At 64.8% G+C, this 107,286-nt stretch carries 118 protein-coding genes (2 of these 118 cut by a window edge); 59 read left to right on the top strand and 59 right to left on the bottom strand.

Features of this window, described 5'->3' with window-relative positions; genetic code table 11:
- The 6 genes from ABDJ38_RS09835 to ABDJ38_RS09810 form a co-directional block, all read left to right on the top strand.
- On the top strand, positions 1 to 1,043 hold the 3' portion of the coding sequence (locus ABDJ38_RS09835; RefSeq protein WP_346784926.1) for a 5-(carboxyamino)imidazole ribonucleotide synthase. 10 nt of this gene lie to the left of the window's left edge; the window shows 1,043 of its 1,053 coding nt (coding positions 11-1,053); its start codon lies off the left edge, out of view; the stop codon is at positions 1,041 to 1,043.
- Entirely contained in the window at positions 1,043 to 1,540 is a 498-nt protein-coding gene (locus ABDJ38_RS09830) for a dihydrofolate reductase (protein ID WP_346784925.1), read from the top strand. The genes ABDJ38_RS09835 and ABDJ38_RS09830 overlap by 1 nt, the downstream gene beginning before the upstream one ends.
- The gene (locus tag ABDJ38_RS09825) at positions 1,537 to 2,493 is read left to right on the top strand and encodes a bifunctional riboflavin kinase/FAD synthetase (protein ID WP_346784924.1); all 957 of its coding nucleotides are present in this window, start codon (positions 1,537 to 1,539) and stop codon (positions 2,491 to 2,493) included. The genes ABDJ38_RS09830 and ABDJ38_RS09825 overlap by 4 nt, the downstream gene beginning before the upstream one ends.
- A 165-nt stretch (positions 2,494 to 2,658) precedes the next feature.
- Positions 2,659 to 5,634 carry an isoleucine--tRNA ligase gene (gene ileS / locus ABDJ38_RS09820; RefSeq protein ID WP_346784923.1) on the top strand — a complete coding sequence of 992 codons (2,976 nt, stop codon included), beginning with the start codon at positions 2,659 to 2,661 and terminating at the stop codon, positions 5,632 to 5,634.
- Complete coding sequence (gene lspA / locus ABDJ38_RS09815; protein ID WP_346784922.1) at positions 5,631 to 6,143, top strand: signal peptidase II; 513 nt, start codon at positions 5,631 to 5,633, stop codon at positions 6,141 to 6,143. The genes ileS and lspA overlap by 4 nt, the downstream gene beginning before the upstream one ends.
- A gap of 28 nt (positions 6,144 to 6,171) precedes the next feature.
- Entirely contained in the window at positions 6,172 to 6,579 is a 408-nt protein-coding gene (locus ABDJ38_RS09810; protein ID WP_346784921.1) for a DUF3035 domain-containing protein, read from the top strand.
- A 15-nt stretch (positions 6,580 to 6,594) separates the two neighbouring features.
- On the opposite strand, the gene ABDJ38_RS09805 is transcribed toward ABDJ38_RS09810, so the two are convergent.
- A complete protein-coding gene (locus ABDJ38_RS09805; protein ID WP_346784920.1) occupies positions 6,595 to 7,893 on the bottom strand; it encodes a hemolysin family protein in 1,299 nt (432 codons plus the stop codon).
- A gap of 161 nt (positions 7,894 to 8,054) precedes the next feature.
- Between ABDJ38_RS09805 and ABDJ38_RS09800 the strand changes: the two genes are divergently transcribed.
- Positions 8,055 to 8,735 carry a YiaD family glycine zipper/OmpA-like lipoprotein gene (locus ABDJ38_RS09800; RefSeq protein ID WP_346784919.1) on the top strand — a complete coding sequence of 227 codons (681 nt, stop codon included), beginning with the start codon at positions 8,055 to 8,057 and terminating at the stop codon, positions 8,733 to 8,735.
- A gap of 145 nt (positions 8,736 to 8,880) precedes the next feature.
- Here ABDJ38_RS09800 and ABDJ38_RS09795 read toward each other — a convergent pair whose 3' ends face one another.
- Positions 8,881 to 9,666 (bottom strand): 3'(2'),5'-bisphosphate nucleotidase CysQ, encoded by a 786-nt coding sequence (locus ABDJ38_RS09795; protein WP_346784918.1) that lies wholly within the window; start codon positions 9,664 to 9,666, stop codon positions 8,881 to 8,883.
- A 109-nt stretch (positions 9,667 to 9,775) separates the two neighbouring features.
- Here ABDJ38_RS09795 and sucC point away from each other — a divergent pair, with 109 nt between their 5' ends.
- From sucC to ABDJ38_RS09780, 3 genes are all read left to right on the top strand, one after another.
- Positions 9,776 to 10,975: an ADP-forming succinate--CoA ligase subunit beta gene (gene sucC, locus ABDJ38_RS09790; protein ID WP_346784917.1), complete on the top strand. Its 1,200-nt coding sequence runs from the start codon at positions 9,776 to 9,778 to the stop codon at positions 10,973 to 10,975.
- Between the two features lie 123 nt (positions 10,976 to 11,098).
- On the top strand, positions 11,099 to 11,845 hold the full coding sequence (locus ABDJ38_RS09785; RefSeq protein ID WP_346784916.1) for an electron transfer flavoprotein subunit beta/FixA family protein: 747 nt from the start codon (positions 11,099 to 11,101) through the stop codon (positions 11,843 to 11,845).
- Between the two features lie 122 nt (positions 11,846 to 11,967).
- Positions 11,968 to 12,894 (top strand): electron transfer flavoprotein subunit alpha/FixB family protein, encoded by a 927-nt coding sequence (locus ABDJ38_RS09780; protein ID WP_346784915.1) that lies wholly within the window; start codon positions 11,968 to 11,970, stop codon positions 12,892 to 12,894.
- 5 nt (positions 12,895 to 12,899) lie between these two features.
- Here the strand turns inward: ABDJ38_RS09780 and ABDJ38_RS09775 are convergent, their stop codons facing one another.
- The 7 genes from ABDJ38_RS09775 to ABDJ38_RS09745 all read right to left on the bottom strand — a co-directional run bounded on the left by ABDJ38_RS09775 (position 12,900) and on the right by ABDJ38_RS09745 (position 20,654).
- Positions 12,900 to 13,424 carry a GNAT family N-acetyltransferase gene (locus tag ABDJ38_RS09775; protein WP_346784914.1) on the bottom strand — a complete coding sequence of 175 codons (525 nt, stop codon included), beginning with the start codon at positions 13,422 to 13,424 and terminating at the stop codon, positions 12,900 to 12,902.
- Entirely contained in the window at positions 13,421 to 14,671 is a 1,251-nt protein-coding gene (locus ABDJ38_RS09770; RefSeq protein WP_346784913.1) for a DUF445 domain-containing protein, read from the bottom strand. Before ABDJ38_RS09770 ends, ABDJ38_RS09775 begins: the two co-directional genes overlap by 4 nt.
- 57 nt (positions 14,672 to 14,728) lie before the next feature.
- Positions 14,729 to 18,160 carry an efflux RND transporter permease subunit gene (locus ABDJ38_RS09765; RefSeq protein WP_346784912.1) on the bottom strand — a complete coding sequence of 1,144 codons (3,432 nt, stop codon included), beginning with the start codon at positions 18,158 to 18,160 and terminating at the stop codon, positions 14,729 to 14,731.
- Positions 18,161 to 18,170: 10 nt separating this feature from the next.
- Positions 18,171 to 19,361, bottom strand: coding sequence for an efflux RND transporter periplasmic adaptor subunit (locus ABDJ38_RS09760; RefSeq protein WP_346784911.1), 1,191 nt, complete (start codon positions 19,359 to 19,361; stop codon positions 18,171 to 18,173).
- Between the two features lie 234 nt (positions 19,362 to 19,595).
- Positions 19,596 to 19,862, bottom strand: coding sequence for a GlsB/YeaQ/YmgE family stress response membrane protein (locus ABDJ38_RS09755; protein ID WP_346784910.1), 267 nt, complete (start codon positions 19,860 to 19,862; stop codon positions 19,596 to 19,598).
- Between the two features lie 166 nt (positions 19,863 to 20,028).
- Positions 20,029 to 20,328 (bottom strand): CtrA inhibitor SciP, encoded by a 300-nt coding sequence (gene sciP, locus ABDJ38_RS09750; RefSeq protein WP_346784909.1) that lies wholly within the window; start codon positions 20,326 to 20,328, stop codon positions 20,029 to 20,031.
- Positions 20,325 to 20,654: a hypothetical protein gene (locus ABDJ38_RS09745; protein WP_346784908.1), complete on the bottom strand. Its 330-nt coding sequence runs from the start codon at positions 20,652 to 20,654 to the stop codon at positions 20,325 to 20,327. Before ABDJ38_RS09745 ends, sciP begins: the two co-directional genes overlap by 4 nt.
- Before the next feature lie 125 nt (positions 20,655 to 20,779).
- Between ABDJ38_RS09745 and mnmA the strand changes: the two genes are divergently transcribed.
- The gene (mnmA, locus tag ABDJ38_RS09740; RefSeq protein ID WP_346784907.1) at positions 20,780 to 21,937 is read left to right on the top strand and encodes a tRNA 2-thiouridine(34) synthase MnmA; all 1,158 of its coding nucleotides are present in this window, start codon (positions 20,780 to 20,782) and stop codon (positions 21,935 to 21,937) included.
- On the opposite strand, the gene ABDJ38_RS09735 is transcribed toward mnmA, so the two are convergent.
- The gene (locus ABDJ38_RS09735; RefSeq protein ID WP_346784906.1) at positions 21,938 to 22,300 is read right to left on the bottom strand and encodes a hypothetical protein; all 363 of its coding nucleotides are present in this window, start codon (positions 22,298 to 22,300) and stop codon (positions 21,938 to 21,940) included.
- Between the two features lie 33 nt (positions 22,301 to 22,333).
- On the opposite strand from ABDJ38_RS09735, the gene ABDJ38_RS09730 reads away from it, so the two are divergent.
- The gene (locus ABDJ38_RS09730; RefSeq protein WP_346784905.1) at positions 22,334 to 23,476 is read left to right on the top strand and encodes a serine hydrolase domain-containing protein; all 1,143 of its coding nucleotides are present in this window, start codon (positions 22,334 to 22,336) and stop codon (positions 23,474 to 23,476) included.
- On the opposite strand, the gene ABDJ38_RS09725 is transcribed toward ABDJ38_RS09730, so the two are convergent.
- From ABDJ38_RS09725 to pdxH, 3 genes are read right to left on the bottom strand one after another with little or no spacing between them, the layout of a single operon-like run.
- On the bottom strand, positions 23,461 to 24,276 hold the full coding sequence (locus ABDJ38_RS09725; protein WP_346784904.1) for a PhzF family phenazine biosynthesis protein: 816 nt from the start codon (positions 24,274 to 24,276) through the stop codon (positions 23,461 to 23,463). The two genes, ABDJ38_RS09730 and ABDJ38_RS09725, sit on opposite strands and share 16 nt — an antisense overlap.
- Entirely contained in the window at positions 24,273 to 25,214 is a 942-nt protein-coding gene (locus ABDJ38_RS09720; protein WP_346784903.1) for a cation diffusion facilitator family transporter, read from the bottom strand. The genes ABDJ38_RS09725 and ABDJ38_RS09720 overlap by 4 nt, the downstream gene beginning before the upstream one ends.
- Positions 25,211 to 25,813, bottom strand: coding sequence for a pyridoxamine 5'-phosphate oxidase (gene pdxH / locus ABDJ38_RS09715; protein ID WP_346784902.1), 603 nt, complete (start codon positions 25,811 to 25,813; stop codon positions 25,211 to 25,213). The genes ABDJ38_RS09720 and pdxH overlap by 4 nt, the downstream gene beginning before the upstream one ends.
- Positions 25,814 to 25,955: 142 nt before the next feature.
- On the opposite strand from pdxH, the gene ABDJ38_RS09710 reads away from it, so the two are divergent.
- Genes ABDJ38_RS09710 through ABDJ38_RS09695 form a run of 4 tightly spaced genes read left to right on the top strand, consistent with a single transcriptional unit; the run spans position 25,956 to position 29,218 of the window.
- Positions 25,956 to 26,891: a DnaJ C-terminal domain-containing protein gene (locus ABDJ38_RS09710; RefSeq protein ID WP_346784901.1), complete on the top strand. Its 936-nt coding sequence runs from the start codon at positions 25,956 to 25,958 to the stop codon at positions 26,889 to 26,891.
- Positions 26,892 to 26,923: 32 nt separating this feature from the next.
- Positions 26,924 to 27,931, top strand: a complete 1,008-nt coding sequence (locus tag ABDJ38_RS09705; RefSeq protein WP_346784900.1) for a YihY/virulence factor BrkB family protein — start codon at positions 26,924 to 26,926, stop codon at positions 27,929 to 27,931.
- Between the two features lie 34 nt (positions 27,932 to 27,965).
- The gene (gene fabI, locus ABDJ38_RS09700; protein WP_346784899.1) at positions 27,966 to 28,769 is read left to right on the top strand and encodes an enoyl-ACP reductase FabI; all 804 of its coding nucleotides are present in this window, start codon (positions 27,966 to 27,968) and stop codon (positions 28,767 to 28,769) included.
- Between the two features lie 50 nt (positions 28,770 to 28,819).
- Positions 28,820 to 29,218: a GFA family protein gene (locus ABDJ38_RS09695; RefSeq protein ID WP_346784898.1), complete on the top strand. Its 399-nt coding sequence runs from the start codon at positions 28,820 to 28,822 to the stop codon at positions 29,216 to 29,218.
- Between the two features lie 6 nt (positions 29,219 to 29,224).
- Here ABDJ38_RS09695 and ABDJ38_RS09690 read toward each other — a convergent pair whose 3' ends face one another.
- The 10 genes from ABDJ38_RS09690 to ABDJ38_RS09645 all read right to left on the bottom strand — a co-directional run bounded on the left by ABDJ38_RS09690 (position 29,225) and on the right by ABDJ38_RS09645 (position 38,127).
- Positions 29,225 to 29,818, bottom strand: coding sequence for a hypothetical protein (locus ABDJ38_RS09690; RefSeq protein ID WP_346784897.1), 594 nt, complete (start codon positions 29,816 to 29,818; stop codon positions 29,225 to 29,227).
- Between the two features lie 109 nt (positions 29,819 to 29,927).
- Positions 29,928 to 30,443: a demethoxyubiquinone hydroxylase family protein gene (locus ABDJ38_RS09685; RefSeq protein ID WP_346784896.1), complete on the bottom strand. Its 516-nt coding sequence runs from the start codon at positions 30,441 to 30,443 to the stop codon at positions 29,928 to 29,930.
- Positions 30,443 to 30,919, bottom strand: a complete 477-nt coding sequence (locus tag ABDJ38_RS09680) for a disulfide bond formation protein B (RefSeq protein ID WP_346784895.1) — start codon at positions 30,917 to 30,919, stop codon at positions 30,443 to 30,445. The genes ABDJ38_RS09685 and ABDJ38_RS09680 overlap by 1 nt, the downstream gene beginning before the upstream one ends.
- 10 nt (positions 30,920 to 30,929) lie before the next feature.
- Complete coding sequence (locus tag ABDJ38_RS09675) at positions 30,930 to 32,282, bottom strand: S41 family peptidase (protein ID WP_346784894.1); 1,353 nt, start codon at positions 32,280 to 32,282, stop codon at positions 30,930 to 30,932.
- 98 nt (positions 32,283 to 32,380) lie between these two features.
- Positions 32,381 to 33,604 (bottom strand): murein hydrolase activator EnvC family protein, encoded by a 1,224-nt coding sequence (locus ABDJ38_RS09670; protein ID WP_346784893.1) that lies wholly within the window; start codon positions 33,602 to 33,604, stop codon positions 32,381 to 32,383.
- A 4-nt stretch (positions 33,605 to 33,608) separates the two neighbouring features.
- Positions 33,609 to 34,031 (bottom strand): 23S rRNA (pseudouridine(1915)-N(3))-methyltransferase RlmH, encoded by a 423-nt coding sequence (locus ABDJ38_RS09665; protein WP_346784892.1) that lies wholly within the window; start codon positions 34,029 to 34,031, stop codon positions 33,609 to 33,611.
- A gap of 493 nt (positions 34,032 to 34,524) precedes the next feature.
- On the bottom strand, positions 34,525 to 34,911 hold the full coding sequence (gene rsfS / locus ABDJ38_RS09660) for a ribosome silencing factor (protein WP_346784891.1): 387 nt from the start codon (positions 34,909 to 34,911) through the stop codon (positions 34,525 to 34,527).
- A gap of 137 nt (positions 34,912 to 35,048) precedes the next feature.
- Positions 35,049 to 35,750, bottom strand: coding sequence for a nicotinate-nucleotide adenylyltransferase (locus ABDJ38_RS09655; RefSeq protein ID WP_346784890.1), 702 nt, complete (start codon positions 35,748 to 35,750; stop codon positions 35,049 to 35,051).
- On the bottom strand, positions 35,744 to 36,799 hold the full coding sequence (locus tag ABDJ38_RS09650; RefSeq protein ID WP_346784889.1) for an aldo/keto reductase: 1,056 nt from the start codon (positions 36,797 to 36,799) through the stop codon (positions 35,744 to 35,746). Before ABDJ38_RS09650 ends, ABDJ38_RS09655 begins: the two co-directional genes overlap by 7 nt.
- 26 nt (positions 36,800 to 36,825) lie before the next feature.
- Positions 36,826 to 38,127: a glutamate-5-semialdehyde dehydrogenase gene (locus ABDJ38_RS09645; RefSeq protein ID WP_346784888.1), complete on the bottom strand. Its 1,302-nt coding sequence runs from the start codon at positions 38,125 to 38,127 to the stop codon at positions 36,826 to 36,828.
- Positions 38,128 to 38,418: 291 nt separating this feature from the next.
- On the opposite strand from ABDJ38_RS09645, the gene ABDJ38_RS09640 reads away from it, so the two are divergent.
- Both ABDJ38_RS09640 and ABDJ38_RS09635 read left to right on the top strand, forming a co-directional pair.
- Positions 38,419 to 39,534: a M23 family metallopeptidase gene (locus tag ABDJ38_RS09640; protein ID WP_346784887.1), complete on the top strand. Its 1,116-nt coding sequence runs from the start codon at positions 38,419 to 38,421 to the stop codon at positions 39,532 to 39,534.
- On the top strand, positions 39,527 to 39,928 hold the full coding sequence (locus ABDJ38_RS09635; RefSeq protein ID WP_346784886.1) for a bactofilin family protein: 402 nt from the start codon (positions 39,527 to 39,529) through the stop codon (positions 39,926 to 39,928). The genes ABDJ38_RS09640 and ABDJ38_RS09635 overlap by 8 nt, the downstream gene beginning before the upstream one ends.
- Positions 39,929 to 40,018: 90 nt before the next feature.
- On the opposite strand, the gene ABDJ38_RS09630 is transcribed toward ABDJ38_RS09635, so the two are convergent.
- The 5 genes from ABDJ38_RS09630 to ABDJ38_RS09610 all read right to left on the bottom strand — a co-directional run bounded on the left by ABDJ38_RS09630 (position 40,019) and on the right by ABDJ38_RS09610 (position 44,937).
- The gene (locus tag ABDJ38_RS09630) at positions 40,019 to 40,741 is read right to left on the bottom strand and encodes a DUF1013 domain-containing protein (protein ID WP_346784885.1); all 723 of its coding nucleotides are present in this window, start codon (positions 40,739 to 40,741) and stop codon (positions 40,019 to 40,021) included.
- A gap of 140 nt (positions 40,742 to 40,881) precedes the next feature.
- Complete coding sequence (locus tag ABDJ38_RS09625) at positions 40,882 to 41,925, bottom strand: glycosyltransferase family 4 protein (RefSeq protein ID WP_346784884.1); 1,044 nt, start codon at positions 41,923 to 41,925, stop codon at positions 40,882 to 40,884.
- Between the two features lie 17 nt (positions 41,926 to 41,942).
- The gene (locus ABDJ38_RS09620; RefSeq protein ID WP_346785321.1) at positions 41,943 to 42,812 is read right to left on the bottom strand and encodes a UDP-2,3-diacylglucosamine diphosphatase; all 870 of its coding nucleotides are present in this window, start codon (positions 42,810 to 42,812) and stop codon (positions 41,943 to 41,945) included.
- A gap of 193 nt (positions 42,813 to 43,005) precedes the next feature.
- On the bottom strand, positions 43,006 to 43,908 hold the full coding sequence (locus tag ABDJ38_RS09615) for a DUF8021 domain-containing protein (protein ID WP_346784883.1): 903 nt from the start codon (positions 43,906 to 43,908) through the stop codon (positions 43,006 to 43,008).
- Positions 43,909 to 43,956: 48 nt separating this feature from the next.
- Entirely contained in the window at positions 43,957 to 44,937 is a 981-nt protein-coding gene (locus ABDJ38_RS09610) for an NAD(P)H-quinone oxidoreductase (protein WP_346784882.1), read from the bottom strand.
- 124 nt (positions 44,938 to 45,061) lie between these two features.
- Here ABDJ38_RS09610 and ABDJ38_RS09605 point away from each other — a divergent pair, with 124 nt between their 5' ends.
- The 6 genes from ABDJ38_RS09605 to ABDJ38_RS09580 all read left to right on the top strand — a co-directional run bounded on the left by ABDJ38_RS09605 (position 45,062) and on the right by ABDJ38_RS09580 (position 51,846).
- On the top strand, positions 45,062 to 45,268 hold the full coding sequence (locus ABDJ38_RS09605) for a DUF1192 family protein (RefSeq protein ID WP_346784881.1): 207 nt from the start codon (positions 45,062 to 45,064) through the stop codon (positions 45,266 to 45,268).
- 188 nt (positions 45,269 to 45,456) lie between these two features.
- A complete protein-coding gene (gene clpA, locus ABDJ38_RS09600; protein ID WP_346784880.1) occupies positions 45,457 to 47,826 on the top strand; it encodes an ATP-dependent Clp protease ATP-binding subunit ClpA in 2,370 nt (789 codons plus the stop codon).
- Between the two features lie 73 nt (positions 47,827 to 47,899).
- Positions 47,900 to 48,901: a ligase-associated DNA damage response exonuclease gene (locus ABDJ38_RS09595; RefSeq protein ID WP_346784879.1), complete on the top strand. Its 1,002-nt coding sequence runs from the start codon at positions 47,900 to 47,902 to the stop codon at positions 48,899 to 48,901.
- 147 nt (positions 48,902 to 49,048) lie between these two features.
- Positions 49,049 to 50,647 carry a cisplatin damage response ATP-dependent DNA ligase gene (locus tag ABDJ38_RS09590; protein WP_346784878.1) on the top strand — a complete coding sequence of 533 codons (1,599 nt, stop codon included), beginning with the start codon at positions 49,049 to 49,051 and terminating at the stop codon, positions 50,645 to 50,647.
- A gap of 49 nt (positions 50,648 to 50,696) precedes the next feature.
- Positions 50,697 to 51,134, top strand: a complete 438-nt coding sequence (locus ABDJ38_RS09585; protein WP_346784877.1) for a group II truncated hemoglobin — start codon at positions 50,697 to 50,699, stop codon at positions 51,132 to 51,134.
- 61 nt (positions 51,135 to 51,195) lie between these two features.
- Complete coding sequence (locus tag ABDJ38_RS09580; RefSeq protein WP_346784876.1) at positions 51,196 to 51,846, top strand: YoaK family protein; 651 nt, start codon at positions 51,196 to 51,198, stop codon at positions 51,844 to 51,846.
- Here ABDJ38_RS09580 and ABDJ38_RS09575 read toward each other — a convergent pair.
- The 5 genes from ABDJ38_RS09575 to ABDJ38_RS09555 are packed head-to-tail and all read right to left on the bottom strand — an operon-like array spanning position 51,829 to position 55,899.
- Entirely contained in the window at positions 51,829 to 52,107 is a 279-nt protein-coding gene (locus tag ABDJ38_RS09575) for a DUF167 domain-containing protein (RefSeq protein ID WP_346784875.1), read from the bottom strand. The two genes, ABDJ38_RS09580 and ABDJ38_RS09575, sit on opposite strands and share 18 nt — an antisense overlap.
- Positions 52,088 to 52,663 (bottom strand): gamma carbonic anhydrase family protein, encoded by a 576-nt coding sequence (locus ABDJ38_RS09570; RefSeq protein ID WP_346784874.1) that lies wholly within the window; start codon positions 52,661 to 52,663, stop codon positions 52,088 to 52,090. Before ABDJ38_RS09570 ends, ABDJ38_RS09575 begins: the two co-directional genes overlap by 20 nt.
- The gene (locus tag ABDJ38_RS09565) at positions 52,660 to 53,232 is read right to left on the bottom strand and encodes a GNAT family N-acetyltransferase (RefSeq protein WP_346784873.1); all 573 of its coding nucleotides are present in this window, start codon (positions 53,230 to 53,232) and stop codon (positions 52,660 to 52,662) included. Before ABDJ38_RS09565 ends, ABDJ38_RS09570 begins: the two co-directional genes overlap by 4 nt.
- Entirely contained in the window at positions 53,225 to 54,220 is a 996-nt protein-coding gene (gene hemB / locus ABDJ38_RS09560) for a porphobilinogen synthase (RefSeq protein WP_346784872.1), read from the bottom strand. The genes ABDJ38_RS09565 and hemB overlap by 8 nt, the downstream gene beginning before the upstream one ends.
- A 47-nt stretch (positions 54,221 to 54,267) precedes the next feature.
- On the bottom strand, positions 54,268 to 55,899 hold the full coding sequence (locus tag ABDJ38_RS09555; protein WP_346784871.1) for a peptidoglycan DD-metalloendopeptidase family protein: 1,632 nt from the start codon (positions 55,897 to 55,899) through the stop codon (positions 54,268 to 54,270).
- A 178-nt stretch (positions 55,900 to 56,077) separates the two neighbouring features.
- Between ABDJ38_RS09555 and ABDJ38_RS09550 the strand changes: the two genes are divergently transcribed.
- From ABDJ38_RS09550 to ABDJ38_RS09530, 5 genes are all read left to right on the top strand, one after another.
- Positions 56,078 to 58,750, top strand: coding sequence for a helicase-related protein (locus ABDJ38_RS09550; protein ID WP_429771104.1), 2,673 nt, complete (start codon positions 56,078 to 56,080; stop codon positions 58,748 to 58,750).
- 3 nt (positions 58,751 to 58,753) lie between these two features.
- A complete protein-coding gene (locus ABDJ38_RS09545) occupies positions 58,754 to 59,107 on the top strand; it encodes a S4 domain-containing protein (protein ID WP_346784870.1) in 354 nt (117 codons plus the stop codon).
- Positions 59,104 to 59,442, top strand: a complete 339-nt coding sequence (fdxA, locus tag ABDJ38_RS09540; protein ID WP_137680463.1) for a ferredoxin FdxA — start codon at positions 59,104 to 59,106, stop codon at positions 59,440 to 59,442. Before ABDJ38_RS09545 ends, fdxA begins: the two co-directional genes overlap by 4 nt.
- Before the next feature lie 288 nt (positions 59,443 to 59,730).
- Entirely contained in the window at positions 59,731 to 60,264 is a 534-nt protein-coding gene (locus tag ABDJ38_RS09535) for a CarD family transcriptional regulator (protein ID WP_119591410.1), read from the top strand.
- A gap of 130 nt (positions 60,265 to 60,394) precedes the next feature.
- Positions 60,395 to 60,700 (top strand): hypothetical protein, encoded by a 306-nt coding sequence (locus ABDJ38_RS09530; RefSeq protein WP_346784869.1) that lies wholly within the window; start codon positions 60,395 to 60,397, stop codon positions 60,698 to 60,700.
- On the opposite strand, the gene ABDJ38_RS09525 is transcribed toward ABDJ38_RS09530, so the two are convergent.
- Positions 60,697 to 61,638: an L-threonylcarbamoyladenylate synthase gene (locus tag ABDJ38_RS09525; RefSeq protein ID WP_346784868.1), complete on the bottom strand. Its 942-nt coding sequence runs from the start codon at positions 61,636 to 61,638 to the stop codon at positions 60,697 to 60,699. The genes ABDJ38_RS09530 and ABDJ38_RS09525 overlap by 4 nt on opposite strands.
- A gap of 80 nt (positions 61,639 to 61,718) precedes the next feature.
- On the opposite strand from ABDJ38_RS09525, the gene ABDJ38_RS09520 reads away from it, so the two are divergent.
- Positions 61,719 to 62,540 carry a DUF815 domain-containing protein gene (locus ABDJ38_RS09520; RefSeq protein ID WP_346784867.1) on the top strand — a complete coding sequence of 274 codons (822 nt, stop codon included), beginning with the start codon at positions 61,719 to 61,721 and terminating at the stop codon, positions 62,538 to 62,540.
- Positions 62,541 to 62,671: 131 nt separating this feature from the next.
- On the opposite strand, the gene ABDJ38_RS09515 is transcribed toward ABDJ38_RS09520, so the two are convergent.
- A complete protein-coding gene (locus tag ABDJ38_RS09515; protein WP_346784866.1) occupies positions 62,672 to 64,132 on the bottom strand; it encodes a PQQ-dependent sugar dehydrogenase in 1,461 nt (486 codons plus the stop codon).
- Between the two features lie 74 nt (positions 64,133 to 64,206).
- On the opposite strand from ABDJ38_RS09515, the gene ABDJ38_RS09510 reads away from it, so the two are divergent.
- Together ABDJ38_RS09510 and ABDJ38_RS09505 are read left to right on the top strand one after the other, a co-directional pair.
- Positions 64,207 to 64,689: a GAF domain-containing protein gene (locus ABDJ38_RS09510; RefSeq protein WP_346784865.1), complete on the top strand. Its 483-nt coding sequence runs from the start codon at positions 64,207 to 64,209 to the stop codon at positions 64,687 to 64,689.
- Positions 64,690 to 64,840: 151 nt separating this feature from the next.
- Positions 64,841 to 65,515 (top strand): hypothetical protein, encoded by a 675-nt coding sequence (locus tag ABDJ38_RS09505; RefSeq protein ID WP_346784864.1) that lies wholly within the window; start codon positions 64,841 to 64,843, stop codon positions 65,513 to 65,515.
- Between the two features lie 41 nt (positions 65,516 to 65,556).
- Here ABDJ38_RS09505 and ABDJ38_RS09500 read toward each other — a convergent pair whose 3' ends face one another.
- The 9 genes from ABDJ38_RS09500 to hemE all read right to left on the bottom strand — a co-directional run bounded on the left by ABDJ38_RS09500 (position 65,557) and on the right by hemE (position 74,453).
- Entirely contained in the window at positions 65,557 to 66,534 is a 978-nt protein-coding gene (locus tag ABDJ38_RS09500; RefSeq protein ID WP_346784863.1) for a ParB/RepB/Spo0J family partition protein, read from the bottom strand.
- The gene (locus ABDJ38_RS09495) at positions 66,531 to 67,307 is read right to left on the bottom strand and encodes a ParA family protein (RefSeq protein ID WP_346784862.1); all 777 of its coding nucleotides are present in this window, start codon (positions 67,305 to 67,307) and stop codon (positions 66,531 to 66,533) included. The genes ABDJ38_RS09500 and ABDJ38_RS09495 overlap by 4 nt, the downstream gene beginning before the upstream one ends.
- Positions 67,304 to 67,924 (bottom strand): 16S rRNA (guanine(527)-N(7))-methyltransferase RsmG, encoded by a 621-nt coding sequence (gene rsmG / locus ABDJ38_RS09490; protein ID WP_346784861.1) that lies wholly within the window; start codon positions 67,922 to 67,924, stop codon positions 67,304 to 67,306. Before rsmG ends, ABDJ38_RS09495 begins: the two co-directional genes overlap by 4 nt.
- Positions 67,921 to 69,780, bottom strand: coding sequence for a tRNA uridine-5-carboxymethylaminomethyl(34) synthesis enzyme MnmG (gene mnmG / locus ABDJ38_RS09485; protein ID WP_346784860.1), 1,860 nt, complete (start codon positions 69,778 to 69,780; stop codon positions 67,921 to 67,923). The genes rsmG and mnmG overlap by 4 nt, the downstream gene beginning before the upstream one ends.
- Positions 69,781 to 69,856: 76 nt before the next feature.
- On the bottom strand, positions 69,857 to 71,134 hold the full coding sequence (gene mnmE, locus ABDJ38_RS09480) for a tRNA uridine-5-carboxymethylaminomethyl(34) synthesis GTPase MnmE (RefSeq protein ID WP_346784859.1): 1,278 nt from the start codon (positions 71,132 to 71,134) through the stop codon (positions 69,857 to 69,859).
- Between the two features lie 22 nt (positions 71,135 to 71,156).
- Positions 71,157 to 71,420 (bottom strand): DUF6489 family protein, encoded by a 264-nt coding sequence (locus tag ABDJ38_RS09475; RefSeq protein WP_346784858.1) that lies wholly within the window; start codon positions 71,418 to 71,420, stop codon positions 71,157 to 71,159.
- 97 nt (positions 71,421 to 71,517) lie between these two features.
- Positions 71,518 to 72,774, bottom strand: coding sequence for a transcription termination factor Rho (gene rho, locus ABDJ38_RS09470; protein ID WP_119591422.1), 1,257 nt, complete (start codon positions 72,772 to 72,774; stop codon positions 71,518 to 71,520).
- A gap of 177 nt (positions 72,775 to 72,951) precedes the next feature.
- Positions 72,952 to 73,395, bottom strand: a complete 444-nt coding sequence (locus ABDJ38_RS09465) for a CopD family protein (protein ID WP_346784857.1) — start codon at positions 73,393 to 73,395, stop codon at positions 72,952 to 72,954.
- Positions 73,396 to 73,436: 41 nt separating this feature from the next.
- Positions 73,437 to 74,453 carry a uroporphyrinogen decarboxylase gene (gene hemE / locus ABDJ38_RS09460; protein WP_346784856.1) on the bottom strand — a complete coding sequence of 339 codons (1,017 nt, stop codon included), beginning with the start codon at positions 74,451 to 74,453 and terminating at the stop codon, positions 73,437 to 73,439.
- Positions 74,454 to 74,751: 298 nt separating this feature from the next.
- On the opposite strand from hemE, the gene ABDJ38_RS09455 reads away from it, so the two are divergent.
- The 10 genes from ABDJ38_RS09455 (at position 74,752) to ABDJ38_RS09410 (ending at position 81,273) form a co-directional block, all read left to right on the top strand.
- Positions 74,752 to 75,597 carry a pyruvate, water dikinase regulatory protein gene (locus tag ABDJ38_RS09455; protein WP_346784855.1) on the top strand — a complete coding sequence of 282 codons (846 nt, stop codon included), beginning with the start codon at positions 74,752 to 74,754 and terminating at the stop codon, positions 75,595 to 75,597.
- Positions 75,594 to 76,172: a Maf family protein gene (locus tag ABDJ38_RS09450; protein WP_346784854.1), complete on the top strand. Its 579-nt coding sequence runs from the start codon at positions 75,594 to 75,596 to the stop codon at positions 76,170 to 76,172. Before ABDJ38_RS09455 ends, ABDJ38_RS09450 begins: the two co-directional genes overlap by 4 nt.
- Positions 76,169 to 77,029, top strand: coding sequence for a shikimate dehydrogenase (aroE, locus tag ABDJ38_RS09445; RefSeq protein ID WP_346784853.1), 861 nt, complete (start codon positions 76,169 to 76,171; stop codon positions 77,027 to 77,029). The genes ABDJ38_RS09450 and aroE overlap by 4 nt, the downstream gene beginning before the upstream one ends.
- On the top strand, positions 77,026 to 77,616 hold the full coding sequence (coaE, locus tag ABDJ38_RS09440) for a dephospho-CoA kinase (protein WP_346784852.1): 591 nt from the start codon (positions 77,026 to 77,028) through the stop codon (positions 77,614 to 77,616). The genes aroE and coaE overlap by 4 nt, the downstream gene beginning before the upstream one ends.
- A gap of 36 nt (positions 77,617 to 77,652) precedes the next feature.
- The gene (gene dnaQ, locus ABDJ38_RS09435) at positions 77,653 to 78,339 is read left to right on the top strand and encodes a DNA polymerase III subunit epsilon (RefSeq protein ID WP_346784851.1); all 687 of its coding nucleotides are present in this window, start codon (positions 77,653 to 77,655) and stop codon (positions 78,337 to 78,339) included.
- A gap of 50 nt (positions 78,340 to 78,389) precedes the next feature.
- Positions 78,390 to 78,965 carry a ribosome hibernation-promoting factor, HPF/YfiA family gene (gene hpf / locus ABDJ38_RS09430; protein WP_346784850.1) on the top strand — a complete coding sequence of 192 codons (576 nt, stop codon included), beginning with the start codon at positions 78,390 to 78,392 and terminating at the stop codon, positions 78,963 to 78,965.
- Between the two features lie 136 nt (positions 78,966 to 79,101).
- Entirely contained in the window at positions 79,102 to 79,563 is a 462-nt protein-coding gene (locus ABDJ38_RS09425) for a PTS sugar transporter subunit IIA (protein WP_346784849.1), read from the top strand.
- Positions 79,523 to 80,038, top strand: a complete 516-nt coding sequence (locus tag ABDJ38_RS09420; protein ID WP_346784848.1) for a PaaI family thioesterase — start codon at positions 79,523 to 79,525, stop codon at positions 80,036 to 80,038. Before ABDJ38_RS09425 ends, ABDJ38_RS09420 begins: the two co-directional genes overlap by 41 nt.
- A 14-nt stretch (positions 80,039 to 80,052) precedes the next feature.
- Complete coding sequence (locus ABDJ38_RS09415; RefSeq protein WP_346784847.1) at positions 80,053 to 80,379, top strand: DUF1491 family protein; 327 nt, start codon at positions 80,053 to 80,055, stop codon at positions 80,377 to 80,379.
- 225 nt (positions 80,380 to 80,604) lie between these two features.
- Complete coding sequence (locus ABDJ38_RS09410) at positions 80,605 to 81,273, top strand: cell wall hydrolase (protein ID WP_346784846.1); 669 nt, start codon at positions 80,605 to 80,607, stop codon at positions 81,271 to 81,273.
- 193 nt (positions 81,274 to 81,466) lie between these two features.
- Here the strand turns inward: ABDJ38_RS09410 and xth are convergent, their stop codons facing one another.
- The 3 genes from xth to ABDJ38_RS09395 are packed head-to-tail and all read right to left on the bottom strand — an operon-like array spanning position 81,467 to position 83,040.
- On the bottom strand, positions 81,467 to 82,237 hold the full coding sequence (gene xth, locus ABDJ38_RS09405; protein WP_346784845.1) for an exodeoxyribonuclease III: 771 nt from the start codon (positions 82,235 to 82,237) through the stop codon (positions 81,467 to 81,469).
- 13 nt (positions 82,238 to 82,250) lie between these two features.
- Positions 82,251 to 82,580, bottom strand: coding sequence for an iron-sulfur cluster insertion protein ErpA (erpA, locus tag ABDJ38_RS09400; RefSeq protein ID WP_346784844.1), 330 nt, complete (start codon positions 82,578 to 82,580; stop codon positions 82,251 to 82,253).
- 31 nt (positions 82,581 to 82,611) lie between these two features.
- The gene (locus ABDJ38_RS09395) at positions 82,612 to 83,040 is read right to left on the bottom strand and encodes a CBS domain-containing protein (RefSeq protein WP_346784843.1); all 429 of its coding nucleotides are present in this window, start codon (positions 83,038 to 83,040) and stop codon (positions 82,612 to 82,614) included.
- 127 nt (positions 83,041 to 83,167) lie between these two features.
- Between ABDJ38_RS09395 and ABDJ38_RS09390 the strand changes: the two genes are divergently transcribed.
- Positions 83,168 to 83,503 carry a hypothetical protein gene (locus tag ABDJ38_RS09390; protein WP_346785319.1) on the top strand — a complete coding sequence of 112 codons (336 nt, stop codon included), beginning with the start codon at positions 83,168 to 83,170 and terminating at the stop codon, positions 83,501 to 83,503.
- Here ABDJ38_RS09390 and ABDJ38_RS09385 read toward each other — a convergent pair.
- From ABDJ38_RS09385 to ABDJ38_RS09370, 4 genes are read right to left on the bottom strand one after another with little or no spacing between them, the layout of a single operon-like run.
- Positions 83,500 to 83,853 (bottom strand): (2Fe-2S) ferredoxin domain-containing protein, encoded by a 354-nt coding sequence (locus tag ABDJ38_RS09385; RefSeq protein WP_346785318.1) that lies wholly within the window; start codon positions 83,851 to 83,853, stop codon positions 83,500 to 83,502. The genes ABDJ38_RS09390 and ABDJ38_RS09385 overlap by 4 nt on opposite strands.
- A complete protein-coding gene (locus ABDJ38_RS09380) occupies positions 83,850 to 84,377 on the bottom strand; it encodes a DUF2497 domain-containing protein (protein WP_346784842.1) in 528 nt (175 codons plus the stop codon). The genes ABDJ38_RS09385 and ABDJ38_RS09380 overlap by 4 nt, the downstream gene beginning before the upstream one ends.
- Before the next feature lie 2 nt (positions 84,378 to 84,379).
- Complete coding sequence (locus ABDJ38_RS09375) at positions 84,380 to 85,831, bottom strand: TolC family outer membrane protein (protein WP_346784841.1); 1,452 nt, start codon at positions 85,829 to 85,831, stop codon at positions 84,380 to 84,382.
- 2 nt (positions 85,832 to 85,833) lie between these two features.
- A complete protein-coding gene (locus tag ABDJ38_RS09370; RefSeq protein ID WP_346784840.1) occupies positions 85,834 to 86,430 on the bottom strand; it encodes a protein-L-isoaspartate O-methyltransferase family protein in 597 nt (198 codons plus the stop codon).
- A gap of 140 nt (positions 86,431 to 86,570) precedes the next feature.
- Between ABDJ38_RS09370 and ABDJ38_RS09365 the strand changes: the two genes are divergently transcribed.
- From ABDJ38_RS09365 to ABDJ38_RS09355, 3 genes are all read left to right on the top strand, one after another.
- Positions 86,571 to 88,088, top strand: coding sequence for a fumarate hydratase (locus ABDJ38_RS09365; protein WP_346785317.1), 1,518 nt, complete (start codon positions 86,571 to 86,573; stop codon positions 88,086 to 88,088).
- A gap of 103 nt (positions 88,089 to 88,191) precedes the next feature.
- Positions 88,192 to 89,334, top strand: a complete 1,143-nt coding sequence (locus tag ABDJ38_RS09360; RefSeq protein ID WP_346784839.1) for a sensor histidine kinase — start codon at positions 88,192 to 88,194, stop codon at positions 89,332 to 89,334.
- 16 nt (positions 89,335 to 89,350) lie between these two features.
- Positions 89,351 to 90,082 (top strand): LytR/AlgR family response regulator transcription factor, encoded by a 732-nt coding sequence (locus ABDJ38_RS09355; RefSeq protein WP_346784838.1) that lies wholly within the window; start codon positions 89,351 to 89,353, stop codon positions 90,080 to 90,082.
- Positions 90,083 to 90,204: 122 nt separating this feature from the next.
- Here ABDJ38_RS09355 and ABDJ38_RS09350 read toward each other — a convergent pair whose 3' ends face one another.
- Positions 90,205 to 90,516, bottom strand: coding sequence for a UrcA family protein (locus tag ABDJ38_RS09350; protein WP_346784837.1), 312 nt, complete (start codon positions 90,514 to 90,516; stop codon positions 90,205 to 90,207).
- Positions 90,517 to 90,763: 247 nt separating this feature from the next.
- On the opposite strand from ABDJ38_RS09350, the gene ABDJ38_RS09345 reads away from it, so the two are divergent.
- The 4 genes from ABDJ38_RS09345 to ABDJ38_RS09330 all read left to right on the top strand — a co-directional run bounded on the left by ABDJ38_RS09345 (position 90,764) and on the right by ABDJ38_RS09330 (position 93,041).
- Positions 90,764 to 91,027 (top strand): hypothetical protein, encoded by a 264-nt coding sequence (locus ABDJ38_RS09345; RefSeq protein ID WP_346784836.1) that lies wholly within the window; start codon positions 90,764 to 90,766, stop codon positions 91,025 to 91,027.
- Between the two features lie 42 nt (positions 91,028 to 91,069).
- Positions 91,070 to 91,918, top strand: coding sequence for a diacylglycerol/lipid kinase family protein (locus tag ABDJ38_RS09340; protein WP_346784835.1), 849 nt, complete (start codon positions 91,070 to 91,072; stop codon positions 91,916 to 91,918).
- Entirely contained in the window at positions 91,911 to 92,768 is an 858-nt protein-coding gene (locus ABDJ38_RS09335) for a metallophosphoesterase family protein (protein ID WP_346784834.1), read from the top strand. Before ABDJ38_RS09340 ends, ABDJ38_RS09335 begins: the two co-directional genes overlap by 8 nt.
- 72 nt (positions 92,769 to 92,840) lie before the next feature.
- Positions 92,841 to 93,041 carry a hypothetical protein gene (locus ABDJ38_RS09330; RefSeq protein ID WP_346784833.1) on the top strand — a complete coding sequence of 67 codons (201 nt, stop codon included), beginning with the start codon at positions 92,841 to 92,843 and terminating at the stop codon, positions 93,039 to 93,041.
- Between the two features lie 61 nt (positions 93,042 to 93,102).
- On the opposite strand, the gene rpsI is transcribed toward ABDJ38_RS09330, so the two are convergent.
- The 4 genes from rpsI to ABDJ38_RS09310 all read right to left on the bottom strand — a co-directional run bounded on the left by rpsI (position 93,103) and on the right by ABDJ38_RS09310 (position 95,699).
- Entirely contained in the window at positions 93,103 to 93,657 is a 555-nt protein-coding gene (rpsI, locus tag ABDJ38_RS09325; RefSeq protein WP_346784832.1) for a 30S ribosomal protein S9, read from the bottom strand.
- Positions 93,657 to 94,136, bottom strand: coding sequence for a 50S ribosomal protein L13 (gene rplM, locus ABDJ38_RS09320; protein ID WP_346784831.1), 480 nt, complete (start codon positions 94,134 to 94,136; stop codon positions 93,657 to 93,659). The genes rpsI and rplM overlap by 1 nt, the downstream gene beginning before the upstream one ends.
- A 190-nt stretch (positions 94,137 to 94,326) precedes the next feature.
- Complete coding sequence (gene cutA, locus ABDJ38_RS09315; protein ID WP_346784830.1) at positions 94,327 to 94,668, bottom strand: divalent-cation tolerance protein CutA; 342 nt, start codon at positions 94,666 to 94,668, stop codon at positions 94,327 to 94,329.
- Positions 94,665 to 95,699: a COX15/CtaA family protein gene (locus tag ABDJ38_RS09310; protein WP_346784829.1), complete on the bottom strand. Its 1,035-nt coding sequence runs from the start codon at positions 95,697 to 95,699 to the stop codon at positions 94,665 to 94,667. Before ABDJ38_RS09310 ends, cutA begins: the two co-directional genes overlap by 4 nt.
- 109 nt (positions 95,700 to 95,808) lie before the next feature.
- Between ABDJ38_RS09310 and ABDJ38_RS09305 the strand changes: the two genes are divergently transcribed.
- The 3 genes from ABDJ38_RS09305 to ABDJ38_RS09295 all read left to right on the top strand — a co-directional run bounded on the left by ABDJ38_RS09305 (position 95,809) and on the right by ABDJ38_RS09295 (position 97,776).
- The gene (locus tag ABDJ38_RS09305; protein WP_346784828.1) at positions 95,809 to 96,165 is read left to right on the top strand and encodes a MerC domain-containing protein; all 357 of its coding nucleotides are present in this window, start codon (positions 95,809 to 95,811) and stop codon (positions 96,163 to 96,165) included.
- Positions 96,166 to 96,185: 20 nt separating this feature from the next.
- Positions 96,186 to 97,175: a sulfur carrier protein ThiS gene (thiS, locus tag ABDJ38_RS09300; RefSeq protein ID WP_346784827.1), complete on the top strand. Its 990-nt coding sequence runs from the start codon at positions 96,186 to 96,188 to the stop codon at positions 97,173 to 97,175.
- A gap of 70 nt (positions 97,176 to 97,245) precedes the next feature.
- On the top strand, positions 97,246 to 97,776 hold the full coding sequence (locus tag ABDJ38_RS09295) for a hypothetical protein (protein ID WP_346784826.1): 531 nt from the start codon (positions 97,246 to 97,248) through the stop codon (positions 97,774 to 97,776).
- A 6-nt stretch (positions 97,777 to 97,782) separates the two neighbouring features.
- Here ABDJ38_RS09295 and ABDJ38_RS09290 read toward each other — a convergent pair whose 3' ends face one another.
- The 3 genes from ABDJ38_RS09290 to ABDJ38_RS09280 form a co-directional block, all read right to left on the bottom strand.
- Positions 97,783 to 99,588 carry an AMP-dependent synthetase/ligase gene (locus tag ABDJ38_RS09290; protein ID WP_346784825.1) on the bottom strand — a complete coding sequence of 602 codons (1,806 nt, stop codon included), beginning with the start codon at positions 99,586 to 99,588 and terminating at the stop codon, positions 97,783 to 97,785.
- Positions 99,589 to 99,687: 99 nt separating this feature from the next.
- Complete coding sequence (ggt, locus tag ABDJ38_RS09285; RefSeq protein ID WP_346784824.1) at positions 99,688 to 101,421, bottom strand: gamma-glutamyltransferase; 1,734 nt, start codon at positions 101,419 to 101,421, stop codon at positions 99,688 to 99,690.
- Positions 101,422 to 101,431: 10 nt separating this feature from the next.
- Positions 101,432 to 102,460 (bottom strand): quinone-dependent dihydroorotate dehydrogenase, encoded by a 1,029-nt coding sequence (locus tag ABDJ38_RS09280; protein ID WP_346784823.1) that lies wholly within the window; start codon positions 102,458 to 102,460, stop codon positions 101,432 to 101,434.
- Between the two features lie 308 nt (positions 102,461 to 102,768).
- Between ABDJ38_RS09280 and ABDJ38_RS09275 the strand changes: the two genes are divergently transcribed.
- The 6 genes from ABDJ38_RS09275 to sufC all read left to right on the top strand — a co-directional run.
- Positions 102,769 to 103,668 (top strand): AraC family transcriptional regulator, encoded by a 900-nt coding sequence (locus ABDJ38_RS09275; RefSeq protein ID WP_346784822.1) that lies wholly within the window; start codon positions 102,769 to 102,771, stop codon positions 103,666 to 103,668.
- A 106-nt stretch (positions 103,669 to 103,774) separates the two neighbouring features.
- On the top strand, positions 103,775 to 104,203 hold the full coding sequence (locus ABDJ38_RS09270) for an SUF system Fe-S cluster assembly regulator (protein WP_346784821.1): 429 nt from the start codon (positions 103,775 to 103,777) through the stop codon (positions 104,201 to 104,203).
- Positions 104,200 to 105,696: a Fe-S cluster assembly protein SufB gene (gene sufB / locus ABDJ38_RS09265; protein WP_346784820.1), complete on the top strand. Its 1,497-nt coding sequence runs from the start codon at positions 104,200 to 104,202 to the stop codon at positions 105,694 to 105,696. The genes ABDJ38_RS09270 and sufB overlap by 4 nt, the downstream gene beginning before the upstream one ends.
- Complete coding sequence (locus ABDJ38_RS09260; RefSeq protein WP_346784819.1) at positions 105,693 to 106,049, top strand: hypothetical protein; 357 nt, start codon at positions 105,693 to 105,695, stop codon at positions 106,047 to 106,049. The genes sufB and ABDJ38_RS09260 overlap by 4 nt, the downstream gene beginning before the upstream one ends.
- On the top strand, positions 106,046 to 106,579 hold the full coding sequence (locus ABDJ38_RS09255; protein ID WP_346784818.1) for an endonuclease domain-containing protein: 534 nt from the start codon (positions 106,046 to 106,048) through the stop codon (positions 106,577 to 106,579). Before ABDJ38_RS09260 ends, ABDJ38_RS09255 begins: the two co-directional genes overlap by 4 nt.
- Positions 106,579 to 107,286, top strand: the 5' portion of a protein-coding gene (gene sufC, locus ABDJ38_RS09250) for a Fe-S cluster assembly ATPase SufC (protein ID WP_346784817.1). It continues 39 nt past the right edge of the window; 708 of the gene's 747 nt are visible here — the first part of the coding sequence; the start codon lies at positions 106,579 to 106,581; the stop codon falls past the right edge of the window. Before ABDJ38_RS09255 ends, sufC begins: the two co-directional genes overlap by 1 nt.

Genomic DNA, 107,286 nt, shown 5'->3' with positions numbered 1-107,286 from the left:
CCGGCAGCACGATCGGCATTCTCGGCGGTGGCCAACTCGGCCGGATGATGGCCATGTCCGCTGCGCAGTTGGGCTATCAGGTCCACGTCTTCGCGCCCGACGACCACTCGGTCGCCGCCGAGGTCTCAGCCGCGCATACGCGCGCCGACTGGAGCGATGGCGCCGCCATGGCCGCCTTCGCCGATGCCTGCGACGTGATCACCTACGAGTTCGAGAACGTGCCGGTCGCCCCGCTGCTGGCGCTCGATCAGGCAAAGCTTGCGCCGGGGCCGCGTGCACTCGAAGTGGCGCAGGACCGGCTGAACGAAAAGAGCTTCGTCAGCGAACTTGGCGGCACCCCCGCACCTTTCGCGGCAGTCGATTCAATGGCCGACCTCGATGTCGCGATAGAGCGGATTGGAACGCCCGCCATCGTGAAGACCCGCCGCGACGGTTACGACGGCAAGGGCCAGTGGCGCATCGCCAGCGCCGCCGATATCTCCGCCAGCGAAGTCGCCGCCACCGCGATGATCTACGAAGGCTTCGTGACCTTCGAAGCGGAGTTCTCCGTGATCCTCGTGCGCGGACGCGATGGTGAGGTGCGCTTCTGGGATTCGACGCACAACACGCATGAGCAGGGCATCCTTGCCCATTCGGTGCTGCCCGCCCCCGCCATTGTTGGCGAGCAGGTGAGCGAGGCCCGCGCGCTGGCCCAGCGCATCGCCGAGGCGCTGGGCTATGTCGGCGTGATGACCTGCGAATTCTTCGCCACCGCCAACGGCCCGGTGTTCAACGAGATGGCCCCGCGCGTCCACAATTCGGGCCATTGGACCATCGAGGGCGCCGTCACCAGCCAGTTCGAGAACCATGTGCGCGCCATCGCCGGGCTGCCGCTGGGCGATACGTCCGCCGTTGCCGAGAAGATCGTGATGGACAACCTGATCGGCCCCGAAGCCTTCGCTATCGCCCGCCATCTGTCCGACCCGCGCGCGCACCTGCATCTCTACGGCAAGCTGGAAGCACGCGAAGGGCGCAAGATGGGCCACATCACGAGGGTCGGATAATGGCACGGCAAGTTCTTTTCGTCGTCGCACGCGCGACCAACGGTTGCATTGCGCGCGACGGGCAGGTGCCCTGGGCAATCAGCGAAGACCTCAAGCGCTTCAAGCGGCATACCATGGGCAAGCCCATGATCATGGGCCGCAAGACCTTCGAGAGTCTGCCAGGCCTGCTTCCGGGCCGCCGCCACATCGTGCTCACGCGCCAGAGCGACTGGCAGGCTGAAGGCGCGGAGGTGGCGCACTCGCCCGAGCAAGCGCTGGCATTGGCCGGAGATGGTGATCTCTCGGTGATCGGCGGAGCAGAAATCTGGCAGGCCATGCGGGACTATGGCACCCACTTCGAATTGACCGAGGTCTTCGAAGACACTGAAGGCGACGTGTTCATGGATGCTCCTTCCGCGGCCGAAGGCTGGCGCGAGGTTGCGCGCGAAAGCCGCCCTGCCGCAGGGGGCTTTCCAGCCTACGACTTCGTCAGCCTCGAACGTATCGGCGCGGCGTGATCCGGCTCGGCCATCGCGATCCCTTGCCCGACAGTCTGCGCGGCGCGGTGTTGGCGCTGGGCAACTTCGACGGGTTTCACCTCGGCCACCAGAAGGTTGCCGAAGAAGCGGTCAGCTGGGCGCGCGCCGAGGGCCGCCCCGCCATCATCGCCACCTTCGACCCGCACCCGGTGCGCCACTTTGCGCCGCACGTCCCGCCGTTCCGGCTGACCACGCTCGACCAACGCGCCGAGCTGTTCGCTGCAGCAGGGGCTGACGCGATGCTGGTGTTTGATTTCGACGAGGAACTGGCGACGATGCCCGCCGAAAGCTTCGTGCGCGATCTGCTCGCTGGCCGAATCGGTGCCGCGGGCGTGGTGACGGGTGAGGACTTTACATTCGGCAAGGGCCGCGGCGGCAATGTGTCGGTGCTGCGCGACATCGGCACCACCTGCGGGCTTGGCGCGCGTGCCGTCGCGCCAGTCTTGCTCGACAATCAGGTGGTTTCCTCGAGCCGCATCCGCGACGCGCTGAAGGCGGGCGAATGCGACGTGGCAGCACGCCTCCTCACCCGCCCCTTCGCGATTCGCGGCGAAGTGGTGCATGGCGACAAGCGCGGCCGCACGATCGGCTTTCCCACCGCCAACATGGACATGGGGCACTACCTGCGGCCGCGCTACGGGATCTATGCCGTGACCGGGCAAATCGTGTCGACCGGGCAGGAACTGAAAGGTGCGGCGAACCTCGGCGTGCGCCCCAGCTTCGATCCGCCACGCGAGGTGCTCGAACCCCATTTCTTCGACTTTTCGGGCGATCTCTATGGGCAGGAGATCGAGGTTGCCCTGCACCATTTCCTCCGGCCCGAGGCGAAGTTCAACAGCCTCGATGCGCTGGTGGAGCAGATGACGGCCGATTGCGAGCGGGCGCGGGTGCTGCTTTCCGACTCACGCGGAGACGCGGAGACGCGGAGGTAAAAGTGGTTGCGGCGGAGCCGCTCGTCCCACTCAAACGGCAGTGCCGATGTCACGACGCAGGCGAACAAAAACGGCTTCGGCGATGGTGCAACCACTCCGCGTCTCCGCGTCTCCGCGTGAAACCAAATTGCCCAAAGCGCCCGCCCCCGCTAAGGCCCCGGGCCAATGACCGAGAAGCGCGACTACAGAGACACCGTCTTCCTCCCGAAGACCGACTTCCCCATGAAGGCCGGGCTCCCCGCAAAGGAGCCCCGTATGGCCGCGCGCTGGGAAGAGGAAGGCCTCTACCAGCAGATCCGCGCCGCGCGTGAAGGCCGTGAGAAGTTCATCCTTCACGACGGCCCGCCCTATGCCAATGGCGACATGCACATCGGCCATGCGCTGAACCATATCCTCAAGGACATGGTCTGCCGCAGCCAGTCGCTGCTCGGCAAGGATGCGCCCTATGTTCCCGGCTGGGATTGCCACGGCCTGCCGATCGAGTGGAAGGTCGAGGAAAAGTATCGCAAAAAGAAGCAGAACAAGGACGAGGTGCCGCCGCGCGAGTTCCGCCAGGAATGCCGCGACTATGCGCAGCACTGGGTCGATACGCAGCGCAGCCAGCTAAAGCGCCTCGGCATCAGCGGCGACTGGGACAATCCTTACCTCACTATGCAGTTCGACAGCGAGGCGGGGATCGTCACCGAACTGCTGAAGTTTGCCGAGAGCGGCCAGCTCTATCGCGGCGCGAAGCCGGTGATGTGGTCGCCGGTCGAGAAGACCGCGCTGGCCGAGGCCGAGGTCGAATACGAGGACATCACCTCGACGCAGATCGACGTGGCGTTCGAGATTGTCGAATCGCCCATTGCTGAGCTGGTCGGTGCCCATGCGGTGATCTGGACGACCACGCCCTGGACGATCCCGGTGAACCAGGCTTTGGCTTATGGGCCGGATGTTGAATACCAAATCGGAGACGTGACGATCCATCTTGAAGGTGCAGAGCCTCTCCAGCGTCGCTACTTGGTAGCGGTCGATTTGCTGGAAACGTTCCGTGATCGCTTCGAGGCGGAAGTTCGGAAAATGCCGGGCGCGTCTGAATGGAACTCCGACCACACAATGGTTTCGTGGGACTACGTTGAGGTTCCTGAAAGGGCCGATGTGCTGTTTCCGGGTGCGGTCTTCAAAGGCTCCGACCTAGCCGGCACCGTCGCCCGGCATCCGATGCACCACCTCGGCGGGTTCTACGCCGAGCCCCGCCCGCTGCTCCCGGGCGACTTCGTCACCACCGACAGCGGCACCGGCCTCGTCCACATGGCGCCCGACCACGGCGAGGACGACTTCGACCTGTGCAAGGCCCACAACATCAACCCCAAGTTCGTCGTCGATGCGGGCGGTGTCTACAAGGACGACTGGCTCTGGCTCGGCGCTGACGATCTTGACGCAGAGGGCAAGCCGCGCCGCCGTTCGGTGATCAACCCCGGCTTCAACGCGCCCGACGGCCCGATCTGCTCGGACCTGCGCGCGGCGGGCGCTCTCCTCAGCGCATCCGCAGACTATCAACACTCTTATCCACATTCGTGGCGCTCGAAGGCCAAGGTGATCTACCGCTGCACCCCGCAGTGGTTCGTGCCGATGGACAAGCCGGTAAAACCGTTCGACTTCCCCACCGCCGTGCCTGATGCGCTCGGCGCTGCCGTGGCGCTGGGCGTGCAGGCCGATCACACCGCCACCTTGCGCGAAACCGCGCTGGCCGAAATCGAGAAAACCCGCTTCGTCCCCGCCAAGGGCCAGAACCGCATCCGCTCGATGGTCGAGGGGCGGCCCGACTGGGTACTCTCGCGCCAGCGCGCCTGGGGCGTGCCGATCACGCTGTTCGTTGATCGCAAGAGCGGCGAATATCTGGTCGATCCGCAGGTCAACCGCCGCATCATCGAGGCCATCCGCACCGAGGGCGTCGATGGCTGGGACCGCGACAATGCCGCGCATTTGCTCGGCCCGGATTACAATCCCGAAGACTACGAGATGGTCTCCGACATTCTCGACGTGTGGTTCGATTCGGGCAGCACCCATGCCTTCGTGCTCGAATCGGAGCGCTGGCCAGATTTGCAGAGCCCGGCTGACCTTTATCTCGAAGGCAGCGACCAGCATCGCGGCTGGTTCCAGTCGTCATTGCTCGAAAGCTGCGCCACCCGTGGCCGCGCGCCGTATAAAGCCGTGCTTACCCACGGCTTCACGATGGCGGCGGACGGGCGCAAGATGTCGAAGAGCCTCGGCAATTCCATCGATCCGCTGAAGGTGATGGAAGAGTTCGGCGCCGACATCATCCGCCTGTGGGCGCTCTCGGTCGACTTCACCGAGGACCACCGGATCGGCCCGGAAATCCTCAAGGGCGTGGGCGACAGCTATCGCAAGCTGCGCAACACCTTCCGCTATCTGCTCGGCGCATTGGATGGCTTCTCGCACGACGAAAAGGTCGATGTGGCCGAGATGCCAGAGCTGGAGCGCTATGTGCTGGCGCTATTGGGAGAGCTGAACGGCAAGCTGCGCAAGGCCATCGCCAACTTCGACTTCAACGCCTACACCCGCGCGCTGACCGACTTTGCCAACGAAGACCTCTCGGCCTTCTTCTTCGATATCCGCAAGGACCGGCTCTATTGCGATGCCCCCGATGGGCTGGAGCGCCGTGCGTACCGCACCGTGCTAGACATCCTGTTCCAGGCGCTGGTGCGCTATGCCGCGCCGGTGCTGGTGTTCACGGCGGAAGAGGTCTGGGGCACGCGCTATCCCGAGTGTGGCTCGGTGCATCTGCTGGAGTGGCCGGAGGTGCCTGCGGTTGAGGCCGACATGGCGCGCTGGGAGAGCATCCGCGAAACCCGTGCCGAGGCGCTCGAACGAATCGAACCGCTACGCCGCGAAAAGGTCATCGGTTCTAGCTTGCAGGCCGAAGTCACCGTGCCGAACGAGGGCGAGAACGTCGACTGGGCCGAACTGTTCATCTCTTCCACCGTCCATCAGGGCGATTGGGCGGTGACCAAGACCGACAACCACAAGTGCGGCCGCTGCTGGCGGCACCTGCCCGAAGTCAGCGAAGACGGCGACCTGTGCCACCGCTGCGAAAGTGTCGTCGCCGAACTGGACGCAACAGAAAGCACCGGGGCATGAGCGCCGCCAACAAGTTCCGCGCCCTCGGGCTCGCCATCGCGGCGGCGATCTATTTCGCCGACCAGTGGCTCAAGCGCTTCGTGGTCGAGGACCTTGGCCTCACCGCCATCGGCGACCACTACCCGCTGCTGCCGTTTTTCGACTTCACCCGCACCAACAACTACGGCGTCTCGCTCGGTATGTTCGAGGCGACGAGCATGGAAATGCGCTGGGTGCTGGTCGGCGTCACCGGGCTGATCGCCTGCGTCGTGCTTTACCTGATGCTGCGCGAGCGGCGGCTTGGCGACATCGCCGCCTACGCAATGATCCTCGGCGGCGCGCTCGGCAATATCCGTGACCGCTATGCCTACGGCTATGTGATCGACTATGCCGATTTCCACATCGGCGAATTCCGCCCGTTCCTTATTTTCAACGTCGCCGACGCTGCGATCAGCATCGGCGTGGTGATTATCCTTGCCCGCGCCTTGTTCATGCGCGAGAAACCCGACGACGAGCAGAGCCCCGCCTGACATGGCGCCAACGGCCAAGAGAGATTTTATGCGCAATTCCTTCCGCACCGCCATCATCGTTGCCGCCGCCTTGGGCGCAACCGCCTGTGGCGGCCTCAAGATCGACCGTGACCGACCCGACGAATTCGCCGTTCAGCGCCAGGCCCCGCTGGTGATCCCGCCCGATTTCGACCTCACTCCTCCCGATCCGGGCGCACCCCGCCCCACCGAGGGCACGGCTGCGCAGCAGGCGCTCGAAGCGCTGTTCGGCGGCGAAGCGACACGCAGCGCCATCGAGACCAGCGCCCTGCGGCGTGCTGGCGAGGCCGATGCCGGCATTCGCACCATGGTGGGCGACCCGGAGACCTATACGGTCGACAAGGGCGATGCCACGCGCACGATCATCATCGCCCCTGAAGGCGACGGACAGGCCGCGCGAGTCGCGATTCCTTCCTGATTTGGTTGGTCCGGGTCAGTCGACCCGGCTCACCAGCAGCTTGTCGATCCGGCGACCGTCCATGTCGACGACCTCGAACCGCCAGCCCTGCTCGGTGAAATGCTCGCCCTCGGTCGGCAGCTTCTTCAGCACGTCAAGCGCATAACCCGCCGCAGTGGCGAAGTCGCGCTGTTCGGGCAGTTCGAGCTCGAGCTTCTCGGCCAGCGCATCGGCTGACAATGCGCCTGAGATCAGTAGCGAACCATCCTCGCGCTGCGCCACCATCGGGCTGTCGCCTTCGTCCTGGTGGCTGGCAAAGTCGCCCGCGATTGCGGCCAGCAGATCGGCCGAGGTCACAATGCCATCGAGGTGGCCATACTCGTCGTGCACCATGGCCATGGCCGTGCCCGACTGCTGAAGCGCGCGCATGGCGTCGATGGCGTCGAGCTGGTCGGGCACGACCTCGCTCTTGCGCACCATCTGCGACAACACCACCGGCTTGCCCGCCGCCAGCAGCGCGAGCACTTCGCGCACCTTGATCACGCCCAGCACCTTGTCATCGGGCGCGCCCTCGGCAACGGGCAGCAGCGAATGGCTGGTACTGGCAATGCGGTCGCGGATTTCGTCGTCGCTGGCGTTGATGTCGAGCCATTCGAGCTCGGTACGCGGCGTCATCAGTTCGCGCACGGGGCGGCTTGCCAACCGCATCACGCCTGACAGGATCGCGCGTTCGCCTTCCTCGATCACGCCGTTGCGGGTGGCTTCGGCGAAGATCATCTGCAGTTCCTGCGCGGTGATTGTCTGTTCGCCGCGATGGTGCACCCGCAACAAGCGCAGCAACAGGCTCGAACTGGTATCGAGCAGCCAGACGAACGGCGCCGCAAGCCGGGCCAGCAGGTCCATCAAAGGGGCCATTACGATGGCGATCCGTTCGGCGGAACGCAGCGCAATCTGCTTGGGCACCAGCTCGCCGATAACCAGGCTGAGATAGGTCGTCACAACGATGACGAGGGCAAAGCCAACCTCCGGCGCATTCTCGGGATCGAGGCCCAGCAAAACCAGCCGTTCGCCCACCGGCCCGCCCAGCGCCGCGCCCGACACCGCGCCGTTGATAATGCCGACCAGCGTGATGCCGATCTGCACGGTGCTGAGAAACTTGCCGGGCTCGGCCGCCAGCCTCATTGCGATCTGCGCACTTTTGCTGCCGCGATCAGCCGACTGGTGCAGCTTTGAGGTACGCGCCGACACGATCGCAAGCTCGGACATGGCAAAGATGCCATTGAGCACGATGAGTGCGGCAAGATAGGCGAGCGAATCCCAGGGGAATGGTGACATCAGACCTCGTCCGCTAGCAGATTGTGCGGCAAAGGCGAATGCCCAAGCGCCATGTTTGGACGGCTCTGGTTAAGGAACGCTCTGGCACACGGAGCGTTGTGGCCGCATAGGATTACCTGCCGACCGGTTTTGCAAGCGGTCGCCATCAGAGAGGGACTTTCATGAAAACCAGGAAAATTCTCGTCGCCTCGGGCGCAGTTCTTTCGCTCCTTACGGTGAGCGCATGCGTGACCGATCCGAACACCGGCGAACGGCACGTCTCACGCACCGCCATAGGCGGCGTGGGCGGCGCTGGTCTGGGCTACCTGCTCGGCGGCCTGATCGGCGGCAAGACCGCCCGTATCGTGGGCGCGGGCATCGGCGCTGCTGCCGGCGGCTATGTCGGCTATCGGATGGACGAGCAGATTCGCGAGCTTGAGGAAGCGACTGCGGGCACCGGCGTCGACGTGTCGCAGACCCCCAATGGCGATGGCATTCTGGTCAACCTGCCCGACGTCACCTTTGCGGTGAACTCGGCCGATATCTCGCCCTCGATGCGCCAGACGCTCGACGGCGTGGCGCAGAGCATGGTGAACTATCCCAATTCGCTGATCGACGTGATGGGCCACACCGATTCGACCGGGTCGGACCAGTACAACCTCGATCTGTCGCGCCGCCGCGCCAATTCGGTGACGAACTATCTCGTCTCGCGCGGTGTATCGCGTGCCCGTATCGAATCGATCGGCTATGGCGAGCAGTATCCGGTGGCCGACAACACCACCGAAGCCGGCCGCGCGCAGAACCGTCGCGTGGAAATCCGCATCACTCCGATCACCCAGTCGGACGTGAACCAAGCCTATTGATTGTTGCGCCGGCCCATCCGGGCCGGCGTCCTCGCTGCGGTTCCCGCTCCCCGGATCAAGTCCGGGGTTCGGGGCAGCTGCGGGCGGGCAGTCGCCCTTGCGGCCTCCTTTGGGAGGCCGTTTTCGGATGTAGGGTCTCGGCGCGCTATTCTGGTTGGGCAATCGCCTTGGCGCGATCGGCCAGCCTGGCCACGGCATCCTTGTGAATCGCCGGTGCGCTCACCAGCAGGCCAAAGGCTCTCGGATCGCGCTTGTTGAACACGAGTGGCTGACCGAAGGCGTCGCTGACCTGCGCCCCTGCTTCGCGCGCGATCAGGGTGGCCGCCGCGATGTCCCACTCGTAGCCCCAGCGCAGCGTCGCCACCAGATCGGCCTCGCTTGCGCCCACCATGGCAATGCGCAGGGCAATCGAATTGGGCTTGTCGACCATGGTCAGGTCACGATCCTCCCGCTCCAGCGAATCGGCGGGCACCCGCGCCCCGGCAAATCGCGTGCAGCGACTCGCCACCAGCTTCTCGCCATTACGCCAGGCCCCGTTGCCGGCGGTGGCTTTCCAGACTTCGCCGCGCGCGGGCGCCACCAACATCCCGATCAGGGGCCGCCCGCCGCTGATCAGAGCCACCGACACCGCCCATCCGGTCCGTCCCCGGATGAAGTCACGCGTGCCATCTATAGGGTCGACCAGCCAGATCAGGTCGCGCTCCAGCCGATGGTCCGAATCGACCGTTTCTTCCGACAACCAGCCTGCGGCAGGCAGCAATTTGCCCAGTTCGCGCTTCAGGAAAGCATCGACGGCAAGGTCTGCCTCGCTCACCGGGTTGCCCGGCAGCTTGTCCCAGCTCGACAGATCATGGCCCTGCCCCGGCCACAGCAGCAGCGCCATCCGGGCCGCCTCGCGGCAGATCAGCTCTAGTCGGTCGATATCGATCATGGGTGCGCCGCAGATGATGCACGTGCGAAGGCTTTGCAAGCGCCACGATAGTGCCTAAGGCGCATGCAAACCCTTTCCTCTCCCATTTGCAAGAGAACAGGCACCGCCCATGAACATCCACGAATACCAGGCCAAAGAACTGCTCGCAAAGTTCGGGATCGGCATCCCCACTGGCTACCCGGCCACCTCCGTCGCCGAGGCGGTTGAAGGTGCGAAGAAGCTGCCCGGGCCGCTTTATGTCGTGAAGGCACAGATCCACGCCGGTGGCCGCGGCAAGGGCAAGTTCAAGGAACTGGGCGCCGATGCCAAGGGTGGCGTGCGTCTCGCCAAGTCGATCGAAGACGTGGAAAAGGATGCGGGCGAGATGCTCGGCAACACGCTCGTCACCGTGCAGACGGGCGATGCGGGCAAGCAGGTCAACCGCCTCTATGTCACCGATGGCGTGGACATCGCCGAGGAATACTACCTTTCGATGCTGGTCGACCGCGCTTCAGGCCGGATCGCCATGATCGTCTCGACCGAGGGCGGGATGGACATCGAGGAAGTCGCACACTCGACGCCCGAGAAGATCACCACCATCACTATCGACCCGGCCACCGGCTTCATGCCGCACCATGGCCGCGAAGTGGCCTTCGCGCTGAAGCTGTCGGGCGATCTCAACAAGCAGGCGCAGAAGCTGTCGAAGCAGCTTTATCAGGCCTTCACCACGCTCGATTGCGACATGCTCGAAATCAACCCGCTGGTGGAAACGAAGGACGGCAACCTGCTCGTCCTCGACACCAAGATGAGCTTCGATTCGAACGCGCTCTATCGCCACCCCGATGTCGAAGCCATGCGCGACGAGACCGAGGAAGACCCGATGGAGGTCGAAGCCTCCAAGTACGACCTCGCCTACATCAAGCTCGATGGCGACATCGGCTGCATGGTCAACGGCGCCGGCCTCGCCATGGCAACGATGGATATCATCAAGCTCAACGGCTCGTTCCCGGCGAACTTCCTCGACGTGGGCGGGGGCGCCACCACCGAGAAGGTGACGGCGGCGTTCAAGATCATTCTCAGCGATCCGTCGGTAAAGGGCATTCTCGTCAACATCTTCGGCGGAATTATGCGTTGTGACACCATTGCCGAGGGCATCGTTGCCGCAGCCAAGGAAGTCGACCTGTCGGTTCCGCTGGTGGTCCGTCTCGAGGGCACCAATGTGCAGCAGGGCAAGGACATTCTCGCGAACTCCGGCCTGCCGATCGTTCCCGCCGACAATCTGGGCGATGCCGCGCAGAAGATCGTGGGCGAAGTCAAGAAGGCGGCCTGATCCGCTGACGGAATGCTTGTCGGTCGCCGGGGCGCATCCTCGGCGACCGCAAATCTCGGGCCTACTTGACGTATAGGTTAAGGGGTTTACATATTCGGCATCTAGCTTTGAGAGAGGACAGCTATGAAAATCCTCGTGCCCGTTAAGCGGGTGATCGACTACAACGTGAAGCCCCGCGTGAAGGCGGATGGCTCCGGGGTGGACCTCGCCAACGTCAAGATGAGCATGAACCCGTTTGACGAGATCGCCGTCGAAGAGGCGATTCGGTTGAAGGAAGCGGGCGCTGCCGATGAAGTGATCGCCGTCTCCATCGGCCCGGCCAAGGCTCAGGAAACACTCCGCACCGCGCTGGCCATGGGCGCCGACCGCGCGATTCTGGTCGAAACCGATGCCGAGGTCGAGCCGCTGGCAGTCGCGAAGATCCTGAAGGCGATTGCCGAGGCCGAAGAGCCGGGCATCGTGATGCTCGGCAAGCAGGCGATCGACGACGATTCGAACCAGACCGGCCAGATGCTCGCCGCCCTGATGGGCCGTCCGCAGGGCACGTTTGCCTCGAAGGTGGAAATCGACGGCGACCATGTCAGCGTCACTCGCGAAGTCGATGGCGGTCTGGAGACGGTGAAGCTGGCCCTGCCCGCGATCGTCACCACCGACTTGCGCCTGAACGAGCCGCGCTATGCTTCGCTGCCGAACATCATGAAGGCTAAGAAGAAGCCGCTCGACACCAAGACGCCCGACGATTTCGGCGTCGACGTGACCCCGCGCCTCAAGACCACGCACGTGGGCGAGCCGCCGGTGCGCCAAGCGGGTGAGATCGTGCCCGATGTCGATACGCTGGTCGCCAAGCTCAAGGCGCTCGGGGTGGCCTAAGACACATCCCCGAGCGTCCTGAGCTTGTCGAAGGACCGTCCTTGTTTCGGGACCGGGGAGCGGAAGTGAAAGAACAGCCCTTCGACAAGCTCAGGGCGAACGGATTTCGAGGTTTGTGAACAATGACCGCTTTAGTCCTCGCTGAACTTTCCGACGGTGCCATAGCGCCCGCCACTCTTTCCGCCGTCACCGCTGCAACCCAGCTTGGCGGGCCGGTGCATGTGCTCGTTGCCGGCGCGCAAGGCGCGGCCGACGAAGCGGCCAAGATCGGCGGTGTCGAGAAGGTGCTCCACGCTGGCGACGTGGCCTATGCCGACATGCTGGCCGAAAACGTTGCGCCTCTCGTGGCTGGCCTGATGGAAGGCTATGACGCCTTCCTCGCGCCCGCCACCACCACCGGCAAGAACGTCGCCCCGCGCGTCGCCGCGCTGCTCGACGTGATGCAGGTGTCGGACATTCTCTCGGTCGAAGGGCCGAAGAGCTTCACCCGTCCGATCTACGCCGGCAACGCCATCGCGACGGTCGATTCGGGCGATGCCAAGCTGGTGATCACCGTGCGCACCACCGCCTTTGACAAGGCGGCGGCAGAGGGTGGCTCGGCCAGCGTCGAAGCCGTGAGCGGCCCCGGCGATGCTGGCCTTTCGAGCTTCGTCGGCCTCGAAGCCGTGAAGAGCGACCGCCCCGAACTGACCAGCGCCGGGACCATCGTTTCGGGTGGCCGTGCGCTGAAGGACGGCGAGACGTTCCAGCAGATCATCACCCCGCTTGCCGACAAGCTCGGTGCAGCCATTGGCGCCAGCCGCGCGGCGGTGGATGCAGGCTATGTGCCTAACGACTATCAGGTCGGCCAGACGGGCAAGATCGTCGCGCCGGAGCTGTATGTCGCCATCGGAATTTCGGGCGCGATCCAGCACCTTGCGGGGATGAAGGATTCCAAGGTGATCGTGGCGATCAACAAAGACCCCGACGCGCCGATCTTCCAGGTCGCGGACCTCGGGCTCGTCGCCGATCTGTTCGAAGCGGTGCCGGAGCTGACAAGCAAGCTTTGACGCGATCAGGGGTGGCGCACGAGCAGCGTCACCCTGTCCCCATCGGGCAGCACAGCCTCACGCATCGCGCAAAAGCCGAGTTTTCCGGCCAGCCGCAACGACGCGCCATTACCCACGCCGATCATGCAGACTACCCGGCGCGGCCCATAGGCGGCGTCGAACCAGCCGAAAGTGGCCTGCATCGCCTCCATCGCGAGCCCTTGCCCAGCTTGATCGCGATGCAAAATCCAGCCAGCTTCCGGATTGTTGTCGAAGTCCGTCCCCATGCCGCGCCAGGAATGGAACACACCGACACTCCCGATCACCTCATCGCTGCCGTGCAAGCGAGCCATGAAGCTGCCATAACCATAGAGCATCCAGCTGCCGGCATTGCGCGCGAAACGTTCGAACTGGATCGCCGGGTTCGTCACCGGGCCCAGGAAACGGCCCGTCTCGGAATCGGAAACAATCGCATGCATCGGCGCAATATCATCAGCTGTCGGCGCGCTCAGGATCAGCCGTTCGGTCTCTAAAATCGGGTAGTGGCTCATAGGAACTGCTTGAGCGCATGGATGGTCACCCCGACCAGCCCGCCCACCAGAGTGCCGTTGATACGGATGAACTGCAGGTCGCGCCCGACGGCCCCCTCTACCCGCGCAGTGATCGTGCGTGCATCCCACCGTTTCACCGTTTCCGACACCAGCCGCACGATCTCGTCGCCATAGCGATTGGCCATGCCGGTCAGCGTGCGCCGAGCGAAGCGGTTGACCTGCTTCTGCAAGCTCGGCTGGCTGCGCAGTGCCTCGCCCAGTTCGGCCAGCGTCTCGCCAAACTGCGCGGACAGCGCGCCGTCAGGGCTGCGCAGCTGATCGATCAGCGCGTGTCGCAGGCGCTCCCACATGCCCATCCACCAGTCGCCCAGCGCGGGGTTGGCCAAAAGGTCGAGCTTGGCCTGCTCGACCTTGGCGCGGGTGGCATGATCGTGCTGGAGGTCGTGAGCGAGGGCCTTCAGCCCCTCTTCCACCTTGGTGCGGATCGGGTGGTCGGGACGCACCAGAATCTCGGCCAGCAGTTTGTACAGCCCATCAAGCACCGAGTTCGCCAGTCGGTCGTCTAGCCCGGTCCAGCGCAGCACCGCGTTGGCGCGGCTCTGCACCATGTCGCGCACCAGCTCCTCGTTGCCCTCCAGCGCAAGGCCTGCCCAGCGCACCAGCCCATCGATCACCGGACGGTGGCGCCCGTCGGCAATTGCCGCTTCGAGCATCCGCCCCAGCAATGGCGACACCTCGACCCGTCCCAGCGCCCGCGCCAGGCCCGCCTTTGCCTGCAGGCCGAGACGTTCAGGATCAAGTGTTTCGAGCAATTCGATCAGGAGCTCGCCCGCGCCCGCCCGCAAGCGACCCGTGCCGCTGAGGCCACGCGAAACGAGAAAATCACCCGCCGCTTGCGCGACATTGAGCCCATGCAGCCGCCGCGCCACCACGGCAGGGGTGAGGAAGTTGCTGCGCAGGAAGCTCGCCATCGTATCGGCGATGCGATCCTTGTTCTGCGGGATGATCGCGGTGTGTGGAATGGGGATGCCGAGCGGGTGGCGGAACAGCGCGGTAACCGCAAACCAGTCGGCCAGCCCGCCGACCATCGCCGCCTCGGCAAAGGCCAGCACATAGGGCCAGGCGGGATGGCTGTTACCCTGATTGTGCGCCAGCAAGAACAGCGCCGCCATCGCCACCAGCAGCAGGCCCGCCGCGCGGCGCATCGCCTTGGCCTTGTCGGCGGGAATGGTCGGCACCGTGCTCATTTGCCCAGCACTAGCAAATGCTTGCGCGCAGCGCTGCCCAAGATTGCTTGGCGCTGCTTATTCCGCTGGCCTCGGCTGCGGCGAGGAGCCGTGATCGTCGCCCGGCTTGTAGGTCAGGAACCTGTCACGCGCCCAGGGGCCGAGGCGCTTCTCAAGCCCGTCTGCAAGGCTGAAGCCAGCGGGGACGATCAGCAGCGTGAGCACGGTCGAGAGCAGTAGGCCCCCGATTACCACGGTGCCCATCGGCGCACGCCAGGCGGCATCGCCCGCCAGCGAAAGCGCGGTCGGCACCATGCCCGCCGTCATGGCCACGGTGGTCATCACGATCGGCTGTGCACGCTTGTGGCCGGCCTCGATGATAGCTGCGGACTTGTCCTTACCGGTCGCCATTTCCTCAATCGCAAAGTCGATCAGCAGGATCGAGTTCTTGGCCACGATTCCCAGCAGCATCAGCATACCGATGAACACCGGCAGCGAAATCGGCTGCCCCACCATCCACAGCGCGATGAACCCGCCCAGTGGCGCAAGAAACAGCGAGCCCATGTTGACCAGCGGCGAAACAATCCGGCGATAGAGCAGCACGAGCACCGCGAAGACGAGGAACAGACCGGTCACGATCGCGATACCGAAGCTGTCTTGCAATTCACCCTGCCATTCGTCCGAGCCGACCGGCTGGTTGGATACGCCCGAAGGCAGGTTCTGCATGATCGGCAGGCGGTTGATCGCATTCATCACGTCGCCGCGCGCAACGCCGGAGGCGACATCGACGCCAACGAAAATGCGACGGCTCTGGTTATACCGCTCGATCGAGGTCGGCCCCATGCCGAAGCGGATTTCCGCGACCCGGCTCAACGGCACCGAACCACCTGCTGATGTGGGCACCGGCAGATTCTCGACCGTGGCGATGTCGCGGCGGTCGCCCTCTGCGAGGCGGACGCGGATCGGAATCTGACGGTCGGACAGGCTGAACTTGGCTGCGTTCTGGTCAATATCGCCAAGCGTTGCGATACGAATCGCCTGGCTCAACGCCGAAGTTGTGACGCCAAGACTCGCGGCCAGATCGAGGCGCGGTTCGATCAGCAGTTCGGGCCGCTGCAGGTCATAGTCGATCCGCGGCGCGACCACGCCCGGCACCGAGGCCATCTGCTCGACCAGCGTATTGGCCGTCTCGTTCAGCCGCTCAGGATCGGACCCGGCCAGCATGATCGAGATCGCGCGCCCGGTGCCACCGCCGCCGCCCTGCTGGTCCTGGAAGCTGACCCGCGCATCGGGCACGCTCTGCAAGTAAGGCGTCAGCTCTTGCTCAAAGGTCTTGGTGTCGCGCTCGCGGTCCTTTTTCATGACAAGGCGGATCACGCCCGAGCCCTCGAACGAGATGCCAAGCGCCAGCTCGACCTCCTGCTCCTCGCTCAGGCGATCGGCCAGTGCATCGACCACCTCTTCGGTCTGCTCCAGCGTCGTGCCGGGCACCATCGAGATGCGCACGCGCGAGAAGTCGCTGTCGTTGTTGGGGAAGAACTGCTGCGGCAGACTGCTGGCGATGATACCGGTGAGACCAAGGGCGGCAACGCCCAGCAACATCATCCAGACCCGGTGATCGAGGAACCGCGCCGCCAGATAACGCGCGCGGGCCAGGAAGTGAGTCGACTCGTAACCGACCAGCAGCCCGATCAGCATGGCGATGAGGAAGTTCACCAGCCCGCCAAGCAGATAAAGACCGAGGACGGCAAAGGGAATGAACAACACCGACAGGTCAAGGATCGACTGCCCAAGCGTGATGAATGCGGCCAGCCCCTCGCCCTGTCCATTCTCGCCCGGCATCGCGAGCGCCATCACCAGCGCAACGATGACATAGCCCATGGCCAGCGCAAACAGGTGGAACACCGGCTTGGTCGGCACCACGCCGGTACGTTCGCGCATGCGCAGGAAGGCGCTCTTGTCGAGCGACCAGTGCAGCACCTTCATGTAGCGGTCCATCATCGGGCCTTCGCCATGCTCCGCATGGCCCTTGGCCTTGAGGAAATAGGCCGCCGCCATTGGCGTGATCATGCGCGCCACCAGCAGGCTCATCAGCACCGAAGCCACCACGGTGAGGCCGAAGTTCTTGAAGAACTGGCCCGACACGCCCGGCATCATGCCGACCGGGAAGAACACCGCCACGATGCACAAGGTGGTCGCGACCACGGCGAGGCCGATCTCGTCGGCGGCATCGATCGAGGCCTGATAGGCGCTCTTGCCCATGCGCATGTGTCTGACGATGTTCTCGATCTCGACGATGGCGTCATCGACCAGCACACCGGCCACCAGACCAAGTGCGAGCAGCGAGAGCGTGTTGAGCGTGAAGCCCATCAGATCCATGAAGAAGAAGGTCGGCAGCGCCGAAAGCGGGATCGCCAAGGCGGCAATGATGGTCGCGCGCCAGTCGCGCAGGAACAGGAACACCACGATCACCGCCAGCACCGCGCCCTCGACCATCGCGGCCATCGAGCTTTCGTATTGCGCCTTGGTGTAGTCGACCTCGGTAAAGAGGCGCGTGAAGCGGATGCCCGGGTTCTCTTCCTCGATCTCCTGCAGAACCTTCACCGCCTCGTCATAAACGGTGACGTCGGATTCTCCGCGCGCACGGCTGATACCGAAGGTGATGACCGGCTTGCCGTTGATCTTGGCGACCGAGGTCACTTCGCCATAGGCGTCCTTGACCGAAGCGATCTCCGCCAGCTTGACCGTGCGCCCACCACCGAGCGAAATCTGCGACTGGCTCAGGTCGTAAGCGGTCTCCGCGTTGCCGAGCACGCGCACCGACTGGCGTGAACCGGCAATTTCGGCCCGCCCGCCTGCGGCATTGACGTTGACCTGCCGCAACGTCGAATTGACCTGGCTGGCGGTGACGCCGAAGGACTGCATCTTGGCCGGGTCGAGGATCACGAGAATCTCGCGGTCCACCCCCCCATTGCGGTCGATCTCGGCCAGCCCCTCAACCGATAGCAGCCGCTTGGTGATGGTATCGTCGATGAACCACGAGAGCTGCTCGATGGTCATGTCGTCGGCATCGACGCCGAAGTACACGATCGGCTGCGAGCTGGTCTGCTGCTTGGCGATGCGCGGCTCGAGGATGCCATCGGGCAGCTCACCGCGAATCTGCGAGATCGCCGATTCGACCTCGTTGACCGCCGCGTTGATATCGGTTCCAAGTTCGAATTCGACGCTTGTCCGGCTCGAGCCTTCGGACGCGGTCGAATTAATGTTCTTGACCCCGTCGAGCGTCTGCACCGCTGCCTCGACGCGCTGGGTGATCTGGTTCTCGATCTCGCTCGGCGCGGCACCGGGCTGCGAGATATTCACGTTGACCAGCGGGAACTCGATGTCGGGCTGGTCCTGGACGTCCATGTCCTGGAAGCTCATCAGTCCGGCCACCACCAGCCCGATAAAGGCGAGGATGGGAACGATCGGGTTGCGGATCGACCAGGCCGAGATGTTGCGGAAGTTCACTGCGCGCGCCTCACTGCGCCTTGGCCGCGACCGGGCGCACCTGCTCGCCCGGATTGAGGAACCCGCCCGCACGCAGAACCACGCGTTCGCTGCCGTCGAGGCCGCTGGCAACCGCAATGCCGTCACCCGAGATCATGCCGATTTCGACATCGCGCCGCTGCACGGTGTTCTCGCCATCGACGACATAAACATAGCTGCCCTTGTCGTCGGACAGGATCGCGCTTTCCGGGAGGCGCGGGGCATCCATCGTGCCGCTCGCCAGTTCGACCTTGGCGAACCCCCCGGGGCGCAGCGCCTCGTCGTAGCTCATTGCGCAGCGCACCGTGCCCTGGCGCGTCTCGCGATTGATGACGGGGGACTTCTGCCACACCTGACAGGTCAACGTCTTCTCGCTGCCCACCGGCGTCACCCTACCGGTCGCGCCGACCGGGATTTGCGCCAGTTCACCCTCGCCGACCTGCGCCAGCACTTCCATCTCGCCCCCACGGGCAAGCCGGAACAGCACGCCCGAGCCGGGGCCGACGACCTGTCCCGGTTCGACAGCACGTTCAAGCACCAGGCCCGCTGCCGGAGCGACGATATTAAGCTGTGCGTTGCGCGCCTGCCGTTCACCCAGCTGCGCGCGCGCCACGCGCACTCTAGCAACGGCCGCGTCACGGGTGGCGGTGAGACGGTCGATATCGGCCTGGCTGATGAAGCCGCGCTCGACCAGTTGCAGCGCACGGTCGAGATTGGCCTGCGCGAGATCGGCATCGGCCTGGGCGACTGCGATCTGGGCCGACTGGCTGGCGGTCTGCTGCGTCTGCACCGAACGGTCGATCACGGCCAGCACCTGCCCGGCGCCAACCCAGTCCCCCGGTTCCACCAGCACCGACTGGACCCGGCCACCTTCACCCGTAACGCCCACGGGCATTTCGCGCCGTGCGGCCAGCGTACCAGTGGCGTTGATCTGGCCTTCGATGGTGGTGCTGCCCGGGCTCATCACGGTCACCGCCGCCAGTTCGCCGGTCCGGTCTTCGGTGAAAGGCTCGGTTTCTTCGCCGCCGGTCAGCAGCACCGCGGCCAGTGCCAGCGCGCCCACGATCGCGAGGATGATCCACAGCCGCTTGCGTGACGACGAACCCTCGGCGCTTTCGCCCCGATCATGGTCCAGCGCGCCATCGTCGGCGGAAGACAGGTCCATCTTGGTCTCGTAGTTCATGAGTTCAACCAGCCCTCGTAGGAACGGCGAAGGCCGCGCCCTCGTCGGTGCGCGGCGTGTCCGGGCGGACAGGGCCATTCTTGCTCGTCAGCCCATATACCCGAGCGCCTGCGAGGCGCAATCCATCGCTCTGCCAAGGGCCTACACGGCTCGGCCAACAACCGTTCCGCAATATCAAAAAAGGGGCGCAAACCCGTTGGTTTGCGCCCCTTTATTTGCGTTTGTAACAAATTGTCAGCGAACGCGACCGCGCTGAATGAGATTGACGATCGCGAGCAGCACGATGGCGCCGGCGATGGCAATCAGCAAGCCGGTCAACGAGAAGGCCTGAACCGTTCCCTGCACACCGAGCAGCGGCCCGGCCAGCGCATTACCGATAAGCGAGCCGACACAGCCGACGATCACGTTCCAGATGACGCCCATGGAGGCGTCGCGGTTCATCACCATCGAGGCCAGCCAGCCCGCGACACCGCCGACGATGATAGCAATAATCCAACCCATAACGATTCCTCCTGTTTGACTATACCCAAGATACTGGCGATCATCGGGTACGTTCCGCCACTGCCCAGCGTTGCGGCAGGCCGTGCTTGACCTGCGACGAAACGCTGGCGTGGATTGGGTCAGGAGAAACGTGGGGCGCTTCGAAGGCCCTGTAGAAGGCTCTGCATCAATACTTTAGCTGCCGTTCGTAAAGGTCGCGGTAGTGCTGGATGCGGGTGACGCGCAGGCCCTGCATGCCCGAACGGTCGACCGCGCGCTGCCAGCCGGCGAACTCTTCCAGCGTCAGGCCATAACGTTCGAGCACTTCATCGATGGTCAGCAAGCCGCCATTGACCGCGGCCACCACCTCGGCCTTGCGCCTTACCACCCACCGCTTGGTGTTGGGGGACGGCAGATCGTCAAGCGTAAGCGGCTCGCCCAAGGGGCCGATTACCTGCGCCGGACGGATTTTCTGGTTCTCGATCATTCTTTACCTCGGGTGGCCGGTCGCCAGTTCTCTTGTCTCGGCGCGGTGTTGCCATCCGTGCGTTTGCCATCCGTTGAATGATCAGGGTTAACACGATTTTTACCATCCGGCTCCGGGCTCTCGTGCAAATGCGCGACCTGGCGCGCGACCTCGGCATCGAAGCTGGCGGCCTCGCCCCTATCGTCCTCGCCAAACGCCAGGCGAAACTCGCGTGCGGCGGCCAGCCGGGCATTGAGCTCGCTCCACGAGACCGGACGCAGGTCAGCCTGCTCCTTGCTCGCGTGCGCCGTGTTCTCTGGCGCAAAGGGGTTTTTGGGCTCGAACATGGGCTGACCATAACACCACAAGCGTCAAGAAGCGGTAAAACGGTTCTTAACTACTCTTACACGTCCCGCCCACGCGGATTGGGTGAAGGATTGGCGGGCGGCGTGATAGTCTGTATGGGCGCGCAATGCCCGAAAGCCCCGTTCTTGCCGCGCCGCTCGATGCGGCCAGCCTGTTCGACCTGCCCCGCCCGGCCAGCGAATGCCGCATCGTGGTCGCGATGTCTGGCGGGGTGGATAGCTCGGTGGTGGCCGCCCTCGCCGCCCAGAGCGGAGCCGAGGTGATCGGCATCACGCTGCAACTCTATGATTATGGCGCGGCAACCGGGCGCAAGGGCGCCTGCTGCGCAGGGGACGACATCCGCGATGCGCAAAGGGTCGCCGACCGGCTCGGCATTGCGCACTATGTGTTCGACCATGAAAGCACCTTCCGCGAGGAAGTGGTCGAGCAGTTCGCCGACGACTATCTCGCCGGGCGCACGCCAATCCCGTGCATCCGCTGCAACATGGGGCCGAAGTTCACCGACCTTTTGACCATGGCGCGCGAGCTGGGCGGCGATTGTCTCGCCACCGGCCACTATGTCCGCCGCCAAGACAGCGCCGAGGGGCCGCTGCTGCTGCGCGCAACCGATCCGGCGCGCGACCAGTCGTACTTCCTTTATGGCACCACCAGCGCGCAGCTCGACTATCTGCGTTTTCCCCTTGGCGGGCTGCCCAAGCCGGAGGTGCGCAAACTGGCCGAAAGCGCAGGGCTAGCCGTGGCAAGCAAGCCCGACAGTCAGGACATCTGTTTCGTGCCCGATGGCGACTATGCCAAGATCGTGAAGTCGGTCCGCCCCGAAGGCGGGCGAGTAGGCTCTATCGTCCATGCCGAAAGCGGCGAGGTGTTGGGCCAGCATGCCGGAATCATCCACTATACGGTCGGCCAGCGGCGTGGACTAGAGATCGGCGGCCAGCCTGAACCGCTCTATGTGGTGGAGCTCGATGCCGAGAGCGCCGAGGTGCGTGTCGGCCCCAAGCGGCTGCTGGCGGTGGGCGCGGCGCGGATTATCGAGACCAACCGGATCGGTCCGCTTCCCGCAGGCCCGCTGACCGCGAAGGTCCGCTCGCTCGCCAAGCCTGTCCCCATCACGCTGGAAGGCGCACCGGGCCACGGTAATGCCTGCACGATCCGCTTTGCCACGCCCGAATATGGAGTCGCGCCAGGGCAGGCAGCAGTGATCTACGCCGGCGAACGGGTGCTCGGCGGGGGCTGGATCGAAGCGACCGAAAGCGCCGTCAGCTAATTAGCCGCCGACGCGTTCGAGCACGCAGCCAAAGCCCTCACGATACTGCGCGGTGTGGCTGGCGATCAGCGGCACGCTGGCGGTGACCGAGCGGGTGGCCTCGTCCTCGCTCACCATGACCACGTCCATGCCGGGCACAAAGTCCTGTTCGCAGCTCTTGAGATCGCGCCCGCCGACATAGCGGCATGAGCAGACGCCCTTGGCGCCATAGGCCGTGCCCGCTGCGGCATAGCCAGCGGCCTGCTCGCCCCAGGTCCACCACGCAGCCGCGCCCGCCACCACCAGCACCAGCGCGATAGTCGCCGCGGGCGGCGTGCGGCGCTGCTTGCGCGAGGCTGACGATCTGCGTTTTGCGGTTGCCATTTACCCTGTCCTGTTCGATTGCCCGCGCCGATCATGCTGCGTTTCGCCACCCCTTGCCCCAAGCGCGTCCGCGCGCCAAGTCTTGCCGTATTGGCCCTGCTGGCGGCCTGCTCGCAGGACGGCCCTGCGCCCCTGCCCCCGCTGCCCGAAGGCGCAATGGAAGCCGTGGTGACCGATCCGGGCGTGCCGCGCGAACAGCTGGCGCGCGCGGTCGACGACCTGTTTACCGCCGAGGGCATTGGCACCACCTATGCGGTGGTCGTGCTGCACAAGGGCGAGATTGCTGCCGAGCGCTATGGCGAGGGCATGAGCGAAGAGACCCGCTTTGTCGGCTGGTCGATGAGCAAGACCGTGACCGCCGTGCTGATCGGCATGCTGGTGGCAGACGGCAGGCTCGAACTTGACGCCCCGGCCCCGGTGCCGAGCTGGCAGCGGGCAGGCGATCCGCGCGGCGAGATCACACTGCGGCAGTTGCTGCAAATGCGCTCGGGCCTGCGCCACCGCGAGGGCTATGACCCGCCTTACGAATCGAGCGAGGTGCAGATGCTCTACCTTGCTGGTCACGACGATATGGCGGCGTTTGCCGAGGCGCAGGCGCTGGAAACCGTGCCGGGCGAAGAGTTTCGTTATTCCACCGCCACCAGCGTGATCCTCGCCGACATCGCGACCGATCTGATCGCGCCCGATGGCACTCCCGTGCAGCGCCAGCAGGCCATGGCGAGCTTCCTCGACGCGCGCCTTGCCGCTCCGCTCGGGATGGAAAGCATGGTCGGCGAATATGACGCGGCGGGCACGCTGGTGGGCGGCAGCTCGATCTGGGCGACCGCGCGCGACTGGGGCAAGTTCGGCGAGTTCCTGCGCCACGGCGGCTCGGTAAAGGGCGCGCAGATCGTGCCGCGCCGATGGATCGAATTCATGCGCACGCCCAGCCCCGCCTCGCCCGACTATGGCGCACAGACCTGGCTTAACCGACCCTCGGGTGGTGACCGCAACGAGCTGTTCGCCGCGCGCGGGCCGGACACGGCATTCGCCGCCGTGGGCCATTTGGGACAGTATGTGATCGTCTCACCCGATCAGAGCCTGACCGTGGTGCGCCTCGGCAAGACCGACGGGCCGAAACGGCACGCGCTGGTCGAACAGCTGGCCGATATCGTCCAGCTTTATCCGGGCAGGTAATAGAGCCCCTCGGCCACGGTCACGCACTGGCCGGTGAGCATGGCCTTGTCCCCCTCCACCCGACACTGAAGATCGCCGCCGCGCGCCGAGGCCTGATGCGCGCTGAAGCTCTCCTTGCCGAGCCTCTCGGGCCAGAACAGCGCCAGCACGGCATGGGCCGAGCCGGTCACGCTGTCTTCGGGAATGCCCGCGCCCGGCACGAACACGCGGCTCACCACATCAGTCTCCTGCCCGCGCGCGGTGGCGATGAAGGCCATGTCGCCGTGGCTGGCGAGCTGCGCCATGTCCGGCGCAAGCGCGCGCACCTCGGCCTCGCTGTCATAGCGGGCGACAAGATAGCCCTTGGCCGACCACGCCAGTTCGGCGGGAGCCTTGCCAAGCCCATCGGCGATTCCGGCAGGCGGCGCATCGTCGCTCGTAATCGCGGGCAAGGCCAGTTCATAGCCCTCGCCCGCGCGGCTCACCGCCAGCACACCCGCCTTGCGCGTGGCGAAGCGGATGACTTCGCGCTCATCGTCCTGCCGGAGCACGACATGGCCCGCCGCCAGCGTCGCATGGCCGCACAGCGCCACCTCGCAGGCGGGCGCAAACCAGCGCAGCTCGAATTCGGCCGCCCCGCCCGGGGTGGCGACGAGAAAGGCGGTCTCGGCAAACATGTTCTCCGCCGCGATCTGCTGCAGCAGCGCGTCGGGCAGCCACTCGCCCAGCACCATCACCGCCGCCTGATTGCCGCCGAAAGCGCGGCTGGCGAAGGCGTCGACATGGACATAGGGCACGCGGTTAGTCGGACTGGCGGTCATTGCGGGGGCTCCTGTTCCAGCCGGGTAAATTCGTTTTCCTCGACCAGCATGTTGTCCGGCTCATCAAGATGGCCGACGGGATCGATGTGAATCAGCAGTTCGAGGCCCGGAAACTGTGCGCACAGATCGGCCTCGACCCGGTCGATAATCGCGTGGGCCTTGGCCACGGTGTAGTTTCCAGGCAGGTCGACGTGGAACTGGGCGAAGTCGGTATGGCCGCTGGTGCGAGTGCGCAGGTCGTGCAGGCGCGAGAGCTCCGGGTGCTTTGCCGCCGCCGCCACGAAGGCGCTGCGCTTCTCCTCCGGCCACTCGCGATCCATCAGCGCGTCGATGGCGTCGATCGAAGCGCGCCAGGCGTTGAACAGCAGCCATGCGGCAATCGCGAGGCCGAACAGCGGATCGGCTTTGGCGAGGCCCAGATACTGATCGAGCACCAAGGCCACGATCACCGCGCAGTTGAGCAGCAGGTCGGACTGGTAATGCACCGAATCGGTGTGGATCGCGAGCGAGCCGGTCTTGCGCACGACATGGCGCTGCCAGGCCACCAGCGCGAGGGTTCCGGCAATAGCGATAACCGAGACGACAATCCCCTGCTCCGCCCCGCGCGTTTCACCGCCATTGGCGAGGTGCAGCACCGCGCGAAAGGCGATGGCCGAGGCCGACAGCGTGATCAGCAGGATCTGGAACATCGCCGCCAGCGCTTCGGCCTTGCCGTGGCCGAAGCGATGCTCGCGGTCCGCCGGTTGCGCGGCGACCCACACGCCTGCGAGCGTGGCAAGGCTGGCAACCAGATCGAGCGCGGTATCGGCCAGACTGCCCAGCATCGCGGTCGAGCCCGTCTGCGCCACGGCCCAGAGCTTCAGCGCCCCGAGCACCAGCGCCATCGTGATCGAGGCAAAGGCCGCCGAGCGGGTCAGGCGGGCACGATCGTCGCTCACGGGTAAAGCAGCGTGCTCGACCAGCCGCCCCCGCTGCGGACAAACTGGCGCCGCTCGTGCAGGCGGTTTCGTTCGGCGAGCCAGAACTCCATCCGTTCGGGCGCAAGACGAAAACCGGTCCAGTGCGGCGGGCGCGGCACTTGGGCACCGGCAAGCTCCGCCTCAAGCTCTTTCACCCGCGCCAGGTAGGTGTCGCGCGAATCAAGCGGGCGCGACTGGTCGGACGCCGCCGAGCCCAGTTGCGAAACCAGCGGGCGCGAGTGGAAATATTCGTCGGCCTCGGCGCTGGTCACTTCGGTAAGCCGGCCTTCGATGCGGATCTGGCGGCGCAGGCTCTTCCAGTGAAACAGCAGCGCAACGCGCGGATTGGCGAGAATCTCGCCGCCCTTGCGGCTCTCGGCATTGGTGTAGAACACGAAACCATCGGGCCCGTGCCCCTTAAGCAGCACCATCCGCACAGAGGGCACCCCGTCCGGCGTCGCCGTGGCCAGCGCCATTGCGTTGGGATCGTTGGGCTCGCTTTCCTGCGCCTCGGCGAACCACTGGTCGAACAGGGCGAATGGGTCGGTGTCAGGAATATTTTCAAGCAGTTCGGTCATGCCGCCAGGCCTTTCATACGCCTCGCCCTCGCAAGGGGCCGGAACGGAGCGTGTCTAAACGGCTGCGCTTGTAGACAGCACCTGCACGCGAGGAAAGGCCGATGACTTGCTAAAAACCCCTGTGTTACCTAGCTAGACCACCATGGCCGATCCCTATTCCACCCTTGGCGTAAGCCGCAGTGCAAGCGAGAAGGACATCAAGTCCGCCTACCGCAAACTGGCCAAGGAACTGCACCCCGATCGCAACAAGGACAATCCGCAGGCGTCGGACCGCTTCAGCCGCGTCACTCAGGCCTACGACCTGCTGTCCGACAAGGAGAAGCGCGGCCAGTTCGACCGGGGCGAAATCGACGCCGACGGCAATCCGACCATGCCATTCGGACATGGCGGTGGCGGTGGTGGCGGACCGTTTCGCGGTGGCCCCGGTGGACGCGGTAACGGCGGGGGCTTCGGCGGCGATGAGGTGGACCTCGGCGACCTGTTCGAAGGCCTGTTCGGTCGCGGCGGCTCCTCGCGCAATGGCGGGGGCTTCGGGCGCGGCGGGCCGCAACCCCGCCCCAAGGGCGCGAACATCAATTATCGCCTCTCGGTCAGCTTTGTTGACGCCGCCTCGCGCACCAAGCAGCGGATCACGCTGGCCGATGGCAAGACCATCGACCTGTCGCTGCCCGAAGGCGTGGAGAACGGCACGCAGATGCGGCTCAAAGGCAAGGGGCAGGAAGGTCCGGGCGGAACGGGTGACGGGATCGTCACCATCGATGTGCAGTCCCACCCCTTCTTCACCCGCTCGGGCGATGACGTGCGGCTCGACCTGCCGATCACGCTCGACGAAGCGGTGAACGGGGCCAAGATCAAGCTGCCCACGGTCGATGGCCCAGTGATGATGACCGTTGCGCCGGGCACGAGTTCGGGCAAGGTGCTGCGGCTCAAGGGCAAAGGCTTCTCGCGCAAGGGCGGCGGGCGCGGCGACCAACTGGTGCGGCTCGAAATCGTCCTGCCCGATGATTGTGCGGACCTTTCCAAGCGGCTCGAGGGTTGGAGCGACAGCAGCCCCGTCCGCGCCAGCCTGGGAGTCTAAGGCGCGGTCCGTCCGATCCATCAGGAGCCACCATGACCGATGCGCCAGACGACCCTGAATTCGACCTGCCCGAAGACGAAGAAGAATCCGTACCCGATCTGACACCCGAGGCGCGTCGGCGCGAGGCGCGTCGGCGAATCAAGCTTGGCCTTCCTGCCAGCGTCAAGCGTGAGGTCGGGCCAGGGACCCGCTTCTTCGAGGTCGGCAAGCGCGTGGTGGTGGGCACCTTTGCCGATGGCTTCATCCATGCCGGCAACCTCGCCTATCTGGCGATGCTGGCAATCTTCCCGTTCTTTATTTCCGGAGCCGCGCTGTTCACCCTGATCGGCGAGGAAAGCGAGCAGACCGCCACCATCGTTGCCGTGCTTTCGGCGTTCCCGCCGATGGTTAGCGAGGTGATCGGCCCGGTCGCTCGCAACGTGATCGAGCAGCGCAGCGGTTGGCTGCTGTGGGTGGGCGGACTGTTCGGCCTGTGGACCGTGGGAGGGCTGATCGAGACCCTGCGCGACATGCTGCGCCGCGCCTTCGGCACCAAGGCCGAAAAGGCGATGTGGAAGCGCCGGCTCGCTTCGACCGGCATCATCATCGGCGCGGTGGTGCTGCTGATGCTGAGTCTGCTGGCCAACGTCCTGATCGGGGCCGCGATGCAGGTCATCGAGGCCTATTTCCCGCAACTGCGGGAAGTGCTCGGCAGCCTCGCCTGGTCGCGCATCGTGCCCGCCTTCGGCCTGTTCGGCTCGCTCTATGCGCTGTTCTACTCGCTGACACCGGCGCGATATCGCAAACGCGAGTACAAGAAATGGCCGGGCGTGGTATTGGTGACCGTATGGTGGATTTTGGTCACACTTGCGCTGCCGCCGCTGCTCGGCATGGTGTTTTCCTACGACGCCACCTATGGCTCGCTGGCCGGTGTGATGATCGTGCTTTTCTTTTTCTGGCTCATCGGCCTAGGATTGGTGATGGGCGCGGAATTGAATGCTGCCCTGGTGGAAAGCCCGGAAGAGCAGGACAGCATCGGTCAGCAGGATAACGCGCTATAGCAGCGCAGGCTAAACTTACGGAGAATCCCGAGGGATGAACGGTTTGATGGAAGGCAAGAAAGGCCTCATCATGGGGCTGGCGAACGACAAATCGCTGGCCTGGGGTATCGCAAAGAAGCTGGCCGAGCATGGAGCGGACCTGGCCTTTTCCTACCAGGGCGAAGTGCTCAAGAAGCGAGTCGAGCCGCTGGCGGCGCAGGTCGGCAGCGATTTCCTCGTCGAATGCGACGTGTCGGACATGGAGGCGATGGATGCCACCTTCGCGACCATTGAAGAGCGCTGGGGCAAGCTCGACTTCCTCGTCCACGCCATCGGCTTTTCGGACAAGAACGAGCTGCGCGGCAAATATGTCGATACCAGCCTCGACAACTTCCTGATGACGATGAACATCTCGGTCTATTCGCTGGTTGCCGCCGCCAAGCGCGCGCGACCGCTGATGAAAGACGGGGGCTCGATCGTCACGCTGACCTACTATGGCGCCGAAAAGGTCGTCCCGCATTACAACGTCATGGGCGTGGCCAAGGCGGCGCTGGAAACCAGCGTGCAGTATCTCGCCAACGACATGGGGCCGGAAGGTATCCGCGTGAACGCGATCAGCGCCGGGCCGATCAAGACGCTGGCCGCCAGCGGGATCGGCGACTTCCGCTATATCCTGAAGTGGAACGAGCTGAATTCGCCGCTGCGCCGCAATGTCACGATCGAGGATGTCGGCGGCGCGGGCCTCTATTTCCTGTCCGACCTTTCCTCGGGCGTGACCGGTGAGACGCACCATGTCGATGCGGGTTATCACGTCGTCGGCATGAAACAGGAAGACGCGCCAGACATTTCGCTGGCCTAAGAAGTTTGTTCTCTATACGTTCCGACCTGAGGCAAATCAGGAGGGCCGTTATGATGACAGGTGGATGCCGCTGCGGAGCAGTGCGTTACGAGGCTGACGGCGAGGCACCGCGCCACTCGCTATGCCATTGTCGTGATTGCCAGATGACGCATGGCGCGCCGCTGGTCGGCTGGATTGGCCTGGAGGCTGATAAGCTCCGTTTCACGGGCGCAGAGCCGGTGCGCTACAACGGCGCCAGCGGATCGACGCGCAGCTTTTGCGGCACCTGCGGCACGCCCGTCGCCTTCGTGAACGAGGAGTTTATGCCGGGGATTGTCGACGTCCCCTCGGTCACGCTCGACGATCCCGACGCTATCGCTCCGCAGGTTCAGGTGCAAGTAGTCGAGCGGCGGGCGTGGATGGCGCACCTTGCCGATGTGCCCGAGTTCGCGCGCTTTTCTGAAAGCTAAGCCCGGTTACTCACCCGGCGGCGGGGGGACTGCGCCGGGATCGACCACCCGCGGCAGCGCTTCTGAATCGTCCTCGTCAGGCAGGGGTGCATCACGCTCGGCCTCCAGCCGCTCCATATAGGCACGCTCGAGCTGCTCGACGCGTTCCTGCGTGGCGGCGGCTTCACCGTCGATTTCCGAAAGGCGCTCCTGCCGGGCCTCGTTGATCAGCTGGCTGAAGCGCAGGTCGCTGCCCGCCTCGCGTTCGCGGTAGGCGGCTTCGATCATGTCGACCGTACAGCCCAGATCGCCGCCGGCACCTGCAGGCGAGCACGACATCGGGCCGAACTTGCCCACCGTTTCGAGGCTTTGTGCGCGCTGCGTCCAGGCCTCGTTCTCGGGTGAATTGCTCTCGCGCAGATTGCGCGGGATGCGATAGCGCTCGCTCTCGGGATAGCGCGCGCAGACGGTGATGGTGTCGCCATCCGATTGCGGGCAGGCATCGTCACCATAAATGTTGACCATGTTGACCCGTTCGCCAGCATCGTCCTGCGCCGAGGCGGTGGCAGGCACGAGGGCGATCGTGGCGGAAATGGCGGCAAGGGCAAGCAGTCGGGTCATGGCGTTCCTCTGGGTCGGCCCTCTGAATCGGTGGGGGCAAGGCCGGAAATAATACTATTCGTATGATCTATTGAACGCGCGATGAAGCGCCATTGATCCAAGACAACGATCAGACGCGCTCGGCAAGTTTGATCGCCACCCGGCAGCCGAGCCGGATCGCGCCCGACAGCAGCGGATAGGCCGGCGCCTGCTCGGCACCCGAGGCCAGCGCGGTATCACGATGTTCACGTTCCTCCTCGCGGAACTGCTCGACCAGCCCGGCAAGTTCAGGATCATCGCCATCCGCCTCCAGCTCGTCGAGCTGGGCTGTATAGTGGCGGTCGATCTCTTCCTCGACCGCGGCGGTGCAGGCCATGGCCGCCTCCGGCCCGATCAGCGCCGTGCCCGCGCCCAGCGCAAAGCCAGCAATGGACCAGAACGGCTGCAGCGCAGTGGGGCGCACGCCCCGTTCGGCCATCAATGCATCGAACTTGGCGCGGTGGACCTTCTCCTGCTCGGCCATGTGGCGGATTTGCGCGGCATGCGGCCCGCGTTCTCCAACCACGGCCAGCTGGCCTGCGTAAATCCGCGTGGCGCCGAATTCACCTGCCTGATCGACCCTGATCATTGCGCTACGGTCTTTCATCAGATGCGCTCCTTCGCCAGCAACAGTGTCCAGATAGCAGCCGCACTACCAAGCGAGAACAGCGCATTCCAGCCCGCCAGCGAGATGCCAAGCAGTTCCCACTGCGCAACGTCGCAGCGGATGATCGGCGCGTTGAGCACGGCTTCAAGAGCATTTCCCGTGCCACTTACGGTGGTGGAACAACCGGTGATGCCTTCCCACCAGCCATATTCGACCCCGGCATGAAACACGCCAATCGCGCCCGAGACCGCTATCGCCAGCGCCGCCAACCCGGTCCAGACTCGCTTGGGCGGCACGGCAAAGGCGAGCAGCGCCAGCACCACTGCGACAAAATGCGGGTAGCGCTGCCACCAGCACATCTCGCAAGGATAGAGGCCAAAGCCATATTCCGACAGGTAAGCCCCGCCCAGCAAGGCCAGCGGCACGATCAGCGCCAGCAGGCGCGCGTTGCGGTCGGACAGCGACAGGTCAGCCATCGCTCAGCCCCTAGCGATCGCGCACCGCAATCGCGGTGCCGCCGGTGCGGCGCAGCGTGCGCAGGGCATAGTCGAGCTGGAAGTCTTCGATGCCCTGCTCTTCCAACTGCTCAGCGGTGAGCTGGAAGCGCGGATCGTCGAGCCGGTCGCGTTCGAGCGCCTCATCCTCGGCCGCCACTTCGCCGACGAGATGCCCGCGAAGGTCGCTCTCGCGCAGGGCCAGGCGCTGGCGGCGTTCAGCATCGGGGTCGCTCAGCTGCGGCACGCGGATATCGGGAGCGATCCCGCCTTCCTGCACCGAGCGGCCCGAGGGCGTGTAATAGCGCGCGGTGGTGAGCTTCAGTGCACTATCGCGCGTGAGCGGGAGCAGCGTCTGCACGCTGCCCTTGCCGAAGGAACGCTCGCCCATGATCAGCGCGCGGTGGTGATCCTGCAGCGCACCGGCCACGATCTCGGAGGCTGAGGCCGATCCTTCGTCGATCAGCACGATCATCGGCAGGCCCGCCGCCGCATCGCCTGGGAAGGCGCTTTCCGCGTCGTAATAAATCGTGTCACGCCGGCTGCGTCCGCGCTGCGAGACGATCTGGCCACTGGTAAGGAACAGGTCCGACAGGGTCACCGCCTCATCAAGCGACCCGCCCGGATTGCGACGAAGGTCCAACACCAGCCCAGTCAGCCGCCCGGTTGCCTCGTTCTGCAACGACATAAGCGCCTGAGCGACGTCCTTGCCGACTTCGGCGGAGAACTCGTTGACTGAGATGTAGCCGATATTGCCGCTCTTCAGTTCGGAAGTGACCGGCTCCAGCTCGATCAGGCCGCGCGTCACCGACACCTCGAAGCTTGTGTCGCGACCGGGGCGCACGACGGTCAGCTCGATCGGACTGCCCGCCGGCCCGCGCATCTGCGAAACCGCGTCATTGATATCGAGACCGTAGATCAGCTTGCCATCAATGTGGGTAATATAGTCGCCCGCCTTGATCCCGGCGCTCTCGGCCGGGCTGCCCTTGAACGGTGAGACCACCTTCACCACGCCCTCTTCCATCTGCACCGAGATGCCGAGGCCCTGATAGTTGCCGTCGATCATGGTTTCGAGCCGGTCGAGCGCGGTGCCATCGAGATAGGCCGAATGCGGATCGAGCGCGGCCAGCATGCCGTCAATCGCGCCGCGGATCAGCACATCGTCTTCCACCGGATCGACATAGCTCGCCTTGATGCGCTGATAGGTCGCGAAGAGCTTCGCGAACTCGGGCGAGGCGCGGCTCTCGACCTGTGCGAAACCGGCAGTCGTCGCCGGCACGAGCGCAACGGCTGTGCACAGGGCGGCGGCGCGGAAGGCACGGGCGACGGGGAAGCGAAATGTCATGCGGCGGTTGTCCTGCTCTGGTCCCAGCGCGCTTGTATCGCAGGTGCCGGGTTAACGCCAGATGAGGCGCGTCGTGCGGCAGACAAGGCCGCCAGGCCTCACTCGGCCAGGCGCAGCGGATTGACCGGCTCGCCCGCCTTGCGCAGTTCGAGCGTTATCGTCGGGCGACCGGGCCCCGCCACGCCCAGCGGCGCGCCCGCCGCGACCTGGTCGCCCACCTTGGCATCGGCGCGCGCCAGCCCGGTTACAAGGCTGGTCCAGCCGCCAGCGTGTTCGACTATGACGATCTGGCCATAGCCGCGATAGGCTCCGGCAAAGGCGATCCGTCCGGCGCCGGGGGCCACCACCTGCGCCCCGGCAATCGGGGCAAGGGTGAGTCCGGTGCTGGTCCTGGCCCCATCGCTCGCGCCGAAACCGGTGACGAGCCTGCCAGTAACGGGCAGGATATAGGGCGAGGGGCCATCAGGCTGCGCCGGGCCAGCCGCATCCGCATTGGCGGAGCCGAACAGCTCGACCCCCGCCGCCCCCGGTTCGCGCGGACGGGGCGGACGCAGGACCGGGCCGGACAAGGCCGCCAGTTCACTGCGCAGCGTGGCCGCACGGTCCAGCTCGTCGACCAGCCCATCGAGATCGCGCGCCTGTTCGGCCAGCGCCAGCGCGCGATCGGCCTCGCGATTCGCCGTGCTGCCCGCCGCGCGCGCCGCGAGCCGCTGGCTGGTTTCGAGCTCGGCCAGCTCCTTGCGCCGTGCCGCCAGTTCGGTTTCTTCGGTCGAAAGCACGTTTGCGGCGGCAAGCTGTTCGCGCCGCAACTCGCGCCCCCGCGCGATCCGGTCGCGCAGACCCTGCGTGCGTTCGCGCACCTGTGGCACGGCATCGTGCATCAGTGCGCGCAGGTACACGACCTCCTTCACCGAACCGGGCCGCAGCACCGCCAGCGCAACGGGGCGACGCGTGAACTTCTGCAAGGCAGCGGTGAGGCGGACCACGGGGCGCTGCTGGCGGCCGATATCCTCGCGCAGATCGAGCTGCTCGCGGTCGATCATGGCAATGCGCGCATTGGCGGCGGCGATCCCGGCCTCCGCCTGCTGGATTTGCGCGGCCACGGCGGCGGCCTCGGCGGCATAGCGCTTGGCGGCGTCCTCGGCCTCGCTGGCCTGCTTCTCGAACTGCGCGCTGCGGGCCTCGGCGGCGCGGCGTTCGGCCAAGGCCTGCGCGAGCGCGGCGCGGGTCTCGTCGGCATTGTCGAACATGACCGGGGCCTGCGCCAAGGCAGCGGCGGCGAACAGGCCAGCGGCGATGAGAAGCAGGATGAGGCGGTCCATGGCCCTATCCTGCCCGATGATAGGGATGCCCGGCAAGGATCGCGGTGGCGCGGAACAGTTGCTCCATCACCATCGCGCGCACCAGCAGGTGCGGCCATGTCGCCTTGCCGAACGAGATCAGCAGGTCGGCCGCGTGACGTTCCTCGGGCGAATGGCCATCGGCAGCACCGATCACGAAACGGCACTCGCGCATGCCGCCATCGCGCCATTGTTCGAGCTGGCAAGCAAGCTCTTCGGACGAGAGGTTCTTACCCTTCTCGTCGAGCAGCACGGTGCGCATGGGGGTGAGCGGTTCAAGAATGCGGCCGCCGGTCTCGGGCAGTTCGGTGAGTTTGAGCGGCCAGGTAATGCGCTTCTCATAGCGCGCGACCAGCTCGGCCTCGGGCGACCGGGCGATCTTTCCGCGCGCGATGACATGGAGGAGCATGGGCGCTTACTCGCCGATGGAGAATATCAGAGCAAGCTTCACGGTGTAGGCATTGTCGACAGGTTCATCACATCGCCTACAACTGCCTTGAACAGGAAAGCACAGGAATGCCAAGTCGAAGAAGCGCTGCTCGCACGCTCCGCACCTCACTGTAGCAAAAGCGTAGGCAGTGCAGAGAATACCAACGCCGATGATCACAAACAGCGCGAAAAAAGACCAGTACGAAAACCGTCGCTGCCAAATGCGAAAGGGGCGCAAGAAGAATGCCGCCTAAGGCCAAGGCCGCAAACGCGACGAGCGGCAACCAGAGCCCCATGATATTCGCCAAGCGATATCGCGCCCGTGCCGACATCATTACCCCCTGCTAGCTAACGCCGCTGCCAATCGGTCCCGCAGGGACCGCAAGGGCGACCGCCCGCTCGCAGCGGCCCCGGAACGAAGTGCAGGGAACAGCCGCGAGAACGCTCGCCCAGATGGGCGAGCGCAAAGAAAACTAAGCGTTGCCGACCGCGCTCTTCTTCTCACCCTCGTCGCCGAAGCCCCACATCCTCTCGAGGTTGTAGAAGCTGCGCACTTCGGGGCGGAACAGGTGGACCACCACGTCGCCCGCGTCGATCAGCACCCAGTCCGCAGCCGGGAGGCCTTCGATCCGGGGGCTCGGCTCGCCCGATTTCTTCAGCTCCTCGGCCAGCTTCTGCGCCATGGCGGCGACCTGCCGGGTCGAACGGCCCGAAGCGATCACCATGTGATCGGCCACCGAGCTCTTGCCCTCGAGCGGGATCGAGACGATTTCCTGCGCCTGATCGTCGTCAAGCTGCTGGAGGATCATGGCGTGGAGCGATCCGGGGACCGCTTCGATTTCTGAGAGTTGGTCAGTCATTGCAAATATGGTTGCTGCTCTGGTGCTGGTGCCGATGTCGCCGCTGCGCGGATGCGCCGGTGTGCTCGCTTCGGTCATCACGAAAGGTCAGGCTCCTCATAGGGAAATGCTCATGGGCAATAGCGAGGCCCGGCGGCTCACGCACCCGGCTCCCTATGGCGATCATGAATGAGAGAATGCGTCACTTCGTCGCGTGGCGGTGCGCCGGAAAAACCGTCCGCCCAGTGCGGATCCTGTTCGCGCAGCCTGGTGGCCGAGCGCGGATCGGGATCGAAACGCAATTCTATCAGAGCGGGTGCGCTCCATTCGCCCCGGTTGCGAAAGCGGGCTGCAGATAACCGGTAACGCCGCAGCCAGGCCATTGCAGGACTTGCAAGGGCACCAGTATCATAGCCGGGGCGGGCAATCACGGCAATGGGCATTTCCCGCGCGATGGCGCGCCAGTTCTTCCAGAGGTGAAACTGGGCCAGATTGTCCGATCCCATCAACCACACAAACCGGCGGCGGGGGAACCTCCGGATGAGTGCGCGCAAGGTATCGACGGTGTAGCGCGTGCCCAGTTCGCGTTCGATCGCGGTGACCTTGATCGGGGCGTTGCGACTCTGCTGTCGCGCCGAGCGAACGCGCGTGCCGAGCGGAGCCATGCCCACGCGCGGCTTCAAAGGGTTACCGGGCGAAACCAGCCACCAGACCTCATCCAGCTCTAACGCATCGAGCGTAAACAGCGAAATTCGCCGATGGCCGGCATGGGCCGGGTTGAAGCTCCCACCGAGCAGCCCGGTCAGCGGACCATCGCGACCTCTTCGCTGGCCCTGTTTTCGCTGACTCTGTTTCAGCAAGACGTACCCCGGCGCGGGGTGACGCGGAAGCCGTGGCGGTGGTTCTGCGCCTTGATCGCCCAGCCCGGATAGTCGTCGTCAGGCGCACCGATAGCCGCAAGCTGCTCCAGCTCGCCCGCCGTCAGCTCGATATCGCTCGCCGCGAGATTCTGCGCCAGCTGGTCGGCCTTGCGCGCGCCCATGATCACGCTCGACACGACCTCCTGGTGCAGCAGCCATGCCAGCGCCACCGCTGCCACCGAGACATCGCGCTCAGCCGCCATGGGGCGCATCGCTTCCACCGCTTGCGCGGCAAGGCCGATGTCGGCGCGCGGAAAATCGAGCGTCTTGCGGCGACCCTCGCCTTTCACCGCGCCATTCTTACCGAAGTCGTATTTGCCCGAGAGCAGCCCGCCGATCAGCGGACTCCAGACGAGCAGGCCCAGCCCCTCCGAGCGCATCATCGGCACGATCTCGCGCTCCAGCTCGCGCCCGGAGACGGCATAGAACGCCTGATTCGACACGAATTTGTCCCACCCGCGCCGCTCGGCAATGCCCAGCGCCTTGGCGATTTGCCAGGCCGCCCAGTTGGACACGCCGACATAGCGCGCCCGGCCCGAACGCACGATGTCCTCCAGCGCGCGCAGGCCTTCCTCCATATTGGCGTTCGGATCCCAGCCGTGGATCTGGTAGAGATCGACATGGTCGAGCCCGAGGCGCTCAAGGCTGGCGTCGATCTGGCCAAGCAGGTGATAGCGGCTGTAGCCGCCATCGTTCGGCCCCTCGCCCATCGGCCCCATGCCCTTGGTCGCGATCACGATCTGATCGCGGGCAATGCCGAGGTCGCGCAAAGCCTTCCCCGTGAATTGCTCGCTTTGCCCGCCCGAGTAGACATTGGCGGTGTCGATGAAGTTCACGCCCGCATCGAGCGCCTGCTTCACGAGCGCGGTCGAGCCCGCCTGATCGAGGTCGTGCTGGAAGAAGCCGCCCGGCTTGTTGCCGAAGGTCATCGCGCCAAGGCAAAGTTCGGAGACGACCATTCCGGTCGTCCCCAGTCGATTGTAACGCATTCGGCCTCTCCCCTATGCGACGCGGCCTAGGGGCGTGCTTGCCCCGTGCCGTGGACCTGCCACTTGTAGGTGGTCAGCCCCTCGAGCGCCACCGGACCACGTGCGTGCAGGCGACCGGTCGCGATGCCGATTTCCGCACCGAGACCGAATTCGCCGCCGTCGGCAAACTGGCTCGAAGCGTTGTGCATCACGATGGCGCTGTCGGCTTCGGCGAGGAAGCGCGCCGCGGCGGCTTCATCGGCGGTCACAATCGCCTCGGTGTGACCCGAGGAATGGCTCGCGATATGTTCGAGCGCGGCATCGAGCCCATCGACCACGGCCACCGACAGCACGGCATCGAGGTATTCGGTGTCCCAGTCCTCGTCGGAAGCAACGCCGATCCGCGAATCGAGCGATCGCGCCCGCGAATCGCCGCGCAGTTCACATCCGGCATCGAGCAATTCGGCCACGACCTCTTGCGAGGCAGGGAAGTTGGCATCGAGCAGCAGCGTCTCCATCGCGCCGCAGATGCCCGTGCGGCGCATCTTCGCGTTCAGCGCCAACTTCTTCGCCATCTCGGGATCCGCGGCGGAATGGATGTAGGTGTGGCAAATGCCGTCGAGATGCGCGAGCACCGGCACGCGGGCATCGTTCTGCACCCGCTCGACCAGGCTCTTGCCGCCACGCGGCACGATCATGTCGACCAGACCCGCAGCCTTGAGCATCGCGCCAACGGCGGCCCGGTCCTGCGTCGGCATCAACTGGATCGCCTCGGCGGGCACGCCCTTGCTGGCAACGCCTTCGGTGAAGGCAGCGTGCAGCGCGCGGTTCGAATTGACCGCCTCGCTCCCGCCGCGCAGCAGCGCCGCATTGCCCGAGCGCAGGCATAGCGCGGCAGCATCGGCGGTGACGTTGGGGCGGCTCTCGTAGATGATCCCGATCAGGCCGATCGGAATACGGCGGCGCACCAGTTCGAGCCCGGAAGGCGCAGTGCTGCGGTCGATCTCCTGGCCAACCGGATCGGGCAGGCTCGCCACGTTCTCGATCGCGGCGGCAATGGCGTCGAGCCTGTCCTCGTCAAGCATCAGCCGGTCAAGCATGGCCGGGGCGAGACCGTTGGCCTTGCCCGCTTCGAGGTCTTTCGTGTTGGCAGCAAGAATTTCCGGCGCAGCCTTGCGGATGGCAGCCGCCGCCGCGCGCAGCGCGTCAGCCTTCTCGGCATCGCTCATCAGCGCCAGTACGCGCTGCGCCTTGCGTCCGGCGCGCGCGAGCGAATGCACGATCTGCTCGCAATCGGCGGGGGTTTCCTGGCCGGAATCGGCCGTTCGGGTCTTCAGTTCTGTGTCCATGAATATAGGCCTATCATTGGCTTGATGACTTGTCAGGGGGCGAATCGGTCACCCACCAAATGACGAAAAGTTCCCGCGTTCGTGAATATTTTTCGCTGAACGGCACGACTCGTCCCAGAGTCCCTTCGGTTCGCCCCGTAGTTTGCCCCAAGACGGTCGACCTCGGAACTGCTTGCGCTATCGCCCCTGTCGACAGGGGTAACGCTACAAGCGGGGTCGGCATTGGTTTTTCCTAAGGTTGCAACGCGCTTGGAGCGCATTCGATCCTGGTTTCCGGAGCGCGAGTTCTTCATGCGCTCGCAAGGACAGATTAGGTTCATCAAGATCAGCTCGCGCCTGCAGATGGGGGTTGCTGCGGTCGTGCTCACGGGGAGCCTGTTCTGGCTTGGCTCGCTTGGGGCGATGGCTATCGCGCAATACCAGTCGAGCACCGAGATGGCCTCGCTGCTTGATCGGGAGGCCACCGTGGCCAAGTCGGAGGACCGGCTTGACGCCTATCGCGACGATCTCGACGCTACCATGGCCGACCTTGCGAAACGGCAGGACGTGCTGGACCAGCTGGCCTCCGATCTGCCCGAAGACCTGCTGACCAAGAGCGCCGACGACACCGTGAGCGATTCGAGCGAGGAAGCCGCGCGCCTGATCAGTCTGGTGGGCGAGAGCTTTCCCGAGGCCGTTGGCCTCGCGCAGCTCGAAGCGCGCCAGCTCGCCTTCGTCGAACGCCTGACCCGCTTTGCCGACCGGCGCTCGCGCCGCGCCGAGGAGGCGCTGCGGACGCTCGGCCTCGATCCCGCCGCTATCCTGGCGCAGGATCGGGTGGCGACTGGTGGCCCGCTTGAACTGGTATCGACCGAGAGCGACGGTTCGCTTGATCCGCGCTTCGAGCGGCTCGGCCTCAGCATCGCCCGCATGAGCGCGCTCGAACGCGGGCTCGACGGTGTGCCGCAGGTGATGCCCGCAGCGGCAGGTTCGATCAGCTCGGGCTTCGGACTGCGACGCGATCCGTTCAAGGGTAGTGCCGCGATGCATTCGGGCCTCGATTTCCGCGCGCCCTATGGCTCGCCGATCCACGCCGCCGCCGAGGGCGAAGTGACCTTCGTGGGCTTCAAGGGCGGATATGGGCGCACGGTCGAGGTGAGCCATGGCTCGGGCATGGTGACCCGCTATGCGCATATGTCGCGCTCAGCCGCGCAGGTTGGCCAGAAGGTCGATGCCGGCGCGGTGATCGGCGCCATCGGCAGTTCGGGCCGCTCGACCGGCCCGCACCTGCATTTCGAAGTACGCATCAACGGCCGCGCGGTGAACCCGCGCCCGTTCCTGGAGACGGCCCCGCATGTTCTTGAAGAAGCAAGATCCAGCCATTCCCTCATCGCCGGGGAACCCGACGGAGCGACGGCGGGTGGCTAATTCCAGCACCTTCTCGGTCTTCGGGCCGGACGTTACCATCCATGGCAATGTCGAGGCCTCGGTCGACCTGCATGTCGATGGCAGCGTGATCGGCGATATCGCCTGTGCCTCGCTGGTGCAGGGCGAAGACAGCCGGATCGAAGGCGAGGTCAAGGCGCAGAGCGCGCGGCTTGCGGGGACGGTGGAAGGCCGCATCGACGCGGTCGAGCTGATTATCCTGAAGACCGCACGCATTCTGGGCGATGTCAGCTACGAAACCCTGACCATCGAGCAGGGCGCGCAGGTAAACGGTCGGTTCGCTCCGCAGGGCGCCAATCTCGCCGCTGGCAAGGCGCAGGCCGAGGTGGCCCCGCTGCCGGGCGCAGACGGCGAACAGATGCGGCTGGCCAACTAGCTTTCACGAACACCAGGCTGGAGAGGAGAAAGGGGCGGACCGCGAGGCCGCCCCTTTCCGTATAATCCGTCCGTTGTAGGAGCGCGTCGATCAGCCCTGGCTGGATGCGCCTTCGTCGGCCTCGGCGGCGCGCTTGGCTTCTAGCCATGCTTCGGCTTCAGCTTCCTGCGCGGCTTGGGAAGCGGCCTTGGCGGCTTCGGCGCGCTCGCGGCGCAGTTCCTCGATCAGCTTTTCCTTGTCGTCGCGCTGGTCGACCACAGGCGCTTCGACTTCCTCGCCCTCGGTAACGGGGATGTTCTTCGCCGCCTTGGCCACGGCGGCATCCAGCTCACGCTGCGAGCACAGGCCAAGCGTCACCGGATCCTTCGGCTGGATGTTGGCGATGTTCCAGTGGCTGCGATCACGGATCGCGTTGATCGTGTTGCGCGTGGTGCCGATCAGCTTGCCGATCTGCGCGTCCGAAATTTCCGGGTGGCTGCGGATAATCCAGGCGATGCCATCGGGTTTGTCCTGTCGCTTGGACACCGGCGTATAGCGCGGGCCCTTGGTGCGGCTGACGTCGACCGGAGCCTTCTGCATCTTCAGCGAATAGTCTGGGTCGGCCTGGCCGCGTTCGATCTCGGCGTGGGTCAGCTCGCCCGAGTGGACCGGGTCACGCCCGGTGTACTTCGAGCTGGCGAGGTCGTCGGCCATGGCCTGAACCTCGAGAATGTGCAGCCCGCAGAACTCAGCGATCTGGCTGAAGCTCAGCGAGGTGTTATCGACCAGCCAGCTGGCGGTCGCATGCGGCATCAGGGGAGTCGGCTGGGCCACGGTGGTTCTCCAAGTGCAGATCGGGCGGAAAATTCGGCCCGAAATAAAAGGGCCGCCCCTCGCGGGACGGCCGACCTTGACCCTCTATGTAGGCCAATTGTCGAAAGACGGCAAGGATTTCGCGCAATAGCCGCCCGTGATCAGGCAGCGGCAGCCTGCAAGCGCGCCATCTGAACCTCGCGCGAGATCAGCGCGAGCCCATCGCAGAACTGGTCGGTGCTCGCGTCCCAGCTGTAGGCACGCCCTGCCGCAAGACAGTCCTCGCGCGAAAAGCTGAGCGCCTCGGCAATCGCGTCTTCGATCCGTTCGGCCATGGCACCGCTTCCGGGTGACAGCACATCGAGCGGGCCGGGCACAGGGTAGGCAGCCACCGGCGTGCCGCAGGCGAGCGCCTCTATCATGACCAGACCGAAGGTGTCGGTGCGGCTCGGGAACACGAACACGTCAGCCCCCGCATAGCAGGCCGCCAGCGCCTCACCCGAGCGGCGACCGAGGAAGTGTGCCTGGGGATAAGCCTGACGCAACCGTTCTAGCGCCGGGCCATCGCCAACCACGACCTTGGAACCGGGATGGCCGTTATCGAGAAACTCTTCGATGTTCTTCTCCACCGCCACGCGCCCGACATAGAGCTGGATCGGCCGTTGCAGCTCGAAGAAGAGATCGGGGGGCGGATAGTCGGGCATGAAGGTGGCAAGATCGACACCCCGGCTCCAGTGATGGAGCTGCGTCAGACCATGTTCGCGCAACTGCTCGCGGATGGTCTCCGTAGCCACCAGGATATTCTCGGCCGGGCCGTGAAACCGGCGGATGAACGGCCAGATCACACTGGCGGGAAGGCCCGTGCGGCTCGCCACGTAATCCGGGAACTGCGTATGGTAGGCGGTAGTGAACCGATACCCGCGCCTGCGGCAATAGCGCCGCGCCGCCCAGCCGAGCGGCCCCTCGGTGGCAATATGGATCGCGTCGGGGCAGAAACGGTCGAGCAGAGCGCCAACCTCGCGCGGACCGGTCAGCGCCAACCGAATCTCGGAGTAGGATGGACACGGCACCGAGCGGAACAGGTCGGGCGAGATCACCTCGACCTCGTGGCCCCGGCGGCGCAGTTCGTCGGCCACCGTGGTCAGCGTGCGCACCACACCGTTCATCTGCGGGAGCCAGGCGTCGGTTACGAGAGCGATTTTCATCGAAAACCTCGCGCGAATCAGGCTGCGACGGCGACCGCGGCGCCCTCGCGCTCGGCCGCTTCGGCTTCGCGAGCGGCGATCTCGTCGGGCCAGTGGAGGATTTCCATTGTTCCGTCGGCGTGCTCGACCAGCGCGTTGCAGCCTTCGACCCAGTCGCCGTCGTTCCAGTATTCGATGTCCCTGCCGGAATGGGCGAACATGCGGTGTTCAGCTGTATGGATATGGCCGCAGACCACGCCATCGACACCGCGCTCGGCTGCGGCGCGAGCGACAACTTCCTCATAACGGCCAATGAATTCGACCGCGTTCTTCACCTTGTGCTTGGCCATCTTCGACAGCGACCAGTACGGCAGGCCGAGCTTGCGGCGCACCACGTTCACCCAGCGGCTGATGCCCATCATGAAAGTGTAGAGCGCGTCCCCCACGAAGGCGAGCCAGCGGTGCGACAGCATCACCGCATCGAACTCATCGCCGTGCAGAACCATCAGGCGGCGGCCATCGGCGGTATCGTGGAAGGCTGCACGGCGAATTTCGATGCCGCCGAAGTTCAGGCCCGTGAACTGGCGGAACATCTCGTCGTGGTTGCCGGGGATATAGACCACCCGCGTGCCGCGCTTGGCACGCTTCATGATCCGCCACACGATATCGTTATGCGCGGCGGGCCAGTAGAACTTCTTCTTCAGCCGCCAGCCGTCGATGATGTCGCCCACGAGATACATCGTCTCGCAGTCAACATTGTCGAGGAAGTCGATCAGCAGCTCAGCGTTGCAGCCCTTGGTGCCGAGATGGATGTCGGAAATCCATACGGTGCGATAGTTGCGGCGGCCCTGGTCCTCAGGCTCTGGGACAGAGGGCCTGGCCCTAGAAAAGTCGCTGATCGTGGCCATCGGCGTCGCGTTGCCGAAGACATCTTCCAGATGATTGCCGAACATGCTGCCAAAGCCCCGCTTTGTTTTGCCTTGGGCTCAGGCTTATGGCGCACGAATGTGACAGCAGACTCACAGTTCAGCGTCACTTGTCTGACAGTGTGACGCTTGGGTGGCACCGCCCGGAAAAGCCGGGCGGGCACCGAATCGGCGCTTAGCGAACCACGTAAGGCTGCTTGCCGACCCACGGCGAGGTCATGTTGTAAGGCACGGTGACGAACACCGCCTCGACCTCGGCAATCTTGCCGTCGACGATCTTGAACAGTTCGAGCAGCGCGAAGCTGTGCGGGAAGGTAAAGATCGACTTGTGGCGGCTGCCATCGGTCCAGGTGATATCGGTGAGGCGGCCCGAGTGGTCGATGAAACCGGCGGCGACCACGATGCCTTTCTCCTCGTCAACCAGCGGGAAGCGGCGGTCGCGCACGCGATCGTCGTAGATATACTGGCCAAGACGGAACTGCTCGGCGCAGCCCATCTTGGAGATCGGATAGCCCTCGATATCGACATTGGTGGTCTGCAAGCCGTTCTCGATCCGGTCGCATTCATCCGTGAAGTCGGTGAATAGCGTGCCGTCGTTATTCTGAAGCGTGTCGAAGTAGCCATCGGCAATCGCGATCAGGCGCTCGCGCGGGCGGCGCTTTTCTTCGGGCACGTCCGCGGACAGCACCGGGCGCGGGCGGCGGGCGTCGTCGATCTGCGGGAACGGGCCGAGTTCGCTTGGCCGGCAAACGAGAGTCTCGACCTCGGTGATCTTGCCGCCCTTCATGGCGATGCGCATCGACATCACCGCCGCATCGCCCGATTCTTCGACGATACCGAACCAGCTCCCCTGCCCAGTCTGCGGATCGGCCGCTTTCACATCATAGGTGTCGCGCACCTTGGTGATGGTGGTCCACAGCCCGTCGCCGAGCATCAGCTGAACGTTGTTTTCGGTAAACACCACGTCATCCGCCCAATCGACCCGCGACACGTCCTTCGCCGCGAGCGCGGCAAGGTAGGTGTCGATGGCGGAATAGAGTTCCTCACGCGTGGCGATCGGGGCGGGGTTCGAAGTCATGGCATTGTCTCTCCTGTTACAATGACACTTCTGAACAATCGGCGCCGCTCAGTCCACCGCCAAGACGATCTTTCCGATGTGCTCGCCCGCCTCCATCCGGCGATGCGCCTCGGCCGCCTCTGAAAGCGGAAAAATCCGGTCCATTTGCGGCCGCAAGTCGCCTTGCTCGACCAGCGGCCACACTTCACAGGCAATCTCGGCGGCGAGCAGCTTCTTGAAGCCGTCGGACCGGGCACGCAGGGTCGAACCGGTCATGGTCTGGCGGCGCACCATCAGCTTGGCCATGTTGACCTCGGCCCTCGCCCCGCCGAGTACAGCGATGGTCACCAGCCGCCCCTCTTCGCCGAGACAGTCGAGATTGCGCTGGGTGTAGTCGCCCGCGACCATGTCGAGCACGACCTGACAACCCGCCTTGCCGGTGATTTTGCGCACCTCCTCGACGAAGTCGGCGGTCTTGTAGTTGATCGCATGATCGGCGCCGAGTTCGCGCGCCGCAGCGCATTTCTCGTCGCTGCCGCAGGTCACGATTACCTTAAGCTCGAACAGCTTGGCGAGCTTGATCGCCATCGAGCCGATCCCTGACGTGCCGCCATGCACCAGCAGCGTCTCGCCATCGCGCGCCAGCCCGCGCTGGAACACATTGTGCCACACGGTGAACAGCGTTTCAGGCAAGGCAGCAGCCTGTTCCATCGGCAGGGCCGCGGGAACAGGCAGGCAGCTTTCGGGCTTCGCAAGGCAATACTGCGCATAGCCGCCCCCGCTCACCAGCGCGCAGACACGCCGTCCAATCCAGTCGGCGGCCTCGCTGTCACCCGCGCGCACCACCGTGCCCGCGATCTCCAGTCCCGGCAATTCGCTCGCCCCTGGCGGTGGCGGATAGAGCCCGGCCCGCTGGAGGCAATCGGGGCGGTTGACGCCCGCATAGGCGACCTTCACCAGCACCTCGCCCGGCCCCGGAACAGGCACCGGCTGCTCGGCCAACGTCAGCACATCCGGCCCGCCCGGCTCGCTGATGGTTACTGCCCTCATCCGGCTCGTTGCCTGAAAATTCACACTGCCCCCTTTGCCTTGAGCGTCCCCGTCTCGTCTTGGCTGGGCCCCACTTAGCCGGAGCCATTGACAGCAAGCAATCCGATTGTGATGTTGCAACACGATGGATGGCGACGATCTTCCGCGAGTCCGTACTGATGCGGCAAGCCTCTTGGCGAAAGAGGATCTCGATCGCTATTCACAGGACGAGCTTATGGAGCGGATCGCCCTGCTCGAAGCCGAGATTGCGCGCATCAAGGCGCAGCACGCCAAGGCCGCCGCGCACCGCAACCTCGCCGACCAGCTGTTCAAGCCGAGGCCGAGCGAGTGAGGGGCCGTCGAGCCCTGTTCCACCCTCGCAATTGCGCCATGGCGCACCATATTGGCCATGAGCCGCAAACCCGCCCCGTGCAGGGCCGGTTTTTCCCAACACCCTTGTTAGCCGTCCATTCACCTTGCCAGCCGCACACTGGTTTCCTTGCCGGCCCGCTGGCTGGCTGAGCCAACCGAAAGACTGCAATGCCTAGCTTCGCGCAGAACCTCGAAAAGACCCTCCACACCGCGATCCAGCACGCGATCGACCGGACGCACGAATATGCGACGCTCGAACACCTGCTGCTGGCGCTGGTCAACGATACCGACGCGGCCGAAGTAATGACCGCATGTGGCGTCGATCTCGAGGAACTGGCAGGCGTCGTGCGGCAGTATCTCGATCAGGAATACCAGTCGCTGAAATCGTCCGACCAGGCCGATCCGCAGCCCACCGCCGGGTTCCAGCGGGTGATCCAGCGCGCGATCCTGCACGTGCAGACCTCGGGCAAGGACACCGTGACCGGCGCCAATGTGCTGGTCGCGCTGTTTTCCGAACGCGATAGCTATGCGGTCTATTTCCTCCAGCAGCAGGATATGAGCCGCCTCGACGCGGTGAGCTTCATCAGCCACGGCATCGGCAAGAACGGTCGGCAGATCGAAAACCGCAATCCGCAAGGGACCGAAGAACCGGACGCCGCCAAGGCCGAGGAAAAACCCGACCCCAAGAACAAGAAGGATTCGGCGCTCGACCAGTTCTGCGTGAACCTCAACCAGAAGGCGCTTGATGGTAAGGTAGACCCGCTGATCGGGCGCGGCCCCGAGGTTGACCGCACGGTGCAGATCCTGTGCCGCCGCTCGAAGAACAACCCGCTCTATGTGGGCGACCCAGGCGTCGGCAAGACCGCCATCGCCGAGGGCCTTGCACGCAAGATCGTCGAGGGCGACGTGCCCGAGGTGCTCGAAGAAGCGGTGATCTATTCGCTCGACATGGGCTCGCTGCTGGCGGGCACCCGCTATCGCGGTGACTTCGAGGAGAGGTTGAAGCAGGTCGTCTCCGAACTGGAGAAGATGCCGCACGCGGTCTTGTTCATCGACGAGATCCACACCGTGATTGGCGCCGGTGCCACCAGCGGCGGGGCGATGGATGCCTCGAACCTGCTCAAGCCAGCGTTGTCCTCCGGCTCAATCCGCTGCATCGGCTCGACCACCTACAAGGAATTCCGCAACCACTTCGAGAAGGACCGCGCGCTGCTGCGCCGGTTCCAGAAGATCGACGTGAACGAGCCTTCGGTCGAGGACACTGTGAAGATCCTCAAGGGCCTGCGCACGGCCTTCGAGGAACACCACAAGGTCAAGTACACGCCCGATGCCATCAAGACCGCGGTCGAGATGAGCGCGCGCTACATCAATGACCGCAAGCTGCCCGACAAGGCCATCGACGTGATCGACGAGGTCGGCGCGATGCAGATGCTGGTGCCGCCGAGCCGCCGCCGCAAGACGATCACCGCCAAGGAGATCGAAAAGGTCATCGCGACCATGGCGCGCATCCCGCCCAAGTCGGTCAGCAAGGACGACAAGGCCGCGCTCGCCAACCTCGAGAAAGACCTGAAGCGCGTGGTGTTCGGGCAGGATCAGGCGATCGATCGCCTCTCCACCGCCATGAAGCTTTCGCGCGCCGGTCTTCGTGACCCTGACAAGCCGATCGGTTCGTTCCTGTTCTCCGGCCCCACCGGCGTCGGCAAGACCGAGGTCGCGCGTCAGCTCGCCTCGATCATGGGGATCGAACTGAAGCGGTTCGACATGTCCGAATACATGGAGCGTCACTCGGTCAGCCGCCTGATCGGTGCGCCTCCGGGCTATGTCGGCTACGATCAGGGCGGCCTGCTCACCGATGCCATCGACCAGCACCCGCATTGCGTGCTGCTGCTCGACGAGATCGAGAAGGCGCACCCCGACCTGTTCAACATCCTGCTGCAGGTGATGGATAACGGCCGCCTGACCGACCACCACGGCAAGACGGTCGATTTCCGCAACGTGGTGCTGATCATGACCACCAACGCGGGTGCATCGGATGCCGCCAAGCAGGGAATCGGCTTCGGCAGCGGCACCAAGGTCGAGGCGGCGGAAGAGGCGGTGAAGAAGATGTTCACCCCCGAATTCCGCAACCGCCTCGATGCCATCGTGCCGTTCGGCTACCTCGGCAAGGACACGATCAGCCGTGTGGTCGACAAGTTCATCCTTCAGCTCGAACTGCAGCTGGCGGACCAGAACGTGCATATCCAGTTCGATGGCGACGCGCGCGACTGGCTGGGCGAACGCGGTTACGACAAGCTGATGGGTGCACGCCCGATGGGCCGCCTGATTCAGGAGAAGGTCAAGCAGCCGCTCGCCGAGGAGCTGCTGTTCGGCAAGCTTGCGCATGGCGGCGAGGTCCATGTCAGCGTGAAGGAGAACAAACTCGCCTTCGAGCTGACCGCCGCTCCGCCCAAGGCCAAGCCCAAGCGTTCGCGCAAGAAGCCGGCGGCCAAGAAGGCGCAAAACGATGCGTCAACCGAGGGCAGCACCTCGGAAGACTGATTGCCCCGCTGATTAATGACTTACCGCAGGGCGGCGCTGGAACCCCAGCGCCGCCCTGTCTGTTTATACAGCGATGAGCGCCCCCCACTGGATCCAGCCGCACCCGCAAGGCATCTATGTCGCCCCGGCGGATTGCTGGGTCGATCCCTCGGCGGCTGTCGAGCGGGCACTCGTCACCCACGGTCACGCCGATCACGCACGTGGCGGCCACGGCGAAACGCTCGCAACCCCCGAAACGCTCGCGATCATGGACCTGCGCTACAACACGCGGGCCGGCGCGGTGCCAGTGGCCTATGGCGAAACCTTGCGGCTCGCAGGCGGGGTCGATGCGACATATCTGCCTGCCGGACACGTGCTCGGCTCGGCGCAAATCCTGCTCGAACATGCAGGTGAACGGGTGGTGATCACGGGCGACTACAAGCGCCGCCCCGATCCCACCTGCGCCCCGTTCGAACTCGCGCCGTGCGACATCTTCATCACCGAGGCGACCTTTGGCCTGCCGGTCTTCACCCATCCGCCGATTGGTGAAGAGATTGCCAAGCTGCTCGGCACGCTGGCGGCCAATCCCGAGGCCTGCGTGCTGGTGGGCGCCTATGCGCTGGGCAAGGCGCAGCGGGTGATCGCCGAACTGCGCGCGGCGGGCCATCACGATCCGATCTATCTCCACGGCGCGATGGAGCGGATGTGCCGGCTTTACGAGGAGCTGGGCGTCCCGCTCGGCGAGCTGCGGCTGGTGGCGGACCACACGAAGGACGAGATGCGCGGCGCGATAATAGTCTGCCCGCCCTCAGCGCTGAACGACCGCTGGAGCCGCCGTCTGCCCGATCCGATAACCGCGATGGCGAGCGGCTGGATGCGCGTGCGCCAGCGGGCCCGCCAGCGCAATGTCGAGCTGCCCCTGGTGATCTCCGACCACGCCGACTGGCACGAGTTGACGCAGACCGTGTTGGAGGTGAACCCGCGCGAGACCTGGATCACCCATGGCCGCGAAGAGGCGCTGCTGCGCTGGCACGAACTACACCAGCGCAAGGCCCGCGCGCTGGCGCTGGTGGGGTATGAGGACGAGGATGATTAAGGCCTTTACTCCTGCCCTTCGAGACGGGGGCTCAGCCTGCGGCTTCCCCTCCTCCTCATGGCGAACGGACAACCTTTTCCCATCCGTTCGTCCTGAGGAGCGAGGACACAGTCCGAGCGTCTCGAAGGATGCGATCCCGAGCTGCTGATGGAAGAGTTCGCCGCCCTCATCGACGCGCTGATCTACACGCGCAGCCGCAACGGCAAACTCGCGTTGATCGCTGACTATCTGCGCGCCACCCCCGATCCCGACCGTGGCTGGGCGCTCGCTGCGCTGACCGATGGGCTCGACTTTCCGGCGGTCAAAAGCTCCACCATCCGCAACCTGCTGAAAGACCGGGTCGATCCGGTGCTGTGGAGCCTCAGCCGCGATTTCGTGGGCGACACCGCCGAAACCGCCAGCTTCCTCTGGCCCGAACCCTTGCGCCCCACCGATTCCCCTCCCCCCACGGTGTCCGAAACGGTCGCCAGCCTTTCCGGTATGACCCGCGCCAGCGTGATGGAGGACTTGCCCTCGCTGCTCGACCGGATAGACGCAAAGGGCCGCTACGCCTTGTTCAAGCTCGCCACCGGCGGGATGCGCGTGGGCGTCTCGGCGCGGCTGGCCAAGGTCGCCTTTGCGCAGGCCTTCGATGTCGAAGTCGATAAGGTCGAGGAATACTGGCACGCACTTGCCCCACCCTATGCCGCGCTGTTCGCCTGGGCCGCCGAGGGCGCCGATCCGCCCGACACCGCGAATATGCCACTGTTCCGCCCCTTCATGCTCGCGCACCCGCTGGAGGATACGGTCGTCGACCTTGCCGACTATGTGGCCGAGTGGAAGTGGGACGGCATTCGGGTGCAGCTGGTCAATGTGGCAGGCGAGACGCGGGTCTATTCGCGCTCGGGCGACGATATTTCCGCCACCTTCCCCGAGCTGATCGACGCGCTCACCATTCCGGCGGTTCTCGATGGCGAGCTGCTTGTGCGCGGCAGCCATCAGGGCGGCGAAGCAGGCGGCGCGGCGAGTTTCAACGCCTTGCAACAGCGGCTTGGTCGCAAGACCGTCAGCAAGAAGATGCTCGCGGAGGCCCCGGCCTTCGTGCGGCTCTACGACGCGCTCGCCATCGGCGGCGATGATCTGCGCACCCTGCCGTGGCGCGAGCGACGCGCAGGGCTCGAAGCGCTTATGCCGCGCCTGCCCGAAAGCCATTTCGACCTCTCGCAGGTCGTCGAAGCGGAGGACTTTGCCCAGCTCGCGCAAATCCGCGAGGGCGCACGCGACGATGCCATCGAGGGCCTGATGCTCAAGCGCCGCGACAGCCCCTATGTCGCGGGCCGCAAGACTGGCCTGTGGTACAAGTGGAAGCGCGATCCGCTGCTGGTCGACTGCGTGCTGATGTACGCCCAGCGCGGCAGCGGCAAACGCAGCAGCTTCTATTCCGACTACACCTTCGGATGCTGGACCGCCGATCCAGACGAGGGCGGCGAACTGCTCCCCGTGGGCAAGGCCTATTCGGGCTTCACCGACGAGGAGCTGAAAAAGCTCGACCGCCATGTGCGGCAGAACACGGTCAACCGCTTTGGCCCGGTGCGCGAGACGGAAAAAAGTCTGGTATTCGAGGTCGCCTTCGATTCGGTCCATGCCAGCAAGCGCCACAAGTCGGGGCTCGCCATGCGCTTCCCGCGCATTCACCGCATCCGCTGGGACAAGCCCGCTCACGAAGCCGACCGGATCGACGGCCTGCTTGCGCTGGTGCGCGACTAGACTTGCGGCAGATCAAGGCGGCCTGACTGTGCAGCGGGCAGAGCGCACGATGAACACACCTGCCCGAAAAGAGCTTGCCGTGAACGACCAGTCCAAACTCACGCCTTACGAACAGATCGGCGGCCAGCCCGTTATCGAAGCCGTGGTCGACCGTTTCTACGACCTGATGGATAGTGACCCCGCCTATGCCGAACTGCGCGCTATCCACGCGGCCGACCTCGCACCGATGCGCACATCGCTGGCCGGGTTTCTTGCCGGATGGGCAGGTGGACCGCGCGACTGGTTCGAGGCCAATCCGGGCAAATGCATGATGAGCATGCACTCGGGCTTTTCGATCACCGCGCAGACCGCAGGGCAATGGGTTGAGGCGATGGCGCACGCCTTCGCCGATTGCGGCCTCGCCGATCATCAAGTGGGAAAGCTGATGAATGAGCGCTTCGAGATGATGGCCGGAGGCATGGCCCGCACCGCGGCAATGGCAGGCTGACCATCGCCACAATCCAATTGCGCATAGCGCCTTCGTAACGCATCTGTGGGGCATGTATCGCATGTCCCGCGCAGATCGCACGCTCGCCTACAGCATCGCCGGTGCGGCCGGATTCGTCGATGCCAGCGGCTTCCTCGCAGCAGACCGCTATTTCGTCTCGTTCATGTCGGGCAACACCACCAGGCTCGGCGTGGAGCTGGCACGCGGATCGACCGCGGCGGCGATCGCGGGTATGTTGTTGGCCGGGTTCGTGGTCGGCGTGGCCCTGGGTGCCTTGGTGGCCGACCGGTTCGAACCCTGGCGCAAGACTTCGGTGCTTATCACCGCGACGCTTTTGCTGCTCGCCGCTGCTGCCGCGCAGGCCTTCGGCTTAACCTTGGGGCTGCTGCTCGGAGCGGTGCTGGCGATGGGCGCGATCAACAACGTGTTTCGCAAGAGCGGCGAAGTCGCGCTCGGCGTGACCTATATGACCGGCGCGCTGGTGCGTGTCGGCGAAGGATTGGCGGGACTCGTTAAATCGAGCGCGCAGCGACGGCGCGGGGCCTTCGAAAGTCTCCTGCTGTGGGCTAGCCTCTCGGGCGGAGGCTGCATCGGCGCGCTCGTCTATCTCAATGCCCAGCCGGCAGTCGGCTGGCTCGGCGCGCTGTGGGTGCTGGGGCTCACCGTGGCGGCTTGGCGGATCGAAGCACGCGAATCAATCCAGTCGAACTAGCTTGCTGCGCGAAGTTGCGCCGCGCAACAAGGTGAGCCGCGAGGGCGCAGAGCCGAGCGCCTTGGCGAGCAGGCCGATCACCGCATCGTTGGCCGCGCCGTCCTGCGGCTTGGCACGCACCTTCACCTGCACCGCGCCATCGGCAATCGCGATCCCCTCGCTGCGCGCACCCGGCGTGACCCGCAGCGCCAGCCGGCCCTCGGCATCGGCAAGCGCCCGGATCGCCTCGGCGGGCGGGAGATCAGGTTTCGGTTTTGCCATGCAAGGCCGCCATATGCCGCTCGGCCAGCTCGCAGTAGCGTTCGGCCTGGAAGCGGATCTTCTCCACCTGCGCCGCGTCGATAGTGCGGAAATGCTTGGCCGGTCGCCCGATCCATATCTCGCGCGGCGGAATGCTCTTGCCGGGGCTGAGCAGAGCGCCCGCCCCCAGCATCGCGCCCTCGCCCACGTGGCACCCGTCCATCGCGATCGCACCCATACCGACGAAGGCCTTGTTGGCCAGAGTCGCTCCATGAACCACGGCCATGTGGCCGATAACGCAGTCCTCACCGATGATCGTGGGGCAGCCTTGCGTATCGGGCCGCGGACCTTCCACGTGGAACACCGAGCCATCCTGCACATTGGAGCGGGCCCCGACCTCAATCCGATGGATGTCACCGCGCAGCACGCAGTTGTACCAGATACTCGCCTGCGGACCGATAGTGACATCGCCGATGATGCGCGCGCCCGGCGCGACAAAGGCGGTTTCGTGAATCTGCGGCACCTTGCCATCGAAGGGAAGGATGGTGGCGCCGGGGAAACGTTCGGCCAAGGTCATAAGCTATCCTGCCACTGCGCGCGGGTTATGTGGTGAACGATGGTGGGGTTCAGCTCGGGAGGATAGTTCGGATCAAAGAAGTCCCAGTCTTCACGCCGCTGCATCCCGAGCCGTTGCATCAGGCCCCAGCTATCCTTGTTGCCCTCCACCGTGAGCGCGACCACATCCTCGTCGTCCTTGGCCGCAAGGATATAATCTAGGCAAGCGCTCGTCCCCTCTTTCGCATAGCCCTTGCTCCAGGCATCCTCGCGCAGGCGCCAGCCGATCTCGAGCATGCCGAACACCTTCGTGCCTTCCAGCGTGGCGCGCTTGAAGCCGACCATGCCGATAAGCTCGTTTGCCAGATAGCCGCCATCGTCGTGACGGCGACAAGCCCAGAAAGTGTGGCCGTAGCGGTTCAGATAATCCTCGAGTCGCGTGCGGGTGGAGGCAAGCGCCTCGCCATCCTGTACCCCGCCAAGCCAGCGCATCACCGCAGGTGTGTTGGTGAGGCGGACGAAGTCGTCCCACGAGGCATCGTCCCACGCGTGCAGGCGCAGGCGCGCGGTTTCAAGGATGGTCTCAGCCATTAAGCAGCCGCGCAACAAGCGGCGCATGGTAGGTCAGCACGCCAGAGCAGCCCGCGCGCTTGAACGCGATCAGCTTCTCCATCAGCAACGCCTCGCGGTCGGCAATGCCCGCCGCCGCGCCCGCCTCGATCAGCGCATATTCGCCTGAAACCTGATAGGCGAACACCGGCACCTCGAAACGCTGCTTGGCGCGCCAGATCAGGTCGAGATAGGCCAGGCCCGGCTTCACCATCACGCTGTCCGCGCCCTCGGCAATGTCGAGCGCGATCTCGGCCATGGCCTCGTCAGCGTTGCCCGGGTCCATCTGATAGGTGCGCTTGTCGCCCTTCAACAACCCGCTCGATCCGACCGCATCGCGGAACGGGCCATAGAAGGCCGAAGCATACTTTGCGGCATAGGCCATGATCTGGACATTGGCGTGCCCACCCATCTCGAGCGCCATGCGGATCGCTTTTACCCGCCCGTCCATCATGTCGGACGGGGCGATAATATCGGCCCCTGCCTCCGCCTGAGTCATCGCCTGATCGACCAGCACCGCCACCGTCTCGTCATTGAGGACATAGCCCCCCTCGTCGACCAGCCCGTCGTGCCCGTGGCTGGTATAGGGATCGAGCGCGACATCGGTGAGAATGCCGATGTCGTTGCCGCAGGCATCGCGGATGGCGCGGATGGCCTGGCACATCAGGTTATCGGGGTTGAAGGCCTCGGCACCGTCATCGCTGCGTTTTTCGCGCGGAGTATTGGGGAACAGCGCAATACACGGAATGCCCAGCGCCACCGCCTCTTTCGCGCGCTCGGCAATCAGGTCGACTGACCAGCGCGAGACGCCGGGGAGCGCACCCACCGGATCTTCCACACCCTTGCCCGATGTCACGAACAACGGCCAGATCAGGTCGGCCGGGGTCAGCACGGTTTCGCGGTGCATCGCACGGCTCCAGCCGTGGGTGCGGGTGCGGCGCAGGCGAGTGGCGGGATAGGCTCTGGTCATGTCAGCGCTCCTGCCGAAAATCGGCGGCGCAGGCAATGGCGAGGCGCTCAGTTGACGCGCTGGCGGTTCTCCAGCCGGTCAATTTCGCGAACCGGTTCCTCGTTGGCGCCTGAAGCCGGTGCCAGCGCTGCCAGCGCGGCGCCCGGTTCGACAGTCTGCCAGCGGACGAGGCTGGCGCGGAAATTGGCCAGTTCGCGGCCCTCTAGCTGGGCACGGGTGACGAACTTGACGCTCGCCGGATTGATCGCCCGGCCGCTGCGGTACATCTCATAGTGCAGGTGCGGCCCGGTCGAGAGGCCGGTGGAGCCGACATAGCCAATCACCTGCCCGCGTTTGACCGACTGACCCGCACGAACCGCCATCCGGCTCATATGGCAATAGCGCGTTTCCAGCCCGCCGCCGTGCGACAGCTTCACCGCATTGCCGCAGCCCCCGGCGCGACCGGCGGAAACCACGTGGGCATCGCTTACCGCGACAATCGGCGTGCCGCTGCGGGCACGGAAATCCATGCCCGAATGCATGCGGCGATAGCCGAGAATCGGGTGGCGCCGCATCCCGAAGTTCGAGGAGATCCTTCCGGGCACTGGAGCGACCATACCCTGCCGCTCCTCACCTACACCTGCGGCATCGTAAAACAGGCCCTCGCGGCCCCAGCGCATCATCTGCTTTTTCGGCTGCCCATCGCGCAGGATGGCGGCATATTGCAACTTGCCGACCTCGATTTCTCCAGTGGCGGCACGCTTGTAGTCGAGGATGAAATCGAACTCGTCGGTCGCGGCGATATCGCGGTCGAGGTTCAGCTCCTCGCCGATCGTGCGCAGGAACTGCTGCACCGCGCTCGGTGGAGCGCCGGCAGCGCGGGCCGAACGGTAAATCCCCTCGCCCACCGTGCCGCGAATGCGCAAAGGCGTGGCGTCGACCGCAATCGGGCGCGGCACCAGCGCCAAGCCGCCATCATCGCGCCGCTCAACCGCCAGCTGGAGGTCGAACCTTGCGCGAAACGACAGGCCATCGACGGGACGCGGTGCCTCCGGCGACGAGCGCCGGCCAAGCGTGATATCGACCTGCGTACCGGGCGCGATCTCGCCCAAGGGCATGGCACCTGCCACCATGGAGGCAATATGCTCCGCCTCGCCCGAGCCGACACCGGCGCGGCGCAGCATCCGTTCGAACCCGTCACCCTGCGTGAGCGTGGCAACCAGATCGATGCGCGGGCGTTCGGGCGCGCGCGCCAGCTCTTCGACCTTGAAGGTCGCGCCCATGCGGCGGCCGCTATCGGCACCGAGCCCAAGCGGCATGATCATCTGGCTGCGGAATTCGTCGCGCACGCGATCATCGATGCGCATTGCAGGCGCCGCCTCGACTGGTGAGAATCCGGGCCAGGCAGCAATGGCGATGGCGGACAGGCCGACCATGGTCGCCGTGCCGCGCAGCCAGCGCGCCGAGCCGATGTCCTGCGCAAGGTCAGTCGCCAGCTCGTTACGCTGGAACATCAGGCCGACCCGGCGTCGCATCTGATCGAGCCGCTCGCGTTTGCCGGAAAAACGCGCGATCCGGCGCTTGCCCTCGCCGGGCCGCTGCGCTTGCGGGTGAGCCACCGCCTGATCGCTGGTATGATAAGCAGGCGAGCGCTGGGGGCCTTCCTCGTCCCAGACAATCGCTCTGCGCTTGTTAGCCAAAATTTCGCTCCTTGCAGCCCGGCGCGCTTCCGCAACGCGAAAGCGTGGAGCACCGATCCACGATATTGCGCCATTTCCTAGCTAAAGGCTTGCCGCAATAAAGTTAATTCCCGTCTAATGACGACGAGCCGACTCGCACGAGCGCCCAGCCGACCCGCCACCCTCCTCGTAGAGCTCCATGCTTGCGCGAAGCGGCCCGGCCCGGCATGATTGCATCGTTGTGCCCCGCTCTGACGCCAATGCGACCATTCGCGCCGTGCTCGGCCCCACCAACACGGGCAAGACGCATCTCGCGATCGAACGCATGTGCGCCCATTCGAGCGGCGCGATGGGCTTCCCGCTGCGCCTGCTGGCGCGCGAGGTCTATGACCGGGTGCGCGCGATCAAGGGCGACAAACAGGTCGCGCTGATCACTGGCGAGGAGCGGATCGAACCGCCGCAAGCGCGCTATTACCTGTGCACCGCCGAGGCCATGCCGCGCACCGGCGGCAACAAGGCCTTCGTCGCGCTCGACGAGGCGCAGCTGGGTGCGGACCGGGATCGCGGCCATATCTTCACCGACCGGCTGCTTCATGCGCGGGGGCGCGAGGAAACGATGATCCTCGGCGCGGGCACTCTGGAGCCATTGGTGCGTGCGCTGGTGCCCGAGGCGCGGATCGAGGAGCGGCCGCGCTTTTCCACGCTGCACCACGCCGGGCCGGTCAAACTCTCCAGGCTGCCCAAGCGCTCCGCCGTTGTCGCCTTCTCCATCGAGCAGGTCTACCAGACCGCCGAACTGCTGCGCCGGTTTCGCGGCGGCGCGGCGGTGGTGATGGGCGCCTTGAGCCCGCAAACGCGCAACCGTCAGGTCGAGCTGTTCCAGTCGGGCGAGGTCGACTACATCGTCGCCACCGACGCCATCGGCATGGGGCTAAACCTTGATGTCCACCATGTCGCCTTCGCCGGGCTCGAGAAGTTCGACGGGGTGCGCCAGCGACGCCTGACACCCGCCGAAATGGCGCAGATCGCGGGGCGCGCGGGGCGGCATCACACCGATGGCAGCTTCGGCACGCTCGCGGGCAATCGCGGGCCGAGATCGCACGGGGCGCCGCTCGAATTCAGCGACGACGAAGTCTACGCCATCGAGCAACACCGCTTCGCGCCGCTCACCAGGCTGTTCTGGCGCAACCCCGAACCGCGCTTCGATTCGATCGACCGCCTGATCGCCGATCTCGAAATGCGCCCCGACCACCCAGCCATGGCCGCCGCGCCCGAGGCCATCGACCTCGCCGTCCTGCGCCGCCTCGCCGAAGACAGCGAAATCCGGGCAGCAGCGCACGGCCATGCGCAGGTGCGGCGCTTCTGGGAGGTGTGCCAGCTCCCCGACTTCCGCCATCAGGGCAGCGATGCCCATGCACGCTTTGTCGCCCGCCTCTGGCGCGACCTGAAGGGCGGCCATATCGGCGCCGACTTCGTGGCCGCCCGAATCGGCGAGCTGGATCGGGCAGAAGGGGATATCGACACGCTGCAAGGACGGCTATCGGCGATCCGCAGTTGGGCCTATATCTGCCAGAGGCCCGACTGGGTGCTGGCGCGCGACGAAATGGCCGCTCGCGCCCGCGCGGTGGAGGCCCGGTTGTCCGACGCTCTTCACCAAAGGCTAACCGAACGTTTCGTAAATCGCCGAACCTCGGTACTGATGCGGGGAATGGGAAAGGATGCAGGACTTTTGCGGGTAAAACTTGAAGACGACGGGCGAGTCATGGTCGAGGACCATGCCATCGGCCACCTTGAGGGCTTCCGCTTCGTGGTCGACCAGACCGCCGGGCAGGAAGACCGCAAGCTGATGCTCGCCGCCGCCGAAAAGCACATGCCCGCGCTGCTGGCGCAAAAGGCGCAGAGGCTGATCAGCTCCGAACTGGGCGACGTCACGATCACGAACGGCGGCCTGTGGCGCGGCGATCAGCAGGTGGCGACGCTCGAACGCGGCAAGAGCGCGAGCCGCCCACGACTGGTCATGGCCAAGGAACTGGGCAACCTCGATCCGGCCCACCGCACGCAGCTTTCCGAAGCGCTCGACGTATGGCTGGAGGCCGCGCTTGCCCCGCTCGCCCCGCTGCGCGCCATCGAGGATGCGACCAACGATCCCGAAGCGGGCAGCGAAGTGCGCGCCCTGCTCCTGACCCTCGCCGAACGCGGCGGCAGCGTCCCGCGCGAAGAAGCCGGCCTTGCCAACCTGCCCAAGGAGCGGCGCCCGCTGCTGCGCAAGCTTGGCGTCTCCATCGGCGCGCTTGATGTGTTCATGCCCGCGCTACTGCGCCCGGCCGCGCGCAAGCTGCTGCACGAACTGGGGCTAGACCGTCGCCCGGTGTCGGAGACGATGGCTCCGGTGATCGCGGGCGGCAGACAGCTTCCAGCCGGTTATCGCCGCGCGGGCGAGCAGGCGGTCCGGCTCGACATGGCGGAAAAACTGTTCCGCGCCGCGCACGAGCAGCGGCTCAAGATCGCTGACGCCAAGGATACCCGCGGCTTCGCCATCGACACCGCGCTCGCCACCAGCATGGGCCTGTCGCCCGAAAGCTTCCGCGGCCTTATGAAGGATGCGGGGTTCCGGCAGGGCGAGCCAGTGGCCATGGCCGAGGGAGCCTATGGTCCACCGCGCCCCGTTCCGTGGACCTGGCGCCCCCCGCGCAAGGATTTCCGCTCCTCGCGCCACCAGCAGCAGGGCAAGGATCGGGGCAAAAGCAGGGGCAAACCCGGCGCGAAAGCTAAAGGTCTGCCCCAACGCGACAATCGTCCGGCAGGAGACCACCGCCCCGCCACAGGCAACGCCTTTGCCGGTCTCGCCGACCTTTTGGGGAACAACAGCTAACCGATGGCGTCAGGAGGCGGCCTCCGGCTCGATCTCCTGCTCGTCAGGCTGCGGTTTGTCCGCACCCGCTCGGCGGCCCGCGAATGGGTCGAACGGGGGCATATCCGGCGCAATCGCCAGCGGATCACGAAGGCGGGCGTGCCGATTTGCGTCGGCGACGTTCTCACCTTGCCCATGCCGCATCATGTGCGCCTGATAGAAATCCTTGCTTTGCCCGAACGGCGCGGACCGGCTAGCGAAGCGCAACAACACTATCGCGCGCTTGACGAAGGCGGCGCAATCGCCATAGCAAGCCGCGTTTCCCGGCCCGCTTCAGGTGCGGCCGGACCATTGATCGAAGGACACAGTGCACCATGACCTACGTCGTCACCGACGCCTGCATCAAATGCAAGTACACCGATTGCGTCGAAGTCTGTCCGGTCGACTGTTTCTATGAGGGCGAGAACATGCTCGTCATCAATCCTTCGGAATGCATCGACTGCGGCGTGTGCGAGCCCGAGTGCCCCGCCGAAGCGATCCTGCCCGACACCGAGGGCGGGCTTGAGGCCTGGCTCGAGCTGAACACCAAGTATTCGGCCGAGTGGCCCAACATCACCGAGAAGAAAGACCCGCCCGCCGATGCCGACGAGCACAAGGGCGAAGAGGGCAAGCTCGACAAGTACTTCTCGCCCGAGCCCGGCGAAGGCGACTGATTCACCTCCTTTTTCCGGCAGGGCGGGCCGCCATGGCCCCCTGTCGGCCTAGGCAAAACCCCTGAAAGCGGGGTCGCTTATCCCTTTCTGGCCGGAGGGGGTGGCAATTATGTTACGAATCTGTTATATACTTGTCCAACTGCCGCGGTTTCCGTGCGGCAGGCGGATTAGGAAGGCAGGCTCCCCGCTCTCACCCAGAACAAGCACGCAATAAGGTCGCCGACGGGTCGCGCGGCCTCGCAGTGTTTGACGCTGGGTCTGCTGGTCCTGTCGATGAAAGGAAAATCCATGGCAACCAGTGCGCCCGCCTTCGAAGTCGGCGATTATGTTGTTTACCCCAAGCACGGCGTGGGCCGTGTGACCGAGCTCCAGAGCGAAGAAATCGCCGGTATGAAGCTCGAGCTTTATGTTCTCCGCTTTGAAAAAGAACGCATGACGCTGCGCGTTCCGGTCAACAAGGTCGAAGCGATCGGCATGCGCAAACTGTCTTCGGACAAGACCCTGAAAGAAGCGATGGAAACGCTCAAGGGCAAGCCCAAGGTCAAGCGCACGATGTGGAGCCGCCGGGCGCAGGAATACGAAGCCAAGATTAACTCTGGCGACCTTGTATCGATTGCCGAGGTCACGCGCGACCTGTTCCGCCCCGATGACCAGCCCGAGCAGTCCTATTCCGAGCGCCAGATTTTCGAGGCTGCCTCCAGCCGCCTCGCCCGCGAACTGGCCGCGATGGAGAAGACCGACGAGCCGGCCGCGCTCACCAAGATCCTGCAGGTGCTGAACGAACACGCTCCGCAGTATTACGAGAACACCGAAGACGCCTGATCGTCTGGTTCTCGCATGAGAAGAGGGCCGCCCGCCTCACCGCGCGCGGCCCTTTTTCGTGTTCACCGCAGTTTCACAGGTTCGCCTTAAGCTGTCGGAAACGGAGGAGATGCGGCAAGTGCGAAGGATAGTGGCGATAGCTGTACTCGGGCTTGCCCCGCTTACCGGGGGCTGCCTCGCGAAGACAGCGCTAGACGTGGCGACCGCACCGGTGCGGGTGGCATCACAGGGGGCCGACTGGGCGACCACCAGCCAGGACGAGGCCGACCGCAATCGCGGACGTGAAATGCGCCGCCGTGAAGAGCGATTGGGCGACCTTCAGCGCGATTACGAGCGAGAGGCCGACCGCTGTGAACGCGGGCGCGAGGAATCGTGCCGCGAGGCCATTGCCATTCGACGCGAGATCGACGCAGAGCTGAACGAACCGTTGCGCTAGGCAGCGGCACGGCGCAGACGGTCGGCGATTGCTTCGCCCATTCCCTCGCGCGGAATCGGCGCCACAGCAATTTTCGGGTGTGGTGCGGCTGCGGCCTCGTGCAGGCATTGATAGAGACGCGCGGCGGCCTCGGCGAGGTCGCCTTGGGGTGACAGGTTGGTGTTCCCTTCGATGGCGGCGAACCCGATCAGGAACTCATCAGGTGCGATCTGCGTAGCATCGAGCCGAACCGGCTTGCCCGGCGAATAGTGTTTGCGCATCTGCCCCGGAGCCTCGATTTTCGTGCCCGAAGCGGCGCTTTGCGGCCCCACAATTGATTCAATCGCTCCGCGTTCGACCGGACCGGGGCGCAGGAGGCTCCACCCGCCATCATCACGCAACGCAACGATGCTCGATTCGAGACCCATCGCGCAAGGTCCACCATCGAGAATCGGCGGGCAGTCTTCTCCCAGCGATTCGCGAACATGGTCGGGACGAGTCGGGCTGACACCGAGGCTGCGATTGGCCGAGGGCGCCGCCAGCGGCAGTCCGATCGCATCAAGCAACCGCGCCATCACCGGATGGCCCGGACAGCGCACAGCAATCGTCGGCAGACCGGCGCTGACTGCCGGGGCGATAGCGCTATCGGCTCTGGCAGGCAGCACCATGGTCAGCGGCCCGGGCCAGAACGCCTCGGCCAGCCGGTGTGCCCGCTTGTCGAACGAGGCCAGATGCTCGGCCTGCTCCAGCGAGGCGACATGGACAATCAGCGGGTTGAAGTCAGGCCGACCCTTCGTGCGATAGATCTTCGCCACCGCATCGGCGCTGTCGGCGCGGGCGGCGAGGCCATAGACGGTTTCGGTCGGCACAGCGATCAGCTCGCCAGCGCGCAGAAGCTCGGACGCCGTCGCAATGCCCTGCGCATCGGGTGCAATCAGCTTGTCTGCGTCACCAACCATGCTCCGCCGCTAGCCCGCGCGGGGGCTTTGGCCAAGGCCCAAGCTTGACGCGCGCGCCGCAAACGGCTGTTTCACCCGGTATGACCGCAGAAAACGACATGTTGCGCCGCCTCGCCGAGGCCCTCGCCCAAGCCGATACCGCCCCGGCGACCGACTGGACCGCCAGCCCGGCCTACGTGTGGGACAGCAAGGGCGGGCGACCGGTCGCCCGCATCGTGGCGCAGAAGCTCGATCTACTGCGCGGGATCGACCGCCAGAAAGAGGCCGTCGTCGCCAATGTCGAGCGGCTCGCGGCGGGCCATGCTGCGCATGACATGCTGCTGTGGGGCGCACGCGGCACCGGCAAGTCGGCGCTGGTCAAGGCCGCCGTCGCTGCGGCGCAGGCGGATGGCGGCAATATTGCGCTGGTGCAGGTCGCGACCGATGCCGTCTCCACGCTCCCCGCCCTGTTCGCGCAGCTTGCCAGGGTGGCGCGCAATTTCCTCGTGTTCATCGACGATCTCGGCTTTGCCGAGGGAGACAGCGTCACCCCGCGCCACCTGCGCAGCTGGCTTGACGGCGGGGTGGAAGCGCGGCCCGCCAATGTGCGGCTTGCGGTGACCTCGAACCGGCGCGCGATCCTCCCCCGCAACGCCAGCGAGCAGGACGACCCGATCAACCCGCGCGACGTGGTCGACGACCAGCTTGCCCTCGCCGACCGCTTCGGGCTCTCGCTCGGCTTTCACGCGATGAGTCAGGACGACTATCTCGCCGTCCTGCGTGGCTATGCGGAAGAGTTCGACCTCACATTTTACGAGGACGAGGCGCTGGGCTGGTCGAAGCGACGCGGCGCGCGCTCGGGCCGGATCGCCTGGCACTTCATCACCGAGCTGGCCGGGCGGGCGGGAAAAACGCTCGACTAGAGTCCCAGAACAAGGCCCTGCCCCGGGCGAGGAATGCAAGATTGGTGCTCTGCCGGGACTTCCCGTTCGTCCTGAGGAGGGCACGAAGCCGGAGGCTGCGCGCCCGTCTCGAAGGACAGCCGCGCCCGCGCTCACATCCCCGGCATAGGAATCCCCGGCGGCGGATTTTCGAAGGCGCGGGCCGGATCGCCGTTAAGCTGAATCTGCGGCGGCAGGCGGTCGCCCTTGATCCGCTCGATCGCGGCAGTGCCCTCGGCACCGGGGGCCATCACGCGCCAGATAATCCCGGCGGTATCGTCACTCACCAGCAGCGCGCCAAACTGGTCCCAGGCAAGCCAGGTCGGGCGGCCATGAGTCTCGCCCTTGGGGGTGAGGAAGCTGTCGAGCACCTGTTTCGGCTTGCCCATCGGATTGCCCCGCTCGTCGAATTCGACATAGACGACGTCATACCCAGCGGCAGGCTTGCGGTTCCACGAGCCATGACGGGCGATAAAGGCACCGTTCGCAAAGCCCTCGCCCATGCGCGAGCCCTCGCGGCTGAACACCAGCCCCAGCGCCGCCACGTGCGCGCCCAGAGCATAGCGCGGCGTGCGCACATAGCTCGGGTTGATGCCATAGGCGCCCTTCACGCGGTCATCGGTGATGTCGCCATAATAGAACCAGGGCCAGCCATAGTGCGCGCCGATCGGCACATCGGTCAGATAGTCGGGCACGAGGTCCGAACCGAGCATGTCGCGCTCGTTCACGGTGGTCCACAGCTCGCCCGACCACGGGTTCAGGGCAAGACCGTTGGGGTTGCGCAGGCCCGCGCCGAAAATGCGCGCGAAGCCCGATTCGAGGTTCAACTCGTGAATCGCGGCGCGGCCTTCCTCGGCCTCCAGCCCGCCCTCGGCGATATTCGAGGCCGAGCCGACCGCGATATAGAGCGCCTTGCCATCCTCGCTCAGCAGCACGTTGCGCATCCAGTGATTGCCACCCGCCGGCAAGTCCGCGAGCTTTTCGGGTTCGCCCGGGAGCGTTGTCGCGCCTTCGTCGTAGTCGAAGCTCAGCAAGGCATCGTGGTTGGCAACGTAAAGCTTGCCATCCGCCCAGGCGAGGCCCGAGGGCGAAGCGAGATCGTCGCGCAGCACATGGCGCTCTTCGGCAACGCCATCGCCATCGCCATCACGCAGCAGCACGAGCTGATCGGGCGAAGGGCCGCCCGCGCCGGCCTCCGCGAACAGGAAGCCCGCAACGAGGTTGGTAAGCCAACCGCCTGCGATCACACGCTCGGGCGCGTTGGTCAGTGTCACCAGCACGTCGCCATTGGGCATGGTGTAGATAACGCGCGGGTGATCGAGACCCTCGGCGAAGCGGCTAACCTCCAGCCCCTCCGCCGCAACCGGCGCGCCATCTTCGCCCCAGCCGATTGGCTTGGCAACTTCGACCGTGGGAATGGTCTGCTCGTCAGGGGTGGCCAGCACGGGGTCGGTTCCGGTGGTCTCCTCAAGCGTGAGCGTGGCCGGATCGCCGCGCAACAGCCACCAGCCGAGCGCGGCCGACAGCACCAGAATGACGACGAGGGCGATGAGGATCTTCTTCAGGCGAGACATGCCTTACCGATACGCCCGCCGCGCGACGGCGGCAAACACTTTGCCACCTGCCCATGCGCGTCTAGAGGGATGCGATGTTCGACTTCGCCCCCGCCCCCGAGGCCACCAAGCCTGCCATCTATGCCGAGCTGTGCGAGGCCGCCGAGGCAATCACCGCGGGCGAGCCCGATGCCGTCGCCAATATGGCCAATGTCGCCGCCTTGCTGGGCGAGTTCGTGGCCGACTGCAACTGGGCCGGGTTTTACCGCATGGTGGAGGGCGAACTGGTGCTGGGGCCGTTCTGTGGGCGCCCTGCCTGCATCCGTATCCCAGTCGGGCGCGGGGTCTGCGGTGCAGCGGTGGCCGAGGGGCGCAGCCAGCTGGTGGAGGATGTCCACGCCTTTCCGGGGCACATCGCCTGCGATGCGCGCAGCCGCTCTGAACTGGTGGTGCCCGTGCTGCGCGATGGCGTGGTGGTGGCGGTGATCGACCTCGACAGCCCCACCCCGGCGCGCTTCGATGCCGAGGACCGCGCGGGAATCGAAGCCCTCGCTGCGCTACTGGCCGACAGGATCTGATCCAAGCGCCCCCGCCCCGTAACGGGACAGCGGATCGAGATTGCTTGGTTTTGCGCGGCAAAACATCCTAAACATCGGGTTAATGGTAGCCGACCGGACAGTTGCAGGCGCGTGTCTGCGACAGGTGGCCCACTCAGTGAGGATGACCAGCATGTCCATCAAGTTCGCTTTCCTGTCAGCTTCGCTCGCCACGCTGGCAGCCGCGTCTTCCGCCCAAGCTCATGACGACCGCTATGGCACGCCCTCCGAACCGATCGAGTACGAGAGCTACGAGGTGGTGCAGGACATCGGCGACGAGCCTGCCTATGACGATGTCTACGAAGAGGCTTACGAGTACGAGACCTATGTCGATCCCGCGCCCGGCCACCACGCCATGCGCGCGCTGCCTGCCCGCCATGCCCATTATCCGACGATGACGCCTGAAACGGTGGTTATGAGTGGGCCCATTGGCCAGCCGCTCGGCTATACGCCAGAACAGCGCGCCGACTGGCTATCCGATTGCCACACCGTCTATCTGCGCGAATATTCCGAGATTTATAACAGCGGTGACGACGACTACCGTTTCGCGGCCGATCAGGCCGACCGCTATTGCGATGCCTATCTTGCCGGCTTCGATCGCGGCGAGGTCAGCGCATATCGCACGGGTACCTATCCCTTAGGTGCCTATCCGGTGATGATGGTGCCAGTACAAACCACCCGTCGTTATGCTCCGCGCGAAATCGTGCACGAGGAATGGGTAGACGTTGATGCCACGCCACGCCACGCGCGCCGCAGCATCCCGCGCCGCGCCGCCCCGCAACCCGACAAGCGCACCCCGATTCGCTGAAGTCGCACAGCGCAACTTTCGCGCGGCGCGTAATCTCCCCGCTAGATTCCGCCGCCGGTCAGCCGCTGACAGATCATGTCGAGCTGATCGAGACTACGAAAACGCACGGTTAGCGAACCGCTGCTCGGATCGGCCTCGGTTGCGATGTGCACGGGCAGACCGAGCATTTCCTCGAGGTGGTTCTGCACGGCAACGATATCGGCATCCTGCGCGGTGTCGCGTGGAGGACGGGCTTGGCGTCTCTGGCTACGGCCATCGCCATCGCGGCCCTTGCGCGCCAGCTTCTCGACCTCGCGAACGCTGAGACCCTTGCGCACGGCCTCGTCTGCCAGGTCGACAGCGTTATCGAGCCCGATCAAGGCGCGACCGTGACCCATGTCGAGCCGCCCCTGCTCAAGGTGATCGAGCACCTCTTCGGGCAGCGCCAGCAGCCGCTGCAGGTTGGCGACGTGGCTGCGCGACTTGTCGACCAGCGTGGCGATCTCGGTCTGCGTCATGTCCTCGAATTCGGCGAGACGCTGATAAGCGCGCGCCTCTTCGACCGGGTTCAGATCTTCGCGCTGGATATTTTCGATCAGCGCCAGCGCCATCACGTCGCGATCATCAAGATCACGAATTAGTGCTGGAATTTCATGGACTTGCGCTTTCTGCGCGGCCCGCCAGCGGCGTTCACCTGCCACCAGCTGATAGCGGCCAGAAGCCAGACGGCGAACAATAACCGGCTGAATTACCCCGCGCGTGGCAATCGAGGCCGCCAGCTCTGCCAGGGCTTCCTCGTCGAAGTGACGGCGCGGCTGCTCGGGGTGTGGCTCGATGGCCGAAACGGCGAGCGTCGCGAGGCCTTCCTCGGCCCGCGCTGCCACCTTACCATCGGCGGAGTCTCCCTCTGGCAGATTGCGCGGCGCGACCAACGGCTCCTCGCGGCGCGTCTCACCCAGCAGAGCGCCCAGCCCCTTGCCGAGCTTGCGGCGCGGAACAGCGCTGCCCTTCGCCTTGGCCTCGCTCTTCTCTTCGCTCATGCGGCTTTCCTCCGTTCGGGCAAGCGGCCGATCAATTCGCGCGCCAGCGCCATATAGGCGCGGCTGCCGGCGCAGGCGTGATCGTAGATCAGCGCAGGCAAGCCGTGGCTCGGCGCTTCGGACAGGCGCACATTGCGCGGGATCACCGATTCGAACACCAGATCGCCGAGGCACTCGCGCACGTCGTCGGAGACCTGATCCGTGAGCCGGTTGCGCCGATCGAACATGGTCAGCACCACGCCGACGATGTTCAGATCGGGATTGAAGCGCTGCTGCACTTGCTCAACCGTCTGCAACAACTGGCTCAGCCCTTCGAGCGCGAAGAACTCGCACTGCAAGGGCACCATCAGCGTATCTGCTGCGCACATGGCATTGAGGGTCAGCAAGCCGAGCGACGGCGGGCAATCGATAAAGCAGATGTCATGCCCGCCATGCTGCGCCAGCGCATCGCGCAGCCTTTGCGCGCGATCTTCGACATCGACCAGTTCGACCTCGGCCCCACTCAGATCGACCGTAGCTGGAACCAGATCGAGACCCGGAATGGCCGAATTGACCGTACATTCGGCCAGGGTTGCCTCCCCGATCAGCAAGTCATAGCTCGACAATTCGCGCTCGGACGCGCGCAGGCCGACGCCGGTCGAGGCATTTCCCTGCGGATCGAGATCGATCAGAAGGGTACGCCAACCGGTCGCTGCCATGGCCGTGGCGATGTTGATGGCGGTTGTGGTCTTGCCCACCCCGCCCTTCTGGTTAGCTATCGCAATGCAGATCATGTCTCTGGCGGCCTTCCGTGTCCGATAATGATCGCCGCTTCGGGATCGGTCGCCGATTGTTCCACGTGGAACATCGCTTGAATCGCCTGCGACTGCTCTTTCAGTTCTTGCGCCGCCGACCGCCCTTTGGGCAACAGCCAAGTGGTCGTTGGTGTGGAAAAGCGGGCGGATAACCGCAACAACTTCTCCAGGGGAGCAAATGCGCGCGCACTGATCACAGATACTGGGATGGATTCGATGGCTTCGAGCCTTGCGCCTACCACGCGACACTTTTTCAGCCCAAAGCGCTCGCAAACATGCTCAAGCCATTCGACTCGCCGCTTGCGCGATTCAACCAGGATTACCTCAAGCTCTGGCCGTGCGATGGCGATGACGAGGCCGGGAAAGCCCGCCCCCGTGCCCATGTCGAGCCAGGGCGATGTTTCACGTGGAACATGGTCGAGCAGCTGGAGACTGTCGGCAATGTGGCGCGTCCAGGCATCGGCAAGGCTCGCGGTTGACACAAGGTTCTGCCGCTCGTTCTCGCTTTCCAGCATGGTCAGGAACGTCGCGAAGCGCTCCATCGCTGCGGAATCGCAACGCAGAGCACAAAAGGCCCTTCCCTCCTCCACGCTCATGCCGAAATCTCCTCCTGCGCGCGGCGCGCATGAACCAGTAGTGCCGCCAAGGCTGCGGGCGTGATCCCGCGAACCCGCCCTGCATCGGCGAGCGTAGCAGGTGAGGCCGCGGTCAATCGTTCGACCATCTCGTTCGAAAGTCCGGGCACCGCCGCCCAGTCAAAGTCCCGTCCCAACACCAACTCCTGCGACGCGCGCAAATCGCGCAATTCCGACTCCTGACGCTGCAAATAGGGCGCATAGGCTGCATCCTCCGCGACCTCCTTCGCCAGAGGCGTTGTCGGATCGAAGCGTGCGGGCAAGTGATCGGCGAGATCAACCAGCGCAATATCGGCATGGGTGAGCCACTCGGCCAGCGACTTTCGCCCCCCATCGGTACGCACATTCAGACCCTTTTCCGCCAGCGTGTTCGCGGGCACCTCGCACTCCAGAGCTTCCTGCCACGCGCGGCGTCCGTCGCAATGGCGGGCAAACCACGCTGCGCGCGCGTCACCAAGACACCCCAGCTCCTGTGCAATCGGGGTGAGCCGCGTGCTTGCGTTGTTCGCGCGCAGCCTCAGGCGGTACTCCGCGCGCGCCGTAAGCATACGGTATGGCTCGCTCACGCCATGCAGCGTGAGGTCATCGACCATCACAGCGAGATAGGAATTGCCTCGGTCAAGCGCGGGCGCCTCCCCCCCCTGCAGAGCGCAAGCGGCATGCAAGCCGGCGATCAAACCCTGTGCAGCCGCCTCCTCATAGCCGGTGGTGCCATTGATCTGGCCCGCGCAATAGACTCCGGGAAGGGCCGAAAGCTGAAGGTCCCGCCCCAAGGCACGCGGATCGATATGATCGTATTCGACCGCATAGCCCGGCACGACCATCTCCACCTGCTCCAACCCCGCCATCGTCCGCAACATCGCCAGCTGCACATCCTCGGGCAGAGAGGTGCTGATGCCGTTGGGATAGACGAGATGCGTGTCGAGACCCTCTGGTTCGAGAAAAACCTGATGGCCGTCACGATCAGCGAAGCGGTGAATCTTGTCTTCAATGCTCGGGCAATAACGTGGGCCTGCGGCATCGATCGCACCGGTGAACAGCGGCGAGCGATCGAGATTATCGGCAATGATCGCATGGCTGCGCGGATTGGTGCGGGTGATGGCACAGAAGATCTGCGGATTGGTGCGCTGCTGTGTGAGCGAAGACATGGTCCAGAAGTCGCTGTCGGATGGTTGCTCCTCCAGCACGGCCCAATCGATAGTGCGCCCGTCGAGCCGCGGAGGCGTTCCGGTCTTGAGGCGGGCCATCGGTAGATCTGCTTCGCGCAGCTGCTCCGCGAGGACGCAAGCGGCATTCTCACCGATGCGGCCGCCGGTGCTCCGCTTCTCACCGCAGAAGAGCACGCCGCCCAGGAAGGTCCCCGTACACAGGATCGTCGCCGGGGCATGCAGCTTGTCCCCATTCGCAAGTGTCACGCCAACGGCGTGCCCACCTTCGGTCATCAGCGACGCAACCTCGCCGCCGATCACTGTGAGGTTTTCCTGAGCCGACAGCATCGTCTGAACCGCAGACTTGAACAGCTTGCGGTCAGCCTGAATGCGCGGCCCATGCACAGCGCTGCCCTTGGAGCGATTGAGCATCCGATAATGGATTGCCGCAGCATCGGCGGCGCGCCCGATCAGGCCGTCGAAGGCATCGACCTCGCGCACGAGGTGGCCCTTGCCCAGCCCGCCAATCGCCGGGTTGCAGCTCATGGCACCGAGAGTGGCCGGATCGAAAGTGACCAGCGCCGTTGCCATGCCCATGCGCGCGGCAGCGGCGGCGGCTTCCATCCCCGCATGGCCTCCGCCGACAACGATGACATCGAATGTGCTCATGTTCGAGGCCGGTTTAGGCGCAGTCGCGGTCGCTCACAACGGGGATTTCGCTGTGCCGATGTTCCACGTGAAACACTCACTTGCCGAGGCAGAAACGCCCGAATACCGCATCGAGCACCTCTTCCGTCGAAGTTCGCCCCAACAGTGCGTCGAACGCCAATCGCGCGCGACGCAAGCCCTCCCCCACAAGCAACGGATCGCGATGGGCGCGGGCATCCCCAAGCGCTTCGAGCGCCTTCTCAACCAGCGCACGCTGCCGCTGGTTCAGCGCCGCCTGACCGGGTGAAGGCATTGCCGCGCGCGCATGTTCGATCAGCGCACGCCGCAGACTCTCCATCCCCTCGCCCGTCCGTGCCGAGAGAACGAAGTCTGGCGACTGCTTCGGCTGTCGATCCGTTCGATCACTCTGCGCATCGATGTCCCAGCAACCTTGCGGCCCCTCGCCTTCCCCGCCGAGCCACAGGACCACATCCGCCCGCGCGATCTCGGCCTCGGCGCGCTCGATCCCGATCGCCTCGATCCGGTCATCGGTCGCCGAGCGCAGGCCCGCCATATCGACGAAGCTGAACGCAATGCCCTCGATCGCCACCGACTGCACCAGCACGTCACGCGTAGTGCCGGCAATCTCGGCGGTGATCGCGGCCTCGCTTTCGACAAGCGCGTTGAACAACGTCGACTTGCCCGCATTGGGCGGCCCCGCCAGCGCCACCCGAAAGCCCTCCTTCAGCATCTCCGCATGGGGCGCCGCGAGGGCCTTGTGCAGATCCTCTGCCAGATTGGCGAGCTTGCCCGCGAACCTATCGCCCAACGTTTGCACCTCGTCTTCATCGGCAAAGTCGAGCGATGCCTCCACCTCGGCCGACAAGGCCAGCAGCTGCTCTCGCCACCCATCCACCTCGCCCGAAAACACACCGCCAGTCATGGCCAGCGCGGCGCGGCGCTGGATCTCGGTTTCGGCCGAAAGGAGGTCGCCCAGCCCTTCCGCCTCGGCGAGATCGATGCGGCCATTGGCGAAGGCGCGACGGGTGAACTCGCCCGGCTCTGCGCGGCGACAACCCGGCACCTCTGCCAGGGTAGCCTCAAGCGCCGAGACCACCGCACGGCCGCCGTGGCAATGCAGCTCGCCCACGTCCTCGCCGGTTACCGAGTTCGGTGCGGGGAAAAAGAGCACCAGACCGTCGTCGATCTGTGCCCCTGCGCTATCGCGAAAGGCCACCCGCACGGCCCGACGCGGCTCGGGAACACTGCCGCAGACCGCCGCGAGGGCGTCTCGCACCTGCGGCCCGGTCAGGCGAACGATGCCAATGCCAGCCGGCGGCGCACCGGACGAGAGCGCAAAAATCGTATCCATCAAGCTGCCTTATGCCGGTCGGCGCCTAGCCCTTATCGGAAGTCTTCGACGATCCGCCGCCCGCCGACTTCTGCGCGCCCTCGACGAAGCTCTGGAACATCTTCAGCCCCATCTGCCCCATCGGCGCGAGCTGCTTGGCATATTGCTCAAGCTGCTCGACGCTGGCCGCGCCTTTCATCGCCGCGGCAAGGTTGTCGACATAGATCGCGTTGGCCTGCTCGACATCGGGCAGCCCCATGAACTGGCGCGCCTCTTCGGGGCTGCAATCGACTTCGATGGTGATCTTCATGGGCGGGCCTCTCAAATGGCTGGGCCCGACCTTCTCACGAAAGCCGGGCCCACCAATATGCGCCAATCGCCGGAAATTTCCAGCGCTGCGGAAAGCCTTACTGGTTCATCGTCGCGAAGAAGTCCTCGTTGGTCTTCGAGTCCTTCATCTTGTCGAGCAGGAATTCCATCGAGTCGATCGTGCCCATTTGCATGAGGATGCGGCGCAGCACCCACATCTTCGAGAGCTGCTCCTTGTCGACCAGAAGCTCTTCCTTGCGGGTGCCGCTCTTGCCGACATCGAGCGCCGGGAAGATGCGCTTGTCCGCCACCTTGCGATCGAGCACGATTTCGGAGTTGCCGGTGCCCTTGAACTCTTCGAAGATGACCTCGTCCATCCGGCTGCCAGTGTCGATCAGCGCGGTGGCGATGATCGAGAGCGAACCGCCCTCCTCGATGTTACGCGCGGCACCAAAGAAGCGCTTCGGACGTTGCAAAGCGTTCGCGTCGACACCGCCGGTCAGCACCTTGCCCGAGCTGGGCACCACGGTGTTGTAGGCACGGCCCAGACGCGTGATCGAGTCGAGCAGGATGACCACGTCGCGCTTGTGCTCGACCAGACGCTTGGCCTTTTCAATCACCATTTCGGCCACCTGCACGTGGCGTGAGGCCGGTTCGTCGAAGGTCGAGGAGATCACTTCGCCGTTGACCGAACGCTGCATGTCGGTGACCTCCTCGGGCCGCTCGTCGACGAGCAGGACGAGCAGGATCACCTCGGGGTGGTTGTCGGTGATGGCCTTGGCCATGTTCTGCAGCAGCACCGTCTTACCGGTGCGCGGCGGGGCGACGATCAGCGCGCGCTGGCCCTTGCCCTGCGGCGAGATGAGGTCGATCACGCGGGCCGACTTGTCCTTGACCGTCGGGTCCTTGGTGTCGAGGTTCAGCCGCTCGTCGGGATAGAGCGGCGTGAGGTTATCGAAGTTGGTGCGGTGGCGCACCGCATCGGGGTCGTCGTAGTTGACCTTGATCAGCTTGGTGATCGCGAAATAGCGCTCGCCATCCTTGGGCGCGCGGATCTCGCCTTCGACCGTGTCGCCAGTGCGCAGGCCCCATTTGCGGACCTGGTTCGGCGAGACATAGATATCGTCGGGCCCGGCCAGATAGTTCGCCTCGGGGCTGCGCAGGAAGCCGAAGCCGTCCTGCAGCACTTCGATCGTGCCGATGCCGAGAATTTCCTCGCCATCCTCGGCCACTTCCTTGAGGATCGCGAACATGAGATCCTGCCGGCGCATGGTGCTGGCACCCTCGACGCCCAGTTCCTCAGCCATCGAAACCAGCTCCGCCGGCGTCCTGCGTTTGAGTTCTTTAAGGTGCATTTTGTCTGTAATTCCAAATAGTTATATCGGGATGCCGGCAAGGCCAAGGGGCTTGGGGAAAGCAGACCTTGATCGCTTCGGACGAGCGATCTGGTGCCGGTTGGTTTGCGCTGAATATGGCCTTGCGCGCCCCCGGTCAATCGGAGACGCGAACGGGCAGGTCATTGCAGCCGAAAATCAGAACGGTTTGACCACCGCCAGGATGACGATCAGCACCGCAGCCACGCCCGGAACCTCGTTGACCACTCGCAGCGTCTTCTCGCTCAGCGGACGCTCGCCGCGCGCCATTGTCTTGGCATTGGCGACCATCCAGCCGTGATAGCCGCTGAGCAGGATCACCAGCAGCAGCTTGGCGTGGAACCACCCTTGCGTGAACGCGCCCCCGCTATAGGCGAGCAGCAGGCCGAAGGCCCAGACCGCGATCAGGCTCGGCGTGAGGATCACCTTGCGCAGCAGCCCGCTGCGCTTGGCCCACAGCGCTTCCTCGGCCGATCCGGGCGCGCTGTCGTGCATGTAGACCAGCTGGCGCGGGAGCATGAACAGGCCCGCCATCCAGAAGATCACGAAGATCAGGTGTCCGGCCTTGAGCCAATAGAAGATCATCAAGAGGAATTCCTGCATGGCCGCCTAGATAGGCGCGCCGGGCGCCTGCGTCATCCCTCTTATCGACGAAGCACCGACAAAGCTTGTTCAACATGCGCAATAGGGGTTTCCTTGTCGATCCCGTGGCCCAGGTTGAACACATGCGGACGGCCTTCAAAGGCAGCACAGATGCTCTCCACGGCGCGGTTAAGCCCGTCGCCACCCGCCAGCAGCAGCATCGGGTCGAGATTACCCTGCACCGGCATTCCGGAGGGCAATTCGCGGTTGATCCAGTTGGGATCGACCGTCTCGTCGACACCCACGGCATCGACACCCGTTTCTCGCGCATAGGCGGGCAGCTTGCCACCCGCGCCTTTCGGGAAGCCGATCACCGGAATGCCGGGCCGCGCCTCATGCAGCCGCGCCGCAAGCCGGGCATTGGGCGCGATCACCCATTGCTCGAACTGCGCCGGGCTAAGGCTGCCTGCCCAGCTGTCGAACAGTTGTACCGCCTCCGCCCCGGCGTCGATCTGGCCGACGAGGTAGGTAAAGCTCGCCTCTTCGATCGCGCCGATCAGCGAACCGAAGGCTTGCGGATCGCGATAGGCCAGCTGACGCGCCGCATGGTGATCCTTCGAGCCCTGCCCCGCGACCATATAGGTCGCCACGGTCCAGGGAGAGCCCGCAAAGCCCAACATGGTGACTTCCGGGGTCAGCATACCCCGGCACAGCCGAACGGTCTCGTAGACGGCCTCAAACCGCTCTGGCGCAGCTTCCAGACTTTGCCAGGCCGCATCGACCAGCGGCGGCGCCAGCCGTGGCCCCTCGCCTGCTTCGAACCACAAGTCCTGCCCCAGGGCATAGGGAACGATCAGGATATCGGAAAACAGGATCGCCCCATCGAACCCGAACCGCCGCACTGGCTGCAGCGTCACTTCGGCGGCGGCTTCGCTGTCGTAAACCAGCTCCAGAAAGCCGCCCTTCTCGGCCCGCAAAGCGCGGTATTCTGCGAGATAGCGACCTGCTTGCCGCATGAACCAGACCGGTAGCCTGTCCTGGCGCTGACCGTTCAAGGTATCGAGCAAAGGTCCGGGCATCGCGAGAGTCCAATCAATATAATAATATTTATAATAAGGATTATGGTGTTTGTAGGCCCTGTGGAAAGCGGGGAAAGCGCAGTTGTCGCGGATTTGTCCCGCCGCTTCGGGCCTGCCCGGCTGATCGACTCATGCCTCTGTGCTGTCAATCATTGCTTGTCCCCGAAATCCCCAGCCTGTCGACAAGGCGTTGCATCGGGGGATCACTGGCGGGAGGAAATGGCCGTTAGCGGGGATGAGATTCCATCCCATACTTGTCCGCAACTGCGTCCCGTGGTTTATGCCGGGACTTATCCACATGACCCGTTTGCACCTTCATCTGCTGTCGGATTCCACCGGCGAAACGCTCGAAATGCTGGCGAAAGCTTCGCTGGCGCAGTTCGACGACACCGACGTCGTGCGCCATTTCTGGCCGATGGTGCGCTCGCATCAGCACCTCGAACGGATCGTCGAGGATCTGAAGGCCAATCCGGGCCTCGTGCTCTATACGCTGGTGAATTCGGAAATCCGCTCGAACCTCGAAATGCGTTGCCGTCAGCTCGGCCTGCCGCATGTGGCGGTGCTCGATGCGGTGACGGCGGCGCTGGAAGAGAGGCTCGGCCAGCAGGCGCGCGGGCGGCCCGGCAAGCAGCACCAGATGGACGAGGCCTATTTCCGCCGTGTGGACGCGATCCAGTACACCATCGCGCAGGATGACGGGGTTGGGTTCGACAACTGGGAAGAGGCCGATATCGTTCTCGCGGGGGTGTCGCGCACGTCGAAGACGCCGACCTCCATCTATCTCGCCAACCGTGGCTTCAAGGTGGCGAACATCCCGCTGGTGGTGGAAAGCCCGCCCCCACCCGCACTGTTCAAGCTGCGTAGGCCCATGGTTGTCGGCCTGACCACAGCGCCCAAACGGTTGATCGAGATTCGCCGCAACCGTCTCTTGTCGCTGAACGAGAGCACCACCACCGCCTATGTCGACGAGGAGCGGGTGGAAAAGGAAGTCGCCTTCGCGCGGCGCATGTTTGCCGACAACGGCTGGCCGGTGATCGATGTCACCCGCCGCTCGATCGAGGAAACCGCCGCTGCGATCATCAAACTGCTCAACGAGCGCTCGCACCGCGCGAGCGGAGCCCAGGTCGGACCCAAACCGATATGATTATTCTTGCCTCCAAAAGCGCCTCGCGCCGCGCCATGCTCGGCGATGCCGGGGTCGAATTCGACGTTATGCCTGCCGCCATCGACGAGCGCGCGCTTGAAGCCTCGCTAGGCGATGTGCCCCCGGCGCAGGTGGCGCTTGAACTGGCCAAGGCCAAGGCCCTGTCCATTGATGGCGGCGAAGTGCCGGTGCTGGGCAGCGATTCGGTGCTGTCGGTGGCGGGCGAGCGGTTCGACAAGCCGACCAGCCGCGCGCAGGCGGAAGACCATCTGCGCTATTTCTCCGGCAAGGAGATGGTCCTCGATTCGGCGGCAGCGATTGCGCTCGGCTGCCATGTGCGCTGGGAGCATGGCGCACAGGCGCGGCTCACGGTGCGCAATCTGTCCGAGGACTTTATCGAACGCTACCTGCGCGCCGAGTGGCCCGAGGTCGCCCAGTGCGTGGGCGTGTTCCGGATCGAGGCGATGGGCGTGCAGCTGTTCGAGCGGATCGAAGGCGACTATTTCACCGTGCTCGGAATGCCGCTGCTGCCCGTGCTCGGCGCGCTGCGCGAGCTGGAGGAGCTGCCCGCGTGAGTCGTCCTTACGCCGAGGTTATCGGCGATCCGATTGCGCAGTCGAAGTCGCCACTGATTCATGGCCATTGGCTGGAGAAGGCCGGGATCGACGCCGAATACCGCCATTGTCGCGTCGCGGTGGAGGATGTGGCGAGGTATCTGGCCGAACGCCGCGAGGATCCCACGTGGCGCGGCTGCAACGTCACCATGCCGCACAAGCTGGCGGTGATGGAGCATCTCGACGCGATCGAGGAACCGGCCCGCTCGATTGGCGCGGTGAACACGATTTATCGCGGTGAGGATGGAGCGTTGCGCGGCACCAACACCGATGCGCCCGGTTTTCTCGAACCGCTGCGCCCGCTGCTGGACGAGCAACACCTGTTCCGCATGGCGCGCATTCTCGGCACCGGCGGTGCGGCACGCGCCATCGTGAAGGCGCTGGCCGGCGAGGGTTTCACCTTGGTGCTCGCCGGGCGCGATCCTGAGAAGGCCCGCCGCCTGCTCGACGAACTTGCCCCCGAGGGCGAGCATCACGCCGTCGATATTGCGCACTTTGCCGATCCCACCGATTTCGCCTTTGACGACCGAGAGGGCCTGCTCGATCTGGTGGTCAACGCCAGCCCGCTCGGCATGACGGGTCAGCCGCCGCTGCATTTCGATTTCACGCACGCCCCGCCGGGCGCCCTCGCCTACGATATCGTGACCAGCCCGCTAGATACGCCTTTCCTGCAAGAGGCGCGCGCCGGGGGCCTGCCTACGGTCGACGGGCTTGCCATGCTGATCGGGCAGGCCGCCGTCGCTTTCGAATATTTCTTCGGCCAGAAGCCCCCGCGCGAAAAGGGCGATGCCGAACTGCGCGCGATGCTCACGGCATGAGCGATGGCCCGATCCTGCTCGGCCTCACCGGCTCGATCGGCATGGGCAAGAGCACGGTGGCGCAGATGTTTGCCGATCTTGGCGTGCCGGTGTTCGATGCCGATGCCGAGGTGCGCGCGATGCAAGGCCCCGGCGGCAGTCTGCTTGGCGCGATAGAGGCAGAGTTTCCCGGTTCGACCGACGAAAACGGCGTGCGGCGTGACGAACTCGGCGCGCAGGTTTTCAGCGACCCGGCTGCGCTCGCGCGGCTTGAGGCCATCGTTCACCCGGCCGTTGCAGCGAAGCGGCGCGAGTTTCTGCTGCGCAATATGGATGCGCCGGTCCTGCTGTTCGACATCCCGCTGCTGTTCGAAAAAGGCGCGGACTATGTCGAGCGGACCGTGGTCGTCTCCGCCCCGCTCGAGGTGCAGCGCGCCCGGGTGCTTGCCCGCCCCGGTATGACCGAGGAGAGATTCGCCGCCATCCTCGCCGCGCAGATGCCCGATGCGAAGAAGCGCGAGCGCGCCGACTATGTGATCGACACCGGCCTCCCCCTTGATGAGACGCGCGCGCAGGTCGGCGAATTGCTCGCGAGCCTCATTGCCTAGTTGCAACACCCGCTGTGAAGGCAGATAACGAGTCCCATGCGCGAGATCGTGTTCGACACCGAAACCACCGGCCTGGACCCGCAAACCGGGGATCGGCTGGTCGAAATCGGCTGTATCGAGATCGTCAATCGCATCCCCACGGGCGAAACCTTCCACGGCTATTTCAACCCCCAGCGCGACATGCCGATGGAGGCCGAACGGGTCCACGGCCTGTCCGCCACCTTCCTGGCCGACAAGCCGCTGTTCGCCGAACGGGCACAGGAATTGCTCGATTTCCTCGGCGATGCGCCGCTGGTGGCGCACAACGCGCAGTTCGACTTCGGCTTCCTCAATTTCGAGCTGCAGGCCTGCGATTTGGCCACTGTCAGCCACGAGCGGATGATCGACACGCTGGCCATCGCGCGCAAACGTCATCCCGGCGCGAAACATACGCTCGATGCGCTATGCTCGCGCTACGGAGTCGACCGCAGCCACCGCGTGCTGCACGGCGCACTGCTCGATGCCGAGCTATTGGCGCAGGTCTATGTCGAGCTGCTGGGTGGCCGGCAGATCGGGCTAGGACTCGCGGTCGACCAGGGCACCGAGGTCGAGCGAAAAGTCACCGCCTTCGCTCCGAAACTGGGCGAATTTCGGCCAGCCCGGCCCCATTCTGCGACAAATGACGAAACTACGCGTCATCAGGAGTTTCTGAAAACATTAAGTTCACCTCTCTGGACGCAATGAGGTGTCGTACCCATATCGGGTAGATACAAGGAAGTAGCAGGAGAAGTCTTATGGATATTCGTGTGTCGGGCCACCAGGTGGATACCGGTTCAGCGCTTCAGGAGCATGCCTCCGACAGGCTCACCACGATTGTCGACAAGCACTTCAGTCGCGCTTTGTCCTCCACCGTCACTTTCGGCAAGGCACCGGCGAACGCCTTTGCTGCCGACATTATCCTGCACGTCAATCATGGGCTGATCCTGAAAAGCCGTGGCCAAGCGCACGATGCGCACCAGGCCTTTGATCAGGCGGCAGAGAAGATCGAGAAGCAGCTGCGCCGTTACAAGCGCCGCCTGAAGGATCATCACGAACAGGCCACCCACGCCGCGCGCGAGGAGGAGGCGGCCTACACGGTCTTCGCGCCATTTGAGGATAATGATAACGTCGAGGAAGAACTGGGCGAGGATGCACCCGCGATCATCGCCGAAACCAGTATCGATGTGCCCGAAGTGAGCGTTGCCGACGCAGTGATGTTGCTTGATCTGCGTCACACAAATGCCCTGTTTTTCAAAAACGCTGGCACCGGACGGCATAATATGGTTTATCGCCGCGAAGATGGGGCCATCGGCTGGGTCGAACCCGCCTGATGACCAGACCGGACCTTTCGTCGATAGTGTAAGGTTCTCGTCATAGCTTTGCGACTACAGGGGCTGCATCTGCTGGATGCGGCCCCTGAGCCGGGGCTGAAACAGCTGCCTCGCGGAAGAACGAAACCACAAGATCATGCATGCCACCTTTGCCATGAACCCGCAGTCGGTCGACATCGTCGATGCGGCCACCAAGGACGATATCCTCGAACAGTTGAGCGATCTGTTCGCGCGCGCCTACGAGCTCGATGCGACACAGGTGCTTGAAGCTCTGGTTGAGCGCGAGAACCTCGGCAGCACTGGCTTTGGTCGCGGCGTGGCCATTCCGCATGCGCGCATCACCGCGATCAAGCGACCGATCGCGGCGCTGCTCCGCTTGAAAAAGCCTGCTGATTTCGCCGCTGCCGATGGCATGCCGGTCGATCTCGTGTTCGGCCTGCTCTCGCCCGAGGGCAGCGGGGCGATGCACCTCTATTCACTGGCCGAGATTTCGCGCCTGATGCGCGATGAAGACGTCCGCGAGGCTCTATGCGACGCGCCCGACGGCGAGGCGCTCTATGGCTTGCTCACCAATGCGTCGGACCGTGACGCCGCCTGATCGCGCGGCTACGGATTCCGCTTCGATGAGCGGGGCGCCGGCGCATTATCGTGCGCTCGAGCATCTTTATGCCGCGGCTCCGATCAACGATCTGTTCGCTTCGCGGCTTGTCATTTCCGAGCCGGGGGTGGCGCGCATAACCTTCGATATCGACGAGCGCGTCTATCACGCCGCAGGTGCCGCGCACGGCACGATCTATTTCAAGATGCTCGACGATGCAGCCTTCTATGCCGCCAATTCGCTGGTCTCGGACCGCTTCCTGCTGACCACGGGCTTCAATCTCCATTTCACCAAGCCGGTCCGCGCGGGGAAAGTCGTAGCCGAGGGACGCTGGATCAGCGGCAAGCGGCGCGTGTTCATCGCCGAGGCGCACCTGACTGACGAAGAGGGCGACGAGATCGGTCGTGGCACGGGCACCTTCATGCGCTCACGCATCGCGCTGTCGGGCCTCGACGGCTACCGGCTGCCGGGCTGACGGCGAGGCACGGTTTGGAAACGGCGCGAATCCCCGCTCACCTCGAAGTGACCGGGCTGCTGCGTGCGGTGGGGGCACGTGGAGGCTTTGGCACGGTGCTCGCTAAGGGAGAACGCGAGGCCGGGACATTGCTGGTCATCTGTTGCCATAGAGGCACAAACGGTATCCTGTTTGAACGAATGCCGCAGTTGGACGGCACTCGGAAGTGGACGGCAATCAAGCAGGAAAACCCTGAAAACCCGTCAGAAATTATGGAATACTGGCAGCGCCGCAAGCGTCAGGATAATGACCTGTGGGTGATCGAGCTGGATCATCCCGAGGCGGAGCGATTGCTGATCTAATATTCTGCGCCGGTTGACATTCGAATTTCGAAGGCTATTTGGCCCGCGCCTTTCCTGAAGAAGCGTAAACCATGGCTATCGGCATTTCGGCCGGTCGATGTGGTGCGCAGACGGGGAGACGCCGCCGGGCCACCGCAACAGGATGGGGCCTTGCCGAGCGCAATTGGATCGCGCTGGCAAGCCCTTGGCCCGGACTGGCTTCTCACCGCCATGGTAACGGGATACATGACTGCAGGTTTCCTTCGCGCCGGGGCGATTGTCTCGGCCGTGACTTTGTTTGGCGCGACTGTCGGTACGATTGCCGAAGGCGCGAGAGCCCAGGATCAGGGCGTGGGCGATGAGCTCCAGACGATCGACAATTCCTCGTCCGAGGACGCCGCTGCTGACGAAGTGCGCTTCGTGGCCAGCCCGGTGGTCCAGGACATCGCCGACGAGGCCGCAGACGAGCCAGCCATCGCGCTGCCGCCGGTCGATGTCAGCAACCTGCGCGAACTGGTTGCGCAGACCGACGCTCCCGACGCGTTGACTGACGATCTCAATTGCCTTGCGCAAGCGGTCTATTTCGAATCGCGCGGTGAACCGCTCGCGGGCCAGCTCGCCGTGGCGCGAGTGGTGATCAACCGCGCCGAGAGTGCGGCTTTCCCTGACAGCTATTGCAGCGTCGTGAAGCAGCGCGCGCAATTCTCGTTTGTGCGCGGCGGTCGTATTCCCGAGCCCAATCGCAGCTCTGCCGCGTGGCAGCGCGCCAAGGCTATCGCCCATATCGCCGAAAGCGACATGTGGGCCAGCGATGCCGACGATGCGCTCTATTTCCACGCCACCCGCGTGAATCCGCGTTGGGCACGCACCAAGGTGGCGCGCGCCACCATCGACAGCCATATCTTCTATCGCTGAGGTAGAGAGCCCAGCTTGAGTGGCCCCCGCCTCGCGCTCTATCTGAATCTAACCCCGTTTGCCCTGAGGAGCGAAGACGCAGTCTGAGCGTCTCGAAGGGCCAGCCCTAGCGCTGTAATGCTTCGAGACGGGTTCAGACTTCGTCTTCACCCTCCTCAGCACGAACGGATTTGGGTGCAGGGCGGCGTGGTACTCAGGCCAATTCCACCCACACCGGGGCGTGATCGCTGGCCTTCTCGCGCCCGCGATACTCCTTGTCGACGCCGGCGGCACTCATGCGGTCGGCGCATTCGGGCGACAGCAGCAGGTGATCGATGCGGAAGCCGTGGTCGCGCTGCCAGGCACCGGCCTGATAGTCCCAGAAGGTCCAGACGCCGCCGCGTGGGTTCAGGACGTTCAGCGCATCGGTCCAGCCCTGCCCAAGCAGGCGCGCATAGGCATCGCGCGATTCGGGCTGCATCAGCGCGTCGCTGGCCATGGCCTTCACCGAATAGACGTCCTTGTCCTCAGGGATGACATTGAAGTCGCCCAGCACCACGCAGGGTTTTTCGCTCGCCAGCAGGCCTTCGAGGTGGAGGCGAAGCCGCTCCATCCACGCCAGCTTGTAGTCGAATTTGGGGCCGGGTTGCGGGTTACCGTTGGGCAGGTAGAGGTTGGCCACATGGACGCCGTTGAAGTCCGCCTCGATGAAGCGGGCCTGTTCGTCGTCAGGATCGCCCGGAAGCCCGCGCGAGACGTTTTCTGCCGGTCCGCCGTCGGTGAGGATGGCGACGCCGTTGAAGCCCTTCTGGCCGTGCGTCTCGACATGATAGCCGATCGCCTCGAACTCCTTGCGCGGGAAGCCCTCGTCCTGGCTCTTGATCTCCTGCAGGCAGGCAATGGCAGGGCGGGTTTCCTCCAGCCACTCGATCAGGCGGGGCAGGCGCGCTTTTACGCCGTTGATGTTGAAGCTGGCTATTCGCATTTCAGGGCGTACGTCAGATGCCGAAGCTGGAACCGCAGCCGCAGCCGGCGGCCGCATTGGGATTCTCGACCCGGAAGGCCGTCCCGCCCAGCGATTCGACATAGTCCACCGTTGCCCCGCTTACGAGATCGAGGCTGACCGGATCGACCACCAGCCGCACGCCCGCCGTCTCGCTCACCGCGTCGTCGTCCTCGGCGGTGTCGGCAAGGTCGAACTTGTACTGGAAGCCCGAACAGCCCCCGCCTTCCACCGAAAGGCGCAGGATGGCGGGTTTGTGCTGGCGCTCGGCAATCGCATTGACGCGGGCGGCAGCAGCTTCGGTGAGGGTCAGGGGGCTGGTCATACCCCTGATCTAGGCCTTGGCAGGCAAAGGCTCAAGCCGAGGCGATATATTCGCGCATCTGTTCGGCCTCGGATTCGATCTGATCCATGCGGAACTTGATGAGATCGCCGATCGAAACGAAGTCGACCAGGCGATCCTCGTCCATCACCGGCAGGTGCCGGATACGCCGCCGTGTCATCAGCGACAGCGCGCTGAGCACGCTGGTGCCGACCTCGATCGTGATCGGCGGGCTGGTCATCACCTCGCCCACGGTGCGGCTCAGCGACTTTTCACCCTCGCGGGCGACCGAGTAGAGCAGGTCGCGCTCGGAGAATATGCCCACGATCTCGTCGCCTGCAAGCACGGGGAGCGCGCCGATGCGTTTGTCCGCCAGCAGGCCCGCCGCGGTCTGAACCGTGTCGTTGGCGGTACACGAAATGATGTGCGATTCGCGGTGATCGATAATGCTGGCAATCGTCATGGCTGTGACCTCCCGTGCCCGGCCTTGATGCGGGCTTGTCGGTATAATGCCACGTCTTGCCCGGTCTGCGCAAATCACGAGTATCGCCAGCCTTGCAGGTGCGCGCGTGAACGGGCATGGCATGCCCATGCCCGGCCCCTCCCCGCTCGACGATCCGAAGAAGGCCGCTTACGCCTGGGCGCGTTATCGCCGGCTGATGCGGTTCATGTTTGCCTTCACCGTGGCCACGGTGATCGTGGCGCTGACGGTGATCTACAACCAGGTCGAGGATGTTTCACCGCACTTCTTCATCGCCACCGCGCTGGGGATCGGCTTTTCGATGCTGCTGATGAGCGCGCTGATGGGGCTGGTGTTCCTGTCCAGCGGCACCGGGCACGACGAGTCGGTCGAAAACTCGCTCGACGATCTCGATCCGCAGGCGCCGCCGCCTGTCGATCGCCGTAAGGTGCGCTGGAAAGACTAGCCGGCAGGGCGAAGCCGGTATTCCTCGACCGGCTGGCCGCCGATCAGGTGCTGCTGGATGATTTGTTCCAGCACATCCTCATTGCACGAGTGATACCACACGCCATCGGGCCAGACGACCGCTATCGGCCCGCCAGCGCATACTTGGAGGCAATCGGCCTTGGTGCGCTGGACCGGGCCGACCAGTCCCAGCTCTTTCAGCCGCTTCTTGAGATACTTCCACGCGCGCTCGCCCTCCTCTCGGTGGCAGCACTTCTGCTTCTCGGACATGGCGCAGAGGAATATCTGGCGGCTGATCGCATCGCCGCCGATCTTGGCCAGCGCGCGTTGCGCCTTTGCCAGCTCGCTCAGCGTGTCTTCCCCGCGATTCGGTCGATCTCTTCACGCACCAGCGTTTCGACTACGGCGGGAAGGTTCTTGTCGAGCCATTCGGCCAGCATCGGACGCAGCATTTCGCGCACCATGCCTTCGAGCGGGCTTTCGCTGGGCGCGTCGGCCTCGGTCGCATCGCCCTTTGCAAGCATGGCGAGCGCAGCGAAGCTGTCGTTCACGCTCTGCCGCGCGGCGTTGCTGGTGAGTCCCTCGGCTTCTGCCGGCTCGCTGTCGAGCGGCGCATCGTCGCGGTCAGCGACCTCGGTGGCCTCGTCGCTGTCGACGACCAGTTCGGCCTCGCCCAGGTCGAGCACTTCGTCGGTGTCGGTGCCCGCAATCAGGCCGTCGCCGACCTCCGCAGGGCCGGAGGCGCGCAGGGCAGTTGCAAAGCTCATCGACTCGCGCTTGCGCTTCTCGTCGGCAGCAACTTCCCGATTTTCGCGCTCGATCACCCGCTTGATGATCCCGAGGATTTCCTCGGTCGACGCTTCCGAGTGCTGCATGACTATTGCTCCGCCCCTGTGGTCTCCGGAATTTCCGCATCTTGCGCCGGGATGTCAACCGTGCGGACACTTTGAGTCACCGGGTCTTCGTCCTGGCTCCAGTCCCACACGTTGCCGCGCACGCGGACGTAGTTGGCGACCGGATCGTAAAGCGGGCCATATTCGGAAAGGCCCAGATCCCGCGCTTCGGCACGGCCCATGGCGGCGAGCAGGCTGAAGCCCGCGACATAGGCGTTGCGCCGCGCGGTCACCAGTTCGACCTGCGCATTGAGCAATTCCTGCTGGGCGTTGAGGATATCGAGGATGGTTCGGTTGCCTACGGTGTTCTCCGCCCGCACGCCTTCGAGGCTGAGCGCGGCGGCATCGACCGCGCCTTGCGAGGAGACCACGATGGCACTGGCTGCGCGCCAGCTCGAATAGGCACCCCGGACCTGCGCGATGATCGCGCGTTCGGTTGCCACGACCTGTTCGAGCGCGGCCTGCGAGGTCGCCTGGGCCTGCCGTTCGCGGGCTGAGACGCGGCCACCCTGGAACAGCGGCAGGCGCAGGCGCAGGCCTGCCTGCGCGGTGGTCGAGGCTTCGGACGTATTCGGGTTGCCAAGCGTGCCCAGATAGTTCTGGTAGCCACCCGTTGAGTAGGCCTCGAGCGTCGGGAGGCGCCCTGCCCCGGCCACATCGATATCGTAGCGCGAGGCTTGCGCGCGTTCGAGCGCGGCGATCAGGTCGGGATTGTTTTCGAGCGCGATCTGCACTGCCGTATCGACGTCGCTGGGCAGGCCCGGAAGCGGCGGTGGCGGGGCCAGCTCGCCCGGAGCATTGCCGACCAGCTCGACATAGCGTTCGCGCGCGGTGATGAGGTTCGCCTGGGCGGATTGCAGATTGCTGCGCGCCACCGAAAGCCTCGCTTCGGACTGGGCCACGTCGGTGCGGGTGAGATCGCCGATCTCGAACCGGTCGCTGGTGGCCTGGAAGTTGACTTCGAGGACTTCGACATTGTTCGCCGATAGCCCTACGATCGCCTCGTTACGGATCACGTCCATATAGGCGGCAACGACCTGGCTGAACACCATGCTTTCCGTGCCGCGCAGATCTGCACGGCCCGCTTCCACGCGTGTTTCCGCCGCGCGCACGCCGTTGCGAACGGCGCCGCCCTGATACAGCGGAACAGTCAGATCGACGCTTGCGTTAAGCGAGCGGTCGGGCGAAATGAAGTTCGCCGAATTCTGCTTGAGGTATTCCGTAAAAGTGCCCGAACTGCTCGCGTTGGGCAGTCCGCTGGCGCGCTGGATCACCACATTCTCGTCGGTCGCGCGCAGCTGGGCGCGTGCGGCTTCGAGCGTGGGGTTTTCAGCATAGGCCGAAGCGAGCGCTTCCCTGAGCGTATCCGCGCGAGCCGGGCTGGCGAACAGGCAAGCAGAGGCGAGCAGCGCCGCGATGGCCGAGCGGGGTTGCATGGTCAGAAGCTCCAGCCCTTCGGAGCATCGAAAGCGCCAATGCGTGGAATGCCCAGGTCCTGAACCGGGAACAGCGCCGCCTTGTTATCGGTCTTGCGGCCGATCGCGAGGCGGGTGACGCTGCCTTCCACCACGCCGGTGACGATGCGGGCATCATCTGCGAGCCGGGCCAGCAGGCTTTCGGGCAGCTGTTCGGCCGCGCCATCGACCAGCAGCAGGTCCGCAGGCTTGCCCCCGGTGCCGGCACTGGTGGCATCGGCGGGGGTCAGCTCGATCACTTCGGCGACGAGCGGGCGCAGCAGTTCGGCAAGGTAGCTGCTGCCGTTGGTGACCACGATGGCGACCTCATCGCCCTTGGGCGCGGCTTCCTGCAGCATCATGCCCTGCACCACCGGCGCGGGCAGCGCGCCGCCGCCTTCAAGCCGGATCGCCCGATCCATATAGGCAGTGGCGCGGGTGCTTTCGGGCACGAAGTCCTCGCGGGCGACCGCGTTCATGCGGGAAAGCACGAAGGGTGCGTTTACGCCGCTGGTGCGCAGTTGACTGTCGATCATCGCGCGGCGCGCGGGATTTGTCGGGCTCAGGGTGGTTTCCAGCATGGTCTCTTCAGCAAACTCTTGTGGGATGCGGCGCAAAGTGCCTTAAGCGCAACCAAAGCCAAGGCCAAGGCCTTTGACCGTCGCAAACTGTCGCACGGTGAGGGCCATCGACCAACAGGAGTTACGAGACGATGAGCGACATGGTGACGATCCGCGAGGAAGACCTGATCGAGACGGTCGCCGATGCACTGCAATACATCTCTTACTATCACCCGATGGACTACATCACCGCGCTGGGTCAGGCCTACAAGGCAGAGCAGGGCCCGGCGGCGAAGGATGCCATCGCGCAGATCCTCACCAACAGCCGCATGTGCGCCGAGGGGCACCGCCCGATCTGCCAGGACACCGGCATCGTCAACGTGTTCATCAAGTGGGGGCAGGAATGCCGCCTCGAATCGAAACAGAGCCTGCAGGAGGTCGTCGACGAGGGTGTGCGCCGGGCTTACAACAATCCCGACAACAAGCTGCGCGCCTCGATCCTCGCCGACCCGGCCTTCACCCGCCGCAACACCCGCGACAACACGCCTTGCGTGCTGAGCGTGGAGATGGTGCCGGGGCGCACGGTCAGCATCGATGTTGCGGCCAAGGGCGGCGGCAGCGAGAACAAGAGCAAGTTCAAGATGATGAACCCCAGCGACAATATCGTCGACTGGGTGCTCGAGCAGATTCCCTCGATGGGCGCTGGCTGGTGTCCGCCGGGGATGCTGGGCATTGGCATTGGCGGTACGGCGGAGCATTGCGTGAAACTCGCCAAGCTCTCGCTGATGGAGCAGATCGACATGGCCCAGCTCAAGCAGCGCGGCGCCCAGACCGATCTCGAACAGCTGCGGATCGACATTTTCGACGCGGTCAACGCTCAGGGCGTGGGTGCGCAGGGCCTTGGTGGGCTTTCTACAGTGCTCGACGTGAAGATTCTTGATGCGCCGTGCCATGCGGCGGGCAAGCCGGTGGCGATGATTCCCAACTGCGCCGCCACGCGCCACGCGCACATCACCATCGACGGTTCCGGCCCGGCCTACCTTCCGCAGCCCGATCTGGATGCCTGGCCCGATGTCCACTGGGAGCCCGATGCCGAGGCGATTCGCGTCGATCTGGATAATCTCACCCCCGAAGTGGTGGCGAGCTGGAAGATGGGCGACCGCCTGCTCCTCAACGGCAAGATGCTGACCGGGCGCGATGCAGCGCACAAGCGCATTCAGGAGATGCTGGCCAAGGGCGAGGAACTGCCGGTGAACTTCAAGGGCCGCGCGATCTACTATGTCGGCCCGGTCGACCCGGTGATGGGCGAGGTGGTCGGCCCGGCTGGCCCCACCACGGCCACCCGAATGGACAAGTTCACCGAGATGATGCTCGATCAGGGCCTGCTGGCGATGATCGGCAAGGCCGAGCGCGGGGCCGATGCGGTCGACGTGATCAGCCGCTTCAAGGTCGCCTACCTGATGGCGACGGGCGGCGCGGCCTATCTCGTCGCCCGTGCGATCAAGGAGGCCAAGGTGGTCGGCTTCGAAGATCTCGGGATGGAAGCGATCTACGAGTTCACGGTGAAGGACATGCCGGTCACGGTCGCGGTCGATGCCGAGGGCAACAACGTTCACAAGCTCGCCCCGCTGCACTGGCAGGAGAAGATTCGCGAGGAAGGCCTGTTGCCGACAGGGTGAGCGGGCCCAGTTCGATGTCATGTTCGACCAAGCGCCGATTCGGATCGACCAACCGGCCCCACCCCGCTGGCGGCGCCGAGGGTGGAGGGGCTAGAGGATGGCGATGAAACCCGGTCGCACAGGTCAGCCCGCCGCGCGAGTCCCGTTCTGGACCGTGCTCGCCTCGGTCGTGGGGCTGTGGGCGACCTACTTCACCCTCATCACCGTGCGGGCCGAGCTGCTCGGCCTGCCGTTCCTCGATGAAATGCTGTGGCTGCGGCTGCTGACCACGCTTTGCGGCATCCTCATCACGCTCGGGCTGTGGCTGGTGCTGCGCGTGTTCGATGCGCAGCCTATGTGGCTGAAGATCGGCGCCGCCTTGTTGCTGGCCATGCCCGCCGCGATGCTGACCGCGCAGGCCAATGCGGTGATCTTTGCCGAATTGCAGGCCGCGGTGGATGGCCTGAAGATGGCTCAGCAGGGCCTCGACGACACCCTGATGGCCGACCAGCAGGACGTTGCGCTGGCGACCGAGCGCGAACGGCTGATCGACTTCGCCACCAGCCGCTATTTCCTGCTGCTCGCCTGGTGCGCTCTCTATCTCGCGTTGCTCACCGGCGAGCGCGCCCGTTCGGCCGAACGGCGCGAGCAGGAGTTCCGCAATGCGGCCAAGGCGGCCGAGCTGCGGTCGCTGCGCTATCAGGTCAATCCGCACTTCCTGTTCAACACGCTCAATTCGCTCTCGGCCATGGTGCTGACCGGCAAGACCGAAGCGGCCGAGCGGATGATCCAGACCATCTCGACCTTCTACCGCCGCAGCCTCGCCGACGATCCCACTTCCGACGTGCCGCTGCGCCAGGAAATCGCCTTGCAGCAGCTCTATCTCGAAATCGAGGCGGTGCGCTTCCCCTCGCGCCTGCGTGCGGTTTACGAGATTCCTCACGCGCTGGAGAATGCGCTGGTGCCGGGCATGATCCTGCAGCCGCTGGTGGAGAACTCGGTCAAGCATGCGGTGTCGCCCAGCGGGGGCGAGATCACGATCACGCTCGCCGCGCGCGAGGAATACGGGCGGCTGGTCATCACTGTTTCCGATAATGGCACCGGGCCTCACGAGTCCGACGATCATCCTGGCCACGGCATCGGCCTTGCCAATGTGCGCGAACGGCTGGAGGCGCGGTTCGGTGACGAAGCAAGCGTCGTTTCCGGCCTCGTACCGGGCGGATATGCCACGCACCTGCGGCTGCCGATCCTTACAAAACGATCCTGACCGGGGGGGGTAAATCATGAGCGAAACCACGCTGCGCACGCTGATCGTCGATGACGAGCCGCTTGCGATCGAGCGGATGCAGGTGCTCTGCGCCGAGCTGCCGGGCATTGCCGTTGTCGGCACCGCCGCCGATGGCGAGGCGGCCCTGCGGCTGGCAGAGAAGCTCAAGCCCGATCTCCTGCTGCTCGATATGACCATGCCGGGGATGGACGGGCTGGCCGTCGCAAAAAAGGCCAGTTCAGGCGATACTCCGCCAGCAGTGATCTTCGTCACCGCGCACGACAACTTCGCGGTCGAGGCCTTCGATATCGATGCGGTCGACTATGTGCTCAAGCCGGTCGGGAAAGATCGGCTCGCCCGCGCGATCGAACGCGCGCTGGCACGGCGGAGTGATCCGGGGGAGCCCGGCGAGCCGACCTGGCTCGAAGAGCTGTGGGTGCCTGATCGCTCCGAACTGCTGCGGATCGAGGCCGCATCGGTGCATCGCATCGATGCCGAGCGCGACTATGTCCGCTTGCACACCGAGAAACGCAGTTACCTGCTGCTTCAGACCATCGCCGGTCTGGAAGAGCGGCTCGATCCGGAAAAGTTCATCCGTATCCACCGATCGACCATTCTGCGCCGCGATTTCATCAAGGGCTTGCGGCACGAGGGGCTGGGCGTGTGGTGCGCAGAGCTGGCTGATGGCGAGGTCTTGCGGATCGGTCGGACCTATCTGCGCAAGGTCAAGGCGATGGCTAAGCGCTGAGGCGCTCCACTGACCTTTCACCGGGCAATAAAAGAGCCGCCCCGGCGAGGGGCGGCTGTCGGGCGATGCGGAAGGGCGATTGAGGGGGGCAGCGCCTTCCGCACCAAGGCGGGTGGCGCCATTCAGCCGCCCAGATTGGCATCGCGCTTGATCTGCGCGAAGTGTTGGTCGAGCTGGTTTTTGGCGGTTTCGAAACATTCGCGTGCCTCGCGCGAACGCATGCGGGTGCCCGTCGTCTGGCGGTTGACCTCGCAGACTTCGCGGGCGGCATTGACGATCCGGCGGTCCAGTTCGGCCATGCCTTCGGGGGTCGAGAGATCGAGGTCGGCGTAAGTCACGCGGCTCGATCGCTGATCGTCTTCAGCGGCGGAAACGGCGGGGGCGAGCGCCAGTGCACTGGCGGCAATCGCGAGCTTGATTGTAATGGCCTGCATGATGTCTCTCCTGTCTGAACCCTTGGTCCGGGGCATTAATTCGTCGTCGGGTTGCGCCGCGGCCGTGGGACTGCGTTTGGCCGCGGCGCACGAAAAGACCTAGGCGATTCCATAGGCTTGGTCCGCTGCTGTTCGACCTGCCCACACACCGCATCGACCGGCGGCAAGCGTTGTCTACGAACAGCTGACTGTGCTCCACGAGCGTTGATTTGCGTCGATGTCGTGCAAGCGGCAAAAGGGGCGGATAATGGGAATCGCCTTTGCCTTCGTGCTCGGAATCGCCAATTTCCTCGCCCAGCGGATGGTGCTCGATAGCGGGCACCCGCTGCTGGCCGCTCTGCCTCCTTCCCGCTTCCGGCTGGCGCGCGCGGCGAGCCTCGGTCTGGAATTCGGGCTGCTGGTCGGGGTGATGCTCGCTTCGCGCGAAGGACCCGGCACCTGGCTGGCGTTCTATGCGCTGTACACGCTAGGCAACGGCAGCGCTGCATGGATGATCTGGCGCAGCGCATGACGGGAACCGGGCATTCCGGCCCGCATTTGGGAAGGTATGGCGGTGAAGCAAGGCATCTGGCTCATTCATAACGATGCAAGCGGCAGCAACGACGCTGCGGGGCTCGCGGCGGTGCGCGAACATTGTGGCGCGCGCGGCTTGCCGGTGATGTACGAGACCAGCTTTCCGCGTGACGACTTGCCGACGCCGCAGGCGCTCGATGCGGCGGGGATCGGCATTGCTGCGCTGTTCGCGGGCGATGGGACGATCAACGCCGCGCTTGATGCGCTGGCTGGCTGGGGCGGCAAAGTGCTGGTGTTGCCCGGTGGAACGATGAACCTGCTCTATCACCGCCTGTACGGCGCCCTAGACATGGTTCAAGCGATCGATGCCGTGGCCAAAGGCACGGCATCGGCCCGGCGCGCAGAAATGATAGAAAGCCCGGTCGGGCACGGTTATGCCGGTGTGCTCGTCGGCCCCGGCACTAGTTGGAACAGTGTGCGCGAGGCTATGCGCCACCGCGATCTGGCCGGTATGGCCCGCGAGGCGAGCGATGCGCTCGAACATACGCTCGAAGGCCCGCCCGTCGCTTGCGTCGAACCCGCGCTGGGCAAGGCCGGGGGCTATCCGCTGATCCAGCTCGCCCCAACGCGTGAGGGCATAGAGATCACCGCGTTCCATGCGGAAACCACGGGCGAATATGTGAAGCAGACGGTCGCCCTGCTCCAGCACGATTTCCGCGCCGGACCGCACGACGTGCTGGGCCGGGTGGACTGTGTGACCTTACGCACTATCGGTGCCGAGGATCTTGGTCTGCTGCTGGACGGCGAGCCTGTCGAAGCCAGAGGAGCGATCACATTTCGTCTCGGAAATGCCAAGGTGGATATGCTAACGACCCGGCCCGATGGCTGAGACCAAGCTTCTGTTCCACCTTTCCGATATTCACTTCGGTCTTGTCGACGAGCGCGCAATCGCATGGGTCGCGCGCGAAATCCGCGAACAGTGCCCCGATATGGTGGCGATCACCGGCGACCTCACCATGCGCGCACGCCAACGCGAGTTCGATGCCGCGACCCGCTGGATCAACAGCCTCGAAGCGCCGGTTACGGTAGATGTCGGCAACCACGACCTGCCCTACTTCAACCTCTTCGAGCGGTTTTTCGATCCCTATCGCCGCTTTCACGGGATGAAGGACCTGGTCGAGCGCGAGATTGTGGTGCCGGGGCTGGCCCTGGTTCCGCTGAACACCACGGCGCGTGCGCAGCCGCGGATCAACTGGTCGAAAGGCTGGGTGAGCAAGGGGGCACTTCGCCGCTGCCTCACTGCGATCGATGCCCTGCCCCCCGGAACGCGCGCGCTGGTCACCGTGCACCACCCGTTGCGCGAAGTGGGGACCAGCGGCACTGCGCTAACCCATGGCGGGCGGCATGCGCTCGATGAGCTGGCGAAGCGCGGGGTGCTTGCCGTGCTCAGCGGACACGTTCACGATGCCTTCGACATTATGGAGCAGACCGACCATGGCCCGGTGCGGATGATCGGCGCGGGCACCTTGTCGCAGCGGATTCGCTCGACTCCGCCCAGCTTCAACGAGCTGCACTGGGATGGCGAACAGCTCGAAGTCCGGGTGCGCAACCTCGAACACGTCGATACGCGCGAAATGCAGATCGACGATGTGCCCGAGGATGCCTTGCCGCCACGCGAACCGGGCGAGCCGGTCGCGCCGGTCGGGCGTGTTCCGCCAAGCGATCCGCCGGTTTACTGACTTGACCTGAGACAATGCCGGAGGCCGCGCGCGGTGGCAGAATCGCCGCGTCCGGACAAAGGGAACAGGCCCATGTTGAAGATTGCGCTCATCCTCCATGCTGTCATCGCTACCAGCCTGATGGGCATTGGGGTCATTGCCGTGCTGGCCATCGATATGCACGCCGGGTGGCGCGAAATCACGCTGGCGGCTGTTGCAGGCTTCGTGCTGGCGATTCCGGCGAGCTGGCTGGTCGCACGGCAGATCCACAAGCTGCGCGGCGGCAATACCTGAGCCGCAACGAAAAAGGGCGACCCCGCAGGGCCGCCCTTTCGTGTTCGGGTGAAGGCTGAAATCAGCGCTTCGAGAACTGGAAGCTCTTGCGTGCCTTGGCACGGCCATACTTCTTGCGCTCGACCACGCGGCTGTCGCGGGTGAGGAAGCCAGCAGCCTTGATCGTGCTGCGCAGGGCGGGCTCGAACTTGCTCAGCGCCTGGCTGATGCCGTGCTTCACGGCGCCCGCCTGGCCCGAGAGACCGCCGCCCGAAACGGTGGCAACCACATCGTACTGGCCTTCACGCTCCGAGATGGCGAACGGCTGGTTGATCACCAGACGCAGCGTCGGACGGGCGAAGTACACTTCCTGATCACGGCCGTTGACGGTGACCTTGCCGGTGCCCGGCTTGATCCACACACGGGCCACGGCGTCCTTGCGGCGGCCGGTGGCATAGGCACGGCCTTGCGCGTCCAGTTCCTGCTCGCGCAGCGGAGCGGTGGGAGCAGCCGGAGCCACTTCGCCAGCCTCAGCACCAGCTTCGGTGCCGGCATCGGCGACGCCACCGGTCACGTTCTTGAGGTCGGCCAGATCGTTCACCGAGTTGGTCTCGCCGCTCTTGTTTTCGTCGGTCATCAGGCGGATACCTTGTTCTTGCGGTTCATGGCAGCGACGTCGAGCACTTCGGGCTTCTGCCCGGCGTGGGGGTGCTCGGTGCCGACGTAAAGGTGCAGGTTGCTCATCTGCACGCGGCCAAGCGGGCCGCGCGGGACCATGCGCTCAACCGCCTTTTCCAGCACGCGCTCGGGGAAGCGACCGGCCAGAACCTTCTCGGCGGTGGTTTCCTTGAGCCCGCCGGGGTGGCCGGTGTGCTTGTAGTAGGTGTGCGTCTTCATCTTGTTGCCGGTGAAACGCACCTTGTCGACATTGAGCACGATCACGTGATCGCCGCAGTCGACGTGGGGGGTGTAGAACGGCTTGGTCTTGCCGCGCAGCAGGTTGGCAATGATCGAGGCGAGGCGGCCAACGACCAAACCTTCGGCATCAATCACGAGCCACTTCTTTTCAACCTCGGCCGGTTTGATCGACCGGGTGACTTTCGTCAGCGCCTTCATGGGCTATGGTATCCTTGCTATCGCCGCGGGCCCCTGGGCCGGACAGCGATGAGTGAACTGGGCCGCTTCAGCGTAAATGCAGAATCATCTGCAACCGGCCTTGCGAAGGCGCGGCATTTGTCCTGCAAAGGGCTTTAAGTCAAGCGAATGTGCGGGTTAGCATGGAGGTAAAATGATACCTCTTACCACCTTACCCCGCAGTTGACCCAAGCGCATCGCCGAGCCAGGCCAGTGTTTCCGGCGTTGTCTGATCGGCTCTCCAGCCAACAATCACCGGCGTATCGTAGCTGTGCAGCTCGTCGAGGCGCGCGATGCTAACGGCCATCTGCTCGGCGCTGGTCTTGCACAGCAGGCCATATTCCTCGCTCTCGTCGATCTTGCCCTCCCAGGCGAAGACCGAGAGCACCGGGCCGATAATGTTGACGCAAGCCACCAGCCTCTCGCCGACCAGCGCATGGGCCAGCCGGCGCGCTTCCTCACGGCTTCCGCAGGGGCACCAGACGAAGGCGAACTGTGCCGCGCCCCCGCTCATCGCCGCTGGCCGACCGCGTGAATGCCCCAGGCAGTGCTCGTCACCAGCAGCGCACCGACCGCCTGATGCGCCACTGCGATCCACAGGTCGACCCCGGTCATGACCGTGGCAATGCCGAGCAGGATCTGCACGCCCACCGCTGAATGGATCGCCACCGAGGCGCGCCGGTCGAGCGGACGCAGCCTGCGGGCGAGCACCACCAGGACCGCCAGCACGGCAAAAGCCCACCAGCGATGGAGGAAATGGAGCCAGTAGGGATCGCTGGTGAAGGCCCACAGCGCCCCGCGCGACCAGTCCGCCTCGGGCACCAGCCTCCCCTGCATCAGCGGCCAGGTGTCGGAGGCAAGGCCTGCGTTAAGTCCCGCCACCCAGGCCCCGAGCAGCAGCTGAACGAACAGCATCAGGGCCACCAGCAGGCCGAGCGAGGTAACGCGCGCCGGGCCGATGCCGCGCGGCAAGGCGCGAAGATCGCGCGCGGTCCAGATGAGGCCGGCCAGCGTGAACAGCGCGGTGAGCAAGTGGATGGAAAGCCAGAAGTGGCTGACGTCGGTCATCTCGGTATTCAGGCCCGAACGGACCATCAGCCAGCCGAACGCGCCTTGCAGCCCGCCCAGCGCCAGCAGCGCGAGCAGCCGCGGCTTGTAGCCCGCCGGGATCATCCCGCGCATCCAGAACACCAGCAGTGGCAGGGCAAAGGCCAGCCCGATCAGGCGACCCAGCAGGCGATGCGCCCACTCCCAGAAGTAGATGAACTGGTAGTCGCCCAGCGTCATCCCCGCTGGCCCCGCGACCTGCTGATATTCGCCGATTTGCTGATAGGATTCGAACTCGGCCTGCCATTGCTCCAGCGTTAGCGGGGGGATTGCACCGGTGACCGGCTTCCACTCGGTGATCGAGAGCCCGCTTTCGGTGAGCCGGGTAATCCCGCCGATCACCACCATCGCGAATACCATCATGGCCACAACCAGCAGCCAGCGCGCCAATGCCAGCGGCCTGCCGCCGCCCACGAGAGGAATGTCCTGTGCGACCATAATGGGCCGCGCTCTGTGACTTTTGCGCGGCCTTGGCAAGGGCATGAAACGAATGTTCGCACTTGCGCAATGTTATAGCGTTACATACATGGACCGGATGGAGCAGAGAATGCCCGGAGTTCGTGGTCGATTCGACCGGCTAGGCGTGGTGCTGTCTGCGCTGTGCCTGGTGCATTGCATCGCGGGCACGGTGCTGGTGGCCGGCCTCGGCCTCGGCGCGACCTTTCTGCTCGATCCCGCCATTCACCGCGTTGGCCTCGTCGTGGCGACCATTGTTGCCGGGATCGCCATTGGCATCGGCGCTGTGCGTCACCGGCGCAGGCTGCCCTTCGTAGTGGCGATGACCGGGCTCTCGTTCATGGGTGGTGCGCTCGCTGTCGGCCACGGCGCGGAAGAGGTTGTGCTGACCATGATTGGTGTCACGCTCGTGGCCATCGGCCACGTGCTGAACTTGCGCCACGCCTGAAGCGCGCTATCTGCTGGCGCATGACCAGCACAATCTCCCTTACCGTCAATGGCGAGAGCCGTCGTACCTCCTGCGCCACAATTGCAGATCTCGTGCACGAACTGGGCCTTGCGCCGGAAAAGGTCGCGGTCGAGCACAATGGCGAGATTTCGCCGCGCTCGGGTCTTGGCGAGGTGCAGCTTGGCGATGGCGACAAGCTGGAGATCGTCCACTTCGTGGGCGGCGGATCGGGTGAGGCTGACGACGATAGCTGGGAAGTGGCCGGGCATCGCTTCACCAGCCGCCTGATCGTCGGCACTGGCAAATACAAGGACTTCGCGCAGAATGCGGCGGCGGTCGCCGCTGCGGGGGCCGAGATCGTCACCGTGGCGGTGCGCCGGGTGAATATCTCCGATCCCAGCCAGCCCGTGTTGATGGACCATATCGACCCCAAGAAGGTCACCTACCTGCCCAACACCGCCGGCTGCTTCACCGCCGAGGACGCGATTCGCACGCTGCGCCTGGCGCGCGAGGCGGGCGGCTGGGAACTGGTGAAGCTTGAAGTGCTGGGCGAGGCCAAGACGCTTTATCCCAACATGAAGGAAACCCTGCGCGCGACCGAGGTGCTCGCGAACGAAGGCTTCAAGCCGATGGTCTACTGCACCGACGATCCGATTGCCGCCAAGCAGCTGGAAGAGGCGGGCGCGGTGGCGGTCATGCCACTGGGTGCGCCGATCGGCTCGGGCCTCGGCATCCAGAATCAGGTCACGATTCGCCTGATTGTCGAGGGCGCGAGCGTGCCGGTGCTGGTCGATGCGGGCGTCGGTACCGCCTCGGATGCGGCGGTGGCGATGGAGCTGGGCTGCGACGGCGTGCTGATGAACACCGCCATCGCCGAGGCGAAAGACCCGATTCGCATGGCTCGCGCCATGCGGCTGGCGGTGGAGGCAGGGCGCGATGCCTATCTCGCCGGGCGGATGGGGCGGCGGCGCTATGCCGATCCTTCCTCGCCGCTAGCTGGCCTTATCTAATTGCTGCATTAACCTTAAAATAACCGCGGCGGGCGACAGTCCGGGCAGGAATCGCAAGGACCCTGGCCTCATGTCGTACCGTTCCAGCACCGCTTCGCTTACCATTGCCGAAATGCGCGAATTCGCCGGGTTTACCGCCGATGAGCGCCAGTTTATCGAGCGTAGCCTCGACATCGCGCTGGGGCGCGGCGACGCCTTCAAGCAGTGGTGCCCCGAGGGGGGCGACGCCAGCGCGATTCGCAAGCAGTACCTTGCCTACCGTGAACTGCGCACCCTTCGCGAAGCGGCGCCTGAACTGCACGCAACGGAAGGCCTGTCGTTCTACATGGGCGCGCTGATCCGTATTGCCACGCAGGATCTGGCGCTTGAACAGCTCCAAACCTTCTCGGCTTTCCGTTTTCTCTACGAACGCCTGCTTGGTGCTTCAGCGCGGCCCTATCTTCCGGCCGTGTTCTGCGCTGCGGCGGCCCTGCCGCTGATCCGCCCCGGTATTCGCCGCGTGCTGTTGCAGAGCCTGTCGGAAACTGCCGCCACGGCGCCCGGCTGGTCCGAGCGCGAGCCGAGCTTCTTTCCCGAACGGGTTTTCAGCGACGTCGCGTAATTTGGCTCAGGCCGGTCCGTACAGCGCTTCAAGCCGATCCCCATAGGCCGCGCGGATGAAGGGGCGGCGAATCTTCAGGGTCGGCGTCATCTGGTCGTTCTCGACACTGAAGGGCGCATCGGCAAAGGCGAACTTGCGGATCTTCTCGATAACCGAGAGGTCGGCATTGGTCCGCTCGATCGCGGCTTTGATCGCGCTGCGGAAAGCGGGCGACTCGCGAAGGCTGGCAAGGTCCGCGCTCTCGCCGTTCGCCTGCGCCCAGGCCTTCATCCATTCTTCGTCGGGTACCAGCAGCGCGACCATGTAAGGCTTCTTGTCGCCCGCCACCATTGCCTGCGCGATCTCGGGTTGCAGCGTGAGCATGCCTTCGAGCTTCTGCGGCGCGACATTGTCGCCCTTGTCGTTGACGATGATGTCCTTCTTGCGGTCGGTGATCGCCAGCCGCCCGCGCTTGTCGATATGGCCGATGTCGCCCGTGTGCAGCCAGCCATCCTTCAGGGCGGCGGCAGTATCGCGCGGGTTCTGCCAATAGCCCTTCATCACCAGCTCGCCGCGCACGAGAATCTCGTTGTCCTCCGCAATGCGAACCTCGACATCGCGCAGCGGCGGGCCGACGGTGGTGAGATCGATCCCGATCGAGGGCAGGTTGACGCTGATCACCGGCGCGCTCTCGGTTTGCCCGTAGCCCTGAAGCATGGTTAACCCCATCGCCTGGAAGAACCCGCCGACCTCGGGGTTGAGCGGAGCGCCGCCAGAAACCAGTGCCTTGATCCGCCCACCAAACAGCGCGCGCACCTTGGGGCGCAAGGTTGCCGCGAGAAGGACTTCGGTCGGTTTGTCGATCAGGCCGCGGCGATTGGTGGCGACCTTAACGCCCAGCTTGAGGGCGCGTGCGAGCAGGAACCGGGCGCTGCCACTCTTCTTCTCGACCTGCTTGATGATCTTGGCCCGCAGCACCTCGAACAGGCGCGGCACTACTATCATGAAGGTAGGTTGAGCTTCCTCAAGATTGCTCGAAAGCTTGTCGAGCCCCTCGGAAAACCAGATGTCCGCACCAAGGCCAATCGGCAGATAGAACCCCGCCGTGTGCTCCATCGCGTGGCTGAGAGGGAGGAACGACAGGAACCGCTCCTGCTCCCAGCCGAACTCCTTGCTGAGCAGCTCGGCGGCGGCGTTGACGTTGTGCAGGATCGCGCCGTGGTGCAACATCACTCCGCGCGGGCTGCCGCTGGTGCCGCTGGTGTAGATGATGCAGGCCAGATCATCGCGCGTGACCGGCCCCATGCGCGCTTCGATCGCGGCGCGGGCTTCGGCATAGTCGCCGCTCACCACTTCGCCCCACTGGTGGACGTCGAAATCTCCCGCCTGCGACGAGGGAACCGGGTCCATCGCGATGACATGGCCGATCCCGCCGGTGCGGATGATGGCCGGAAACAGCGTCTTGCCCAGCTTCTCGCCCGAGACGAACACCGCGCTGGCGTTGGAATTATCGATGATGTGGCAGTGATCGAGCACCGTGTTGGTGGTGTAGGCGGGCACGGTCACGCAGCCTGCCGCCATGATCGCCAGATCGGCGATGCACCATTCGGGGCGGTTTTCGGACACGATCACCACCCGGTCGCCATTGCCGAGACCCATGTTGTGCAGCGCCTGGGCCAGCAGGCAGACCTGCCGCGCGGCCTCGGCATAGGAGATCGAGGTCCAATTGCCGTCGTGCTTGGCGGTCAGGAACGGGGCATCGCCCTGCTCGTCCGCGCGTTGCAGAAACAGGGTGACGAGATTGGGGGCGTTGGAGATATCCGTCAGTTGCACGTGCGTGCCATCCTCTCGTGCGGTTGCCTGTGCAACCTGTCATCGATCCGGACTTAGGCAACGCGCGGGCGCGCGGCAAGTTTCAGTGACTTGGCCAGGTCAGTTGCCGAGCGCCGCGCCCTCGCTGCGCGGATCGGCGGCGCCAAGCCAGCGGCCATCGACGAACTCGACCGCATTGGCCTTGAACGGCATCCCGCGCACGATCACCGTGTGACCGAGGGCCTCCAGATCATCTTGCATGGCAAGCAAGGAGGAATCGGGTTCGAGGACGATGGTATTGCCGGGCGAGAACAGGCCGGGCAGCGCGATAGCTTCCTGTGCGGTGAGGCCCCAGTCGAGCACCCCGATCAGCGCCTTGGCGGTCTGCACCGGGATCGTGGCCCCGCCTGCCGCACCGATGGCGATGCGCAGGTTGCCTTCGGGGCCATAGACCAGCGTCGGCGACATCGAGCTGCGCGGGCGCTTCGATCCCTCTACCCGATTGGCGACGGGCACGCCGTCGACCTCAGGCACCATGGTGAAATCGGTCAGCTCGTTGTTGAGGTAAAACCCGCCGAATACGAGTCCCGAGCCGAACGGCCCTTCGACGGTCGAGGTCCATGAGACGGCATCGCCTTCGTCATCGACCACGGCGAAGTGGCTGGTGCCGCTTTCGGGCCACTCTGGGCCGTCCGCCAAGGCGAGATCGGCGCCTGGCGGGGTGCCAGCCTGCGGTTCCGCAATAGTCGCGTCGGGCGAGATCAGGCGCCCGCGTTCGGTCAGGTAGGACGAATTGACGAGGCCCGCCACGGGCACATCGACGAAGTCGCTGTCTCCCAGATAAACCTCGCGGTCGGCATAGGCGAGGCGCTGGCTTTCGGCGAACAGATGCCAGGCGGTGGGCGATTCGGCTCCGAGCGCGGCAAGGTCGAACTGTTCGAGCTGCTTGAGGATCGCGAAGACCGTGGTTGCGCCCGAAGACGGCGGACCCATGCCGCAGATGCGATAGACGCGATATTGCCCGCAGACCGGATTGCGCCACTTGGCTTCGTATTCGCGCAGGTCACCGGCAACCATGGCGCCTTCGCGCGGGGTGTCGGCGGCGACATGCTCGGCCAGCTCGGCCCCGGCCGGGCCCTGATAGAGCCAGTCCGGCCCCTCGGCGGCAAGCCGTTCGAGCGTATCGGCCAGCTCTGGGTTTTTCACGAGCGTGCCGACGGGCAAAGGCTCGCCCGCCGCGTTATAGAACAGCGCCTGGCCCGCAGGCGTGCGCGCGGCGCGGTTTTTCGCCCGCTCGAGGTAGTCGCCGAACCTCTCGCTGACCACGAAGCCGTCACGGGCGAGTGCGATGGCGGGCGCGAACAGCGCCGCCCATTCGAGCTTGCCATACCGCTCGTGCGCTTGCCAGGCGAGCGCCAGATTGCCCGGAACACCCACGCTGAGCCCGCTCATCACCGCATCCATGAAGCCGATGGGTTCACCATTGCCATCGAGGAACCAGTCCGGCCCTGCCCCTGCCGGAGCCGTTTCGCGCCCGTCGAGCGTGGTCACTTCGCCTGTGAGGGTGCCGTGGACGAAGAACCCGCCCCCGCCGATGCCAGAACTCTGCGGCTCGACCACCGTCAGCGCCAGCATCACCGCGATGGCGGCGTCGGTGGCGCTGCCGCCCTGTTCGAGGATTGCCATGCCCGCCTCGCTCGCGCGTAGGTCGGCGGTGCTGACCATGCCGGTCTGCGGTGCGGCGGCTGCGGCAGGGGCTGTGGGGTCGGTCGGCGCCTCGACCACGGGCGACACCGTGGCGCAGGCGGCAAGCAGGAGCGAGAGCGCCATTGGCGCGATTGTGCGGTGCGACATGGGCCCGACCCTATGCCGTTCCCACCGCCTCCGCAATGCTGCCGAACCCGTCGCGCTGCATCAGCCGTTCGAGGCCCGTCACGATCTCGCGCGCAATCCCCGGCCCACGATAGACCATTGCGCTGTATAGCTGGACGAGGCTCGCGCCGGCACGGATGCGCTCCCACGCGTCGGCTGCAGTGGCGATCCCGCCCACGCCGACCAGCGGCATCGCCCCGCCGGTTTCGCTGCGAAAATCGCGCAGCCGCGCCAGCGCCGGTTCGCGCAAGGGAGCGCCCGAGAGGCCACCCGCCTCCTCGGCATGGCGCGAGGTGAGTGGCGGGCGCGCGATGGTGGTGTTCGACACGATCAACGCGCCGAGCCGCTTGTCCATCGCGATCCGGGCGATGGCGGTGATGTCGGCAGGCTCGAGATCGGGCGCGACCTTGAGGAACACCGGCGGGCCCTGCACTCCGCGCGCTGCCATCACCGCGTCGAGCAGCTCGATCAGCGCGCCTTCGTCTTGCAGTGCGCGCAGGCCGGGAGTGTTGGGGCTGGAGATGTTGACCGCAAGATAGGAGGCAAGCGGGGCCATGGTGCGGGTCATCACCGCATAGTCGTCGATGCGGTTGGCCGAATCCTTGTTCGCGCCAATGTTGATCCCGACAATTCCGCCGCGCCCCTTGCGCGCGCAGAGTCGCTCGACCGCGAGTGCCGCGCCGCCATTGTTGAATCCCATCCGGTTGATAACCGCCTGATCCTCTTGCAGCCGGAACAGGCGCGGGCGTGGGTTGCCTGGCTGCGGCAGCGGCGTGAGCGAGCCGACCTCGGCAAAGCCGAAGCCGAGGCCGAGCAAGGCATCGGGCACTTCGCCATCCTTGTCGAAACCCGCCGCCATGCCGAGCGGATTGGGAAAGTCGAGCCCGGCCACGCGGGTGACAAGCGGGCCTGCAGGAGTGGGGCCGCTGGCGGGCGAAAACGACAGGGCGAGCAAGGCCAGCCGATGCGCATCTTCGGCGTCGAGACGGAAAATCAGCGGGCGCAGCAGCGAGTACATCATGGAACGCCTGTGGCAGGATCGAGCTGCAACAGGCAATCGCCAATCTCGCAAATTCCATAGTTTGGCGTTTTCTTACAATTCGCATGGATGAGAATCGGCTAGTGCAGATTTGCGACCCGAAGGGCTCGAAGCCGTATAGCTACGAGTTCTCGACTTAGGGGCGGTCAGTTCTTCTAGAACTGACCGCCCCTTTTTTCTGTAACATTTTTGGTGCGTTGCGCAGCACAAGGTGGGCTAAGGGCGAACATCTGCATGCGAGGCGACGCACTGTCCCTCGCGTAAGAACGAGTGCGGGGGGCGCAGCCGATATGGGAAAGGTCAACGGGCGGAGTCTGGGTCTCGACGGGAAGCTGACGCAGACTTCCCGACTCGAGTTGCAATACCTGCCGGTTCCCGAACACCTCGCGCACCATGTCTCCACCTTCTATCACTTCCGCTGCGACGAGGCCGTGATTCGTGAGGTCCAGCCCGCTGCCGTCGGTCAGTTGGCGCTGTTTGCGCGCGGCAAAGGCAAAATTTATTTCCGCAACGGGATCACTGACCCTTCGCGGCAGACCAATTTGCTCAGCCCGGTCTCGGTTGCTGCCAATTTCGTGGTCGACGGGCCGTTCCACGCTATCGGCGCGGCGCTGACCCCGCTCGGCTGGGCCGAGCTGACCGGACTTCACGCGGGCGAACATGCGAACCGGCTTTACGCCGCCGAGGAGCATCTCGGCAAAAGTGTCGGCAATGTCGGGGCGCGCCTGTGCGCGGCCTACCGCGAGGGGACGATGGACGCTGAGACCTGTGTCGAAGAGCTGGGCCACTGCCTGGGTTCGCTGCTGCGCCCGCTCAGCGACGCCCATCGCCAGCTGATTGCCCAGACAGGCTCGTGGCTGAGCGGCGATCTCAACCCCGACATCGCCGAGTTGTTCGCTGCCAGCAGCTATTCCCGCCGCCAGACCCAGCGACTGGTCGACCGTTTCTTCGGGCTTCCACCCACCACGCTGCGGCGCAAATACCGCGCGCTGCGGGCCGCGGCCCTGTTTGCGCAGCCCGACCTTGCTCCAGAAATGGAGGCCATGGTGCGCGAGTCGTTCTACGACCAGCCGCACATGATCCGCGAGATTCGCCTGTTTGCCGGGCGCACGCCGGCGCGGCTATCAGACGATCCGGACAGCTATTTGAACGAGATGCTCGACCTCAGGAACCTGCGCGAGTTGCGCTAGGCGCTTGCTAACGACTCGCAACAGGCAATCGGGCGTTGAAACCGGCCGCGAAGGCCACTAGCTGCAAATCGGAACGAATTGATCCGATTATGCCCCGAAACGAACCATGCGCCTCTCGAACCTAGCAGACTATGCCGTAGTCACCATGTGCGCCGCCGCGCGCCATTGCGGGTTTGCGCGTGTGTCTGCCGCGGTTCTGGCCGAGGAGACGGGGCTGCCCGCGCCCACGGTTCAGAAGCTGGTGAGCCAGCTTTCGCGCGCCGGATTGCTGAACAGCACGCGCGGGGCCGGTGGCGGGATCAAGCTCGCACGCCCGGCGGCCGCGATCACGCTCGCTGATATCGTCGAGGCGGTGGAAGGGCCGATCGCGCTCACCGCTTGCGTCGAGCACGAGCGCCCCGACTGCGCGCTCGGAGAGCGGTGTCGGGTCCGCCCGCACTGGGCGCTGGTAAACGAGGCCCTGCGCGGGGCGCTGGCGGATATTCCGCTCACGCAGCTGGCGCGGGTGCCGGAAGAGATGAAGTTGGAAGCATGACGCAAGAGATCGAAGTACAGGCCAAAGACGTTCAGGATCAGGCCGCGCGCGAAGCCGCCGCCAAGGCCGCCGACTACGAGTTCGGCTGGTCGAGCGAGATAGAGCAGGAGTTCGCGCCCAAGGGCCTGAACGAGGACACCGTGCGCTTCATTTCGGCCAAGAAGCAGGAGCCGGAGTGGATGCTCGAATGGCGGCTCAAGGCCTTCCGTCTGTGGCAGGACATGCCCGAGCCGGACTGGGCCAAGGTGAACTATCCGCCGATCGACTACCAGAACGCCTATTATTACGCCGAGCCGAAGAAGAAGCCCGAACTCGAATCGCTCGATGAGCTCGATCCCGAGATCAAGGCGGTTTACGACAAGCTCGGCATTCCGCTGGGCGAGCAGGAAGTGCTCGCCAACGTGAAGTCGAGCCGCAAGGTCGCGGTCGATGCGGTGTTCGACAGCGTTTCGGTCGCCACCACCTTCCGCAAGGAGCTGGAGGCGGCGGGCGTGATCTTCCGCTCGATTTCCGAGGCGATCCGCGAATATCCCGAACTGGTGAAGAAGTGGCTTGGCAAGGTCGTGCCGCAGCGTGACAACTACTTCGCGGCGCTCAACTGCGCGGTGTTTAGCGACGGCACCTTCGTCTATATCCCCGAGGGCGTGCGCTGCCCGATGGAGCTGAGCACCTATTTCCGCATCAATGCCGAAAACACCGGCCAGTTCGAACGCACGCTGATCGTGGCCGAGAAGGGCTCTTACGTGAGCTATCTCGAAGGCTGCACGGCACCGATGCGCGACGAAAACCAGCTCCACGCTGCCGTGGTCGAGCTGGTCGCGATGGACGATGCCGAGATCAAGTATTCGACCGTGCAGAACTGGTATCCCGGCGACAGCGAAGGCAAGGGCGGGATCTACAACTTCGTGACCAAGCGCGGCCTGTGCCAGGGCGCGCGCAGCAAGATTTCGTGGACGCAGGTTGAGACCGGCTCTGCGGTGACGTGGAAGTATCCCTCCTGCGTGCTCAATGGCGAGGATTCGGTCGGCGAGTTCTACTCGGTGGCCGTCACCAACAACCACCAGCAGGCCGACACCGGCACCAAGATGATCCACAACGGCAGGAACACCCGTTCGACGATCATTTCGAAGGGCATTTCGGCCGGCAAGTCGAACAACACCTATCGCGGCCTTGTGCGCGTGGGCGCCAATGCGGACAATGTCCGCAACTTCACCCAGTGCGACAGCCTGCTGCTGGGCGACCAGTGCGGCGCGCATACCGTGCCCTATATCGAGGTGAAGAACCCCTCAGCGCAGATCGAGCACGAGGCGACCACCTCGAAGATCAGCGAGGACCAGCTGTTCTACGCGATGCAGCGCGGGCTCGACGAAGAGCAGGCGGTGGCGCTGATCGTGAACGGCTTTGCCAAGGAAGTGCTCAAGGAGCTGCCGATGGAGTTTGCCGTCGAAGCGCAGAAGCTGCTGGCGATTTCGCTTGAGGGGAGCGTGGGGTGATGAGAACTATCTGGTTGGCAGTAACGCCTCTAACTCTGGCAGCCGCTTCTCCAGCGATTGCGCAGAGCGCACAGCCGAACGCGATGATGCTTGCACAGGCGCAAGATCGTTGCATGACGACCATTGCTGTTCGGGCCTCGCGGTCCTCAACCGACAACGAGGCAATTTACGACGAAGCTGTGAAAGCATGTCAAGCGCTCCAAGAGCAACTCGCCTCGGCAGTAAGGTCAGAATATCCGCCGCAGCAAGCTGAAGAGTTGCTCACGATGCTTGATGATCAGGCCAAACCCAACTTCCTGAATATGTTGCAGCGGATTCGCGCCGATCGTGCAGCAAGGGGCGCACAGCAATGACCACCCGCAAAACCCTGAACCTCCGCCCCGCGTCGCACCCCACTTCGGAGACGCCCGAAATCCCCGGCCTCAAGAAGAAGGGCCGCGGGTGGGAAATCTCCGAGAAGCGCCTCGATGCGCTGCACGACCGCGCGCGCGAACTGCGCCGTTTCTCGACGCCTGCGCACAAGGCGCTCGCCGAGCGGTTCGCCAAGGCGGACCTCGGCAAGTTCAAGTTCACCCGCCATGCCGTCGTCGGCAGTGCGATTGTGGATTTCAACTGCCACCTGCTCGGCATGGCCGTGGTGATCGACGAGGGCGACCAGCCCGAAACAATTGCCAAACGCTCGGACCGGGCGCTCGAGGCTGTCGGCATTCGCGTGATGCGGATAAAGGCCGAAGAAATTCTAACCGATATGGATAACGTGCTCCACCGTATCACCGCCGGGATGCGCATGCGCATCGGCGATAAGCGCGTGCGACGCGGCCAGCACGAGGCGGCGCGACGCGATGCGCGCATGTCGCGTGAAACCGAACACAGGAACGACTGATGCTGAAAATCGACAATCTCCACGCCGAAATCGGCGGCAAGGAAATCCTGAAGGGCCTCAGCCTCGAACTGAACGCGGGCGAAGTCCACGCGATCATGGGGCCGAACGGCGCGGGCAAGTCCACGCTCTCCTATGTGCTGGGCGGGCGTCCGGGCTATGAGGTTACGGCCGGATCGGTCATCTACAATGGCGAGGACCTGCTGGCGATGGACCCGCACCTCCGCGCCGCCGCCGGATTCTTCCTCGGCTTCCAGTACCCGGTCGAGATTCCGGGCGTTTCCAACGTGCAGTTCCTGCGCGAGGCCTTGAATTCGCAGCGCCGGGTGCGCGGGGAAGACCCGCTCACCGGCGGCGAATTCCTCAAGCTTGCCAAAGAAAAGGCCGCGCTGCTCAAGCTCGACATGGAAATGCTGAAGCGCTTCGTGAACGTCGGCTTTTCGGGCGGCGAGAAGAAGCGCAACGAGATGGTCCAGATGGGCATCCTCGATCCGAAGCTGGCCGTGCTCGACGAGACCGACAGCGGTCTCGACATCGACGCGCTGAAGGTGGTGGGCGAGGGCATCAACGCGATCATGCGCCGGCCCGACAAGGCCGTGCTGCTGATCACGCACTACCAGCGCCTGCTCGACTACGTGAAGCCCGACTATGTCCACATCCTCGCCGCCGGCCGCATCGTGAAGAGCGGCGGGGCTGATCTGGCTCACCGG

Origin of the sequence: Aurantiacibacter flavus (genome assembly GCF_039710615.1) — a bacterium.
Lineage (GTDB): Bacteria > Pseudomonadota > Alphaproteobacteria > Sphingomonadales > Sphingomonadaceae > Alteraurantiacibacter > Alteraurantiacibacter flavus.
The sequence above is the reverse complement of the archived record's forward strand: the minus strand, read 5'-3'. Positions and strand labels throughout refer to the sequence as shown.

Excerpts from the sequence above, each read along its gene's own strand:
- ABDJ38_RS09830 (WP_346784925.1), top strand. The coding sequence starts at position 1,043 with ATGGCACGGCAAGTTCTTTTCGTCGTCGCACGCGCGACCAACGGTTGC.
- ileS (WP_346784923.1), top strand. The coding sequence starts at position 2,659 with ATGACCGAGAAGCGCGACTACAGAGACACCGTCTTCCTCCCGAAGACC.
- lspA (WP_346784922.1), top strand. The coding sequence starts at position 5,631 with ATGAGCGCCGCCAACAAGTTCCGCGCCCTCGGGCTCGCCATCGCGGCG.
- ABDJ38_RS09810 (WP_346784921.1), top strand. The coding sequence starts at position 6,172 with ATGCGCAATTCCTTCCGCACCGCCATCATCGTTGCCGCCGCCTTGGGC.
- ABDJ38_RS09805 (WP_346784920.1), bottom strand. The coding sequence starts at position 7,893 with ATGTCACCATTCCCCTGGGATTCGCTCGCCTATCTTGCCGCACTCATC.
- ABDJ38_RS09800 (WP_346784919.1), top strand. The coding sequence starts at position 8,055 with ATGAAAACCAGGAAAATTCTCGTCGCCTCGGGCGCAGTTCTTTCGCTC.
- ABDJ38_RS09795 (WP_346784918.1), bottom strand. The coding sequence starts at position 9,666 with ATGATCGATATCGACCGACTAGAGCTGATCTGCCGCGAGGCGGCCCGG.
- sucC (WP_346784917.1), top strand. The coding sequence starts at position 9,776 with ATGAACATCCACGAATACCAGGCCAAAGAACTGCTCGCAAAGTTCGGG.
- ABDJ38_RS09785 (WP_346784916.1), top strand. The coding sequence starts at position 11,099 with ATGAAAATCCTCGTGCCCGTTAAGCGGGTGATCGACTACAACGTGAAG.
- ABDJ38_RS09780 (WP_346784915.1), top strand. The coding sequence starts at position 11,968 with ATGACCGCTTTAGTCCTCGCTGAACTTTCCGACGGTGCCATAGCGCCC.
- ABDJ38_RS09775 (WP_346784914.1), bottom strand. The coding sequence starts at position 13,424 with ATGAGCCACTACCCGATTTTAGAGACCGAACGGCTGATCCTGAGCGCG.
- ABDJ38_RS09770 (WP_346784913.1), bottom strand. The coding sequence starts at position 14,671 with ATGAGCACGGTGCCGACCATTCCCGCCGACAAGGCCAAGGCGATGCGC.
- ABDJ38_RS09760 (WP_346784911.1), bottom strand. The coding sequence starts at position 19,361 with ATGAACTACGAGACCAAGATGGACCTGTCTTCCGCCGACGATGGCGCG.
- ABDJ38_RS09755 (WP_346784910.1), bottom strand. The coding sequence starts at position 19,862 with ATGGGTTGGATTATTGCTATCATCGTCGGCGGTGTCGCGGGCTGGCTG.
- sciP (WP_346784909.1), bottom strand. The coding sequence starts at position 20,328 with ATGATCGAGAACCAGAAAATCCGTCCGGCGCAGGTAATCGGCCCCTTG.
- ABDJ38_RS09745 (WP_346784908.1), bottom strand. The coding sequence starts at position 20,654 with ATGTTCGAGCCCAAAAACCCCTTTGCGCCAGAGAACACGGCGCACGCG.
- mnmA (WP_346784907.1), top strand. The coding sequence starts at position 20,780 with ATGCCCGAAAGCCCCGTTCTTGCCGCGCCGCTCGATGCGGCCAGCCTG.
- ABDJ38_RS09735 (WP_346784906.1), bottom strand. The coding sequence starts at position 22,300 with ATGGCAACCGCAAAACGCAGATCGTCAGCCTCGCGCAAGCAGCGCCGC.
- ABDJ38_RS09730 (WP_346784905.1), top strand. The coding sequence starts at position 22,334 with ATGCTGCGTTTCGCCACCCCTTGCCCCAAGCGCGTCCGCGCGCCAAGT.
- ABDJ38_RS09725 (WP_346784904.1), bottom strand. The coding sequence starts at position 24,276 with ATGACCGCCAGTCCGACTAACCGCGTGCCCTATGTCCATGTCGACGCC.
- pdxH (WP_346784902.1), bottom strand. The coding sequence starts at position 25,813 with ATGACCGAACTGCTTGAAAATATTCCTGACACCGACCCATTCGCCCTG.
- ABDJ38_RS09710 (WP_346784901.1), top strand. The coding sequence starts at position 25,956 with ATGGCCGATCCCTATTCCACCCTTGGCGTAAGCCGCAGTGCAAGCGAG.
- ABDJ38_RS09705 (WP_346784900.1), top strand. The coding sequence starts at position 26,924 with ATGACCGATGCGCCAGACGACCCTGAATTCGACCTGCCCGAAGACGAA.
- fabI (WP_346784899.1), top strand. The coding sequence starts at position 27,966 with ATGAACGGTTTGATGGAAGGCAAGAAAGGCCTCATCATGGGGCTGGCG.
- ABDJ38_RS09695 (WP_346784898.1), top strand. The coding sequence starts at position 28,820 with ATGATGACAGGTGGATGCCGCTGCGGAGCAGTGCGTTACGAGGCTGAC.
- ABDJ38_RS09690 (WP_346784897.1), bottom strand. The coding sequence starts at position 29,818 with ATGACCCGACTGCTTGCCCTTGCCGCCATTTCCGCCACGATCGCCCTC.
- ABDJ38_RS09685 (WP_346784896.1), bottom strand. The coding sequence starts at position 30,443 with ATGAAAGACCGTAGCGCAATGATCAGGGTCGATCAGGCAGGTGAATTC.
- ABDJ38_RS09680 (WP_346784895.1), bottom strand. The coding sequence starts at position 30,919 with ATGGCTGACCTGTCGCTGTCCGACCGCAACGCGCGCCTGCTGGCGCTG.
- ABDJ38_RS09675 (WP_346784894.1), bottom strand. The coding sequence starts at position 32,282 with ATGACATTTCGCTTCCCCGTCGCCCGTGCCTTCCGCGCCGCCGCCCTG.
- ABDJ38_RS09670 (WP_346784893.1), bottom strand. The coding sequence starts at position 33,604 with ATGGACCGCCTCATCCTGCTTCTCATCGCCGCTGGCCTGTTCGCCGCC.
- ABDJ38_RS09665 (WP_346784892.1), bottom strand. The coding sequence starts at position 34,031 with ATGCTCCTCCATGTCATCGCGCGCGGAAAGATCGCCCGGTCGCCCGAG.
- rsfS (WP_346784891.1), bottom strand. The coding sequence starts at position 34,911 with ATGACTGACCAACTCTCAGAAATCGAAGCGGTCCCCGGATCGCTCCAC.
- ABDJ38_RS09650 (WP_346784889.1), bottom strand. The coding sequence starts at position 36,799 with ATGCGTTACAATCGACTGGGGACGACCGGAATGGTCGTCTCCGAACTT.
- ABDJ38_RS09645 (WP_346784888.1), bottom strand. The coding sequence starts at position 38,127 with ATGGACACAGAACTGAAGACCCGAACGGCCGATTCCGGCCAGGAAACC.
- ABDJ38_RS09640 (WP_346784887.1), top strand. The coding sequence starts at position 38,419 with ATGCGCTCGCAAGGACAGATTAGGTTCATCAAGATCAGCTCGCGCCTG.
- ABDJ38_RS09625 (WP_346784884.1), bottom strand. The coding sequence starts at position 41,925 with ATGAAAATCGCTCTCGTAACCGACGCCTGGCTCCCGCAGATGAACGGT.
- ABDJ38_RS09620 (WP_346785321.1), bottom strand. The coding sequence starts at position 42,812 with ATGGCCACGATCAGCGACTTTTCTAGGGCCAGGCCCTCTGTCCCAGAG.
- ABDJ38_RS09615 (WP_346784883.1), bottom strand. The coding sequence starts at position 43,908 with ATGACTTCGAACCCCGCCCCGATCGCCACGCGTGAGGAACTCTATTCC.
- ABDJ38_RS09610 (WP_346784882.1), bottom strand. The coding sequence starts at position 44,937 with ATGAGGGCAGTAACCATCAGCGAGCCGGGCGGGCCGGATGTGCTGACG.
- ABDJ38_RS09605 (WP_346784881.1), top strand. The coding sequence starts at position 45,062 with ATGGATGGCGACGATCTTCCGCGAGTCCGTACTGATGCGGCAAGCCTC.
- clpA (WP_346784880.1), top strand. The coding sequence starts at position 45,457 with ATGCCTAGCTTCGCGCAGAACCTCGAAAAGACCCTCCACACCGCGATC.
- ABDJ38_RS09595 (WP_346784879.1), top strand. The coding sequence starts at position 47,900 with ATGAGCGCCCCCCACTGGATCCAGCCGCACCCGCAAGGCATCTATGTC.
- ABDJ38_RS09590 (WP_346784878.1), top strand. The coding sequence starts at position 49,049 with ATGGAAGAGTTCGCCGCCCTCATCGACGCGCTGATCTACACGCGCAGC.
- ABDJ38_RS09585 (WP_346784877.1), top strand. The coding sequence starts at position 50,697 with ATGAACACACCTGCCCGAAAAGAGCTTGCCGTGAACGACCAGTCCAAA.
- ABDJ38_RS09580 (WP_346784876.1), top strand. The coding sequence starts at position 51,196 with ATGTCCCGCGCAGATCGCACGCTCGCCTACAGCATCGCCGGTGCGGCC.
- ABDJ38_RS09575 (WP_346784875.1), bottom strand. The coding sequence starts at position 52,107 with ATGGCAAAACCGAAACCTGATCTCCCGCCCGCCGAGGCGATCCGGGCG.
- ABDJ38_RS09570 (WP_346784874.1), bottom strand. The coding sequence starts at position 52,663 with ATGACCTTGGCCGAACGTTTCCCCGGCGCCACCATCCTTCCCTTCGAT.
- ABDJ38_RS09565 (WP_346784873.1), bottom strand. The coding sequence starts at position 53,232 with ATGGCTGAGACCATCCTTGAAACCGCGCGCCTGCGCCTGCACGCGTGG.
- hemB (WP_346784872.1), bottom strand. The coding sequence starts at position 54,220 with ATGACCAGAGCCTATCCCGCCACTCGCCTGCGCCGCACCCGCACCCAC.
- ABDJ38_RS09550 (WP_429771104.1), top strand. The coding sequence starts at position 56,078 with ATGCTTGCGCGAAGCGGCCCGGCCCGGCATGATTGCATCGTTGTGCCC.
- ABDJ38_RS09545 (WP_346784870.1), top strand. The coding sequence starts at position 58,754 with ATGGCGTCAGGAGGCGGCCTCCGGCTCGATCTCCTGCTCGTCAGGCTG.
- fdxA (WP_137680463.1), top strand. The coding sequence starts at position 59,104 with ATGACCTACGTCGTCACCGACGCCTGCATCAAATGCAAGTACACCGAT.
- ABDJ38_RS09535 (WP_119591410.1), top strand. The coding sequence starts at position 59,731 with ATGGCAACCAGTGCGCCCGCCTTCGAAGTCGGCGATTATGTTGTTTAC.
- ABDJ38_RS09525 (WP_346784868.1), bottom strand. The coding sequence starts at position 61,638 with ATGGTTGGTGACGCAGACAAGCTGATTGCACCCGATGCGCAGGGCATT.
- ABDJ38_RS09520 (WP_346784867.1), top strand. The coding sequence starts at position 61,719 with ATGACCGCAGAAAACGACATGTTGCGCCGCCTCGCCGAGGCCCTCGCC.
- ABDJ38_RS09515 (WP_346784866.1), bottom strand. The coding sequence starts at position 64,132 with ATGTCTCGCCTGAAGAAGATCCTCATCGCCCTCGTCGTCATTCTGGTG.
- ABDJ38_RS09510 (WP_346784865.1), top strand. The coding sequence starts at position 64,207 with ATGTTCGACTTCGCCCCCGCCCCCGAGGCCACCAAGCCTGCCATCTAT.
- ABDJ38_RS09505 (WP_346784864.1), top strand. The coding sequence starts at position 64,841 with ATGTCCATCAAGTTCGCTTTCCTGTCAGCTTCGCTCGCCACGCTGGCA.
- ABDJ38_RS09500 (WP_346784863.1), bottom strand. The coding sequence starts at position 66,534 with ATGAGCGAAGAGAAGAGCGAGGCCAAGGCGAAGGGCAGCGCTGTTCCG.
- ABDJ38_RS09495 (WP_346784862.1), bottom strand. The coding sequence starts at position 67,307 with ATGATCTGCATTGCGATAGCTAACCAGAAGGGCGGGGTGGGCAAGACC.
- rsmG (WP_346784861.1), bottom strand. The coding sequence starts at position 67,924 with ATGAGCGTGGAGGAGGGAAGGGCCTTTTGTGCTCTGCGTTGCGATTCC.
- mnmG (WP_346784860.1), bottom strand. The coding sequence starts at position 69,780 with ATGAGCACATTCGATGTCATCGTTGTCGGCGGAGGCCATGCGGGGATG.
- ABDJ38_RS09475 (WP_346784858.1), bottom strand. The coding sequence starts at position 71,420 with ATGAAGATCACCATCGAAGTCGATTGCAGCCCCGAAGAGGCGCGCCAG.
- rho (WP_119591422.1), bottom strand. The coding sequence starts at position 72,774 with ATGCACCTTAAAGAACTCAAACGCAGGACGCCGGCGGAGCTGGTTTCG.
- ABDJ38_RS09465 (WP_346784857.1), bottom strand. The coding sequence starts at position 73,395 with ATGCAGGAATTCCTCTTGATGATCTTCTATTGGCTCAAGGCCGGACAC.
- hemE (WP_346784856.1), bottom strand. The coding sequence starts at position 74,453 with ATGCCCGGACCTTTGCTCGATACCTTGAACGGTCAGCGCCAGGACAGG.
- ABDJ38_RS09455 (WP_346784855.1), top strand. The coding sequence starts at position 74,752 with ATGACCCGTTTGCACCTTCATCTGCTGTCGGATTCCACCGGCGAAACG.
- ABDJ38_RS09450 (WP_346784854.1), top strand. The coding sequence starts at position 75,594 with ATGATTATTCTTGCCTCCAAAAGCGCCTCGCGCCGCGCCATGCTCGGC.
- coaE (WP_346784852.1), top strand. The coding sequence starts at position 77,026 with ATGAGCGATGGCCCGATCCTGCTCGGCCTCACCGGCTCGATCGGCATG.
- dnaQ (WP_346784851.1), top strand. The coding sequence starts at position 77,653 with ATGCGCGAGATCGTGTTCGACACCGAAACCACCGGCCTGGACCCGCAA.
- hpf (WP_346784850.1), top strand. The coding sequence starts at position 78,390 with ATGGATATTCGTGTGTCGGGCCACCAGGTGGATACCGGTTCAGCGCTT.
- ABDJ38_RS09425 (WP_346784849.1), top strand. The coding sequence starts at position 79,102 with ATGCATGCCACCTTTGCCATGAACCCGCAGTCGGTCGACATCGTCGAT.
- ABDJ38_RS09420 (WP_346784848.1), top strand. The coding sequence starts at position 79,523 with ATGGCTTGCTCACCAATGCGTCGGACCGTGACGCCGCCTGATCGCGCG.
- ABDJ38_RS09410 (WP_346784846.1), top strand. The coding sequence starts at position 80,605 with ATGACTGCAGGTTTCCTTCGCGCCGGGGCGATTGTCTCGGCCGTGACT.
- xth (WP_346784845.1), bottom strand. The coding sequence starts at position 82,237 with ATGCGAATAGCCAGCTTCAACATCAACGGCGTAAAAGCGCGCCTGCCC.
- erpA (WP_346784844.1), bottom strand. The coding sequence starts at position 82,580 with ATGACCAGCCCCCTGACCCTCACCGAAGCTGCTGCCGCCCGCGTCAAT.
- ABDJ38_RS09395 (WP_346784843.1), bottom strand. The coding sequence starts at position 83,040 with ATGACGATTGCCAGCATTATCGATCACCGCGAATCGCACATCATTTCG.
- ABDJ38_RS09390 (WP_346785319.1), top strand. The coding sequence starts at position 83,168 with ATGCCCGGCCCCTCCCCGCTCGACGATCCGAAGAAGGCCGCTTACGCC.
- ABDJ38_RS09380 (WP_346784842.1), bottom strand. The coding sequence starts at position 84,377 with ATGCAGCACTCGGAAGCGTCGACCGAGGAAATCCTCGGGATCATCAAG.
- ABDJ38_RS09375 (WP_346784841.1), bottom strand. The coding sequence starts at position 85,831 with ATGCAACCCCGCTCGGCCATCGCGGCGCTGCTCGCCTCTGCTTGCCTG.
- ABDJ38_RS09370 (WP_346784840.1), bottom strand. The coding sequence starts at position 86,430 with ATGCTGGAAACCACCCTGAGCCCGACAAATCCCGCGCGCCGCGCGATG.
- ABDJ38_RS09365 (WP_346785317.1), top strand. The coding sequence starts at position 86,571 with ATGGTGACGATCCGCGAGGAAGACCTGATCGAGACGGTCGCCGATGCA.
- ABDJ38_RS09360 (WP_346784839.1), top strand. The coding sequence starts at position 88,192 with ATGAAACCCGGTCGCACAGGTCAGCCCGCCGCGCGAGTCCCGTTCTGG.
- ABDJ38_RS09355 (WP_346784838.1), top strand. The coding sequence starts at position 89,351 with ATGAGCGAAACCACGCTGCGCACGCTGATCGTCGATGACGAGCCGCTT.
- ABDJ38_RS09350 (WP_346784837.1), bottom strand. The coding sequence starts at position 90,516 with ATGCAGGCCATTACAATCAAGCTCGCGATTGCCGCCAGTGCACTGGCG.
- ABDJ38_RS09345 (WP_346784836.1), top strand. The coding sequence starts at position 90,764 with ATGGGAATCGCCTTTGCCTTCGTGCTCGGAATCGCCAATTTCCTCGCC.
- ABDJ38_RS09335 (WP_346784834.1), top strand. The coding sequence starts at position 91,911 with ATGGCTGAGACCAAGCTTCTGTTCCACCTTTCCGATATTCACTTCGGT.
- ABDJ38_RS09330 (WP_346784833.1), top strand. The coding sequence starts at position 92,841 with ATGTTGAAGATTGCGCTCATCCTCCATGCTGTCATCGCTACCAGCCTG.
- rpsI (WP_346784832.1), bottom strand. The coding sequence starts at position 93,657 with ATGACCGACGAAAACAAGAGCGGCGAGACCAACTCGGTGAACGATCTG.
- rplM (WP_346784831.1), bottom strand. The coding sequence starts at position 94,136 with ATGAAGGCGCTGACGAAAGTCACCCGGTCGATCAAACCGGCCGAGGTT.
- cutA (WP_346784830.1), bottom strand. The coding sequence starts at position 94,668 with ATGAGCGGGGGCGCGGCACAGTTCGCCTTCGTCTGGTGCCCCTGCGGA.
- ABDJ38_RS09310 (WP_346784829.1), bottom strand. The coding sequence starts at position 95,699 with ATGGTCGCACAGGACATTCCTCTCGTGGGCGGCGGCAGGCCGCTGGCA.
- ABDJ38_RS09305 (WP_346784828.1), top strand. The coding sequence starts at position 95,809 with ATGCCCGGAGTTCGTGGTCGATTCGACCGGCTAGGCGTGGTGCTGTCT.
- thiS (WP_346784827.1), top strand. The coding sequence starts at position 96,186 with ATGACCAGCACAATCTCCCTTACCGTCAATGGCGAGAGCCGTCGTACC.
- ABDJ38_RS09295 (WP_346784826.1), top strand. The coding sequence starts at position 97,246 with ATGTCGTACCGTTCCAGCACCGCTTCGCTTACCATTGCCGAAATGCGC.
- ggt (WP_346784824.1), bottom strand. The coding sequence starts at position 101,421 with ATGTCGCACCGCACAATCGCGCCAATGGCGCTCTCGCTCCTGCTTGCC.
- ABDJ38_RS09280 (WP_346784823.1), bottom strand. The coding sequence starts at position 102,460 with ATGATGTACTCGCTGCTGCGCCCGCTGATTTTCCGTCTCGACGCCGAA.
- ABDJ38_RS09275 (WP_346784822.1), top strand. The coding sequence starts at position 102,769 with ATGGGAAAGGTCAACGGGCGGAGTCTGGGTCTCGACGGGAAGCTGACG.
- ABDJ38_RS09270 (WP_346784821.1), top strand. The coding sequence starts at position 103,775 with ATGCGCCTCTCGAACCTAGCAGACTATGCCGTAGTCACCATGTGCGCC.
- sufB (WP_346784820.1), top strand. The coding sequence starts at position 104,200 with ATGACGCAAGAGATCGAAGTACAGGCCAAAGACGTTCAGGATCAGGCC.
- ABDJ38_RS09255 (WP_346784818.1), top strand. The coding sequence starts at position 106,046 with ATGACCACCCGCAAAACCCTGAACCTCCGCCCCGCGTCGCACCCCACT.